Annotated in this window: 96 protein-coding genes, 1 tRNA gene, 2 other RNA genes and 4 pseudogenes (2 of these 103 cut by a window edge); 43 read left to right on the top strand and 60 right to left on the bottom strand. The window is 64.7% G+C overall.

Annotation, left to right across the window (positions count from 1 at the left end):
- Together XpruCFBP8353_RS14685 and eutC are read left to right on the top strand one after the other, a co-directional pair.
- Positions 1–856: the 3' portion of an ethanolamine ammonia-lyase subunit EutB gene (locus XpruCFBP8353_RS14685; protein WP_101363874.1), read on the top strand. Its footprint begins 557 nt before the window's first position; 856 of the gene's 1413 nt are visible here — the last part of the coding sequence; its start codon lies off the left edge, out of view; its stop codon occupies positions 854–856.
- Positions 853–1674: an ethanolamine ammonia-lyase subunit EutC gene (gene eutC / locus XpruCFBP8353_RS14680; RefSeq protein ID WP_101363873.1), complete on the top strand. Its 822-nt coding sequence runs from the start codon at positions 853–855 to the stop codon at positions 1672–1674. Before XpruCFBP8353_RS14685 ends, eutC begins: the two co-directional genes overlap by 4 nt.
- A gap of 129 nt (positions 1675–1803) precedes the next feature.
- Here eutC and XpruCFBP8353_RS14675 read toward each other — a convergent pair whose 3' ends face one another.
- The 3 genes from XpruCFBP8353_RS14675 to XpruCFBP8353_RS14665 form a co-directional block, all read right to left on the bottom strand.
- Positions 1804–2583 (bottom strand): nuclear transport factor 2 family protein, encoded by a 780-nt coding sequence (locus tag XpruCFBP8353_RS14675; protein WP_101363872.1) that lies wholly within the window; start codon positions 2581–2583, stop codon positions 1804–1806.
- A gap of 202 nt (positions 2584–2785) precedes the next feature.
- Positions 2786–3076, bottom strand: coding sequence for a hypothetical protein (locus XpruCFBP8353_RS14670; protein ID WP_101364014.1), 291 nt, complete (start codon positions 3074–3076; stop codon positions 2786–2788).
- Between the two features lie 278 nt (positions 3077–3354).
- Positions 3355–3858 (bottom strand): pyridoxamine 5'-phosphate oxidase family protein, encoded by a 504-nt coding sequence (locus XpruCFBP8353_RS14665; RefSeq protein WP_207759645.1) that lies wholly within the window; start codon positions 3856–3858, stop codon positions 3355–3357.
- A gap of 437 nt (positions 3859–4295) precedes the next feature.
- Here XpruCFBP8353_RS14665 and XpruCFBP8353_RS14655 point away from each other — a divergent pair, with 437 nt between their 5' ends.
- Positions 4296–5477, top strand: a complete 1182-nt coding sequence (locus tag XpruCFBP8353_RS14655; RefSeq protein ID WP_101363870.1) for a putative acyl-CoA thioester hydrolase — start codon at positions 4296–4298, stop codon at positions 5475–5477.
- 322 nt (positions 5478–5799) lie between these two features.
- A partial coding sequence (locus XpruCFBP8353_RS14650) for a glycoside hydrolase family 28 protein (protein ID WP_249027455.1) occupies positions 5800–7442 on the top strand: 1643 nt, incomplete at its 5' end.
- Between the two features lie 156 nt (positions 7443–7598).
- On the opposite strand, the gene XpruCFBP8353_RS14645 is transcribed toward XpruCFBP8353_RS14650, so the two are convergent.
- The 7 genes from XpruCFBP8353_RS14645 to efp form a co-directional block, all read right to left on the bottom strand.
- Positions 7599–8288 carry an isoprenoid biosynthesis enzyme family protein gene (locus tag XpruCFBP8353_RS14645; RefSeq protein WP_101363868.1) on the bottom strand — a complete coding sequence of 230 codons (690 nt, stop codon included), beginning with the start codon at positions 8286–8288 and terminating at the stop codon, positions 7599–7601.
- 28 nt (positions 8289–8316) lie between these two features.
- Positions 8317–9021, bottom strand: coding sequence for a phosphoglycolate phosphatase (locus XpruCFBP8353_RS14640; RefSeq protein WP_101363867.1), 705 nt, complete (start codon positions 9019–9021; stop codon positions 8317–8319).
- Between the two features lie 73 nt (positions 9022–9094).
- The gene (gene ubiG, locus XpruCFBP8353_RS14635; RefSeq protein WP_101363866.1) at positions 9095–9814 is read right to left on the bottom strand and encodes a bifunctional 2-polyprenyl-6-hydroxyphenol methylase/3-demethylubiquinol 3-O-methyltransferase UbiG; all 720 of its coding nucleotides are present in this window, start codon (positions 9812–9814) and stop codon (positions 9095–9097) included.
- Between the two features lie 30 nt (positions 9815–9844).
- On the bottom strand, positions 9845–11182 hold the full coding sequence (locus tag XpruCFBP8353_RS14630) for a TRZ/ATZ family hydrolase (protein ID WP_162301058.1): 1338 nt from the start codon (positions 11180–11182) through the stop codon (positions 9845–9847).
- Between the two features lie 20 nt (positions 11183–11202).
- Positions 11203–11955, bottom strand: a complete 753-nt coding sequence (locus tag XpruCFBP8353_RS14625; RefSeq protein WP_455685160.1) for a PA3715 family protein — start codon at positions 11953–11955, stop codon at positions 11203–11205.
- Positions 11956–11985: 30 nt separating this feature from the next.
- Positions 11986–12061: non-coding RNA, sX9 sRNA (locus tag XpruCFBP8353_RS14620), on the bottom strand.
- Between the two features lie 127 nt (positions 12062–12188).
- Positions 12189–12755: an elongation factor P gene (gene efp / locus XpruCFBP8353_RS14615; protein ID WP_007962665.1), complete on the bottom strand. Its 567-nt coding sequence runs from the start codon at positions 12753–12755 to the stop codon at positions 12189–12191.
- 101 nt (positions 12756–12856) lie between these two features.
- Here efp and epmB point away from each other — a divergent pair, with 101 nt between their 5' ends.
- Positions 12857–13885, top strand: coding sequence for an EF-P beta-lysylation protein EpmB (gene epmB / locus XpruCFBP8353_RS14610; protein WP_101363863.1), 1029 nt, complete (start codon positions 12857–12859; stop codon positions 13883–13885).
- A gap of 150 nt (positions 13886–14035) precedes the next feature.
- Here the strand turns inward: epmB and XpruCFBP8353_RS14605 are convergent, their stop codons facing one another.
- From XpruCFBP8353_RS14605 to XpruCFBP8353_RS14595, 3 genes are read right to left on the bottom strand one after another with little or no spacing between them, the layout of a single operon-like run.
- Positions 14036–16153, bottom strand: coding sequence for a putative bifunctional diguanylate cyclase/phosphodiesterase (locus XpruCFBP8353_RS14605; protein WP_101363862.1), 2118 nt, complete (start codon positions 16151–16153; stop codon positions 14036–14038).
- Positions 16150–17079 carry a phosphate/phosphite/phosphonate ABC transporter substrate-binding protein gene (locus XpruCFBP8353_RS14600; RefSeq protein ID WP_162301057.1) on the bottom strand — a complete coding sequence of 310 codons (930 nt, stop codon included), beginning with the start codon at positions 17077–17079 and terminating at the stop codon, positions 16150–16152. Before XpruCFBP8353_RS14600 ends, XpruCFBP8353_RS14605 begins: the two co-directional genes overlap by 4 nt.
- A 51-nt stretch (positions 17080–17130) precedes the next feature.
- Positions 17131–17895: an RNA methyltransferase gene (locus tag XpruCFBP8353_RS14595; RefSeq protein ID WP_101363861.1), complete on the bottom strand. Its 765-nt coding sequence runs from the start codon at positions 17893–17895 to the stop codon at positions 17131–17133.
- A gap of 117 nt (positions 17896–18012) precedes the next feature.
- On the opposite strand from XpruCFBP8353_RS14595, the gene XpruCFBP8353_RS14590 reads away from it, so the two are divergent.
- Positions 18013–18846, top strand: coding sequence for an inositol monophosphatase family protein (locus XpruCFBP8353_RS14590; protein WP_005913068.1), 834 nt, complete (start codon positions 18013–18015; stop codon positions 18844–18846).
- 260 nt (positions 18847–19106) lie between these two features.
- Here the strand turns inward: XpruCFBP8353_RS14590 and XpruCFBP8353_RS14585 are convergent, their stop codons facing one another.
- Complete coding sequence (locus XpruCFBP8353_RS14585; RefSeq protein WP_011259314.1) at positions 19107–19718, bottom strand: superoxide dismutase; 612 nt, start codon at positions 19716–19718, stop codon at positions 19107–19109.
- Positions 19719–19976: 258 nt separating this feature from the next.
- Here XpruCFBP8353_RS14585 and XpruCFBP8353_RS14580 point away from each other — a divergent pair, with 258 nt between their 5' ends.
- Both XpruCFBP8353_RS14580 and XpruCFBP8353_RS14575 read left to right on the top strand, forming a co-directional pair.
- Entirely contained in the window at positions 19977–20417 is a 441-nt protein-coding gene (locus tag XpruCFBP8353_RS14580) for a ribonuclease domain-containing protein (RefSeq protein ID WP_101363860.1), read from the top strand.
- Entirely contained in the window at positions 20414–20839 is a 426-nt protein-coding gene (locus XpruCFBP8353_RS14575) for a barstar family protein (RefSeq protein WP_101363859.1), read from the top strand. Before XpruCFBP8353_RS14580 ends, XpruCFBP8353_RS14575 begins: the two co-directional genes overlap by 4 nt.
- 95 nt (positions 20840–20934) lie before the next feature.
- On the opposite strand, the gene XpruCFBP8353_RS23450 is transcribed toward XpruCFBP8353_RS14575, so the two are convergent.
- Together XpruCFBP8353_RS23450 and XpruCFBP8353_RS14570 are read right to left on the bottom strand one after the other, a co-directional pair.
- Entirely contained in the window at positions 20935–21180 is a 246-nt protein-coding gene (locus XpruCFBP8353_RS23450) for a hypothetical protein (protein ID WP_133125653.1), read from the bottom strand.
- Between the two features lie 20 nt (positions 21181–21200).
- Positions 21201–23093, bottom strand: a complete 1893-nt coding sequence (locus XpruCFBP8353_RS14570) for an ATP-binding cassette domain-containing protein (protein WP_101363858.1) — start codon at positions 23091–23093, stop codon at positions 21201–21203.
- A 101-nt stretch (positions 23094–23194) separates the two neighbouring features.
- Here XpruCFBP8353_RS14570 and dbpA point away from each other — a divergent pair, with 101 nt between their 5' ends.
- Positions 23195–24571, top strand: coding sequence for an ATP-dependent RNA helicase DbpA (gene dbpA, locus XpruCFBP8353_RS14565; RefSeq protein ID WP_101363857.1), 1377 nt, complete (start codon positions 23195–23197; stop codon positions 24569–24571).
- Between the two features lie 149 nt (positions 24572–24720).
- Here dbpA and XpruCFBP8353_RS14560 read toward each other — a convergent pair whose 3' ends face one another.
- The gene (locus XpruCFBP8353_RS14560) at positions 24721–25281 is read right to left on the bottom strand and encodes an adenine phosphoribosyltransferase (RefSeq protein ID WP_101363856.1); all 561 of its coding nucleotides are present in this window, start codon (positions 25279–25281) and stop codon (positions 24721–24723) included.
- 94 nt (positions 25282–25375) lie between these two features.
- The gene (locus tag XpruCFBP8353_RS14555) at positions 25376–26932 is read right to left on the bottom strand and encodes a protein adenylyltransferase SelO (RefSeq protein WP_101363855.1); all 1557 of its coding nucleotides are present in this window, start codon (positions 26930–26932) and stop codon (positions 25376–25378) included.
- A 290-nt stretch (positions 26933–27222) separates the two neighbouring features.
- Between XpruCFBP8353_RS14555 and XpruCFBP8353_RS14550 the strand changes: the two genes are divergently transcribed.
- Positions 27223–28098, top strand: a complete 876-nt coding sequence (locus tag XpruCFBP8353_RS14550) for an alpha/beta hydrolase (protein WP_101363854.1) — start codon at positions 27223–27225, stop codon at positions 28096–28098.
- 160 nt (positions 28099–28258) lie between these two features.
- On the opposite strand, the gene XpruCFBP8353_RS14545 is transcribed toward XpruCFBP8353_RS14550, so the two are convergent.
- Both XpruCFBP8353_RS14545 and XpruCFBP8353_RS14540 read right to left on the bottom strand, forming a co-directional pair.
- Positions 28259–28957: a glutathione S-transferase family protein gene (locus XpruCFBP8353_RS14545; protein ID WP_101363853.1), complete on the bottom strand. Its 699-nt coding sequence runs from the start codon at positions 28955–28957 to the stop codon at positions 28259–28261.
- Between the two features lie 169 nt (positions 28958–29126).
- Positions 29127–29336 (bottom strand): cold-shock protein, encoded by a 210-nt coding sequence (locus XpruCFBP8353_RS14540; RefSeq protein WP_033483465.1) that lies wholly within the window; start codon positions 29334–29336, stop codon positions 29127–29129.
- 269 nt (positions 29337–29605) lie between these two features.
- Between XpruCFBP8353_RS14540 and XpruCFBP8353_RS14535 the strand changes: the two genes are divergently transcribed.
- The 4 genes from XpruCFBP8353_RS14535 to XpruCFBP8353_RS14520 all read left to right on the top strand — a co-directional run bounded on the left by XpruCFBP8353_RS14535 (position 29606) and on the right by XpruCFBP8353_RS14520 (position 34177).
- A complete protein-coding gene (locus XpruCFBP8353_RS14535) occupies positions 29606–30091 on the top strand; it encodes a YaiI/YqxD family protein (RefSeq protein ID WP_101363852.1) in 486 nt (161 codons plus the stop codon).
- A gap of 70 nt (positions 30092–30161) precedes the next feature.
- Positions 30162–30710, top strand: a complete 549-nt coding sequence (locus XpruCFBP8353_RS14530) for a YaeQ family protein (protein WP_014503075.1) — start codon at positions 30162–30164, stop codon at positions 30708–30710.
- Positions 30707–31888, top strand: a complete 1182-nt coding sequence (locus tag XpruCFBP8353_RS14525; protein ID WP_101363851.1) for a BaiN/RdsA family NAD(P)/FAD-dependent oxidoreductase — start codon at positions 30707–30709, stop codon at positions 31886–31888. The genes XpruCFBP8353_RS14530 and XpruCFBP8353_RS14525 overlap by 4 nt, the downstream gene beginning before the upstream one ends.
- Before the next feature lie 219 nt (positions 31889–32107).
- On the top strand, positions 32108–34177 hold the full coding sequence (locus tag XpruCFBP8353_RS14520; RefSeq protein WP_101363850.1) for a GGDEF/EAL domain-containing response regulator: 2070 nt from the start codon (positions 32108–32110) through the stop codon (positions 34175–34177).
- A gap of 101 nt (positions 34178–34278) precedes the next feature.
- On the opposite strand, the gene htpX is transcribed toward XpruCFBP8353_RS14520, so the two are convergent.
- Positions 34279–35157 (bottom strand): protease HtpX, encoded by an 879-nt coding sequence (gene htpX / locus XpruCFBP8353_RS14515; RefSeq protein ID WP_101363849.1) that lies wholly within the window; start codon positions 35155–35157, stop codon positions 34279–34281.
- 97 nt (positions 35158–35254) lie between these two features.
- On the opposite strand from htpX, the gene gluQRS reads away from it, so the two are divergent.
- The 3 genes from gluQRS (at position 35255) to phaR (ending at position 37717) form a co-directional block, all read left to right on the top strand.
- Positions 35255–36154 carry a tRNA glutamyl-Q(34) synthetase GluQRS gene (gene gluQRS / locus XpruCFBP8353_RS14510; RefSeq protein ID WP_101363848.1) on the top strand — a complete coding sequence of 300 codons (900 nt, stop codon included), beginning with the start codon at positions 35255–35257 and terminating at the stop codon, positions 36152–36154.
- A gap of 87 nt (positions 36155–36241) precedes the next feature.
- Complete coding sequence (gene phbB, locus XpruCFBP8353_RS14505; protein WP_101363847.1) at positions 36242–36982, top strand: beta-ketoacyl-ACP reductase; 741 nt, start codon at positions 36242–36244, stop codon at positions 36980–36982.
- A 159-nt stretch (positions 36983–37141) separates the two neighbouring features.
- Entirely contained in the window at positions 37142–37717 is a 576-nt protein-coding gene (gene phaR / locus XpruCFBP8353_RS14500; RefSeq protein ID WP_101363846.1) for a polyhydroxyalkanoate synthesis repressor PhaR, read from the top strand.
- 44 nt (positions 37718–37761) lie between these two features.
- Here phaR and XpruCFBP8353_RS14495 read toward each other — a convergent pair whose 3' ends face one another.
- The 6 genes from XpruCFBP8353_RS14495 to XpruCFBP8353_RS14470 form a co-directional block, all read right to left on the bottom strand.
- The gene (locus XpruCFBP8353_RS14495; RefSeq protein ID WP_101363845.1) at positions 37762–38736 is read right to left on the bottom strand and encodes a TraB/GumN family protein; all 975 of its coding nucleotides are present in this window, start codon (positions 38734–38736) and stop codon (positions 37762–37764) included.
- 33 nt (positions 38737–38769) lie between these two features.
- On the bottom strand, positions 38770–39705 hold the full coding sequence (locus XpruCFBP8353_RS14490; RefSeq protein WP_101363844.1) for a DUF1684 domain-containing protein: 936 nt from the start codon (positions 39703–39705) through the stop codon (positions 38770–38772).
- The gene (gene mutL, locus XpruCFBP8353_RS14485; protein ID WP_101363843.1) at positions 39705–41582 is read right to left on the bottom strand and encodes a DNA mismatch repair endonuclease MutL; all 1878 of its coding nucleotides are present in this window, start codon (positions 41580–41582) and stop codon (positions 39705–39707) included. Before mutL ends, XpruCFBP8353_RS14490 begins: the two co-directional genes overlap by 1 nt.
- A gap of 138 nt (positions 41583–41720) precedes the next feature.
- Positions 41721–43421, bottom strand: coding sequence for an N-acetylmuramoyl-L-alanine amidase (locus tag XpruCFBP8353_RS14480; protein WP_207759644.1), 1701 nt, complete (start codon positions 43419–43421; stop codon positions 41721–41723).
- 70 nt (positions 43422–43491) lie between these two features.
- Positions 43492–43992: a tRNA (adenosine(37)-N6)-threonylcarbamoyltransferase complex ATPase subunit type 1 TsaE gene (tsaE, locus tag XpruCFBP8353_RS14475; protein ID WP_101363841.1), complete on the bottom strand. Its 501-nt coding sequence runs from the start codon at positions 43990–43992 to the stop codon at positions 43492–43494.
- Entirely contained in the window at positions 43989–45476 is a 1488-nt protein-coding gene (locus XpruCFBP8353_RS14470) for an NAD(P)H-hydrate dehydratase (RefSeq protein ID WP_101363840.1), read from the bottom strand. The genes tsaE and XpruCFBP8353_RS14470 overlap by 4 nt, the downstream gene beginning before the upstream one ends.
- Before the next feature lie 24 nt (positions 45477–45500).
- Between XpruCFBP8353_RS14470 and queG the strand changes: the two genes are divergently transcribed.
- Entirely contained in the window at positions 45501–46568 is a 1068-nt protein-coding gene (queG, locus tag XpruCFBP8353_RS14465; protein ID WP_101363839.1) for a tRNA epoxyqueuosine(34) reductase QueG, read from the top strand.
- Positions 46569–46700: 132 nt separating this feature from the next.
- Complete coding sequence (gene xseA / locus XpruCFBP8353_RS14460; RefSeq protein ID WP_101363838.1) at positions 46701–48038, top strand: exodeoxyribonuclease VII large subunit; 1338 nt, start codon at positions 46701–46703, stop codon at positions 48036–48038.
- A 296-nt stretch (positions 48039–48334) separates the two neighbouring features.
- Here the strand turns inward: xseA and XpruCFBP8353_RS14455 are convergent, their stop codons facing one another.
- From XpruCFBP8353_RS14455 to XpruCFBP8353_RS14445, 3 genes are all read right to left on the bottom strand, one after another.
- Positions 48335–49597 carry an AcvB/VirJ family lysyl-phosphatidylglycerol hydrolase gene (locus tag XpruCFBP8353_RS14455; protein ID WP_101364012.1) on the bottom strand — a complete coding sequence of 421 codons (1263 nt, stop codon included), beginning with the start codon at positions 49595–49597 and terminating at the stop codon, positions 48335–48337.
- A 512-nt stretch (positions 49598–50109) separates the two neighbouring features.
- Positions 50110–51894, bottom strand: coding sequence for a formylglycine-generating enzyme family protein (locus XpruCFBP8353_RS14450; protein WP_101364011.1), 1785 nt, complete (start codon positions 51892–51894; stop codon positions 50110–50112).
- 39 nt (positions 51895–51933) lie between these two features.
- Positions 51934–52009: non-coding RNA, sX9 sRNA (locus tag XpruCFBP8353_RS14445), on the bottom strand.
- 207 nt (positions 52010–52216) lie between these two features.
- Between XpruCFBP8353_RS14445 and rnd the strand changes: the two genes are divergently transcribed.
- Positions 52217–53308, top strand: coding sequence for a ribonuclease D (gene rnd / locus XpruCFBP8353_RS14435; RefSeq protein WP_101363837.1), 1092 nt, complete (start codon positions 52217–52219; stop codon positions 53306–53308).
- Between the two features lie 76 nt (positions 53309–53384).
- On the opposite strand, the gene ligD is transcribed toward rnd, so the two are convergent.
- The gene (ligD, locus tag XpruCFBP8353_RS14430; RefSeq protein WP_101363836.1) at positions 53385–56012 is read right to left on the bottom strand and encodes a DNA ligase D; all 2628 of its coding nucleotides are present in this window, start codon (positions 56010–56012) and stop codon (positions 53385–53387) included.
- Positions 56013–56027: 15 nt separating this feature from the next.
- The gene (locus tag XpruCFBP8353_RS14425) at positions 56028–56204 is read right to left on the bottom strand and encodes a DUF3606 domain-containing protein (protein WP_101363835.1); all 177 of its coding nucleotides are present in this window, start codon (positions 56202–56204) and stop codon (positions 56028–56030) included.
- 223 nt (positions 56205–56427) lie between these two features.
- Here XpruCFBP8353_RS14425 and XpruCFBP8353_RS14420 point away from each other — a divergent pair, with 223 nt between their 5' ends.
- The 4 genes from XpruCFBP8353_RS14420 to XpruCFBP8353_RS14410 all read left to right on the top strand — a co-directional run bounded on the left by XpruCFBP8353_RS14420 (position 56428) and on the right by XpruCFBP8353_RS14410 (position 58724).
- A complete protein-coding gene (locus XpruCFBP8353_RS14420) occupies positions 56428–56829 on the top strand; it encodes an H-NS histone family protein (RefSeq protein WP_039516171.1) in 402 nt (133 codons plus the stop codon).
- A gap of 92 nt (positions 56830–56921) precedes the next feature.
- Positions 56922–56997: transfer RNA gene (locus XpruCFBP8353_RS14415), tRNA-Ala, on the top strand.
- A gap of 161 nt (positions 56998–57158) precedes the next feature.
- Positions 57159–57335: a hypothetical protein gene (locus XpruCFBP8353_RS23960; RefSeq protein WP_165786147.1), complete on the top strand. Its 177-nt coding sequence runs from the start codon at positions 57159–57161 to the stop codon at positions 57333–57335.
- 303 nt (positions 57336–57638) lie between these two features.
- Positions 57639–58724, top strand: a complete 1086-nt coding sequence (locus XpruCFBP8353_RS14410) for a sensor domain-containing diguanylate cyclase (RefSeq protein WP_101363834.1) — start codon at positions 57639–57641, stop codon at positions 58722–58724.
- 42 nt (positions 58725–58766) lie between these two features.
- On the opposite strand, the gene XpruCFBP8353_RS14405 is transcribed toward XpruCFBP8353_RS14410, so the two are convergent.
- The 4 genes and pseudogenes from XpruCFBP8353_RS14405 to XpruCFBP8353_RS14395 form a co-directional block, all read right to left on the bottom strand.
- Positions 58767–59276, bottom strand: a complete 510-nt coding sequence (locus XpruCFBP8353_RS14405) for a chemotaxis protein CheW (RefSeq protein ID WP_101363833.1) — start codon at positions 59274–59276, stop codon at positions 58767–58769.
- 10 nt (positions 59277–59286) lie between these two features.
- Positions 59287–60294, bottom strand: a pseudogene (locus tag XpruCFBP8353_RS24630) (methyl-accepting chemotaxis protein); the annotation flags it as partial.
- A gap of 195 nt (positions 60295–60489) precedes the next feature.
- Positions 60490–60831: pseudogene (locus tag XpruCFBP8353_RS24625) on the bottom strand (CHASE3 domain-containing protein); the annotation flags it as partial.
- A 585-nt stretch (positions 60832–61416) separates the two neighbouring features.
- Positions 61417–65832, bottom strand: coding sequence for a DEAD/DEAH box helicase (locus XpruCFBP8353_RS14395; protein WP_243391120.1), 4416 nt, complete (start codon positions 65830–65832; stop codon positions 61417–61419).
- A 207-nt stretch (positions 65833–66039) separates the two neighbouring features.
- On the opposite strand from XpruCFBP8353_RS14395, the gene XpruCFBP8353_RS14390 reads away from it, so the two are divergent.
- Together XpruCFBP8353_RS14390 and XpruCFBP8353_RS14385 are read left to right on the top strand one after the other, a co-directional pair.
- Positions 66040–66807: an SDR family oxidoreductase gene (locus XpruCFBP8353_RS14390; protein ID WP_101363831.1), complete on the top strand. Its 768-nt coding sequence runs from the start codon at positions 66040–66042 to the stop codon at positions 66805–66807.
- A gap of 94 nt (positions 66808–66901) precedes the next feature.
- Positions 66902–67246 carry a DUF3301 domain-containing protein gene (locus XpruCFBP8353_RS14385; RefSeq protein WP_101363830.1) on the top strand — a complete coding sequence of 115 codons (345 nt, stop codon included), beginning with the start codon at positions 66902–66904 and terminating at the stop codon, positions 67244–67246.
- A 206-nt stretch (positions 67247–67452) separates the two neighbouring features.
- Here XpruCFBP8353_RS14385 and XpruCFBP8353_RS14380 read toward each other — a convergent pair whose 3' ends face one another.
- The 8 genes and pseudogenes from XpruCFBP8353_RS14380 to XpruCFBP8353_RS14345 all read right to left on the bottom strand — a co-directional run.
- Positions 67453–67785 carry a hypothetical protein gene (locus tag XpruCFBP8353_RS14380; RefSeq protein ID WP_101364010.1) on the bottom strand — a complete coding sequence of 111 codons (333 nt, stop codon included), beginning with the start codon at positions 67783–67785 and terminating at the stop codon, positions 67453–67455.
- A gap of 32 nt (positions 67786–67817) precedes the next feature.
- The gene (locus XpruCFBP8353_RS14375) at positions 67818–68258 is read right to left on the bottom strand and encodes a ClpXP protease specificity-enhancing factor (RefSeq protein WP_101363829.1); all 441 of its coding nucleotides are present in this window, start codon (positions 68256–68258) and stop codon (positions 67818–67820) included.
- Between the two features lie 78 nt (positions 68259–68336).
- A complete protein-coding gene (locus XpruCFBP8353_RS14370; RefSeq protein WP_101363828.1) occupies positions 68337–68972 on the bottom strand; it encodes a glutathione S-transferase N-terminal domain-containing protein in 636 nt (211 codons plus the stop codon).
- 397 nt (positions 68973–69369) lie between these two features.
- Positions 69370–70131: a cytochrome c1 gene (locus tag XpruCFBP8353_RS14365; protein ID WP_162301056.1), complete on the bottom strand. Its 762-nt coding sequence runs from the start codon at positions 70129–70131 to the stop codon at positions 69370–69372.
- Positions 70124–71383: a cytochrome b gene (locus tag XpruCFBP8353_RS14360; RefSeq protein WP_101363827.1), complete on the bottom strand. Its 1260-nt coding sequence runs from the start codon at positions 71381–71383 to the stop codon at positions 70124–70126. The genes XpruCFBP8353_RS14365 and XpruCFBP8353_RS14360 overlap by 8 nt, the downstream gene beginning before the upstream one ends.
- A complete protein-coding gene (gene petA, locus XpruCFBP8353_RS14355; RefSeq protein ID WP_101363826.1) occupies positions 71383–72027 on the bottom strand; it encodes a ubiquinol-cytochrome c reductase iron-sulfur subunit in 645 nt (214 codons plus the stop codon). The genes XpruCFBP8353_RS14360 and petA overlap by 1 nt, the downstream gene beginning before the upstream one ends.
- A gap of 520 nt (positions 72028–72547) precedes the next feature.
- On the bottom strand, positions 72548–73531 hold the full coding sequence (locus XpruCFBP8353_RS14350) for a lytic transglycosylase domain-containing protein (protein WP_101363825.1): 984 nt from the start codon (positions 73529–73531) through the stop codon (positions 72548–72550).
- 199 nt (positions 73532–73730) lie between these two features.
- Positions 73731–73940 (bottom strand): annotated as a pseudogene (locus XpruCFBP8353_RS14345) (transcriptional regulator); the annotation flags it as partial.
- On the opposite strand from XpruCFBP8353_RS14345, the pseudogene XpruCFBP8353_RS14340 reads away from it, so the two are divergent.
- The 9 genes and pseudogenes from XpruCFBP8353_RS14340 to XpruCFBP8353_RS14300 form a co-directional block, all read left to right on the top strand.
- Positions 73939–74400 (top strand): annotated as a pseudogene (locus tag XpruCFBP8353_RS14340) (glutathione S-transferase family protein); the annotation flags it as partial. The pseudogenes XpruCFBP8353_RS14345 and XpruCFBP8353_RS14340 overlap by 2 nt on opposite strands.
- A gap of 38 nt (positions 74401–74438) precedes the next feature.
- Positions 74439–75893 (top strand): tRNA (N6-isopentenyl adenosine(37)-C2)-methylthiotransferase MiaB, encoded by a 1455-nt coding sequence (gene miaB, locus XpruCFBP8353_RS14335; RefSeq protein ID WP_101363824.1) that lies wholly within the window; start codon positions 74439–74441, stop codon positions 75891–75893.
- A gap of 423 nt (positions 75894–76316) precedes the next feature.
- Positions 76317–77303 (top strand): PhoH family protein, encoded by a 987-nt coding sequence (locus XpruCFBP8353_RS14330; protein WP_101363823.1) that lies wholly within the window; start codon positions 76317–76319, stop codon positions 77301–77303.
- A 17-nt stretch (positions 77304–77320) separates the two neighbouring features.
- Positions 77321–77857: a hypothetical protein gene (locus XpruCFBP8353_RS14325; RefSeq protein WP_243391119.1), complete on the top strand. Its 537-nt coding sequence runs from the start codon at positions 77321–77323 to the stop codon at positions 77855–77857.
- Positions 77858–77951: 94 nt separating this feature from the next.
- A complete protein-coding gene (gene ybeY, locus XpruCFBP8353_RS14320) occupies positions 77952–78437 on the top strand; it encodes an rRNA maturation RNase YbeY (protein WP_101363821.1) in 486 nt (161 codons plus the stop codon).
- Positions 78437–78955, top strand: a complete 519-nt coding sequence (locus XpruCFBP8353_RS14315) for a hypothetical protein (RefSeq protein WP_101363820.1) — start codon at positions 78437–78439, stop codon at positions 78953–78955. Before ybeY ends, XpruCFBP8353_RS14315 begins: the two co-directional genes overlap by 1 nt.
- A gap of 95 nt (positions 78956–79050) precedes the next feature.
- A complete protein-coding gene (locus tag XpruCFBP8353_RS14310) occupies positions 79051–79929 on the top strand; it encodes an HlyC/CorC family transporter (RefSeq protein ID WP_003488337.1) in 879 nt (292 codons plus the stop codon).
- Positions 79930–79943: 14 nt separating this feature from the next.
- Positions 79944–81197 (top strand): lipoprotein N-acyltransferase Lnb domain-containing protein, encoded by a 1254-nt coding sequence (locus XpruCFBP8353_RS14305; RefSeq protein ID WP_407071312.1) that lies wholly within the window; start codon positions 79944–79946, stop codon positions 81195–81197.
- A 15-nt stretch (positions 81198–81212) separates the two neighbouring features.
- The gene (locus tag XpruCFBP8353_RS14300) at positions 81213–82214 is read left to right on the top strand and encodes a magnesium and cobalt transport protein CorA (protein ID WP_101363818.1); all 1002 of its coding nucleotides are present in this window, start codon (positions 81213–81215) and stop codon (positions 82212–82214) included.
- A 585-nt stretch (positions 82215–82799) separates the two neighbouring features.
- On the opposite strand, the gene XpruCFBP8353_RS14295 is transcribed toward XpruCFBP8353_RS14300, so the two are convergent.
- On the bottom strand, positions 82800–84164 hold the full coding sequence (locus tag XpruCFBP8353_RS14295) for an NAD-dependent succinate-semialdehyde dehydrogenase (protein WP_101364008.1): 1365 nt from the start codon (positions 84162–84164) through the stop codon (positions 82800–82802).
- Between the two features lie 247 nt (positions 84165–84411).
- Here XpruCFBP8353_RS14295 and XpruCFBP8353_RS14290 point away from each other — a divergent pair, with 247 nt between their 5' ends.
- Positions 84412–84831 (top strand): hypothetical protein, encoded by a 420-nt coding sequence (locus tag XpruCFBP8353_RS14290; protein ID WP_243391118.1) that lies wholly within the window; start codon positions 84412–84414, stop codon positions 84829–84831.
- A 162-nt stretch (positions 84832–84993) separates the two neighbouring features.
- Here XpruCFBP8353_RS14290 and XpruCFBP8353_RS14285 read toward each other — a convergent pair whose 3' ends face one another.
- The 10 genes from XpruCFBP8353_RS14285 to XpruCFBP8353_RS14240 all read right to left on the bottom strand — a co-directional run bounded on the left by XpruCFBP8353_RS14285 (position 84994) and on the right by XpruCFBP8353_RS14240 (position 97645).
- Complete coding sequence (locus XpruCFBP8353_RS14285) at positions 84994–85842, bottom strand: ABC transporter permease subunit (RefSeq protein ID WP_101363817.1); 849 nt, start codon at positions 85840–85842, stop codon at positions 84994–84996.
- The gene (locus tag XpruCFBP8353_RS14280; RefSeq protein WP_101363816.1) at positions 85839–86750 is read right to left on the bottom strand and encodes an ABC transporter permease subunit; all 912 of its coding nucleotides are present in this window, start codon (positions 86748–86750) and stop codon (positions 85839–85841) included. The genes XpruCFBP8353_RS14285 and XpruCFBP8353_RS14280 overlap by 4 nt, the downstream gene beginning before the upstream one ends.
- Positions 86750–87883, bottom strand: a complete 1134-nt coding sequence (locus tag XpruCFBP8353_RS14275) for an ABC transporter ATP-binding protein (RefSeq protein WP_101363815.1) — start codon at positions 87881–87883, stop codon at positions 86750–86752. The genes XpruCFBP8353_RS14280 and XpruCFBP8353_RS14275 overlap by 1 nt, the downstream gene beginning before the upstream one ends.
- A gap of 145 nt (positions 87884–88028) precedes the next feature.
- Positions 88029–89522 carry an efflux transporter outer membrane subunit gene (locus XpruCFBP8353_RS14270; protein ID WP_162301055.1) on the bottom strand — a complete coding sequence of 498 codons (1494 nt, stop codon included), beginning with the start codon at positions 89520–89522 and terminating at the stop codon, positions 88029–88031.
- 4 nt (positions 89523–89526) lie between these two features.
- Positions 89527–91113 carry an MDR family MFS transporter gene (locus XpruCFBP8353_RS14265; protein WP_101363813.1) on the bottom strand — a complete coding sequence of 529 codons (1587 nt, stop codon included), beginning with the start codon at positions 91111–91113 and terminating at the stop codon, positions 89527–89529.
- Positions 91110–92312, bottom strand: a complete 1203-nt coding sequence (locus XpruCFBP8353_RS14260; protein ID WP_101363812.1) for an HlyD family secretion protein — start codon at positions 92310–92312, stop codon at positions 91110–91112. Before XpruCFBP8353_RS14260 ends, XpruCFBP8353_RS14265 begins: the two co-directional genes overlap by 4 nt.
- Before the next feature lie 267 nt (positions 92313–92579).
- A complete protein-coding gene (locus XpruCFBP8353_RS14255; protein ID WP_101363811.1) occupies positions 92580–93695 on the bottom strand; it encodes a polyamine ABC transporter substrate-binding protein in 1116 nt (371 codons plus the stop codon).
- Positions 93696–93915: 220 nt separating this feature from the next.
- Positions 93916–95283, bottom strand: coding sequence for an aspartate aminotransferase family protein (locus XpruCFBP8353_RS14250; protein WP_101363810.1), 1368 nt, complete (start codon positions 95281–95283; stop codon positions 93916–93918).
- A gap of 214 nt (positions 95284–95497) precedes the next feature.
- Positions 95498–96883 (bottom strand): glutamine synthetase family protein, encoded by a 1386-nt coding sequence (locus tag XpruCFBP8353_RS14245; protein ID WP_101363809.1) that lies wholly within the window; start codon positions 96881–96883, stop codon positions 95498–95500.
- Between the two features lie 6 nt (positions 96884–96889).
- Positions 96890–97645 carry a gamma-glutamyl-gamma-aminobutyrate hydrolase family protein gene (locus XpruCFBP8353_RS14240; RefSeq protein ID WP_101363808.1) on the bottom strand — a complete coding sequence of 252 codons (756 nt, stop codon included), beginning with the start codon at positions 97643–97645 and terminating at the stop codon, positions 96890–96892.
- Between the two features lie 142 nt (positions 97646–97787).
- Here XpruCFBP8353_RS14240 and XpruCFBP8353_RS14235 point away from each other — a divergent pair, with 142 nt between their 5' ends.
- The 3 genes from XpruCFBP8353_RS14235 (at position 97788) to XpruCFBP8353_RS14225 (ending at position 101866) form a co-directional block, all read left to right on the top strand.
- A complete protein-coding gene (locus tag XpruCFBP8353_RS14235) occupies positions 97788–99167 on the top strand; it encodes a glutamine synthetase family protein (protein ID WP_101364006.1) in 1380 nt (459 codons plus the stop codon).
- Positions 99164–100483 (top strand): NAD(P)/FAD-dependent oxidoreductase, encoded by a 1320-nt coding sequence (locus XpruCFBP8353_RS14230; protein WP_207759643.1) that lies wholly within the window; start codon positions 99164–99166, stop codon positions 100481–100483. The genes XpruCFBP8353_RS14235 and XpruCFBP8353_RS14230 overlap by 4 nt, the downstream gene beginning before the upstream one ends.
- An 84-nt stretch (positions 100484–100567) precedes the next feature.
- Positions 100568–101866, top strand: coding sequence for a diguanylate cyclase (locus XpruCFBP8353_RS14225; RefSeq protein ID WP_162301054.1), 1299 nt, complete (start codon positions 100568–100570; stop codon positions 101864–101866).
- A 309-nt stretch (positions 101867–102175) separates the two neighbouring features.
- Here XpruCFBP8353_RS14225 and XpruCFBP8353_RS14220 read toward each other — a convergent pair whose 3' ends face one another.
- From XpruCFBP8353_RS14220 to XpruCFBP8353_RS14200, 5 genes are all read right to left on the bottom strand, one after another.
- Positions 102176–103456, bottom strand: a complete 1281-nt coding sequence (locus XpruCFBP8353_RS14220; RefSeq protein ID WP_101363806.1) for an MFS transporter — start codon at positions 103454–103456, stop codon at positions 102176–102178.
- A 509-nt stretch (positions 103457–103965) separates the two neighbouring features.
- Positions 103966–104244 carry a hypothetical protein gene (locus XpruCFBP8353_RS14215; protein WP_162301053.1) on the bottom strand — a complete coding sequence of 93 codons (279 nt, stop codon included), beginning with the start codon at positions 104242–104244 and terminating at the stop codon, positions 103966–103968.
- Positions 104234–106582, bottom strand: a complete 2349-nt coding sequence (locus XpruCFBP8353_RS14210; RefSeq protein ID WP_101363804.1) for an FdhF/YdeP family oxidoreductase — start codon at positions 106580–106582, stop codon at positions 104234–104236. Before XpruCFBP8353_RS14210 ends, XpruCFBP8353_RS14215 begins: the two co-directional genes overlap by 11 nt.
- Complete coding sequence (fdhD, locus tag XpruCFBP8353_RS14205) at positions 106579–107424, bottom strand: formate dehydrogenase accessory sulfurtransferase FdhD (RefSeq protein WP_101363803.1); 846 nt, start codon at positions 107422–107424, stop codon at positions 106579–106581. The genes XpruCFBP8353_RS14210 and fdhD overlap by 4 nt, the downstream gene beginning before the upstream one ends.
- Before the next feature lie 6 nt (positions 107425–107430).
- Positions 107431–109110 carry an OFA family MFS transporter gene (locus XpruCFBP8353_RS14200; RefSeq protein ID WP_101363802.1) on the bottom strand — a complete coding sequence of 560 codons (1680 nt, stop codon included), beginning with the start codon at positions 109108–109110 and terminating at the stop codon, positions 107431–107433.
- A 527-nt stretch (positions 109111–109637) separates the two neighbouring features.
- Here XpruCFBP8353_RS14200 and XpruCFBP8353_RS14190 point away from each other — a divergent pair.
- The 4 genes from XpruCFBP8353_RS14190 to XpruCFBP8353_RS14175 form a co-directional block, all read left to right on the top strand.
- Positions 109638–110990 carry an aspartate aminotransferase family protein gene (locus XpruCFBP8353_RS14190; protein WP_101363801.1) on the top strand — a complete coding sequence of 451 codons (1353 nt, stop codon included), beginning with the start codon at positions 109638–109640 and terminating at the stop codon, positions 110988–110990.
- Between the two features lie 141 nt (positions 110991–111131).
- Positions 111132–111992, top strand: coding sequence for a plasmid replication/partition related protein (locus XpruCFBP8353_RS14185; RefSeq protein ID WP_101363800.1), 861 nt, complete (start codon positions 111132–111134; stop codon positions 111990–111992).
- A 176-nt stretch (positions 111993–112168) separates the two neighbouring features.
- Positions 112169–113473, top strand: a complete 1305-nt coding sequence (locus XpruCFBP8353_RS14180) for a DUF445 domain-containing protein (RefSeq protein ID WP_101363799.1) — start codon at positions 112169–112171, stop codon at positions 113471–113473.
- 141 nt (positions 113474–113614) lie between these two features.
- A protein-coding gene (locus XpruCFBP8353_RS14175) for a CHASE domain-containing hybrid sensor histidine kinase/response regulator (RefSeq protein ID WP_101363798.1) crosses the window boundary here: on the top strand, positions 113615–114858 show its start. Its footprint extends 2851 nt past the window's final position; the window shows 1244 of its 4095 coding nt (coding positions 1–1244); the start codon lies at positions 113615–113617; the stop codon falls past the right edge of the window.

The following is a 114858-nucleotide window of genomic DNA, read 5'->3' as shown; positions in this document are numbered from 1 at the left end:
TGGCGATGCGGTGATCGGCATCAACCCGGCAAGCGATAGCCTGGCGGCCACCACTGCGTTGTTGCGCATGCTCGATGCGGTGATCACCGGCTACCAGATCCCCACGCAGTCGTGCGTGCTGGCGCACATCACCACCACCATCGAGGCAATCAACCGCGGCGTACCGGTGGATCTGGTGTTCCAGTCCATCGCAGGCACGGAGGCGGCGAATGCCAGCTTCGGCATCAACCTGGCGCTGCTGCAGGAAGGCTATGAGGCAGGCGTGTCGCTGCGACGTGGCGGTGTCGGCGACAACGTGATGTATTTCGAAACCGGCCAGGGCAGCGCACTGTCGGCCAATGCGCATCACGGCGTTGATCAACAAACCTGCGAAGTGCGCGCCTATGCAGTAGCACGACAGTTCAAACCGTTGCTGGTGAACACCGTGGTCGGCTTCATCGGCCCGGAGTATCTCTACGACGGCAAGCAGATCATCCGTGCCGGGCTGGAGGATCACTTCTGCGGCAAATTACTTGGCGTGCCGATGGGGTGCGATATCTGCTACACCAACCATGCCGAAGCCGACCAGGACGATATGGATGTCTTGCTGACCCTGCTCGGCACCGCCGGCATCAATTTCATCATGGGTATTCCCGGCTCGGACGATGTGATGCTGAACTACCAGACGACCTCATTCCACGATGCGCTGTATGCGCGTCAGGCGCTTGGCCTGCGAGCGGCGCCCGAATTCGAGCAATGGCTGGAGCAGCAAGGCATCCTGCGACTGCACGAGGACGGACGGTTTGCACTGGGCAGCGAGGTGCCAGCGGCATTTCGCCACGCGCTGTCGCACTTCCCCAGCGGGACGCCGCAATGAGCGAGCCGACAGCCTCCCCGCACGATGCCTGGGCGCAACTGCGCCAGCTCACCCCTGCGCGCATCGCCCTCGGACGGGTCGGTACCAGCCTGCCCACCGCAGCCCATCTGGATTTTCAGCTGGCGCACGCGCAGGCGCGCGATGCGGTGCATCTGGCATTCGACCCGGCGCCGCTGCAGGCCGCGCTGGAACAACGCGGGCGCCGCAGCATTCTGTTGCACAGCGCTGCGGCGGACCGGCACACCTATCTGCAACGCCCGGATCTGGGCCGTCGCCTGGCCGACGACGCTGCCACGCATCTGCGCGGACTCACCGCCGTTCATGGCGGCGGGCATGATGTCGCGGTGGTGGTCGCTGACGGGCTCTCTGCGTTGGCGGTACATCGGCATGCGGCGAACATGCTCGAACAGATCGATGCCCTGGCAGTGCAGCAAGGCTGGTCGTTGGCACCGGTCGTGCTGGTTGCACAAGGACGCGTCGCCATTGGCGACGAGGTCGGCGAGCTGCTCGACGCGCGCGCCGTGATCGTCTTGATCGGCGAGCGGCCGGGGCTGAGTTCGCCCGATAGTCTCGGCCTGTATCTCACCTACACGCCGCGCGTCGGCTTGACCGATGCCGCCCGCAACTGCATCTCCAATATCCGCGCCGAAGGACTGAGTTACGCCGATGCCACGCATAAACTTGCGTTTGTGTTGCGCGAATCGTTCCGCCGCAAGTTGTCCGGTGTGCAACTCAAGGATGAAGCAGAACAACCGGCGCTGCCGTCGGCCGGGCCTGCCGATGCCGCTCCACGCACGTTCCTGTTGCCGGATGCGTGACGTTCTGGCCGACGGATATGGAATCGGTCTTGAGCAAGGCAGTTAGCCGAGTGCTTACCCCGCGTCACGCATAACAAGCCTTGCCGCGAGCCTGGGGATGTGGACAGGCCGATGACAACCTGCGTGCGATCACCTTTCGCGCAGTGCCCGCTCAGTGACGACTCCGTTCTCGTAAACGGCCAGCGATGTTGGATGCACACCATCGTTCATCTCGAAATCGAAGCGGATATCGCGCTCGATCGCAAAGAAACGCGTCGTCGATTCGGGATAGAGCGTGGCCACGAAACTGCCGGCAACCAGTTTCAGATGGTTTCCATCGACGGTCACCGCAATGTTGCCGGCGCGATCCGAATGGTAGCTGCCGGCATAGCGCGCCAGGGTCGCGGCCGGCAGCATGACCGTGACAGAGGCAGGCACATACGCCACCGGCGCATGCGCGTAGCTGAGCACGCGATGCATGCGCCAGCGCCCGCCGTCGCGTTTCCACACGGTGGTGAAATCGGCTTGCCCATCCAGGCGTTCTGGCTGATCGCGCCGGTGCACGTAGAAACGGTGGCGGCCCGACAAGATCGCATAGCCGTCCTTGAGCGGATGGAACGCCAGGCTTTCATCGATGAGCTCGCGTCGCAATCGCGATGCCGGATCGGCGCAAGGCCCCTTGCGCAAGGAATCGACCACGGCCGCACGTGAGGTCGTGAGTCCGGTCTTGTCGTGGTAGAACTCGATGTCCGCGGTGACCAGCGCGCCAATGCCATCCATGTCGCAGGCGTTGTAGGCGGCCCAGAATCGTGTATCGGCTTCTCGCACCTCGCGTTCCTCGCCCGATGCGGTGGTCGCTGGCGAATCAAATGCACCCACGTCGAATGCGGCAAGCAACGACACGGCGATGGCTAAACTGACGAATCTCATACCGGATCCCGCGATGGTGGAGTCCGACGGTAAACATTAGCCGAGCATCTGGCGCCGCCCGGAAGTCACCCTGCCGAATGGCCGCCGACCTGAGCGATCGGATCGCGATGCAACATGCATTGCGTCGACAGCCAACTGCGCATCCATTCCGCAGCTCGGTGATCAAGCGCACGGCAACCTGCATCATCGATGCACATGACTCTTACAGCAGCGCGCCATCGTGCGGATTGCTGGCGGCATACGTGCTGGTCTGCAGCTCGCTGTCATGCACATGACGCAGTACATTGCGCACGTTCTCGGGTAACCGATCGACATCCAGCACTACCTTGCCGGAATGCACATCGCGTACCGCCGATGCCGGCAGCACGAAATCGCCACCGTTCTCGATATTGATCACCAGCTCGGCACCGTCGTGGCGAATCTCACGCACCGCGCCAACGCCAACCTCGCCGTCGCGCAAAAATATCATCTGGCCGATTTCGATCTGCTGCATGTCAGTCTCCTGGTTGAGCACTGCGACACAGGCGCGCTGTGCCTTGGAAGACGATCATTGCGCCGTCCGCTGTTGTGAGCCGGTGAAGCGCAGATCAGCCCCGCGTGGGCGCGTGCAACAGGGCGCCGACTGGCACATCGCGCGGACCGCCCCACCAAGCGCTTCCATGCTGTAACGCCATGCGAGCGCTACACGCGCTGTCGGTGCACGCCGATGACCACCGTGCAAGGACATCATCGCGCACAGGCGGCCAGGTGGGCCGCATGTGCGCGTTGACATCAACGCAGCGGGACGTCCGCCACCTCGTCTTGATAATCCTTCTTCGGGTCCACGCCGAACAACACCTTGATGCCGGCGAGCAGGCTGGACCCGTTGAGCCAGATCTGTGCGTGGTCGGCGTCCAGACGCAACAGCGCCAACTTGGGATCGCCCTTGCCGCCTTCGTACCATGCCGCGACGTACGGGTTCCACAAACGCTCGACCACGGCCGGATCGGTGTCCTCTATCAGCGAGCCGCTGATACTGGCAAACAAATCATGGCCCTTGCTGCTGAAGGCGCCGATGACGCGACGGCCCTGCCCCAGCATCGAAATCAAGGCATTGTCCTTGGAGGTGAAGAACCAGATCGGGCCACCGCTATCGCCTTCGATCTGGGCAGTCATCGGGCGCGCGTGACCGTCTTCGACACCGTCCAGGCCCAGCATCACGGTGCGATCGGACTTGAGCGCCTTCCAGAATTTTTCCTGCAACTCTTTGCTGTCTGCCATCTCGATTCCTGACATGCGCGTCGTACGCGGAAAGGTCAGTCTGAGAGGCGACGCGCCCACGGCATGTGAGGACATGCATAGCTGCCGAACGCCGCTGCAATTGTGCACCCGCAATATCTTTTGCTCCTGCGCGCAGCCGGTTGCGACAGTATCGCGTTGCAAAGCGTGACCAACTCGCAGATCCAGCACATTGACGCATCCCTCACCAGCCGAAAAACGAACACCGCAGTAGGATCAGCCGGCCGCTCATGCGGCACGCACGATCACCGCGCATGGCAACGGCCCTCGTTGCAGTTGCGCTGCATTGCTTGGCAACCTGAAGCGGCCGAACGCTGTTGCGATTGCCTGTCAGGCGAGCGCGCTAAGGCGGATTGGTCGCTCCTGGATCGCCTGGCATCTGCCGCGTATTGCGTTGCGCACGCGTCCCCTTCTGAGAGAGAGAGCGCCACCACATGTCTGCATCGCACATCCGTACGACCTGTCTCGCTGCCGCAGTGTTGAGCCTTGTTAGCGCCACTGCAACGGCACTGACCGGCACTGCCACGCGACCGCAACTCACCAGCAGCGAAGCAAGCACTTACACGGTCGCCAAAGCCTTGGCCAAGGCCGGGCCGATCAACGCATTGGTGACCGACAACTGGAACCCCACCGCCGGTGTCGCACTGCTCAGTGCCGACTATGCGGTGGCAGCCGACGGCTCCACGCGCTACCGCACCGTGCAATCTGCCATCGATGCTGCCGTCGCTGCAGGCGGTAAGACGCGTCGCTACATCAGCATCAAGGCGGGCACCTACACCGAGTTGGTCTGCGTGCCGAGCAATGCGCCACCGCTGACGCTGTTCGGGCTGGGTACAAATACCGGCGACACCATCATCCGCTTCAACAACGCCAACCCCACTCCCAAGCCCGCCGGTACCGCAAGCCACCCGTGTGCGAGCAATGCGTCGGCCACCACGGTGGGCACCTCCAACAGCGCGACGGTCACGGTGCGCGCGGCGAATTTCGAGGCGCGCCACTTACGCGTGGACAACAACTATGTGGAAGGCACCTACACCGACAACAATCAATCCGCGGTGGCGCTGGCAGTGCGAGGCGACAAGGCCAACTTCCAAGATGTCTTGGTTACCGGCAACCAGGACACCTTGTTGATCAGCGCGACCAGTGCGTCCGATGTGATCCGTGCCTATTTCAAGAGCAGCACCATCGAGGGTGATGTCGATTTCATCTTCGGCTCCGGTGTCGGCGTTTTCGATGGTGCCACCATCCGTTCCACCGGCGCACGCCTGGGCAGCAGCCGCGGCGGCTATATTTTCGCACCCAGCACGCGGCCCGGCAGCAGTTACGGTTTTCTGGCGATCAACAGCAGCTTTACCGGTGTCTCCGGCTCTCCGGACAACAACACCTATCTTGGACGTGCCTGGGACGAAGGCGTCGGCAGCCTGAGCTCCTACGTCAACGGCACATCGCCCAACGGCCAGGTGACGGTGCGTGATTCAACCCTGGGCAGCCATATCCGCAAGACCGCACCATGGAATGCATCGACGGTCAGCCGACCGTATTGCAGCAGCAATTGCACCAATTCGGCGAACCGCTTTTACGAGTACGGCAATACCGGAGCCGGGGCCGCCGACTGACCAATCGCCACGACAGCTGCGTTTTTTTGCAGCGCCCTGGCAGCAACGTTTCGGTGTGGCGCCGCACTCATCGCCTGTTGGAAATCCGCGTGATGCGGTCTGCCAACAGGCGATGGTGTTTACCGCGCATCCGCTTGCCCGATGGCAACGCTTGAATGGAATGGTCACTGCATTGATGACTTCGGGGACGCGGCGTCGAGTTCGCCCCTCCGACGTCAGCCGACCACATGAGGCGCCAGGCTTGCCGCTCCCTTGCGCAATCGACGTCGCAACATCGATACCTGCACTGCAAGCCCGGCGCACCAGTCACGGTGACACGGCNTCGCACCACTGACGCTCGCCGTGTTCGGCATCACAAGTCTGCAGGCCGGCGCAGCGCGGCCGCACGGGCAGGATGTGCCCGACACCGCGCACAGCATCTCCACTCGTTGGGGCGTGGTCCAGCAGCCGAGCTTGCCGACGCAGATCTGCGCCACGCTAAAAGCCGCATTGATGCCAGTGGCCGGTTCGTTGGACACGCTGGATCAGGATCCGGCCCACTCCAAGCGCGATACCGCGCGCCTGCAGGCGGCCATCGACGATTGCCCTGCCGGCAGCGCAGTGCGTCTTGTCCCCGGCGATGCCGGCGAATCCGGCGTGCTCAGTGGGCCGCTGACCATCAAGAGCGGGGTCACGCTATGGATCGACCGCGGCGTCACCTTGTTCGGCTCGCGCAATCCGCAGGACTACGACAACGGCCTGGGCACCTGCGGCACCGCTACCAGCGACAAAGCCAAGTCGTGTAGTCCGCTGATCCATCTCTCCGACACGGCCAACAGCGCCATTGTCGGCGCCGGCAAGATCGACGGCCGTGGCGGCAGCACGCTCACTGCCGGGCCCAATGCCGGCAAGGCCAGCTGGTGGGATCTTGCCTATCTCAACGTCACCAAGGGCTTGAGCCAGCACGTGCCGCGCCTGCTGCAGATCGACGACAGCACCGGCGTCACCTTGTACGACATCACCCTGGAGAACTCGCCCAATTTCCATGTCATCAGCGACAACGTGGTGGGCCTGACCGCGTGGGGCATCAAGATTCTGGCGCCCAGCCTGGTCTATTCGCGTCCCGGCTACCGATGCCCGGCAGGCAGCACCCCGGACGTCAATCCGCACGCGACCTGCTTCACGCCTGAGACTGCCAAGAACACCGATGGCTTCGACCCGGGCCAGTCGAAGAATGTGCTGCTGGCGTACTCGTACATCGGCACCGGCGATGACGGTGTGGCGATCAAGGCGCACGCCAACAGCAAGCGCAGCATCGCCTCGGAAAACATGCTGTTCGCCTACAATCAGTTCTACTACACCCATGGCTTTTCGCTGGGCAGCGAAACCGATTCGGGCATGCGCCATATCGCCGTGCGCGGCTTGAGCATCGACGGCTTCAACGCCAACGATGCGCAGCGCGATCCCTACTCGGCCAATGGCCTGCGCATCAAGTCCGACGCCTCCCGCGGCGGCCAGGTCTACGACATCAGCTTCGAGAACATCTGCATGCGCGGGGTTGCGCGGCCACTGGTGTTCGATGCCAACTACGCCAATCCGGCCACCCGCGCCGCGCCCCCTCAGTTCAACGGCATTTCGCTCAGTCACGTGCATTCGCTGGGTTCGACCACCCTGGGTGGCGGCGAACTGAGTTTCTATGGGTATCGCGATGCCGGCACTACCCGGCCGATCACCATCTCGCTGGACAATGTCATGCTGGAAGGCGGCAAGGTGAGCTTCGCGCAGCCGCATTTCGGCGGGCCTGCGAGCAACCCGGGCGCGACGCACTTCACCTTCAAGGGCGGACCGGTGAGCTTTTACGATCAGCTGACCGAATCGGTGCCCAACGATGTGCAGCTACAGGGCAAACCCGGCCCGGGCACGCCACTGCAATGCAATGACGCCTTCATTGCCTATCACTCGGTGCTGCCGGATTCGCCGATTTGAATCCAGCGTGCTGAGCGCTAAGGCAATCACATGCCGATGCAACGCTTGCTGCGCTCTGCCGGTCGCAGCAAGCCATCGGTCCAAACCCAACAATGCAACGGGTCTGTCCAGCAGCCCGCAGGACACACTAGTGCGCTTGCACGTTGCGGCTTGCGCTCAGTCCGCGCCGCTAGCTGCGCGCCAGCTATGCCACAGCTGCTGCACCGGCGGCGGGTAGGCAGGCTTGCCGCCCAGTTCGCGCTGCAGACGCAACCGTGCCAGGCGCGACCACACCCGATGCGGCCGTGCCAATGCCGGCTTGCGCGGCCACGCACGTAGCAGCTGCGTGCGCCAGGCAACAGTGGTGACGCCGCCTGGCGCGGCGCTGTCACCGGCCACGCGCTGGCGTGCGTCCAGCCATTGCACCGCCACCGCAGTGGCATCGCCAGGCCGCGCCCGTGCGAAGAGCACTGCTTCCACCGCAACCACGGCCTCGGCGAATGTGCGCAGTGCCTCCAGCGCATGCTGCAGCGACTGTGGCTGCACACGTGCAGCCTGCATCGCCGGCAAGGCGTCGGCCAGCTGTGCCCACGGCGCAAGCACTGGCTCCAGCACGCGCCCCAGCGGATGCCGCGAGCGTTGATTCGACCAGTCGCGCAGTTCCTGTTGCCACCATGCCAGCTTGGCATCGGCGGGCAACGAGTCGCCGGCGATATTCATGATGTCTTCCCATTCCTGCAGCAATGCAAACCAAGCGGCTGCGAGGCGGCGTTGTTGTTCGGGAACGAACGGTTCGGCAACCGCCCATTCCGGCCAGCGGGTTGCCCATTTGTCGAGAAAACTGTCGAGGGCGCTGGATTGGCTCATGGCGGGTCCAGAAAAAAACGAAGAGAGATCAGATCTGCGGCCACGTTGCCGCATTCCAAAGCGCCTGCGGCTGGTCGACGAGTACGTCGGCCTGCCAGCGCGACGGGTCGTCCGCGTCCAGGCGATAACCCCACAACACGGCGACCGAAGGCATCGCCGCTGCGCGCGCAGCCAGAATGTCGCGCTCATCGTCGCCGACATACACGCATTGCGCAGGCGCAACGCCGATACGTTCGGCGGCCACCAGCAGCGGCAACGGATGCGGCTTGCGCTCTGACAACGTGTCGCCGCCGATCAACACCGCGCAGCGCTGCTCCCAGCCCAACTGCGGCAGGATCAGGCGCGCCAGATATTCGGGCTTGTTGGTGACGATGCCCCAGACGCAGCCGGCTTTCTCCAGCCGCGCCAGCATCTCTTGGACACCGTCAAACAGCTGCGACTGCGTGCCGATCACGCCTTCGTAGCGCTGCAAGAATTCCGGTACCAGTGCAACGCACGCTTCGGCATCGAGCTCGGCAAAGGCCACGCCGAGCATCGCACGCGCACCTTTCGAGACCACTGGACGCAACGAGGCCAACGCAATCGGCGCACGGCCACGCGCATCCAGCATCGCGTTGACCGTCGCCAGCATATCCGGCGCACTGTCGAGCAAGGTGCCGTCCAGATCGAACAACACCGCCTGCGGAAAACTCCCAACAGCAACATCTGTCGTCAATTGCGTACCGTCCGGCATGCCACCGAGACCATAGAGCCCCCTACCAAGTGCCGTTGCGAATCCCATACCCCAAATCTTGCATCCTCGCCCATCACGGTTTCACCGCATAAGCCAAATAATTCACCTCGGTGCGCGAGGACAGACGTGCGCGATTGCGCCATGGCTCGTAGAGCATGCCGCTGACGTCTTCAAGCTGCAGTTGGGCATTGCGTAACCACGCGGCAAGCTCGGCCGGCTTTATGAAATCCTTGTAGTGATGCGTGCCCTTGGGCAGCAGGCGCGCGATGTATTCGGCGCCGACCACAGCCAACGCGAATGCGGCCGGGGTGCGATTGAGCGTGGACAGGAACAGCGTGCCGCCAGGCTTGAGCAGGCTGGCGCAGGCGCGGATGATCGCGGTCGGGTCCGGCACGTGCTCCAGCATTTCCATGCAGGTCACCGCATCGAAACTGCCCGGCTGTTCGGCAGCGAGGTCTTCCACCGATTGCAGGCGATAGTCGACCTGCACGCCGGATTCCAGGCTGTGCAGACGCGCCACCTTGACCAGCTCCGGTGCCAGGTCAATTGCGGTGACCTGCGCGCCCAGACGCGCCATCGACTCGCTGAGCAGGCCGCCACCGCAGCCGACATCGAGCACACGCGCACCGGCAAGCCCAAGCCGCGCCGATACATAGTCCAGCCGTACCGGATTGAGCGCGTGCAGCGGCTTCTGCGGGCCGTCGGCATCCCACCAGCGGTTGGCCAACGCGGCGAATTTATCCAGCTCGCTCTGATGAAAATTGCCGGACGTGGGTTGCGAATTCGAATTCATGCGGAGGCTCCGTGATGCGGTGACGCGCGCTCAGGCGCGGACGGTGCGGATGCGTTCGCGCCACTGCCGCGCGTTGGCGACCAGGGCGGCGGGATCCATGTCGATGAGCTCGCGCTGCACCAGTTTGGGCTTGCCGGCGATCCACACATCGGTGACCTGATGGCGGCCGGCCGAGTAGATCAGTTGCGACAACACATGATGCAGCGGCTGGGTTTCCAGTGCGGCCAGATCCACGCAGATCAGGTCGGCCTGCTTGCCGATTTCGATCGAACCGATGGTGTCGCCGAAGCCCAAGGCACGCGCGCCGCCCAGGGTGGCCGCGCGCAAGGTGGTGGCCGCATCCAGCGCGGTCGCATCGTTGGCCACGGCCTTGGCCAGGATCGCGGCCGTGCGGTTCTCGCTGAACATGTCCAGGTCGTTGTTGCTGGCGCAGCCGTCGGTGCCGATGGCCAGATTCACGCCGGCACGCTGCAGCGCGCACGCAGGGCAGAAACCAGAGGCAAGCTTGAGATTGGACTCTGGGCAATGCACCACGCTGACGCCGCGCTCGGCGCACAGATGGATTTCCGCATCGGTGAGCTGGGTCATGTGCACCGCGATCAGACGGTCGTTGACCAAGCCCAGACGATCCAGTCGCGCCAGCGGGCGCTGACCGTATTGCTTGATCGAATCGGCGACTTCCTGCGCGGTTTCGTGCGTATGCAGATGCACCGGGATGTCGAGCTGATCGGCCAGCATGCGCACGCGTTCGAAGTTGGCATCGTTCACGGTGTAAGGCGCATGCGGCGCGAACGCGGTGCTGATCAACGGATCGTCGCGCCACTGGTCATGCAACTCGCCGGCGCGCGCGAAGTATTCGTCGTCAGACGATGCCCACGCGGTGGGGAAATCGATGATGACCGCACCCACCAGCGCACGGAAGCCATGCTGCTTGTACACCGCCGCCTGCACATCGGCGAAGAAGTAGTTTTCGTTAACGCAGGTGGTGCCGCCACGCAGCATTTCTGCGATCGCCAGCGTGGTGCCGTCGGCCACGAACTCTGGCCCGATCACCGCCGCTTCCACCGGCCAGATGTGCTGCTGCAACCACACCATCAGCGGCAAGTCGTCGGCAATGCCGCGCAGCAGCGTCATTGGGTTATGCGTGTGCGCATTGACCAGGCCCGGCATCAACGCAGCCTCCGGGCGGGATACGGTCTGCTTGGGCGCAAAACGCGCGCGTGCTTCGGCGGTCGGAAGGATCGCGACGATCGCCCCGTTGCTGACCGCAACGGCGTGGTCTTCCAGCACCACCGCATGCGGCTCGATCGGCACGACATAGCCGGCCTCGATCAGCAGGTCGCAGGGTTCGGGCGGGGCATTGGTCATGAGCGGATCCATTGAAAAAGTTAGTTACCAAACGGCCAGGAGTCGTCGGAGCGTGACACAGGCACATACCGCGTGCCGTCGTAGCGCAGCACCTGACGTTGGCGGCGCGTGCGTTCGCTGTCGTCCGCATCCTTGACGGTGGTAGAGGTCGCCAAGTTGGCAGTCAGCGCGATGTCGGCGTAGCCAGCATGGATTGGCGTATCCATCGACAGGGTGAGCGTGCCGCGCTCGGTCACCACGCCTGTCGCGCCCCAGTTGCAGGGCTCGCCCCTTACCCGCTGCCAGACAGTCAAATCCCGCTGCAGCACAGGGCGCAACCGGCGCCCTTCGCGCACCAGCAAGGTCAGTGCGTCGTTGCTGTCGAAATCCGGGCAACTGGCGCCGCGCGCAACGCTGTGCACCACAACGCCAACCGCGCGTACGCCCTTCGCCAGGTCATAACGCGCGGTGTCCAGGCGCAGGCTGTCGTCCGCAAGTTCGAAACCGGCGTCCTCGCCCATGTCCTGCGCGTACAACGCCACCACCTGACGAGTGCCCGCATCGAGCATCGCGACGCGCAATTCAAGGTCGCGCTCGCCTGCGGCGGTGGTGGCATCGTCAGCAAATGCAACCGCGGCCAGCCGTATCGAGGGGTCGTACGGCCACAGCGTGCAGGTCTGTGCCACGACACGCTCGACCGGCAACGCCTTGGCGCCGCCGGCAGTCGCACCCGCTGCAACCGCCGCCACGCTGTGCGCGTCACAGGCGTGACTGTCAGCGGTGTGCGCAAACACCGGGCACGCCATAAGCGTGCCACTGAGAGCGGCCAACACCCCGTAGCGAGCAGTCGTCAGGTGGGAGCGGACAGCGCACCGGAACCGCAGTGCCCGCGTGGTATATGCCGATTCCGAGCACCGGCCGCGCCCGCCTGGCAGCTGCGCGGTCGTGTTGTTAGCTGCTCCGAGCGCCATCAGGACACCTGCATTGCGTACTGCTCGGCCGGACCGGCGTCCCAGGCGCATCTGGATTACTTGACGCGCGCCGAGTATTCGCCCGAACGGGTGTCGACCTTAATGATTTCGTCCTGATTGACGAACAACGGCACGCGCACCACCGCGCCGGTTTCCAGCGTGGCCGGCTTGCCGCCACCACCGGAGGTATCGCCACGCACGCCCGGGTCGGTCTCGGTGATCTTCAGCTCGACGAAGTTCGGCGGCTGCACCCAGATCGGCGTGCCGTTCCACAGCGTCACGATGCAGTCTTCCTCGCCCTTGAGCCACTTGTCGGCGCCGCCCATGCCGGCCTTGTCGGTCTGCACCTGCTCGAAGGTTTCCGGGTCCATGAAGTGCCAGTACTCGCCATCGCTGTAGAGGTAGCGCATGTCGGTATCGACCACGTCGGCCACTTCCACGTCGTCGGTCGCCTTCATGGTCATTTCGACCACGCGCCCGGACTTGATGAAGCGGTACTTCATGCGGGTGAAGGCCTGGCCCTTGCCCGGCTTGACGTATTCGGTCTCGGTGATGACCGCCGGTTCGTTGTTGACCAGGATCTTCATGCCGTTCTTGACGTCGTTCATGCCAACAGTGGCCATGGTGCAGCTCCTCGATAAGACCACGACCCGCCACACGGTGGCAGGTCGGATTAGAATGGGGCGCCCGCCGCAACCGGCGGGCATTGGTTTTGTGACCGCACATGATAACCGCAGCCCCCCTCGCCTTACAGCCATCTCCGCCCCCTGCCCTGCAGCACTCGCGCTGGCAACAGCAGTGGCGCGACGCCGTGCGCGACCCGCGCGTGCTCCTGGAGCTGTTGGGCCTGGATGCGCAGGCGGCGGCGATCAGCGATGCCGCCGCTGCGCAGTTCCCGCTGCGGGTGCCGCGCGCGTTCGCGGCGCGGATGCGCCATGGCGATCTCCACGACCCGTTGCTGCGCCAGGTGCTGCCACTGGACGCGGAAATGCAGCCGGTGCCGGGCTTCGGCCTGGACGCGGTGGGCGATGCCGCCGCCAAGACCGCCGCCGGGGTGATCCAGAAGTACCGCGGCCGGGCCTTGCTGATCGCCACCGGCAGCTGCGCAGTGCATTGCCGCTACTGCTTCCGCCGCCACTTCCCGTATGCCGAAGAGACCGCTGCGCGCGATGGCTGGCGTGAGGCGGTAGCCGCGATCGCCGCCGACCCCGACATCGACGAAGTGCTGCTCTCCGGCGGCGACCCGCTCTCGCTGGCAACGCCCAAGCTGGCCGAACTCACCGACGCCCTGGCGGCCATCCCGCACCTCAAACGGCTGCGCATCCACAGCCGCCTGCCGATCGTGCTGCCCGAGCGCGTGGATGCGCCGCTGCTGGCCTGGCTGCGCAGCCTGCCGTGGCCAGTGGCGTTCGTGCTGCATGCCAACCACGCCAATGAATTCGACTCCGCAGTGGACGCGGCCATGCACGCGTTGCGCGACACTGGCGCGCAATTGCTCAACCAGGCCGTGTTGTTGCGCGGGGTCAACGACAGCGTGGACGCGCTGGCGGCATTGAGCGAGCGCAGCTTCGCAGCCGGCGTACTGCCCTATTACCTGCATCAGCTCGACCGGGTGGCCGGCGTTGCGCATTTCGAAGTGGATGATGCCCGCGCACGTGCCCTGCATACCGAGCTGGCCACGCGCCTTTCGGGTTACTTGGTGCCGCGATTGGTGCGCGAAGTTCCGGGCGATACCGGCAAGCGGCCACTGTAACCGCAACCGCGATTGACTCTCGCCCGCATGCGATCGAATAACGTCAAACCGTAGGAGCGCACTTTCGCGCGCCAAGGCGTTACCGGAAATGCGTCATCGCGCAGCGGTGCATTCCTCTGCAGCCAGCACGTGACCGCCCGCGCACAGCACTTACCCCGCGGCGATCAGCTTGACCATATCGGCCGGGCTCAACGGCCGGCTGAACCAATAGCCCTGACCCAGATCGCAACCGCGCTCGCGCAGCAGGTTGAATTGCGCTTCCTGCTCGATGCCTTCGGCCACCACGGTGATCCCCAGCGAATGGGCCATGTTGATGATCGCGGTGGTCAGCGCCAGATCGTCCGGATCGCGCTGCAGGTCGGCGATGAAACTTTTGTCGATCTTGACCCCGTCCACCGGCACCTGGCGCAGATGGCTCAGGCCGGAGAAGCCGGTACCGAAGTCGTCCAGCCACACCTTCACCCCGGTGCGGTGCAGTTGATCGAGCAGGCTGGCGGCCATCATTTCATCACCGATCACCGCGGTCTCGGTGAGTTCCAGATGGAGGCGCGCGGCTGGCAGCCCGGACTCGGCCAGGCATTCGGCCACGGTGTCGATCAAATCGCCGCTACGCAGCTGTCGCGGCGAGACGTTGACCGACACAAACAGGCCCTCGCCCACCAACGGCCACTGCGCCGCCTCCAGGCAGGCCGCGCGCAGCACCTTGGGGCCGATCACTTCGATCAGGCCGCTCTGCTCGGCAATATCGATAAAGGTGGACGGCGCAATCGTCCCGAGTGCCGGGTGCTGCCAGCGCAACAGCACTTCCACGCCCACCAGCACGCGGTCGCTGGTGCGATAGATCGGCTGATAGACCAGGCGCAGCTCGTCGCGTTCCCAGGCCCCGCGCAGCTCGTGCTCCATATGCACGCGGCGTTCGACGGCATGGTCGGCGGCGCGGCTGTAGAAACGATGGCAATTCTTGCCGGCCACCTTGGCTTGATACATCGCGATGTCGCCGTTCTTCAGCAGTGCGGTGGCATCGCGGGCATCATCGGGGAACAGCGTGATGCCAATCGAGGTGCCCAGGAACACTTCGCGGCCCTGCACGTTCAACGGCCGGCTCAGCTCATGCACCAAGCGTTCGGCCAACTGCGCGGCCAGCAGGCTGACATCGCCGCTCTGCAACAGGATCACGAACTCATCGCCGCCGAAACGCGCCAGAATCGCATCGTCGCCGCCCAGCGAGGCAACCGCGCGGCTGATGCGGCCGGAGAACTGCAGCAGGGCTTCGTCGCCGGCTTCGTGGCCAAGGGTGTCGTTGACGCGTTTGAAGTCATCGATATCGGCGAACAGCAGGGCCAACTTGTTGCCGGTGCTGCGCGCGGTGTTGAGCAGGTGATCCAAGCCTTCGCGGAAGCCCAGCCGGTTGGTCAACCCGGTCAGCGCATCGGTGTAGGCCATGTGCCGCACTTCGCGGTCGTGACGGGCAATGCTTTCGCTCATGCGTCCGAACGCGGAAATCAGCTCGCCGATCTCGTCGTTGCGCGGGTGCGGCGGCAGCTGCACTGCATAATCGCCACGTTCGATCTGCTTGGCCGCTGCCGCCAGCAGCCGCACCGGCGCCACCAACGTGCGCTGCACATAAATGGCCAGCAATATTCCCAGTCCGACCAGCGCCGCCAGCAACACCAGCAGCCAACCCAGATCGCGTTTGCCGATGGCGTTGAGGTTTTGCACCAACGTCAGATTGGCGCCGGACTCGATCTTGCGTACCCGCTCGCGCGACATGCCCACCCGCACGCCACCGATGCGCTGGTCGCCGATCTTGATCGGCACCGTGACATCCAGCACCTCCGGCGAGTACTGCAACACCATCTCCCGCGCCGCCAGCGCCTTGGCCGCGAGCGGATCGGTCATGGATTGGCCGTAACGCTGCAAGGTCGGCGTGCCGTCGTGCACCAGCCGGCCATGGCGGTCGAACACCAGCACATAGCTCACCACCTGCTGGCGCGAGGCATTGCGCACCAGCGCGCCCACCGCGCCCAGGTCCGAGTAATACAAAGGGTTGGCCAGCCCGGAGGCCAGCTCGGTTGCCAGTGTTTCGCCGCGCGTGCGCAGGCTACGGTCGAATAGCTCATGCAGGATCTGCGCACTCAACCCGCGCACCTCGCGCTGCATGGCGCTTTGTCGCTGCAACAGCGAGGCCAGAATCGCGCCGACCAGTAACAGCGTCAGCGCCATGACCAATAGAAAGCGTGCCTGCAAGCCGAAGCGCACCTGAGTCATTCCGCCTGTTCCCTGACGCGTTGCACGCCGGCGCTCAACTCCTGCAAACGTCGGCGGCTGGTGGGATCCAGCGGACGGAACCCGGTGGTGTCGAAGAAACGTTTCAATGCAGGCGCCGCCTTGGGATCGGAGGCGGCCTGCAGCAACACCACACGCAGACGCTGCTCCACCGCCGGGTCCATCCCCGCGCGCACCATTTCCACCGCGCGCGGCACCGGCGCTGTGCGATGCACGATGCGGAAATCGCGCTTGAACACCGGTGGCATGTGGCGTTCGTCGTCCCAATCCACGTTGCTGAGCGCGCCCACGTCGATCAGGCGCTTGTGCACGAACGCGGAAACGTTCAATTTGGACCCGACCATCAAATAGCCGGCCGATCCGCGCGCCGGGGTGTCGTCCGCCGACAGCAGCACATCGCACGCAATGCCGTTGCGCAGCAGTTCGAGCATCGGCAACAGATAGCCGCTGGTGGACGAGGCGTTCTGCAAGGCCAGGGTGTGGCCGCGCAACTGCGCGAGCGACTGGATCGGACTGTCGCGGCGCACGAAGAACAGTGTGTGGAGGTCGCGCAGACCGCCACGCTCGGTCATCAACAAGGGATGCGCGCTGCCACGCTGCTCCAGTAGCATCGCCGCACCGGTGGTTTCGCTGACCCAATCGACCCGGCCGCGCCGCAGATAGCTGGACATCTGGCGCGCGTCAGGCGCCATCAGAATCTCGCCCCGACGGATTCCCACCTCACGCATGCGCGGCACCACGTAATCCAGCAGGGGCTTGAGCTGCTCGTAATGGGTGGCGGGATCATCGCTGATCCGTCCAAGCACCAGGACCGAGGAAGGCGCTGCCGAAACCTTCGCGGCCAAGCCTGCCCCGGCGATCAGCCAGCAGGCAATCAGACACCATCGTAGACCGCGCAAAAAGGACACTCCCCTAGAGCCGCGGACAGCCTAGCCGAATCTTTGAAGATGTGACAGACGTCAGTTTCGGGCCTGCTTGGCAAGCATGGCCATGCGCTGCGCATCGGACAGGATGCCGCGGATCAGCCGCACCTCCTGCTCGGTCATTTCGGCGCGCAGCAACAGGCGGCGCAACTTGCGCATCGCCGACTCAGGCGCACGCCCCTTGTGGAAGTCGATCTCATCCAGCGTGTCGCCCAATTGACCGAACATGCCTTCCAACTGCGCGTGGCTGGCCGGGCCATCGCGCAAGCCGGTGGCCGCTGCTGGAGCCGGCTCGGCCTCGCCTGCCGCCAGCTGTGCCAGCCGTACCTCATACGCCAGCACCTGGACGGCCGCGGCAAGATTGAGCGAACTGAACTGCGGGTCCGACGGTATATGCACTGCGGCATGGCAAAGCTGCAGCTCGTCATTCGTCAGACCGGTGCGCTCGCGGCCAAACACGAAGGCCACCTCGGCCGGCTCGCTCGCCTTGGCCAGGGCGCGCTGCGCCCCCTCGTCGGGCAGCAGTTCTTCCAGCGCTACCCGACGCGCGCGGGCGGTGCAGCCGATCACCAGCGTGCAGTCGGCCACCGCTTCGCCCAGCGTCGCGAAGATTGGTGCTTCGCCGAGTACGTCCTCAGCACCAGCCGAACGCCGGTAGGCGTCTTCATCAAGTGCGCGCTCCGGCGCTACCAGCACCAGGCGCGAGACAGCCATGGTCTTCATCGCACGCGCGGCGGCGCCGATGTTGCCTGGATGCTGGGTACCGACAAGAACAAAACGGATGCGCTGGCTGACGGACATGAACGGAGATTGGAGAGCTGCTCGGCCGTAGATGGTAAACTGCGCGGCCGGCTTTCGCGCCGGACCGCTCTTTTAACTTCGCCATTATCCGATTCTGCCTTCACGGGAGCTTTAACCATGCAGAAACCCGCCGTCACCGTCATGGTCAAAGCCGCCCGCCTCGCCGGCAATGTGCTGTTGCGCGGTATCAACAAGCTCGATGCGCTCAACGTGGTGCAGAAGGGCCGCATGGACTATGCCAGCGAAGTCGATGCCGATGCCGAGAAGGTCATCATCAAGGAACTCAAGCGCGGCTATCCCGAGTACGCCGTGTTCGGCGAAGAAGGCGGTGTCCAGGGCGGCAAGAGTGGCCGCTACACCTGGGTGATCGATCCGCTCGACGGCACCAGCAACTATCTGCGCGGCTTTCCGCACTACTGCGTCTCCATCGCGCTGGTGGAAAACGGCGAACCCACCGATGCGGTGATTTTCGACCCGCTGCGCAATGAGCTGTTCACCGCCAGCCGCGGCGCCGGCGCGGTGCTCAACGACCGCCGCATCCGCATTGCCGAGCGCAAGGATCTGGAAGGCGCGATGGTCCACACCGGCTTCCCGCCGCGCGAACGTGCGCGCGCCAGTGCACAGCTCAAGTGCGTGGACGCGTTGTTGGTGCAGGCCGAAGACGTGCGTCGCACTGGCTCGGCGGCGCTGGACTTGGCGTATGTGGCCTGCGGCCGCGCCGATGCCTACTTCGAAGCCGGCGTCAAAGCCTGGGACATCGCCGCTGGCGTGCTGCTGGTGCGCGAAGCCGGTGGCCGCGTCTGCGACTACAAAGGCGCTACCCCGCCGCGCATGGACAACATGGGACCGGAGACGCAGCAGATTGTGGCGGGCAACATCAAGATCAGCGACGCGCTGCAGAAGGTCATCGTCAACACCGGCTATGCGCGCGAGTTCGACGCCAAGTTCTGAGCGTCGCGCCTGAGCGCGGAATGCGCGACGCATGTCGCTGCAGCAGGACCACACAGACAACAGGCCGGGATCAAACCCGGCCTGTTGCGTTGCTGAAACATCAGGGGTAGGCCCTCTTCGTAGCGCGTATGCACGCCATCGGGCGCGGCCGGCACGTCACATCATGCGCACTCGCATCGCCGTGCACAGACTCAGATCGCCTCACAGCAGCAGGCCGGGATCGCTCCCGGCCTGCTGGCGTTACCGCACTCGCTCAGAACTCAGGCGATCGCAGCGTGGTAGCGGCGCTCGACTTCTTCCCAGTTGACGGCGTTGTAAAACGCGCCGATGTATTCCGGGCGACGGTTCTGGTACTTCAGGTAGTACGCGTGTTCCCACACGTCCAGGCCAAGGATCGGGGTATTGCCTTCGAACAACGGGCTGTCCTGATTGGCGGTGCTTTCCACCACCAGCTTCTTGTCCGGGGTCACGCTCAGCCATGCCCAGCCCGAGCCGAAGCGGCTGACGGCGGCCTTGGTGAAGGCTTCCTTGAACTTCTCGAACCCACCGATGTCCTTGTCGATCGCCTTGGCGACCTCGCCCTTGGGCTCGCCGCCACCGTTGGGTGACAGCACGGTCCAGAACAGCGAATGGTTGGCGTGGCCACCACCGTTATTGCGCACCGGGCCCTGCAGGTTTTCCGGCAGGCTCTTCAACTTGGAGACCAGCTCTTCGATCGGCAGGTCGGCATACTCAGTCCCTTCCAGCGCCGCGTTGACGTTGTTGATATAGGTCTGATGATGCTTGGTGTGATGGATTTCCATCGTCTGCGCATCGATATTCGGTTCCAGCGCGTCGTAGGCGTAGGGCAGCTGCGGAAGGGTGTAAGCCATGCGTGTCTCCTGGACTTGCCGCCCGGCGAAGACCGGGCGTTGCGGGGTAGATGGTAAGGACGGCGACGGCGCTTACCAAGGGTGCTGGCAGGGAAACTTCATCCCATCGCAAGCCGCGCGCTGTTCGCTGCACACCTTGCACCAGCCCCCGGTTACTTGGATGTGAATCGCGCAGCCGCCCGGCCGCGTTCAAAGTGGACACAGTCGGGCAACGGCATACTTGCTCTGCCGCACACTCTTCGCTCCCGGAACGTCTTCATGCGCAAGCCCGCTTTGCTGATCGTCGCCATCGTGCTGCTCGTTGCCGGCTTGTGGGGCATGCGCGCGATGCAGACGCCCAAGCCGCAGTTCGCGCCGCAACTCAACGCGCCAATTGCCGTGACTGCACCGACGCGCGAGGTGCCGCGTCTGCCCGCCTTTCTGCCTACCGAGGCGATGGCCACAATCGTGCTGATCCAGCGCGGCGGGCCGTTTCCGCATCCGCAAGATGGCAGCGTGTTCGGCAACCGCGAGCATCGCCTGCCCGAGCGCCCGCGCGGCTATTACCGCGAATACACCGTGGATACGCCCGGCAGCCCGGATCGCGGCGCACGCCGCATCGTCACCGGCGGCACCCCGCCGCAGGCGTGGTACTACAGCGACGATCATTACCAGAGCTTCAAGGCCTTCGATGGCCCGACCCCGGACCAGGCACCATGAGCGCGGGCGACTTCGCACTGGACCTGTCTGATCCGCAGCAATCAGGCGTGTATCAGGCCGACACCGACGATCTGGACACCATGGCGGCGCTGGCGCGCGATGCAGGCTTGCGCATCCTGCGCGTGGATCTGGTCACCTGCAGCGACAAACGCATGTTGTTGATGCGCCTGGCCACGCAACTGGATTTCCCGGCCAGCTTCGGCCGCAATTGGGACGCCCTCAGCGATGCCTTGCGCGACCTGGCGTGGCTGCCTTCGCCGCAGGGCTATGCACTGCTCATCGACGGCGCCCAGGCGCTAGCCAGCACGGCACCCAACGACCGCGACACCTTGCTGGATATCCTCGACGAAGTCGCTAACACCTGGGCAGCACGCGGGCTGACTTTTGCAGCGTTTGTTGCTCCAGCCAGCGCCTGCGACTAAGAGCAGCTAATAAGAGGACTGCGCAGCCGCGAGGTAGTTGCTCGCGACGTTTATTCGCCGCTCCAAGGCTGGCTGACCGCACAACTGCGCAACAGTCAGTCGGTTGGATGGATACGGCGCCGGCGCAGCATGACCGTGCCGGCGCGACGGTTCAGGCACGCCTTCTGCACCGTCTCAACCAGCGCTCGCGCTACTTCATCGGCACTGTGCATCGGCGTTTCAGACCGGCGATGATTCTGAAGAACAACGGATCGCTGCGCACGCGCAGCCGCCTGCGTCCACATGCCATGGCCTGTAAGCGTCTTCCTGCGCACCGCGAACAACACCAGACCAGCACGCATCACGCGTGCCCGGCCAACCCTCAACTATCCAACTCGCTCCAGCGCGCGTACGCCGCATCCAGTTGCTTCTGCGCATCGCCCAGCGCTGCTGTGTGGGCAGCCATCGCCGCACTGTCGCGCTGATAGAAAGCCGGCTCATTCATCGCCGCAGTGAGCGCGGCGACCTGCTGCTCCAGCGTCTCGATCAAGGCCGGCAACTGCTCCAGCTCGCGTGCATCCTTGTAGCTGAGCTTACGCTTGGGCGCAGCGTCCACCGGCGCTGCAGCCGCCACGGGTGCGGTCGCCACTGCGGTCGCCGAGGCCTTGGCCACCGCCATCGCATTGCCCACCGGCGTGCGGCGCTGGCGCAACGAATCGCTATAACCGCCGATGTAATCGCCAATCAAACCCTCGCCTTCCATTACCAGCGTGGAGGTCACCACGTTGTCGAGGAAGTCGCGGTCATGGCTGACCAGCAGCAAGGTGCCGGAGTACTCGCCCAGCAGCTCCTCCAGCAACTCCAGCGTCTCCACGTCCAGATCGTTGGTCGGTTCGTCCATCACCAGCAGGTTGGACGGCTGCGCGAACAGCCGCGCCAGCAACAGGCGATTGCGCTCGCCACCGGACAGCCGGGTGATCGGCGCGCGGGCGCGCTCGGGCGTGAACAGGAAGTCCTGCAGATACGCATGCACATGCTTGCGCTTGCCGTTGATCTCCAGGAAATCGCGGCCTTCGGCCACGTTTTCGATGGCGCTCCAGTCCTCGCGCAGGGTCGAGCGGTACTGATCGAAATACGCAATCTGCAGATTGGTGCCGATGCGGATTTCGCCTTCCTGCGCCTGCAGATCGCCCAGCAGCAACTTGAGCAAGGTGGTCTTGCCGCTGCCGTTGGGCCCGATCAGACCGATGCGGTCGCCACGCTGGATGATGGTCGAGAAGTCCTTGACCATCGTGCGCGCACCGAAGGCGAAGCCGACTTCCTTTGCTTCGATCACCTTCTTGCCGGACGATTCGCCCTGCGAGACTTCCATGCGTACGTTGCCGGTGAGATCGCGGCGCTGCACGCGCTCGTTGCGCATCGATTCCAGACGCCGCACCCGGCCTTCGTCGCGGGTCCGCCGCGCCTTGATGCCCTGCCGGATCCAGATTTCTTCCTGTGCCAGCAACTTGTCGAAGCGCGCATTTTCCTGCGCCTGCGCATTGAGCCGTTCTTCGCGACGCCGCTCGTAATTGGCCCAATCGCCAGGCCAGCTGGTGACCTGGCCACGATCGATTTCGACGATGCGGGTGGCCAACGCGCGCAGGAAGCGCCGGTCGTGGGTCACGAACAGCACGCTGCCGCTCCAGCCCTTCAGGAAGGTTTCCAGCCAATCGATGGCTTCGATATCCAGATGGTTGGTCGGTTCGTCCAGCAGCAGCACATCGGGCGAGGACACCAGCGAACGCGCCAACAGCACGCGGCGCTTCATACCGCCGGACAGTCGCGCGAACTCCGCATCGCCATCCAGTTCCAGCTTGGTCAGCGTCTCGGTCACGCGCTGATCCAGCGCCCAACCGTCGGCCGCATCGATCTTGGCCTGCACCTTGCCGAACGCATCGCCGTCGAACACCTCGGCATGACTAAGCTGGTGGAATTCGGCCAGCCAGTGGCCCAGTTCGCCCAGGCCATCGGCCACCACGTCGAACACGCTGCCGCCGGTGCCCTGCGGCACCTCCTGCTCCAGCCGCGCAATGCGCACGCCCTGTTGCACGCGCACTTCGCCATCGTCGGGTTTGAGCTCGCCGGCGATCAGTTTCATCAAGGTCGATTTGCCGGCGCCATTGCGACCGATCAGGGCGATACGCTCGCCCGGCTCGATCGTGAGGTCGGTTTTTTCCAGCAACAAGGGGCCGCCGACGCTGTAGTCGACGCTTTGCAGAGTGATTAAAGGCATGCGCCAATTGTACGGGAATCGGGAATGGTGAATCGGGAATGGAAAGCGCCTCGCTATTGCGATTTCCGATTCCCCACTCCCGATTCCCGCTAAAATGCGCCATGAACGAATTCTCCGCGCTGCCGCTGTCGCCGGCCCTGGCCCCCGGCATCGACGCCCTTGGCTACACCGTCCTTACTCCCATCCAGGCGCAGAGCCTGCCGCCGATCCTGCAGGGGCTGGACGTCATCGCCCAGGCGCCGACCGGGAGCGGCAAGACCGCCGCGTTCGGGTTGGGCCTGCTGCAGAAGCTCGATCCCGCGCTGACCCGCGCGCAGGCACTGGTGCTATGCCCCACGCGCGAACTGGCCGACCAGGTCGGCAAGCAACTGCGCAAGCTGGCCACCGGCATCCCCAACATGAAGCTGGTGGTGCTCACCGGCGGCATGCCGCTCGGCCCGCAACTGGCCTCGCTGGAAGCGCATGACCCGCAGGTGGTGGTCGGCACGCCCGGCCGCATCCAGGAACTGGCCCGCAAGCGCGCCCTGCATCTGGGCGGCGTGCGCACGCTGGTACTGGACGAGGCCGACCGCATGCTCGACATGGGTTTCGAAGAACCCATCCGCGAGATCGCCAGCCGCTGCGACAAGCACCGCCAGAGCCTGCTGTTCTCGGCCACCTTCCCGGACATCATCCGCACGCTGGCGCGCGAGATCCTGAAGGACCCGATCGAAATCACCGTCGAAGGCGCCGACAGCGCGCCGGAAATCGACCAGCAGTTCTTCGAGGTCGATCCGACCTATCGGCAGAAGGCCGTGGCCGGCCTGCTGCTACGCTTCAACCCCGAATCCAGCGTGGTGTTCTGCAATACCCGCAAGGAAGTGGACGAGGTGGCCGGCTCGCTGCAGGAATTCGGTTTCTCCGCGCTGGCATTGCATGGCGACATGGAACAACGCGACCGCGATGAAGTGCTGGTGCGTTTCGTCAACCGCAGCTGCAACGTGCTGGTGGCCAGCGACGTGGCCGCACGCGGGCTGGACGTGGAAGACCTGTCGGCCGTGGTCAATTACGAGCTGCCCACCGATACCGAAACCTACCGCCATCGCATCGGCCGCACCGCGCGCGCCGGCAAGCACGGCCTGGCGCTGAGCCTGGTGGCACCGCGCGAAGCGGCGCGTGCGCAGGCACTGGAGGCCGAACAGGGCCAACCGCTGAAGTGGTCGCGTGCGCCGCTGGCCACCGCCCGCCCGGCGCAGCTGCCGCAGGCGGCCATGACCACACTGCGCATCGACGGCGGCAAGACCGACAAGCTGCGCGCCGGCGACATCCTCGGCGCACTGACCGGCGAAGCCGGACTCTCGGGCGCGGCGATCGGCAAGATCGCGATCTACCCCACCCGCTCCTATGTCGCCATCGCCCGCGCGCAGGTCGCCAAGGCACTGGCGCATCTGCACGCAGGCAAGATCAAGGGACGCAGGTTTCGGGTCAGCAAGCTGTAATCAACGCGTGGCAGCGAGCCTGCCAACCGATCGAGCGGCGGCTATAGCGCCTGCCGCACGATCCATCCAGATGCGCACACTTGCGCATTCCTTTTGCCAGCAAGCCTGATCGGCGAGCTGCTCGATCGGTAACACGCCTGGATCAACGATCAATAGCTCAACGTGGCCAGCAACGGCACGTCATTGGCCCATCTCTGGCGGCCCTGCAGCGCCAGCAGCTCGACCAGCACCGCCGCGCCGACCACTTCCAGTTCCAGCTGTGCCGCCAGACCCAGTGCCGCGCGTAGCGTACCGCCGGTGGCGAGCACATCGTCGACGATCAACACGCGGGCGCCGCGTGGCAACGCATCCTCGTGCATTTCGATGCGGTCGGTACCGTATTCCAGCGCGTATTCCTGGACCAGCGTACGCCCGGGCAGTTTGCCGGGCTTGCGCACCGGCACGAACCCGGTGCGCAGTTCGCGCGCCAGCGCCGCACCCAGAATGAAACCGCGCGCTTCAATACCGAGCACGGCGTCCAGCGGGGTGGTCCGCCACGGTTGCACCAGTTCGTCCAGCGCCGAGGCGAAGTCCGGTCCATCGGATAACAGCGGCGTAATGTCCTTGAAGACGATGCCCGGCTTGGGAAAATCGACGATGTCGCGGATACGCTCCGACCAATGGTTGGGTCCGGAAGCGTTGGTGCCGGCGCAGCGGCTGCAGTCAGTCATGGTGGTAGTGGCGTCGTGGCCAGTGGAGACGGCCCTATTCTAGGCTGCGCACGCCCTTGACGCCGCCGTTACGGCATACCTGCATCTGAGCGCGTCAGGAACTGCACGACAGCATCGAGCAGCCGGCGCGGTCGCGTGCCCACTCCGGCCGCCGCGCAGCCAATGCCTCGCGCCCAGGCTGGTCGTCGTATGGGCGGCGCATGACCTCCAGCAACTCCTGCACCCCGGACGGGTCGCCCTGCTCGGCCTGATCGATCACCTGCTGTGCCAGATAATTGCGCAGCACGTAGCGCGGATTGGCCAGACGCATGCGCGCGCGGCGCTCGTCCGGCGACAGCGCATCCTGCTGCAGGCGCGCGGCGTAGCGCTGCAACCATTCCTGCAACTGCGGCGCACCCGCCAGGCGCTTGTCTTCGTCGTAGAAGGTATCGCGCAGCTGTGCGAGATCCGGATGCGCGGGCGACAGGTCGATCAGACCGCGGAAGGTCAGCGTCATATCCATTTCAAAGTCGCGCATCAGTGCGCGCAGCGCATCAATCAGCGCTAGATCCTCATCGCGGCATTCGGCCAGCCCCAGCTTGGCCGCAGTGTCGCGCCGATCACAGGAAAGATAGGTATCTCGGAAGCGGTCCAGCCCCTGTTGCAGTGGCGTTTGGTCAGCGAACAACGGCGCGATCGCTTGGGCAAGCCGGCCCAGGTTCCAGTACGCCACTTGCGGCTGGGTTCCGAAGCGATAACGTCGGCCCTGCGCGTCGGTGGTGTTGGGCGTCCAATCCGGGTCGTAGTCGTCGACCCAGCCGTACGGGCCGTAATCAATGGTCAACCCCAGGATCGACATGTTGTCGGTGTTCATTACCCCATGCACGAACCCGACCCGCATCCAGTGCGCCACCATCACCGCGGTCCGCTCGCACACCTGAGCGAACCAGTCGGCGTAGCGCGCCTCGCCGGTACCGACCAGCTCCGGGAAATCGCGCGCGATGGTGAAGTCCACCCATTGCCGCAACAGCGCGACGTCGCCACGCACGCTCGGCAATTCGAAGTTACCGAAGCGAATGAACGACGGCGCCACCCGGCACACGATCGCCCCCGGCTCGCGTTGCGGGTGACCGTCGTAGAACATATCGCGCACCACCGCGTCGCCGGTGCCGACCAGACTCAGTGCGCGCGTGGTCGGCACGCCCAGATGGTGCATGGCCTCACTGCACAGAAATTCGCGGATCGACGAGCGCAACACGGCGCGCCCATCGGCGCCGCGCGAATACGGCGTCGGGCCGGCACCCTTGAGCTGCAATTCGTAACGCCCGCCGTCGGCTCCGATCGCCTCGCCCAGCGAAATCGCCCGCCCGTCGCCAAGTTGCCCGGCCCAATGCCCGAACTGGTGACCACCGTAATTGACCGCCCACGGCTGCATGCCTGGGTACAGCGCGTTGCCGCCGAACACGTGGGCGAACTGTGCACTGGCTATCTCGGACGCATCCAGGCCCAGTGCCTGCGCCATCTCCGCAGAATGCGCCACCAGGTACGGGGCGGCGACTGGTGTCGGCATGACCGCCGACCAGGCCGCACGCACCTCGCGCCGGCGCGCCCCCTCTTCCGGATCGCCAGGCAGCTGCTGGCGCAGTCGATTATCGAAGTGCAGTTGTGTCATGCCGGCAAGCCTAGGCCACGGGCAGTGAACCTGGCATGGGTCAGGTCGCATCCGGTGCTGCCTGCGCGCCGTATCTTCACCCGGCTGACTTGCACCGAGCGGACTCGTCCTGCACATGCTTGCGACGTGCGATAGCAGCTAATAGCCGCCGGCTGCGGATCCGATGCAGGCCAGAGACAGCGATACGGCGACCATGTTGCCGGGGCGCTACCGTGTCGGCCTGTGCTGGACTGGCTCTTGCGTTCGCGCCCGGTACTAACCACCCTTTCGACCTCCTGCCGATATTGCCCATGCCCTCGCGCGCCTCCCGCTGGTTCCGTCCCGCCCTTCTGCTGCTCGGTTCGTTGACCATGACGGCCTGCAGCAGCGTCTTCTTTGGCGGCATCAATGCCGCCTCCAGCCGGACGGGCATCGTCGAGCACCGCGACCAAGTGTTCGATCCCGCACACGGCCTGGCGCTGGATGTCTACCAGCCGCGCGGCGCCGTCGACGCACCGGTGGTGGTGTTCTTCTATGGCGGCACCTGGAAACGCGGTTCGCGCGCCAACTATCGCTGGGTCGGCCGCGCGCTTGCGCGCCAGGGCGTGGTGACGATGGTGGCCGACTATCGCAAGTATCCGCAGGTCGGACTGCACGGCTTCATGTCCGACGCCGCGGGCGCCATCGCATGGAGCTACCGGCACGCACACGAGTACGGCGGCGCCCCCAAGCGGCTGGCAGTGATGGGCCATTCGGCAGGCGCGCACATGGCCGCGTTACTCGGCACCGATGCACGCTGGCTGCAGGCGCAAGGCCTCAAACCCCACCAGCTGTGCGGCGTGGTGGGCCTGGCCGGACCTTACGATTTCATGCCGATGACCGACCCGGAGCTCGTCGAGATCTTTGGCGACGCGCCAGCCGCGCAACGGCAATCGCAGCCAGTGCGCTACGTCGGCGGCGACGAACCGCCCATGCTGCTGCTGCATGGCGATGCCGACCGCGTGGTCGAACTACAAAACAGCATTTCGCTGCAGCAGGCGCTGAAACGCGAAGGCGGCAGCGCCGAGTTGAAGGTCTACCCGGGCATGGGCCATCTCGGCATCCTCCTGGCGCTGCGCAAATCTCCCGAGCACTCGCAGGTGCTCAGCGACGCGCTGCAGTTTGTACGCCAGTGTCGGGCGCCTTGAAGCGCACTCTGCCCTGATCTGGATGGAGCGATTGCGTGCAGCGAGCGACCGATGGGCAGCTCTGTGTCATTGAGCTGCCGATTGCAGGATCCATCGCCAGCAGGCGGCAGGCGGAAATACATCCCGCCCATCTCGACTCACACTCAACCCACTGAGCCGATCACGTTGCCGGCTTGCTTCCCATCAACTCGAAAGGGCCGCCCTTCTTCAGCGCAGCCTGATAGGCAGGGCGCGCTTGGATGCGCTCCAGAAACCCGTGCAGACGCGGGTATTTCTCAAGGCCGCCGCCGCGTGCAGCGGCCGCCTGGACCGGGAAGCTCATCTGGATATCGGCGGCGGTAAAACGTTCGCCAGCGAACCAGTTGCTGGACTGCAACGATTGCTCCATCCAGTCCAGATGCAGCGAAAGCTGTGGGCCTACGAAGCCGGACATCGCCTTGTCCACGATGGCACGCGCGATGGGCTTGGCGAAGAACGGCATCGGCGCACTGCGAATCCGACCGAAGATCAACGTCATCAGCAACGGCGGCATGGCCGAACCTTCGGCGTAATGCATCCAGTAGCGGAATTGCAGGCGCTCGGGTGAATCCAGCGGCCGGAGCGACGGCGACAGCGCACACTCGGTGTCGTAGCGCTCGGTCAGGTACTCCAGGATCGCACCGGATTCGGCCACGACCAGATCGCCATCGACCAGCACCGGCGACTTGCCGAGCGGATGGATCGCACGCAGCGCCGGCGGTGCCAGCATGGTCTTGGGGTCGCGCTCGTGGCGCACGATCTGATACGGCAGCGCCAATTCCTCCAGCAGCCACAGCACGCGCTGGGAACGGGAATTATTGAGATGGTGAACAGTGATCATGAGAAGGCTGCACGTGGAAAAGGTACATCCTACCGATCCGCACGTCGTCGCTGTGCGCAAGTGGCGCCGGGTGGACGCCCGACCGCTGCTGCCGCCCTTCTTGCAGGCAATAAAAAACGCCGGTCGCTTGCGCGACCGGCGTTTTGGCAACCCTACGGTTGCAGACGGATTAGACCGCCTGCACCTGGTCAGCCTGCATGCCCTTCTGGCCCTGCACGGCGACGAAGGTGACCTTTTGGCCTTCCTGCAGCGACTTGAAGCCGGTGCCCTGGATGGCACGGAAGTGCACGAACAGGTCCGGGCCGCTTTCCGGGGTGATGAAGCCGAAGCCCTTGGCATCATTGAACCACTTCACAGTACCGCCTTGACGTTCTGACATTTTACTAACTCCTGAAACTATTGATTGATAAATCGCAGCGTCCGAAAAGCCGGAGCTGAGACTGAGTTGCAGGCGTTGGTAAAGCGGAACGATGAAGCGAGATCTGTAACGATCCGGCTGCACCAGGCCACGATTCACGGTGACCCTTGCAAACACAGTGCGTGCACAGTACTCGTGTTTTCGACAAAAAGCGACACCCTGCGTCAAATCTTTTGCAGTCAGGCCAAATCCGACGGTCTGTCGGGCCCGTCCCCATCCACAATCACCCGATGAATACGCCTCCAACACCGACACCTTCGCAGATCTGGGTCGACGCCGATGCCTGCCCCGCGGTGATCCGCGACATCCTGTTCCGCGCCGCGGCGCGTACCGGCACCGCCGTGACCCTGGTGGCCAACCACTATCTCAGCACGCCCGCCCTGCCCCATGTGCGCGCCATCCAGGTGCCGGGCGGCCCCGACGCAGCCGACGACGCGATCGCCGAACGGGTGGCTGCGGGCGACCTGGTCGTCACCCAGGACATCCCGCTCGCGGCGCGTGTGCTGGAAGCCGGGGGCACTGCGGTTGGCCCGCGTGGCGAACCCTTTACCAGCAGCACCATCAAGGAGCGCCTGTCGGTCCGCAGCTTTATGGAGGAGTTGCGCGGCGCAGGCATCGCCACCGGCGGACCGTCGGCCCTGCATGCGCGCGATCGCCAAGCCTTTGCCGCACAGCTGGATCGCTGGCTCGCCGCGCAACCACGCCCACGGCTGTGACACGGGCGGCATGACGCACGAGGGATGAATCGGGCGCGTATCATGAGCGCCCTTTGCAATCGGCATCCTGATGGCCCTCACCGCCACCGTCCGCAGGGCGGAACTCCAGATCAGCGACATGGACCGCGGCTATTACGCCAACCACTCGCTGACCCTGGCCCAACACCCGTCCGAAACCGACGAGCGCCTGATGGTGCGGCTGTTGGCGTTCGCGCTGTTCGCCGACGACCGGCTGGAGTTCGGCCGCGGTCTCAGCAACGACGACGAGCCCGACCTGTGGCGGCGCGATTACACCGGCGACCCGGACCTGTGGATCGACCTCGGCCAGCCCGATGAAAGTCGCGTGCGCAAGGCCTGCAACCGCTCGCGCGAGGCGGTGGTGATCGGCTATGGCGGCCAGGCCACCGAAACCTGGTGGAAGAAACACGCCAACGCCATGGGCCGGCACCGCAACCTGCGCGTGATCGAACTCGACTCGCAGGCCACCGAAGCGCTGGGCGCGCTGATCCAGCGCGGCATGCGCTTTGACGTGATCATTCAGGACGGCGAAGTGCAGATGCTGGCCGATCACGGCAGCGTCACCCTGACCCCGATGGTGCGGCAAGCGCCGGCCGAATGAACATGCGGTACGACGTGCTGGTCATCGGTGCAGGCGCTGCCGGGCTGATGAGCGCTTTCACCGCCGGCCGACGCGGCCGTCAGGTGCTGGTGATCGACCACGCCAACAAGGTCGGCAAGAAGATCCTGATGTCCGGCGGCGGGCGCTGCAATTTCACCAACACCGGCACCGCGCCCGGCAACTTCATTTCGGCCAATCGGCATTTCTGCAAATCCGCGCTGGCGCGCTATAGCCCGTCAGATTTCGTGGAGATGGTCGAACGACATGCCATCGCCTATCACGAGAAGGAACTGGGCCAGTTGTTTTGCGACATCTCGTCCAAGCAGATCGTGCGCATGCTGCTGGACGAATGCGATGCGGCCGGCGTGCAGATCCGTACCCAGTGCGACGTGCTGTCGGTGCAGCGCGGAAGCGATGGATTTGACGTACAGACCAGCCAGGGCCGCGTGCAGGCGCACTCGTTGATCGTGGCGACTGGCGGGCTGTCGATCCCCAGCATGGGCGCCAGCGGCTTTGGCTACGGCTTGGCCAAGCAATTTGGCCATGCGCTACTGCCCACCCGCGCCGGGCTGGTGCCACTCACGCTGAGCGGCAAGCATCAGGAACGTCTGCAGGAGCTCTCCGGGCTGGCGTTACCGGTTCAAGCGCAGTGCAACGGGGTCAGCTTCCGCAACTCCATGCTACTCACCCACCGCGGCGTCAGCGGCCCGGCGATCCTGCAGATCTCCTCGTATTGGCAGCCGGGCGACGATCTGCGGCTGGATTTGCTGCCTGGTCACGATGCAGCGGCATGGCTGCGCGAACAAAAGCAGCAACGCGGCGCTACCGAGCTGCGCAACGTGCTGGCCGACGTGTTGCCGAAGCGATTTGCACAACGCCTGTGCGAGGTCTGGCTGCCGGACAAGCCGGTGCGTCAGCTGGATCCGCCGCAGTTGCAGGCCGCTGCCGAGTTGCTGGGTCGCTTTCCGCTGGTCGCCAGCGGCACCGAAGGCTACCGGACGGCTGAAGTCACCCTGGGCGGGGTCGATACCAATCAGGTCTCCAGTGCGACCATGGAATCACGCTTGATGGCAGGCCTGTATTTTGTCGGTGAGGTGCTGGACGTCACCGGCTGGCTGGGGGGTTACAACTTCCAGTGGGCGTGGGCGTCCGGCCATGCGGCGGGGAGCGTGGCGTAAGGGCGAGGGGGGGCTGATCGCTCATTGATGACTGGGGCGGCGATATGCAGACGCTGTCGCGGTCTGAACAGCACGCATTCGAGCGCGGTCGACATTCCCCGAAAGGCGTCTTCCACCCATAAATCTTGCTCTACGTCTCACACCCGATGCGGCATGATCCACACACGTGGACGCGCCAGACCCCTTCGTGTATTAAAGCCCGTCTCTAGGGAGCCGCGCATGCAAAAAGGCAAAGATCTCACCCTCCGCCTCATGATCGTCGACGACAGCGTGGAGAGTGCCGAGACCATCGTCACCGCGCTGCGTAACGGCGGCATTGCGGTGCGCCCTTCGCGGCCGCAAAACCAGGAGGAACTGGCCAGTATGCTGTCTGGCCAGATCGATCTGGCCATCCTGGGTCAGGCGCAGCAAATCCCCATGAGCGCCCTGCAGACGCAGATTGCCGGCAGCGGCAAGGACATACCGGTCATCTTGCTGGCCGAGCGGATCGAAGAGAATGCCTTGGTCGAGGCCGCTTCGCATGGCGTGCGTGCCATCGCCTTGCGCAACCGCCCCGCACACCTGCTGACGCTGGTGCGCTCGGAGTGGGACGACCTGCAGGCCCGTCGCGGGCTGCGTCGCATCGAAGCGCAGATGCGTGAGACCGAGCGCCGCTGCGACGCACTCATCGCGTCCTCGCGTGACCCGATCGCCTACGTGCATGAAGGCATGCACATCCGCGCCAATGACGCCTATCTGGAAATGTTCGGCTTCGAGTCGTTCGACGATGTCGAAGGCATCTCGTTGCTGGACATGATCGCCGCGCAATACGTCGACGATTTCAAGCAGTTGCTCAAGGCGATGTCCAAAGGCGAGCCGCCGCCGGCGCAATACAAGGTCGACGCGCGCCGCGTGGAAGGCGACACCTTCCCGGCGACCATGGAATTTGCCACCGCCACTTACGAAGGCGAGCCGTGCATCCAGGTGGTGTTCCGGCGCCGCGAGGAATTCGACCCGGAGTTGGCACGTGAGGTCGAAGACTTACGTCAGCGCGACCAGGTCACCGGCCTGCTCAATCGCCCTACCTTCATGGTGGCGCTGGAACAGGCCGTCGCGCAGGCCGGCCGCAGCGAAGGCCAGTCTGGCTTCCTGTTGATCGAGCCGGACCACTACGCCCGCATCCTGCCGGAATTTGGCCTGGACTCGGCCGATGCGCTGATCGCTGCGCTCGCCGCGCACGTGGCCAGCGTGCTGGACGACAGCGTGGTAGCCGCGCGCTTCGGCGAACACAGTTTCGCCCTGCTGATGGACGGCAATTACGCGCGCACGCACGCACTGGCGGAAATCGTGCGCGATGCGTTCGCGCAGCACGTCTTCAGCGTGGGCACGCGCTCGGCCACAGTGACCGTCAGCATCGGCGGCGTGCAGATCGGCGAAAAGATCGCCAGCATCGGTCAGGTGCTCAAGCGTGGCACCGAAGCGGTGCACACCACCGCCGAGCTCGGTGGCAATGCGATCAGCATCTACGACCCGGCCGCAGCCGATCGGGCGGAAGAAGAACGGATCGAACGCTGGGTCGAGCAGTTGCGCGAGGCCCTGGTCGGCGACGGCTTCGTGCTGCATTACCAGCCTGTGCTCAATCTGCAAGGCGAGCCGCTGGAGTTGTATCAGGCCTTCCTGCGCCTGGAACGCAATGGCGAAATGATGTCGCCGAATGCGTTCATGGCGATTGCCGAAGAGCACGATCTGATCACCGAGATCGACCGCTGGGTGGTGGCACGCGCGATCCGGCAACTGGGCGAGCGGCAACGTGCCGGACACATCACGCACCTGCTGGTACGCATCGGGCCGAACTCGTTCTCCGACCCACAGATGATCGACACCATCCGTGAGCAATTGGCCGTCTACGGCGTGCCCGGTGAACGGCTATGGCTGCAGACGCCAGAGTCGAAGGTGTTTACACATTTGCGCAATGCGCAACAGTTCCTGGGCGCGGTGTCGGCGATGGGCTGCAAGGTCGGGCTGGAACAGTTCGGCTCGGGCCTGGATTCATTTCAGTTGCTGGCGCATTTCCAGCCCGCCTTCCTCAAACTGGATCGCGGCATCACCGGCGACATCGCCTCGGCCCGGGAAAGCCAGGAAAAGATCCGCGAGATCACCTCGCGCGCGCAGCCTGCCGGCATTTTGACGGTGGCCGAATTCGTCGCAGATGCGCAGTCGATGAGCAGCTTCTTCAGTGCCGGCGTGGACTACGTACAGGGCGATTTCGTGGCACCGACCGGGCCGTTGATGAACTACGAGTTCGGCTGAAAGCCGGCACCGCTCCGCTCACTCCACACCATCGCACGGCAACAAAAAACCCGCATCCTGCGGGTTTTTTGTTGCCTACGAGCGACGACCAACACGACAACTTACATCGCAGTGCCGTTGGCGGCACGCAGCGCAGCGATGCGCTCGGTGAGCGGCGGATGGCTCAGGAACAGACGGCGCAGGCCGTCACCCACCCCGCCGGAAATGCCGAATGCCTGCACCTGGGAGGGCAAGGTGTTCTGGCCATGGTTGAGCGACAGCCGCTCCAGCGCAGCGATCATCTTGCTGCGGCCGGCCAGTTGCGCACCACCGGCATCGGCGCGGAATTCGCGGCGACGCGAAAACCACATCGCAATCATAGTCGCGAACATGCCAAGCACCATCTCCAGCGCGAACACGATGATGTAGTACGCAAAGCCGCGGCCGCTGTCGCGGTTGCCCGACAGGGCGCTGTCGATGACGCCGCCGACCACGCGTGCGAGCACGATCACGAAGGTATTGAGCACGCCCTGCAACAGCGCCATGGTCACCATGTCGCCATTGGCGACGTGGGCGATTTCGTGGCCGAGCACTGCCTCGGCTTCATCCTGGTCCATGTTCTGCAGCAGGCCGGTCGACACCGCCACCAAGGCATTGTTGCGATTGGCGCCGGTTGCGAAGGCATTGATTTCCGGTCCCTCATAGATCGCCACTTCCGGCATGCCGATGCCGGCAGCCTGGGCCTGGCGGCGCACGGTCTCCAGTAACCAGCGCTCGGTCGGGGTGCGCGGCTCGGTGATGACCTGCGCGCCGGTGCTGCGCTTGGCCATGAACTTGGACAGCAGCAGGGAAATAAAGGAGCCGCCGAAACCGAAGATGGCGGCCATCACCAACAGACCACTCATTTGCGCGGGATTGACGCCCAGCACCGACATGACGATGCCGGCGAGCATCAGCACCGCGAAGTTGGTCAGCAGGAACAGGAAAATGCGGTTGAACATGGCGCAGAGGCTCCACTGATGCGGGGTGAACTGTTGCGGATCTGCGGGTGTCGCGGCTTGAAATCAAGCAAGCACCTGACCGACGATTCAGTTGCCCATGCCATCGCCCTCCTATCTCGGCCGCTTCGCGCCCTCGCCCACCGGCCCCCTGCACTTCGGCTCCCTGCTGGCTGCATTCGGCAGCTGGCTACTGGCCCGGCATGCCGGCGGACGGTGGTGCGTGCGCATCGAAGACATCGACCCGCCGCGCGCCGAACCCGGTGCCTGCGAACGGCAACTACGCACCCTGACTGCCTTCGGTCTGCACTCGGATCTTCCCGTGATCCGGCAGTCCGAGCGTGACGCCGTCTACACCGCCGCCATCGACCAGTTGCTGGAGACCGGCCAGGCATTCGAGTGCAGCTGTAGCCGCGCCGACCTGGCCGGCATGGGCGGCATCCACCACGCCTGCGTCGCGCCGCTGGGCGAGCGCCGTGCGGTGCGCCTGCGGGTGCCGCGGCAATCGCCGGTCGTCTTCCACGACGCGCTACAAGGCCCGGTAGTGCAGGACGTCTACGCCGAGGTGGGCGATGTGGTGCTGCGCCGCGCCGATGGCTATTGGGCTTATCAACTGGCGGTGGTGGTAGACGATGCAGCGCAGGGCGTCACCGATGTCGTGCGCGGCGCCGACCTGCTCGACTCCACCCCGCGCCAGCTGGTGCTGCAGCGCGCACTGGGCCTGCCGCAGCCGCGCTATCTGCACCTACCGCTGATGCTGGATCGTGATGGCCGCAAGCTGTCCAAGTCGCACGACGCACCCGCACTGGACGATACCGACCCACTACCGCCCCTGCACGCCGCCTGGGCCGCGCTGGGCCAGCGGCCGGACGCGCTGCCGCGGCATGCAGCGGTCGAGACCCTGCTGCAGCAGGCAGTGCAGCATTTTTCGCCACAGTCGCTCCCGCGGCAACGCCAGCTGGACCGTGATATCTGCGCATCCGAGCGCCAGCGTGACTAGAATTGCGCCCCAGCACCGGCGTCCAGGCGCGGCCGCGTCGGCACGCTCCCGGATCGCCCTCAGCCTTACTTGTTGATTGGAGTCGTCATGACATCTCGCGTCGCATTGGTCACCGGCGGCACCGGCGGTATCGGTACTGCGATCTGCAAACGCCTGGCCGACCAGGGTCACCGGGTCGCCAGCAACTTCCGCGATGAAGAAAAGGCACGCGCCTGGCAACAGCGCATGCAGGCGCAAGGCTATGGTTTCTCCTTGTTTCGCGGCGATGTGGCCTCGTCCGAGCATGCGCGCGCCTTGGTGGAAGAGGTCGAAGCCGCGCTGGGGCCGATCGAGGTGCTGGTCAACAACGCCGGCATCACCCGCGATACCACCTTTCACCGCATGACGGCCGAGCAGTGGCACGAGGTCATCAACACCAACCTCAATTCGGTCTTCAACGTGACCCGCCCGGTCATCGAGGGCATGCGCAAGCGTGGCTGGGGCCGGGTGATTCAGATCAGCTCCATTAACGGGCTCAAGGGCCAGTACGGTCAGGCCAACTACGCGGCGGCCAAGGCAGGCATGCATGGTTTCACCATCTCGCTGGCGCGCGAAAATGCGGCATTCGGGGTCACTGTCAACACGGTCTCGCCCGGTTACGTGGCCACCGACATGGTGATGGCGGTGCCGGAAGAGGTTCGCGCCAAGATCGTGGCCGACATCCCGACCGGCCGGCTGGGACGCCCGGAAGAGATCGCCTATGCGGTCGCGTTTCTGGTTGCGGAAGAGGCTGCTTGGATCACCGGCTCCAATCTGGACATCAATGGCGGCCATCACATGGGCTGGTAGCGTTTGCTGCAACTTTGCGGTGCAGCATGGATTTACAACAAAAACCATGCTGCGCAACATTTCTAATGTGTCCGCTTAAGCAAATAAGGCGTTTTGGCTGTTGCAAGCGCTGCTGCGGTGCGCCATCCTGCGCGCACTATCAGTGTGGGTGAACGTTCCATGGCCGGACTTCGCATCATCAAGAAGTATCCCAATCGCCGTCTCTACGACACGGAAATCTCCAGCTACATCACCATCGAAGATGTGCGCCAATTGATCATCGATGGCGAAGAATTCGAAGTACGCGACGCCAAGAGCGGCGAAGACCTGAGCCGTGCGGTGCTGCTGCAAATCATTGCCGACCGCGAACAGGACGGCGAGCCGATGCTCTCCACCCAGCTGCTGAGCCAGATCATCCGCTTCTACGGCGACTCGCTGCAGGGCTTCATGGGCAACTACCTGGAGCGCAGCATGCAGGTGTTCCTGGACCAGCAGCAGCAGTTCCGTCAGCAGATGGGCAACCTGCTTGGGCAGACCCCCTGGGCGATGATGAACCAGCTGACCGAGCGCAACCTGGAGTTGTGGCAGGAGTTCCAGCGCAATTTCGGCGCCGGCTTCGGTCGCCCGGGTGGCCCTGGCACGCCACCGACCCCGCCCGGCGCAAGCGGCCTGGGCAGCGGTCCGATGGGAACCGGCACGCACGGCACGCCGGGCAACAATCACGGCACCACCGGCAAGGCACGCAATCGCGGCTGAGTCAAAGCTGCGCCAGGAGCCTCCACGCTCCCAGGCGCAGTCAATCAGCGGCCTGCCTGCTTTGCGCAGGCCGAGCAGATCCGCTCCACGTGGTAGCCGCGTGCACGCAGGCGCTCCACTACCCCGTCGGTCCCCAGCAAATGCAGCGCACCGACCACCACCAGCGTGGTACCGCTGCCTTTGCCAAGCCGCTGTTCCAGACGCGGCACCCAGCGCGCATTGCGCTCGACATTGATGTCCTGATAGAGCGCCGGGTACTGGCGGCGCATGTCTTCTGCCATTTGCGTGGACAGCGTATGCACGTCGCCATTGCGCCAGGCCGCATGCAGCTGGCGCAATTGGACGGTGGCATCTGCCTCGTCCAGCGGCTCTTCCAGCAACTGATGCTGCTCGGTAGGCGACATGCCATCGAGCAACGCGATCTGTTCGGCGGCGCGCTCCAGGCCATCGGCCGGTTTGCCGCGCGCCTGCGCCTGTTCCATCAGGTAATGGTCCAGCCCAGCGTTCGGGTCCATACCTTGCCGGGTCATCTCGGCCAGGCTGATCGTCAGTGCCACGAACCAGGGCTTGAGCGGCTGCAAGCTCTCCAGCGACATGCCGTACCTGCGCGCGTAGGCACTCAGTGACTGCCAGGTTTTTGCGTCCAGCGTGTCCTGCAGCGTGCGCCCGTCGGTGCGCCGCGCGGCCTGCAGCATGCGACTGGCCAGTTCCGGCGACTGCGCATCGTCAGGCGGCAACTCGAATAGCAGACGGTCGGCCTTGGCGAAGGCCTGCATCACATCCGGCGCTAGCGGGTAGTCGCTGGGCTTGAGCACATGGAACGAACCCAACAGATACAAGGTGCCGCCCTTGCCATCGACCTTCCACAGCAGCGGCACCGGCGGGCCGGCCGGCGCATCGCTGACGCCGCGTGCCCACAGCGGCGCAAGCGCCCCGCTCCACAAGGTCAGGCCGAGCAGCGCGACGCCGCACCAGGCGGCAACACGTTGGCGCATCGCCGTTGTCCGTTGCCCCGTCATCGTGCTTTCCCGCATCTATCAACGTCACCCATGTCAGTGCGACACCTTGTAGGCCTTCTCGCCCGCCGATACCGCCAGATCTATGCGATTCTCCGGCGGCGGCAGCGGGCAGGTGGCGAATGGGGTAAATGCGCATGGCGGGTTGTAGGCACGATTGAAGTCGACCACAACCTTCCCGGAGGCATCGGGCACGTCCAGATCCAGAAAACGCCCGGCCGGATAGCTGCCGTGGCCGCTGGTGCGATCGGCGAATACCACAAACATCGGCCGCCCTGGCTCGCCGATGGTTTCCAATCGATAGGTTTTGCCGTCGCGCTCGAACGCGATCGCACCCGCATTCGGCTGCTCGCTGCTGATACCGACGATATCCACGATCGGGATGGTCTTGCCGACAGGATTGGGCACGTAGCGCGCGCTGATACGCCAGGACGGATCCAACGGCCAGTAGTCCAGTCCAGCGAAGTGCGTGCGCGACGTCGCGTCGGCATGCTTGACGCGCAGCGCATAGCGGTCACCGCGATGGATCAGGCTCAACACCCCTTTGCCATCGTCGAAATGGATCAGGGTGGGCTGCGGATCGCGGTCGGACTGGAAGCGGATCCGGCTGGTCAGCGGCTTGCCATCGAGGGTCAGCGCGGCGCCGCGCTCGGGCACGAACCAGACCGCATTGTTCTCAGTGGCCACCATGCCCATCTTGGGCGGGCCCACTGCGAGTTTGATACCGCTGTCGGCGCTGCTGCCGATGTAATGCGCCTTCAGCGACAGCCAGTGCAGACCCACTAGGCTGGTCCAGCCATCGGGCGCGCGCAGTTCTTTCAGACGCGCTTGGCGCCAGGCGGCCGTGTCGGCCAGGAATGTCTTGTCGAGTGCGACCGGCGCCGCCGGAGGGGCCGCATCGCGCCCGCAACCGACCAATACCGCTGCGACCAGCATGCCGAGCAGCCAGCCCTTCCCCCTGTGCACTGCCATCAACGCCCCCTGAGAAACCAACGATCGATATCGCTCAGCGTAAACCGCGCCCAGGTCGGTCGGCCATGGTTGCATTGGCCCGAGCGCTCGGTCGCTTCCATATCGCGCAGCAGCGCGTTCATTTCCGGCACGGTGAGGCGGCGGTTGGCGCGTACTGCGCCGTGGCACGCCATGGTGGAGAGCAGTTCGTCGCGTGCGCTGGCAATGCGACGGCTTTGACCATGCTCGCGTAGATCGCCCAGCACATCGCGCAGCAGCGCCTCCGGTTCGGCATTGGCCAGCAACGCGGGAATGCTGCGCACGTGCAGCGACTGCGGACCGGCGCGGGTGATCTCGAACCCGAGCGTGGCAAGCGTGTCGGCTTCGCGCTCGGCGGTGTCGGCTTCGCGCTCGCCCACTGCCAACGTCATCGGCACCAGCAACGGCTGCGCGTGCAGGCCGATGCTGTCGTGCGCAGTTTTAAGCCGCTCGTAGCCGATGCGCTCGTGCGCAGCGTGCATGTCCACCACGATCAAGCCCTCGGCGTTTTCGGCCAGGATGTAGATGCCGTGCAACTGCGCGATGGCATATCCGAGCGGCGGCACCCCACTGTCTTCTGCAGTCGCCGGCAATCCGGTGCCGGCCAGGGCCGGCATCCCCGCCGATTGCTGGGCGCTGCTCGGCGGCGGCGCATACAGCGCGCTGTAGGCGGCGCGCGCCTCGTCCACGCGCAGGCCCAGCGGCGTCTGCGCAGGCGTCCAGCTGGCGTAGCTGTAGCCGCCACCGCCGGTACCGGGTGAGCTGCCATGGCTCGGAACGCCTCCGCTGCCAATGCCGCCAATTCCTGCAGACGTGGCGCCCGCGTAGCCGACGCCATCGCTGCCGATGCTGTTGGGCGTGGCGCCGGCGCGCGTCTGTGCCAGGGCATCCTGCAAGGTGCGATAGACGAAGTCGTGAATCAGCCGCGCTTCGCGGAAACGCACCTCGTGCTTGGCCGGGTGCACGTTGACGTCCACGCGCGCCGGGTCCAGCTCGAGAAACAGCACGTACGCGGGCTGGCGGCCATGGAACAACACATCGCCGTAGGCCATCTTGACCGCATGCGCCACGCTGCGATCGCGCACCGAGCGGCCGTTGACGTAGAGATATTGCTGATCCGTGCTGGCCCGCGAGTAATGCGGTTGCGCGACCCAGCCATGCAGCCGCAGGCCGGCGCCGCTGTGATCCACGCGCAAGGCCTGACGCGCGAAGTCCTCGCCCAGGGTTTCGCCCAGCCGCGCATCCGAATACAGATCGCCCGGCTTGTAGCGGCGCGACGGCTTGCCGTTGTGCGCCACACGCAATTCCACATCCGGGCGCGCCAACGCCAACGAACGCAGCCACTCTTCGATATGTCCCAGTTCGGTACGCTCGGCGCGCAGAAACTTGCGCCGCGCCGGCACGTTGAAGAACAACTCGCGCACTTCCACCGTTGTACCGGGCGCATGCGCGTGCGGCGTCACCTCGCCAAGCCGCCCGCCTTCGATCTGCAGCGCCGAGCCGTGTTCGGCATCGTGACGGCGCGAGATCAGCGTAAAGCGGCTGACCGAGGCGATCGACGGCAGGGCTTCGCCGCGGAAGCCGAGCGTAGCGACGGTTTCCAGATCGTCCAGCGAGGCGATCTTGCTGGTGGCATGCCGCGACACCGCCAACGGCAGCTCATCGGGCGTAATGCCACCGCCGTTGTCGCGGATGCGGATCAGCCGCACGCCGCCCTCTTCCAGATCGATGTCCACGCGGGTGGCCCCGGCATCGAGGGCGTTTTCGACCAACTCCTTGACCACCGAGGCGGGACGCTCGACGACTTCGCCGGCAGCGATCTGGTTGATCAGGATCTCGGGTAACTGACGGATCGCCATCAGCGCACGCTTGAGCGCTGGCAGCGCAAAACAGGATGGATGTCGGGGGTGGCAGGCAAGACGAACGTCGGCACGGCAATCCGGCGGCGCGCAGGCGCCGTCACTCAGGGAATCAGTGCGGAATGATAGCCCAGCGGGTCAGCGACTGCCGCCGGCCACGGTGCCGACGGCATCGGCCTCGGCCTGCGCGCGCGCGGCAAACAACGTGCCCGGCGGCGGCTGACGGGTGAAGAAGGTATCGATGCCATCCAGCACGGCGGCAGCGATCTTGCGCTGGTAGGCCGGGTCGATCAGGCGGCGTTCTTCGTCCGGGTTGGAGATGAAGGCGGTTTCGACCAGCATCGCCGGCATGTCGGAGGTGCGCAGCACCGCGAAATTGGCGCGCTCCAGCTGCGGTTTGTGATTGTTGCCGATACGCTTGAGGCCACCAAGCACATGGCCGGCGGCATCCTCGGAGGCCTTCATGTGGCCGCTCTGCGCCAGGTCCAGCAGCACATTGGCCAGCGTGCTTTCGGTTTGTTGCAGCCGCACGCCACCCACCAGATCGGCCGCGTTTTCCTTATCGGCCAACCAGCGCGCGCGTTGCGACGAGGCGCCCTTGGTCGACAGGACGTACACCGACGAGCCGGTCGCACTGCGATTTTCTGCAGCGTCGGCATGGATGGAAATGAAGATGTCGGCCTTCGCAGCCCGCGCCTTTTGCGCGCGCATGGGCAACGGAATGAACACGTCGGTGTCGCGGGTCAGGTACGCCTTCATCCCGGGCGTGGCGTTGATCTGGCGTGCCAGTTCGCGGCCGACCGCCAGGGTCACGTCTTTTTCGCGCTTGCCGGTCGGACCCATCGCACCCGGATCCTGGCCACCATGGCCGGGATCGATGGCGACGATCAACGGCCGCATGCCTGGCGCCATCTTGACGCGCGATGCCTCGCTGGGCAGCACCGGACGCGGCGGAAGGTCGTCGTCGTTTGCGGCGGCCACCACACTCGACCCGCCGTTGGGGGCGACTGCTGGGCTACTCCCTGACATCGCTCCCGTCGGTGCGCTGCCGCCGTTCAAGATGGCAGCTGCGGATGCGCTACTGCCGGCGGCCACTGCCCCAGCCGATGCGTTGCCGCTGGGCACGCTGGCACGGTTAGGCGTGCTGCCTGCTACGCCAGTCGGCGCTGCGTTATGAGTGGTGGTGCCGGGCCGCAGCGTCGGTACGCCAGTGGCGACGGTTGTCGGAACCGACGCCTGAGTGACAGTCGGCATCGCCGATGCCGGCACGTACGGTGCAGGCGGCGGAGTTTGTGGTTGGGGCGGCGGCACCGAGGAGGCGCGCTGCGCAGAAGCGGCCAGCGCAGCGGTTGCGCGCGCGGCCTCGCGCTGCGCGTCAAGCGGACGCGGCGCGGGGGCAACCGTTGGCGCCGCCGCAACGGCGGAGGTCACTGGCGGGGTCGGATCGCCCGGCCACTCGATCACCAACGTCGACCCGCTCCCCATGGTCTGCATCTGCGGCTTGAGCGGCGTCACCGGCGTTGCCAGCTCGAACACCACCCGGAACGTCCCCGGCACCGGCTGACCGGTGCGCACCGACGTCACCAACCCGGCAGCGGACGGTAGTTTGAGGCCGCGCACGCCGGAGGAATCTGGAAAATCGACGACCAAGCGATTCGGGTTCGCCAGCGACAAGGTTTTGAACCCACCGCTGCCGACGAGTTGAATTTCTGCGCGAGTTCCGGTTGCGCCGGTACTCACGCCAACACCCTTGATTTCGCCGGCCCACGCAGCAAAAACCGCCAGGCTGAGGCTGGCGGTCAGGGCGGAAACACAGAACTGGCGGATCCCCGGTGTCATGGCGCTGGATTCAATCATCCAAGCGTGTGAATTGCAAGGTGATTTCCCTTAATAATCCACAACCTGGCGTTCATTCTTCTCGTGAGGCGGCAAAAAGGGGCTGCAACTGGGGCTGCCGCGACAGACGCTCCAGCCAACCGTGCCCGACCGCGCTACGGCCCTGCAACCGAACGCTACGCCCTTCGCCGGCAACGACCAGTTCTACGTCTAGATCGACCGGCGGCAGGACACCGGCGCCGCGCTCCGGCCATTCAACCAGCCACAGGCTCGCACTGCCCTCGTCGAGCCCGAGAAAATCCAGCTCTCCGGCGTGGCCGATGCGATACAGGTCCAGATGCCAGGCTTCATCGCCGGTACTCAGCCGATAGCGTTCGACCAGGGTGTAGGTCGGGCTGCGGATCGGCCCGGTGACGCCGAGTGCGCGCAGCAGCGCGCGTGCGAGGGTGGATTTGCCGGCGCCCAGGTCGCCATGCAACTGCACCACCGCGGTGACGGGCCGCGCTGCGGCCAGGGCCTGGCCCAGGGTTTCGGTGGCCTGCGCGTCGTGCAGGTGTCCGTTGAGGTCGATCATGCAATGGCTCCAGCGTTGGCGAGGCGGCGCAGTTCTGGAAGCAGATCGGTTGGCAGTAAGCCGCGCTCGCCTGCCTGCGCAGCCGCATCGCCGGCGCAGGCATGCAGCAATGCGCCAAGGCTGGCGGCGTCGAATGGCGACCAGCCCTGCCCCAACAATGACGCAATGACACCGGTCAAGAGATCCCCCATGCCGCCGACCGCCATGCCCGGATTCCCTGCGTCGATAATGCGCGGCACCGCGTCTGGCGCGGCGACCACGGTGCCGGCGCCTTTCAGCACCACCACCGCGTGATAGCGCTTTGCCAATTCAGCCGCAGCGGCCGGACGATCGCGCTGAATCTGCGCGGTCGAACGTCCCAGCAAACGACCAGCTTCGCCCGGGTGCGGGGTCAGAATCCGCGGGCCACGTGCCGGCACCGCGTTGCCAGCCAGCAGATTCAAGCCATCGGCGTCGATCACCACTGCCGTGTCGGCGCCCAGCGCCGAACGCCACAACGCGTGAGCCCAGGCGTCCTGCCCTAGCCCGGGTCCGAGCGCGACTGCGTCCGCCGCCTCGGCCAGGGTGGCGATATCGTCATCGGCCTGCACGGCGCGCACCATCGCTTCGGGGCAGCGGGCCAGCAGTGGGGTCACATGCTCGGCACGCGTCGCGACCTGCACCAAGCCGACGCCGCTGCGCAACGCCGCTTCGGCAGTCAGCATGATGGCGCCACCGCTGCCGAGATTGCCGCCCACGCACAGCACCCGCCCGGATTCGCCCTTGTGCGTGTTGCGACGACGTGGGCGCAACTGCGCCGCCAGTGCATCGCCATTCCAACTGTGCGCGGCAGGCGTCAGTCCATCGAATGCAGACGCAGGCACCTCCAGCGGCGCGACTGCGCGCTCGCCGGCGTTTTCCAGCGCGTCACCGGTGTAGAGCCCCAGATGCGGCACGATGAACTGCAAGGTCAGCGCAGCGTTTACCGCGGCGCCGAAAGCCACCCCGTGATCTGCATCGATGCCACTTGGCACATCCAGCGCGAACACCGGCACGCCGGCCGCGTTGATGGCGTCGATCAACGCAGCGGTCGCGTCGTCCGGTGCGCGATTCAGGCCGATGCCGAACAGCGCATCGACGATCACATCCGCCTGCGCCAGCGGGTACGGAAACAATTCGATCGCGCCACCGACCGCCAGGTAGTCGGTGCAGGCCCGCTGCGCCAGGTCCGATTCGGGGCCGTGCTCGGGCAGATGCACCACGCGCACCTGGCGCCCCGCCCGGTGCGCCAGACGCGCCAGCACATAGCCATCGCCGCCATTGTTGCCGGTACCACATACCACCACGAGGCGTCGCGCCTGCGGCCAGCGTTCCAGCAACCACTGCCAGGCGGCCTGCCCGGCGCGTTGCATCAGGATGTAGCCGTCGCCGCCAAGCAGCGTGGTGGCCTGCGCATCGAGCGTGCGCGCGGCGGTGGTGTCGTAAAGATCGAGCGGTGCGTACATGCCGGGAATTCTATACTTGTCGCCATGTCTGCCGTCCTTGCCCGTCCCACCCCTGCCGATGCCGCCGCGCGCATTCGCGTGCTTGCGCGCGAAGCCGGCTTTCAACGCTGCGGCATTACCGGCATCGAGCTGGGCGCAGACGAGGTGCATCTGCGCAGCTGGCTGGAAGAAGGCCTGTACGGCACCATGCACTGGATGGCCCAGCACGGCGACAAGCGCTCGCGCCCGCAGGAGCTGGTACCTGGCACCTTGCGCGTGTTGTCGGTGGGCATGGATTACGGCCGCAAGGACGACACCGAGGCCTGGAACACCTTGCACGACGGCACACGCGCCTACGTGGCGCGCTATGCACTAGGGCGTGATTACCACAAGCTGATGCGCAACCGGCTGCAGAAGCTGGCCGAGCGTATCCAGGGCGAAATCGGCGCATTCGGTTTCCGCGTGTTCGTCGATTCCGCGCCGGTGCTCGAACGCGCGTTGGCGCGCAATGCCGGCCTGGGCTGGATCGGCAAACATACCTGCCTGATCGATCGCAACGGCGGCTCGTGGTTTTTCCTGGGCGAGATCTACCTCGACCTGCCGCTGCCGATCGACACGCCCGCAACAGCGCATTGCGGCACCTGCACGCGCTGTATCGATATCTGCCCCACCCAAGCCATCATCGCGCCGTACCGGCTGGATGCGCGCCGCTGCATCGCGTACCTCACCATCGAACACGACGGCGCAATTCCAGAAGACATGCGCAAGCCGATCGGCAACCGCATCTTCGGCTGCGACGATTGCCAGCTGATCTGCCCCTGGAACAAGTTCGCCAAGCGCACCGACGAAGCCGATTTCCGCGCCCGCAATGCGCTGGACGTGGCCACGCTGCCACAGCTGTTCGCCTGGGACGAAGACGAATTCCTGCGTCGCACCGAGGGCAGTCCGATCCGCCGTAGCGGACACGAACGCTGGCTGCGCAATATCGCCGTCGGCCTGGGCAATGCGCCCGGCACGCCAGAGGTGTTCACGGCACTGGAAGCGCGTCGTCACGACGATGCGGCGCTGGTGCGCGAACACGTTGGTTGGGCGCTGGCGCAACACGGTCTGTGAGCCGACAGGCATTGACTAACGCGCGTTGCGCCTACGCCATCTGCGACACGACAATCACCGAGGGAGTCACCGGCCGCATAGGCGTTCGCCAGCGATCACCCACGATCTTCGTCGCTACGGGATAATACGGCGATGGCCGACCGCAACGAACAGATCCTCACCCCCAGCCAGCTCAATTCGCTGGCGCGCGACCTGCTGGAAGGCAGCTTTCCGCTGGTCTGGGTGGAAGCCGAACTGAGCAGCGTCACCCGGCCCTCGTCGGGGCATCTCTATTTCACGCTGAAGGACGCGCGTGCGCAGATCCGCTGTGCGATGTTCAAGCCCAAAAGCACCTGGCTGAAATTCCAGCCGCGCGAAGGCCTGCGCGTGCTCGCGCGCGGGCGCCTGACCCTGTACGAAGCACGCGGCGATTACCAGCTGGTGCTCGACCATATGGAAGAAGCAGGCGAAGGCGCCTTACGTCGCGCCTTCGACGAATTGCGCGCACGTCTGGCTGCCGAAGGCCTGTTCGATGCCGAGCGTAAGCAGGCACTGCCTGCGCATGTGCAGCGACTTGCGGTGATTACCTCGCCCAGCGGCGCAGCGGTGCGCGATGTGCTCAGCGTGCTGGCCAGGCGCTTTCCACTACTGGAAGTGGACCTACTGCCCTCGCTGGTGCAAGGCGACAGCGCCGCCGCACAGATTACCTCACTGCTGCGACGCGCCGATGCGTCCGGGCGCTACGACGTCATCCTGATCACCCGCGGTGGCGGCTCGCTGGAAGATCTGTGGGCCTTCAACGACGAGCGCCTGGCGCGCGCGATTGCCGCTGCGCAGACACCCGTGGTGTCTGCGGTCGGCCACGAGACCGACTTCAGCCTCAGCGATTTCGTGGCCGACGTGCGTGCGCCCACGCCCTCGGTCGCGGCCGAATTGCTGGTGCCCGATCAACGCGAGCTGGTCGCGCGCGTGCGGCGCGCGCAGGCACGCATGACTCAGCTGCAGCAATCCGCCTTGGGCAATGCCATGCAACGCGCAGACCGACTTGCGCTTCGCCTGCGTGCACATAGCCCGCAGGCACGACTGCAACTGCTCCATCGCCGCCAGGAAGAGGCCGGTCGCCAACTGAGTGCGCGCATGACGCAAATGCTCGAGCGCTTGCAGGCACGTGTGCAGCGTGGGCAAGCGCAGGTGCAATCACACAACCCGCAACGTCATCTGGCCGGCTTGCAGCAACGCCTGCGGGCGTTGCACCCCCAGGCGGCGATGCAACGGCGCCTGCAGCACGATCAGCTGCAGCTGCGCAGCATTGCGCGCTCGCTGGAAGCCGTCAGCCCGCTGGCCACGGTTGCGCGCGGCTACGCCATCGTGACCCGCCCTGCCGATGGCAGCGTCGTACGCAGCGCCGCCGAGGTGGTAGCAGGCGAACACCTCCGCGCACAGCTGGCCGATGGCAGTATCGAAGTGCGGGTAGAGTCTGGCGAGAGTTGACAGCAAGCCACGCGCGACAGCGTGGCTCCTGTAGCAATGCCGGCACTCAGCGCCGGCATGAACGCTTCGAAGGTTCCCACTTCACGTCGTTCCGCGAAGGTCGGCCCGGTACCAGAGAGCACCGTCGAACACGCGACGGGTGGCGGGTGAATCCGGGATCTCGTTGAAGTAAGGCCGCTAGCCGTGCTTGGACTCGAGCACCTTCGCATGGTGGAAGGTGCACGGTGACGATCGTTACTTGTCGATCAACGCTCTAGAAAACGTTATGCAGGGCGCTTCGCTAGCTCACAGCCGCGTTAGGAGCGGCTGGGCGCTTGCGCGATCGGTGTTTGCGCTGCGTGCTGCCAGCCTTGCATCAGCAGCCCGGCCAGCACCACCGGATCGTGGTCGAAGTGGTGCCCACCCGGGCGTGCCAGCACCTGCACGCCGCGTGCGCGCAGTTCCGGGCACAGCGTGTCTTTTTCTTCGTCGCCGTAGATGCATTGCAGGCGGTGCGCATCCAGGGACCGGATAGCCGGCTCCACATCGCGCTCGGCATCGTTATGCCAGCCCAGCCAGCCACCGACGCGCACCTTGAAGTCTGCCTCATGGCCAAGGCCCAGCAGGCTGACGAACTGCACCGAGGCACGTTGCTGCGGCGAGAGTTCCGGATAGGCGAACGGCAATACATCGGCGCCGAACGAATAGCCAACCAGGGCGACATGCTGGATATGCCAACGCTCGCGATAGCTGGCGATCACCCGATCCAGGTCCGCGCCAACTTGCTGCGGCGTGCGACTGCCCCAGAAGTAGCGCAGGCTGTTCCAGCCCACCACCGACACGCCCTGCTGCTGCAGCTGCGCGGCGATGCCTTTATCCAGTTCGCGCCAGCCGCCATCGCCGGAGAGCATCACCACCAGCCGGTCGCTGCCTGACGCGTGCAGTTCTACGAGCGGCAAATCACCCAGGCCTTGCGACTGCGCAGCCAGGAAGTGGCCGCGTGTGGCTGCGGCGATCTGCATTGGGCTGGACTCATCGGCCAGATCGTCCAGGAAACCCTGACTGGCATTGGGCATATCGCGCGAGCATGCCAGCCCTGGATCCCTGCTACCGGCATCGGCGACCACCGCCCCGCCCAGCACGTCGGGCGCGGCCGAGGCCACTGCTTGGCGCGCCAGCACGGCACCGTCGCCCTGCCCCACCAGCACCGGCGGCAAGAACGCATCGACATGTTCGGCGCGCAACAATTTCTTACCCAGCCGCTCGGCATCGTCGGCCAGCGAGCTGCAGGCGACTTGGTGCGCGCGCGCGCGTTCGCGGTATCTTGCGGTGTCGACCACCGCCACCAGGGCGCCATCGTTGCTCAGCGTGTCGGCCAGCCGCTGGCTGTCCTGAGGATGGCCGCTATCGGGCAGCAATATCACCATCGCCTTGGGCGTGCCTTCCGGGCGAATCACTTCGACCGAGCCGTAATGCCCGGCTGTATTACTGTTCTGCAGATGCCGCGCCACGGCGTAGCCGCTGCCGCCAATCAGCAAAATCGCTATGACCCAACGAAACATCTTGATCCCCATGCCCATCACGGCGTCCCCATCATGCGATTGCAATTTGACCACAGCAGACACGGCCGGTTTCATCGTTGACGTGCGCGCCGTTCGTCACCGTTAAGCCAGCTGAACAAAGTATATTGCGCGTGACGGCCTGGCTCGCAACCCGCAGTCTGCCGCTGTGCTTTACAACGCTCATAGAACGGCCGGAACGACCGCACCAAAAACTCAACGATCTTGGTCAATCGTTCGGCACCGCTGTCGAGTGGAGGTAGCGAGAAGCGAACCGCCGTCCGCAAGCACCCCAAAAACTGCTTGTGCCAGCGCAGCGTGCCTGCGGCAGTGTTCGCTCGTCGTGCGGTAAAGAGACCTAGCTCGTTTCGCCTGCGCCCAGGCCTGCCTCTGTCGGCACGAACACGCTCTCGTACAGCCATAGCCAGAGCGCACCGTCGGTCCGAGAATGTCTCCCAGCGGCTACAACACGAAGCCGAGTGCGGCGGTCACACAGGGCACGATCGCCGCGCCGCACGCCATGTCAGCAGCAGTTAAATTCCACGCGCCACGCGGAAGCCAATACGCGCACTGGTGGTGTCCGAATCCTGCGACTGCCGCCAGGCCGCACGCGTCTGTTGCGGCGAATTGGCCCAGCTGCCGCCGCGGATCATGCGCTGGCGGCAGCCCGGGTTGTACCAGGCAGCGCCATCGGCGGGAGCACGGCGGTAGCTGGCGTGCCAGCAGTCGGCCACCCATTCGCTCAGGTTGCCGCCCATGTCGTGCAGCCCCCAGGCGTTGGCGCGAAAGCTGCCGACCGGCGCCGGGCCCCAGAAGCCGTCCCCGTAGCCGACGAACCCGTTGTTCCAGTGCCTGCCGCTGCGCGAGACGTCGTTGCCGCCTGTAAAGTTACCGGCATCGGGCGGAGGCGAGCCCGCATTGCCCCACGGGTAGCGCCCGGTGGTGCCGGCACGCACGGCATATTCGAACTCGGCCTCGCTGGGCACGTGGTAATGGCGGCCGGTCTGTTCCGAAAGCCAGGATGCGTACGCTTCGGCGTCGCGAACGCTCACGTGCATGACCGGGCTGTTGGGCGCGGCCTGGGCGCCGTTGTAATCGGACTGCCAATCCACGCCGCTGCGGCGGATGAAATTGCCGCTGCGCTCGTCGTACACCACCGAATGCCCGCGCCGGGTGGCACGCGGGCGCGCACCGGTGGCTTCGACAAACTGACGGAACTCGGCGACCGTGACCTCGGTGATCGACAACGCAAAGCCGCGCGCGAAGCGCACGTAATGTGCCGGGCGCTCGTTGTCGGATGCACCCGGTTCGGCATCGCCGGCCCCCATCTGGAACGCGCCATGCGGCACCACGATCATCTGTGGGCCGCGCCCACCGACGTTGAGTCCGTCCGTGAACACCTGTCCGGGACGGAAGCTGCCGTAGTGCGTGGCCAGCTCCAGGCGGCGACGCAGATCGCCAGCCACCGGGTCGCCGGGGTCGGCGATGCGCAGCACTTCGGCAAGTTTTTCGCCGGCCGCCTTGAGCCCACGCGGCGAGGTCAGATCGTGCAAACCGGCATCGTGCAACGCGGCGATTTGCGCGCGGCGCATGCGCTCCACCCGCGCGCGCGCATCGGCGATGGTGGGCGCGCGCTCGCGCACCTGACCTGCCATCTGCAGCCAGTAACGGGCACCGATGAAGTCGCTTGCCTGTGCCGCCTGTTCGGCGCGCTCCAGCAGGCCGCTTTCCACGGCTGCCAGGCCCTGTCGGGTGCGCGGGTTGTCGGGGTCCAGTTGCGCGGCATCGCGAAAATTCACCAGCGCGCCATTGCCGTCTTCGCCCAGCCGTCCACCGCGCAGGTCTTCCTCGCCAGCGCGATTGAACGCCAGCACGCGCTGCGCGGTCTCCACCTCGCGTTGCAGGGCGCGCACCTTGGGGTCTTGTGGCGCGAGGGCGAGCGCGACGAAGGCCACCTCGCGTGCCTGCTCCAACGTATCGTCCTGACGCTCGGTCTGTTCGATCAATGCCGCGCCGCGTTCAAGCAGCCGGCGGCGCGCCTGCTCCAGGCCGCGACGGCTGGCTGCATCCTTGCCACCGGCACGCTGCTGAATCGCCAGATACAGCGGGATCGCATCGCTGGCATCGCGATACAGGCGGTCTTCCTGCAATGCCTGGTCGGCGCGCTTGCGCACCTGCGTCAACGGCTCATCGCCTAACGCCACCGCGGGCGGCTGCCAGTGCGCCACGGTCTCGGCGGATTCTTCGCCGCCGATGGAGACATTCGGCTTGCTCGGCGCGGCGGCGGCAGGCGCCGGTTGGGGCGCAACCGCGGGCACCGGTGTCGGTGTGCGCGAACAGGCGCACACGCCAAGCGCGGCCAACAAAACGCAGCAAGCAGCCGTCAGGCGGGGGGCGCCGGCGCGCAGGAACCGGAGTGTCCGAATGGTCCATGCCGATTCCGGGCACCGGCCGCGCCCGCCTGGTGCCTGCGCAGTCGTTTTGCTGGTCGCTCTCAGCGCGACCATTGCCCACGCTGCCATCCGGTCACCGCACTCACCCACCACCTGCTCCTTCCAGTGCTCTGCCGCACGACAGGCGATCGCGACGTTAGGCTATTCTGCGCGTTCTGCGCAAACCCTTGCTGTCGACGGAAATCACGTGCCCCATTGGATCACCCACCCCTCCGAGCTGACCGACCGCCTGCAGGCAGCGCGCCCGTCGCGGATCGGCCTGGATACCGAATTCATTCGCGAACGCACCTACTGGCCGCAACTGGCACTGGTGCAGATGGCCATCGGCGAGGAGATCCTGTTGATCGACCCGCTGATCCCTGGTATGAACGAGGCGCTCAAGGAGTGGTTGACCGCCACCGACATCGTCAAGGTGATGCATAGCGCCAGCGAAGACCTGGTCACGTTCAAATGCGCGTGTGGTGCGTTGCCGCGGCCGTTGTTCGATACCCAGATCGCTGCAGCGCTGGCCGGTGTTGGCGGTGGCATGGGCTACCAGAAACTGGTGCAGGAAGTGACTGGCACCTTGCTGACCAAGGGCGAGACGCGATCGGACTGGATGCGTCGCCCGCTGTCGCCGTCGCAGCTGGAATACGCCGCCGACGACGTGCGCTATCTGTTTGCGATCCACGACGAACTCACCCGCCGCCTCACCGAGCAGGACCGCCTGGACTGGCTGGCCGAAGATGCCGAACGCCTGCTCGCCACGGTGGAGCACGACGATGGCGAACGCTGGCCGCATGTGAGCCTGCGCACCGCGCAATTCCTGGAGCCGGCGGCGCAACGGCGGCTACTGCGCCTGCTGCGTTGGCGCGACCTGCAGGCGCGTCAAAGCGATCGCCCGCGTAGCTGGATTCTGGACAACGAACTGGCCAGCCAACTGGCGCGGTTCCCGCCCGCCGATCTGGACGCGTTGCTGCGCCAGTTCGATAAATTTCCCAAGGCGCCGCGCAAGCTCGCCAATGCGGTGTGGGACGCGCTCAATACTCCCCTGCCCGACGAAGAACATGCGCCACTGGCCCAAGCCGCCACCGACGGCAACAAGGCCGTGCTCAAGCGCCTGCAGGACACCGTGGCGCAGCGCAGCCGTGAACTCGGTCTGCCGGATGGTCTGCTGGCCTCACGTAGGCACCTGGAAACCTTGATCGAACAGCGCAGCTGGCCCGCGGCGCTAGGCCAGTGGCGGCGTGCGGTGCTGGAAGCGCAGGTGATGCCGCTGCTGGAACAATCCGCAGCGTAACTTGCTAGCGGTTTGACACGTAAGCCCGCAGCGATGCGGGCTTTTTTCTTGGATTGCGTAGCAGCGGCGTCACGCCTCAGTCCGCGTCCTGCTCCGCCCAGCGGGTCAGGTTCTGCCGGATGCGGTCCATGTCTGCCCATGGATCCTTGCGACGGCGGCGCAGCTTCTCAGGTACATCGCGCAAAGTGAAGGCATCGGCGCGCTGCAGCTTGGACAACTCCGACCACGCCAGCGGCAACGCAACCGGCGCACCTGGTCGGCCACGCAGTGAATAGGAGGCCACTGCGGTGGCGCCGCGGCCGTTACGCAGGTAGTCGACGAAGATGCGCTTGTTACGCAGGCGCTTGGTGGCAGCGGCGATGAACCGCTGCGGCTCGGCCTGCGCCAAGGCATCGGCAAAGCCCTTGGCAAAGCGCTTGGTGACTTCCCAATCGCAGCCCGGGTTCAAGGGCACCACCACGTGCAGACCCTTGCCTCCGGAAACGCGCAAGAACGATTCCAGTTCCAGTTGCGCCAGCAACTTACGGATATCGTTGGCCGCACGTTTGACCTCGGCAAACGGCACATCCGGGCCCGGATCGAGATCGAATACGACGCGGTCGGCGACATCCGGGTGGTCGGCATGCGAGCCCCAGGGATGGAATTCCAGCGCATTGAATTGCACCAGTTCCAGCAAGCCGGACGCATCCTCCACGACCAGATAATACGCATTGCTGCCGGTCTCTTCGGTCAGCTTGACAGAACTCACGCGCTCAAGGCCAGCAGTGTGGTGTTTCTGGAAAAAACACGGTTTTTCCGCACCACTTGGGCAGCGGATGACCGACAGCGGCCGGCCCACGATCTGCGGCAACAGGTGGTCCATCACCGCTTGGTAGTAGTCCCAGACGTCGCGTTTGGTCGCGCGGATATCCGGGTAGATCAGCTTGGTCGGGCTGGACAGCGTCGGTAGCGCGTCCGATGCAGCTGAGGCAAGTGCCGATTTGCGCGTTGTCGCTGCCGCACGCGTTGCCCCGCGTTTCGGTGCCTGTGTCGCCACAGTGTCGGCATGTTTCGCAACACGCTTTGGCAAACGCTTGGCAGAAGACATTGAAACTGGGCCATCTACCGCATCGCTGTCGGTAAGATCGGCAATGCGCTTATCCGGGCGCAGCGCCTTGAACGAGGCCTGGCGCAACAAGTGCTGCCCACCGATGCCGCGATAGAACACCTCCACCACGAAACGTGGCGCAAACCAGGTGGCCCCGCGCAAGTCGGTATCGCTAGTGGGAACATGCGCAGTGGGCTTGCGGCCACCACCGCCCTCCAGTTGCTGGGTGATCTCGCGCATCAACGCATCGGAGAATCCGGACCCAACGCGGCCTACGTACAACCAGCCATGCACCGGGTCCGGCGTGGCCAACAACAGCGAGCCAAAGCCGCTGCGGCTGCCCTTGGGCGCGGTGTAGCCGACCACCGCATATTCCTGGCTGGCAAGCTGCTTGGTCTTGCGCCAATCGTCGCTGCGTCCTTGGCGATAAGGGCGATCTGCGCGTTTGGAAATGATGCCCTCAAAGCGCTGCTCGCCGGCCACCCGGAACGCCTCGGTGCCATCGCCTTCCACATGCGAGCTGTAGGCCAGACGCGCGTTGGGCGTCGCCTCAAGCACCTGCTGCAACAAGTGCTTGCGCTCGCGCAGCGGCGCTTCGCGAATATCTACTCCGTCCACGTGCAGCAGATCGAACACTGCCAGCGCCAGCGGCATCTGGCGTTCGCCAGACAGGGTGGCCTGCAAGAGATTGAAGTCTTCTTTGGTGCCGCGTCCGGCTATCAATTCGCCATCGATCTGCGCGCTGCGCAGGCCCAGCAACTGAATCGCATCGGCGATCTCTGGCGTCTTGTCGGTCCACTCCAGCGCATTGCGCGACCACAGCCGCACCTTGCCAGCGGTGACCGTCGCCAGGATGCGGTAGCCGTCCCATTTGATTTCATGCAGCCACTGCGCGCCTTCTGGTGGCGCCTGTCCCAGCGTGGCCAGCTGCGGCGCAAATGCGGCGTCTTCCCTCTCGGCGCACCGTGCATTGGTCAGCGTCAGCGCCTGCCTTGCCCAGGTACCGCGCTTTTTCGGGGCCGGCGGCGGCACGGTTGTCAGCGCCTTGCGCTTGGTCTTGCCGGTGCCTGCACGGCGCACATCGTCGGCAGGCGCGGCGGCGACATCGGCTAATAGATCGTCCGCCTCCACCGTGCCGGCGTAGGCATCGTTCTCTTTGAACAGCAACCATTGCGGCTGCCGCGCCGGTTTGCTGGAACGCACCAGATGCCAGCCGCCCTTGAGCTTGTTGCCGAACAACTCGAAGCGCAAATGCCCCTTGGCCAGCTGCGCCTCCGGGTCGCCCATGGTAGTCCACACGCCATGGTCGAACTGCGCCACATGCCCGCCGCCATACTCGCCCTTGGGAATCTCGCCCTCGAAGCTGGCGTAGTCGACCGGGTGATCTTCGACCTCCACCGCCATGCGCTTGACCTTGGGGTCGTAGCTTGGCCCCTTCGGCACAGCCCAGCTCTTGAGCGCATCGCCCACCTGCAGGCGGAAGTCGTAGTGGCGACGGCTGGCGTGGTGCAACTGCACTACGAAGATCGCGCGCTGTCCTTGCGGCAAGGCCTTGCCCGGTTCTGGCTCGCGGGTCTTGGCGAAGCTGCGCTTGCGGCGGTACTCGCTCAGGCTCATGGCAGACCTTTCCGCTTATTTGCCTGGGTGCCGGCGCACGCTGGCAGCGACCGGGCCGACCTTCTGCACGACCGCGCGCAGCTCCTCGATGCTGATACCCAGGGGCTTGGTCCAGTACTGCAGCTCGCAGGCTTCATTGGCGTTAATGCAGTCGCGGTCCGGCAAGCCGACCTTGCGTGTGTCGTCACTCATTGCATGCTCCTGTATCGTCATGGTCGGGTCTGCCAAGTCCGAGCCCTTCGGCTAGACAACGCCCGTAGCGACAATGCAAAAGCGTTCGAACAGGCGTCGTGAAAGGCCTGTTCACGCTGTGTGCAAGCCCCTGTTCCATAACGGCCGACCCCGGGCCACATGCCATAATGCCGCGCGCCCTTTCGGGCAGCGTGTCCACCCTTTATTCCGAGGCCATACCTCTGTGAGCAATACCACTTCGAAACTGGATTCCATCGCGCAAGCCAAAGCCAAGCTGCTGGACGAACTGCAGAAGCTGGAAGAGCAGGAGAAAACTGAGCGCGCGAGCGAGGCATCCTCTGCGCATGCCACCATCGTCTCGCTGCTCGAACAGTTCGCCGGTCACTTCAACACCAAACAGCGCAACGACATTGCCGCGTACCTGGGCACCACTGCCGCGCGCAAGGAAGTGGTCAAGAGCGGCCGCAGCGAAGTGAAGCCCAAGTACGAACTGCCGCACACCGGCGAAACCTGGTCCGGCCGTGGCCGCACCCCGAAGGCTTTCGCTGCCTGGGAAGGTTCGGTGTCGTACAAGGAATGGAAGGCCAAGAACCCGGACCTCAAGTTCCCGCTGGTTCGCGAGTAAGGCCAAGGCGCACACGACCGTGCCGCGGTGCACGGCCGGCTGCGTCCTTCGCTTGGCGAACCGCGCAGCTTGTGGGTAGAATCGAAACACGTGGGGCGGTAGCTCAGCTGGGAGAGCGTCGCGTTCGCATCGCGAAGGTCGAGGGTTCGATCCCCTTCCGCTCCACCATCGAATCAAACGAACGCGCCCTGGAAACGTCATGTTTCCGGGGCTTGTGCGTCTTGAAGGGCATTGCTCAGCGACGCGTTGTGCAAGGCAGCCGGTCGCCGTGGCGTGGGGATCACATCGCGCGCGCTAACGTCCGGCTTCCCCCTTAGCGGACCCAGATCATGAGCACGAAAGACCAGCAACCCGACCCTGTCGCCGACGATGCGCACGGCATGACTGAGAGCCAACAGGACCGCAAGCATGACGATGCCGCCAAGCAGCGCCAGGGCCAGGAAGATCTGAAGGTGCACGACGAGCACAGCCGCCGCCCCAAGGGCACGGTTGGTCAGGGAGAGTGAGTTAGCCCAAGCCACAGCCTGGCATCGCGCCGTGCCCGGGTCGCGCTGAGACGGTCGACCTCTACGCACCATCGCCCGCAAGACCGTACGACGTCTCGCGCACCTGACAACGCGAGGTCTGCGGGACCGGGATCGGGCGCCGTTACGCGCCCCTGCTCCTGTGGCAAGATCCGGATAGGCGCTCGCCGGTATACCGATGCCCTGGGAAGCAGTGCCATGGCGGCACGGCGATCACATCGGCCAGCGTCTTGCCGCCTTATTCCTTCATCGCCTTGATGGCGCCTTGTTCCGGTGGTGCTTTGCATGCAAATACCCGACGCACCTACGTTGCATCTGATCCACGCAACGCTGCTCCCAGGCGGCGTCAACGCGAACTTCGGTGCCCGCTTGCCAGCCAACGAAGATGAGCGTGTGGAGGCGCTGCATGCGTACCGCTTGCTGGACACCGCACCTGAGCCGAGCTACGACGCGTTCACCTCGATTGCAGCAACGCTCTGCCGCACGCCGATGGCGCTGATTTCGCTGGTCGATACCCATCGGCAGTGGTTCAAATCCAGGATCGGCATGCAGGCGACCGAGACGCCGCGCGAGCTGTCCTTTTGCGCGCACGCCATTCTTGAACCCGATCAGGTGATGGAGGTTGGCGACACCCATCTGGACGCGCGTTTCGTCAGTAATGCGCTGGTCACGGGCGAGCCGCAGATCCGTTTTTATGCGGGCGCGCCGTTGCTGACCTCCGACGGTATCGCGCTGGGCACTCTGTGCGTGCTGGATCACTCCCCGCGTCGCTTGTCGGTGGCCGAGCGCGACGCGCTGCAGGCACTGGCCAAGCAAGTCGTCAACACCATCGAACTGCAACAGGCCGCCCGACTGGTGGAACTGGATGCCTTGCGCGATGTGCTTACCGGGCTATGGAATCGCGCCGGGCTGGATCACGCCTTGCATGCGCTTGCAGACGCGCCCAACGCAGCGCCAGACGCCACGCTGGGCTTCATGTTGATCGAACTGGACGGCTTCAAACGACAAAAATTGCAGGCCGGTGCAGCAGCGGCAGATGCCACCTTGCTGCAGGTCGCTGCCGTGCTCGAAGCACAGCTGCCGCCCGCCGCAATCGTGGCGCACCTGGCCTGCGACCAATTCTGCGTGGCGCTGCCGACTCTCTCTACATCTGCAGCACTCGCTGCTGCCGAAGGCGTGCGCAGGACCATGGAAGACGCAGCCTGGCCCACCGGCCCGTTGACCATTAGCGCCGGGCTGGTGGATGTTGCCGCGCACGCTGCGCTCGACAGCAATACCTTGCTGGCACGCGCCCGGCACGCGCTGCAGCAGGCGCGTCGCGATGGCCGCAACCGCGTACACCGCTTCGCCGGTTGGCACCTACAGGATTGATCGGCGCACTGAGGGCTGGCCGTTCCGCTACGCCGCTGCAGCTCAGGCCGCCAGTGCGTCGGCGTTTCCGGCGATCTCGTCCACCTGCAGCACCTGCTCCATCTCCAGCAAGACCACGAAGCGCTCGCCCACCTTGCCCATGCCGCGCAGCAAATCGCGGCGGATATGGGTGCCGAATGAGGGTGCCGCTTCGATGTCCTGATCGGCCAGTTCGATCACTGCGTTGACCGCATCCACCAGCACGCCGATCACCTGCGTGCCTTGTGCCTGCTCGGTGGCCAGAATCACGATGCAGCTGCGTTTGCCGATCGCGCTGTCTGCGCGCCCAAGCCGAGACTGCAAGTCGACCACCGGCACCACTGCGCCACGCAGATTGATCACCCCGCGCACGCAATCGGGCATCGACGGCACTGGCGTAGGAGTGCGGTATTGAATGATTTCGCGAATTCCGAGAATGCTGGTGGCGAAGGTTTCGCCATCCAGTTGGAAGGTCAGGTACTGGGCCGCCGCGTCGGCGTCGCCAGGCATCACGTCGGGGGTCTGTGCGTCCATTGATGCTCTCTCAGAAGCGTGCGAATTGACTTTCGTCCGGGCCTTCGGCCATGGCATAGGCCGGCGCCGCGTTGCCGCGCCAGCTGCGCGCACTGCGTTCGCGCGGCTGCCCGCTGCTGGAACGGCTGGGCCGGGTGGGAACCGCCCTGCCGCGCCGGGGAGCGGTGGCGACCGGCTCCTGCCCGCCGAGCCGGAAGAACGCCATGCTCTGCTGCAACTGCTCGGCCTGCGAGCTCATTTCCTCGGCCGTGGCAGCCAATTCCTCCGAGGCGCTGGCATTTTGCTGGGTGGTCTGGCTCAACTGCACCACAGCCGCATTGATCTGGCTGACGCCGGACGACTGCTCTTCCGATGCGGCGGAAATTTCCTGCACCAGGTCCGATGTACGCTTGATGCTTGGCACGATGGTGTCCAGCAGCCGGCCGGCACGGTCGGCCAGCTCGACGCTGGAGCTGGCGACCTCGCCGATCTCCTGCGCAGCGATCTGGCTGCGTTCGGCCAGCTTGCGCACTTCGGCGGCGACCACCGCAAAGCCCTTGCCATGCTCGCCTGCACGCGCCGCCTCGATGGCCGCATTGAGCGCGAGCAGGTTGGTCTGGTAAGCGATGTCGTCGATGATGCCGATCTTCTGCGCGATCTGCTTCATCGCCTTGGTGGTGGCGACCACGGCTTCGCCGCCTTCGATGGTTTCCTTGGCCGCCTGCGTGGCCAGACTGTCGGTGACTTTGGCGTTTTCGGTGTTCTGTCCGATCGAGGCGGTCATCTGTTCCAGCGAGGCGCTGGTCTCTTCGACGCCAGCTGCCTGTTCGGCTGCGGCCTGGCTCAGCGATTGCGCCGTGGCGCTGACTTCCTCCGACGAACCGGACAGCAGTTCGGCGCTGGAATTGACCTCGCCCACCACCGCCACCAGCTTGCTGACCATCAGCTTCATTGCCGCCATTGCGCTGGTAGTGTCGTTCTGCCTGGTCTGCACCTGCATGGTCAGATCGCCCTGCGAAATCCGCGTGGCGACATCGACCACCATGCTCGGCTCGCCGCCGAGTTCGCGCATCAACGAACGCGCGATCAGGTAGCCGATCAACGCCGCACACGCCGCGGCCAGCAAGCTGCCCAGGATCAGCATGGAGTTGGTACGCGACTGCAGCTGATCGGCTTCGGCCGAGCGCGCGGCCAACAGCTCGCTTTCGGTGCGGCGCACTTCCGACATTTCCTCACGCATGCGATCCATGAACGCCTTGCCCTTGGAATCGCGCACCGTGGCAACCATCGTCTCCATCGATGCGGTTCCGGCATTGATCTTGCGGCGTAGCGCGATCTGCGGCTCGACCGCTTCGGACAGCCACCGCGCCTGCGCTTCCTTGACCGCGTTCAGACGAACCTGCTGCTTGGGATTGTCCGAGGTCAGCTTCTGCGCCTTGGCCAGATGCTTGTCGAATTCCGCCGTTCCGGTGTGGTACGGGGCCAGGAACGCATCCTCGCCGGTCAGCGAGAAGCCGCGTGCGCCGGTCTCGATATTGATCAGACTGCTGAGCGCCGCATCCGCCTCGGCCAGCACGTCATAGGTATGGTTGTTCCAGTAATTGGCTTGGGAAAGCTTGGTGACGTTGAAATAGGACACCCCTGCCAACACCAGAAGAATAGCGAGAACAGCGCTAAAGCCAGTGTAGAGCTTGGTAGCGACTTTGAGATTGTTGAACACGGGGATACCTTCAAGTGTGCTTGTTTCGGAAAAGTCCGATGAGGCTGGGCCGATGCAGGTTTGCCGTAAGGCAGGAGTGGGCGGGTGACACCGCTACACTTCAACCGTGCGCATAGGTCTATCGGCGATGCACAAATGCGCTTTAGACGCAAACCGGCGTATAGCGGCTATTCAGGTTTTTGCATATCCGTTTTTGTGACACCTGACATGGTGGGTAGGAAAACCCTGACAGGTTTGTGCGCAAACCATGGCGCCGCGTAGCGAACGCAAAGATGAAAAATGTGACACCCATCGTCCCGATTAACTCAGGTTTTACGCGGCGTGCGCCGCAACAACACGGATTGATCGAATGCGACCGGCTGGCAGGAGTGGGCAGCCCGCCTTGCGTGTAGGGGTTCTCTCGCCATTGGCTGCGCTAAATGCCGCGATACGGACGCGCCTCTAGCGGTCGTCCCCGCTACCCTGAGACGCGATGCCGCCGAAGGTATTGGCCATCGCGCAGTCGCCGCTGGCCGGTGCTTGCGCCAGCCAGCGTTCCAACGCAGTGCCCGGCGCGGCGCCGGGTCCGCGTTGCAGCATCTGCAAGGCCCGTGCATCCTGCTCGGCGCTCAGTTCCTGCAGCGGCTGAAATCGCTCGCCGCTCCAGGCCGCGATGGCGAGCCCATCCTGGAACAGCACCCGATTGCCCGGCACCCGTGCGATGCGCTCGCCCGGCAGCACGCTGCCCAGCAGATTGCTCGGATCGCTGGCGCTGACGCAGATCCAACACCCGTCCAGCGGCTGACCACGCACCCGGCGCAGCGCGACGATCGCAGCGGGCAACGCGAACTGCTCGCCGGACAGCCCAGCGATAAAACGCCCGCCGCGAATTTCGCCACGCGCTTCCAGCCGTTGATACATCCGCAGCAATTCGCGCCACGGCGGCAACCACCCGGCCTCGCGTTCGAGCAGCCGCCAGCACACCACGCCATAGCGCCGCAGCAACGTGCGCGCGACGTGTTCGAGTGTGTCTTGATGGCGCTCGCCGGCTTCGGCAAGCGGCAAGTCGGGCAACGCACGCACCGGTGCCCAGCGGCCCGCATCGCGAATACCCAGCGCACTTGCGCGGCGACGGTGCCGCGACAGCGCCGACGGGCGCTTGGACGCCGGCACCAGCAGCGCGCGCAGGCCGGCATAGCTGTCGCAATGCGCACGGCCGCGCATCACCAGCTCGCTCAATGCATCTTCCAACTCGGTATTCATCAGGTGCGCGGCGTCGGCAATTTCGTCGAAGAACAACGCACCTTGCTGCTGCAGGACCTGCATGACACGTTCGGCACGCGAACCCAACGGTGCGTCGTCCGCATCGCGCGCCAGTGCGCTCCAGCGCTGCGCTTCGCGCCGTGGCAGCAGCACGATCGGCGTGCTGCGTAGTGCAGCACCGCTCCGCCCACCACCCGGCCGCAAGCGTGCCCAGAGCGTGCGACCAGCGGTGCATAACTCGTCCAGCCAGGCCGGCTGATAGTCGCGCATACGCGCCGGCAACAACTCGCTCTCCCACAGCACCGCAGGCGCCTCAAAACCTTCGAGCTGCCCGACCACACTGGCCAGTGCGCCCGGCCCGGCCACGCGGCTGCTGCTGTCCACGTGCTGCCACTCGAACAGGAAGCGCGCGTAATCGCGCTGCGACACCGGCTCGATCTCGCGGCGCAATCGCCCCAGCGTATAGCGATGGATGCGGGCCAGCAGGTGACGCTCGCACCATTCTTCCGCCTGTGCGTGCGCACCGAACTGTCCGGTCATGACGTAACCCTCGCGCTGCAAGGCCGCCAGCGCCAGCGCGATCTCTGCTTCCGGCACCTGCAACGCGTGAGACAACGCCGACACGTGTGCCGGGCCCACGGCGGACAAGTGCCCGCGCAGCAGTTCGCGCACCGCCCAGTCGCGCTCCCAATCGACAACGCGGCAATCGTCCGGCGCCTGCAACGGCGGCTGCGCAGCCGCTTCTGGATACAGCGGTAGAAACCAATCGATGCGCTCGGCGCTGATCCACAGCGTCGGACTGCCGCGCAAGGCAATGCAGGTGGCACGACCAGCCGCAGCCAGCGCGGACAACCAGGCCTGCCACTGCGCGTCGGTGGTTTCTTCGACTGGCAGCACACCGAGCTCTACCAACGCCTCGTGCATTTCTTCGGCATCGCGCGGCTGCGGCCAGGCTTCCTCGCGCACTGCCGCGATGGCCTGCGGATCGAGCTGGCCCAGGTCGTCGCTGGTCTGCGGCGTATAACGTCGACTTTGCACGGCCTGGGTCCGGCGTTCTTCCAATGGTGCATCGTCGAGAAATGCGTAGGGACGCGCATTCAGGGCTTCGGCTGCCAGAGGAGACGGTGCGGCCAGATCGCGCGCAATCAGCGCGACCGCACCCGATTCCAGCCCGCGCAACACCTGCAACCAGCCTTCGCTGTCCATGGCGTGATGCAGACAGTCTTCCAGCGTCTGCGCCACCAACGGGTGGTCGGGCACTTCGCGTTCGCCGACCAGATTCTCTGCGCAGGCGACCTGATCCGGAAACACCGTGGCCAGCAGATCCTCCGACTTCATCCGCTGCAACTGCGGCGCCACCTTGTTGCCGCCACTGAAGCGCGGCAGCGCCATCGCATTGGTCGCGTTCCAGCGCCAACGCACGCCGAACAAGGGCGCATCCAGCAATGCCTGGATCAACACATGCCCGGCCGATGACGAATGCAGGTAACGGCCAACTTCCTCCAGCGCAAAACTATGACTGGTGGACAGCGACAGCACGATCGCATCTTCGGTGGCTGCAGCCTGCAATTCGAAATTGAAGGTGCGGCAAAAGCGCTTGCGCAATGCCAGCCCCCATGCGCGATTGATACGGCTGCCGTACGGCGAATGGATCACCAACTGGGTACCGCCGCTGGCATCGAAAAAACGCTCCATCACCAGACACTGTTGGGTAGGCATCGCGCCCAGTGCGGCGCATGCGTTGGCCAGATAGTCCACCAGTTGCCGCGCCGCTTCGGCGGACATCTCCAGCTCCTCCTGCAGCCAATTGCAGGCCGCCTGATGTGGCGCGGTGTCCAGCCGCGCGGCAAGTTCGCCACGCAGGCGCGACACCGCCGCCGACAGTTCGTCGCTACGGCCCGGTGCTTCGCCCAGCCAGAAGGGAATATTCGGCGGTGCGCCCTTGGCATCTTCCACACGCACGCGCCCGGCCTCAACGCGCAGGATGCGGTAGCTCGCGTTGCCGAGTTGGAACACATCGCCGGTAAGACTTTCGACGGCAAAATCCTCGTTCACCGTGCCGATCTTTTCGGCCTGCGGTTCCAGCACCACGCTGTAGTCGCCGGTTTCGGGAATGGTGCCGCCGGAGGTCAGTGCGGTCATGCGCGCACCGCGGCGTGCATGCAGGCGCCGATGCACCGCATCGCGATGCAGATACCCGGCGCGCGGACCTAGCCGCGTGCTGAAGCCATCGCACAGCATGCGCACCACACTATCGAAGGTGGCGCGGCTCAACCCGGCAAACGGCCACGCACGCCGCATCAGTGCAAACAGCGCATCTTCGTCCCAGTCTTCGCACGCGGCTTCGGCCACGATTTGCTGCGCCAACACGTCCACCGGTGCCAACGGGATGCGCAAGGCATCCAGCTCGCCGCGGCGGATGCTATCCAGCAGCGCAGCGCATTCGACCAGTTCGTCGCGGGTCTGCGGAAACAGACGCGCCTTTGGCGTGCCGCCAACCTTGTGCCCGGAACGCCCGGCGCGTTGCAGGAAGGTGGCGATCGAACGCGGCGAACCGAGCTGGCACACCAGGTCCACATCGCCGATATCCAGGCCGAGTTCCAGCGATGCGGTGGCCACCAGCACGGTGAGGTCGCCAGCCTTGAGACGTTGCTCGGCCAGCAGACGCGTTTCGCGCGACAGGCTGCCGTGATGCGCCGCCACGCGCTGCTTGCCGAGCAGATCTCCCAGGTGTCGCGCCGCACGCTCGGCCATGCGCCGCGTATTGACGAACACCAGCGTGGTGCGATGCTGCTGCGCGAGTGCGGCCACGTCGGCATAGACCTGCAGCCATTGGTCGTTGGACATCACCACGCTCAGCGGCGTGGGCGGTAACGCCAACGCCAGATCGCGTTCACGCGTGTAGCCGATATCGACGATCTCGCAGGGCGGCGGTACGCCGTCTTCGTCAACGCCAACCAGAAAGTGCGCGACGGTTTCGATGGGTTTCTGGGTCGCCGACAAACCGACCCGCGTGATCGGCTGGTCGGCAAGCCGCTGCAGCCGCTCCAACGTCAGGCTCAGATGGCTGCCACGCTTGTCCGCCGCCACCGCATGGATTTCATCGACGATGACCGTGCGCACATGCCGCAACGCACTGCGCCCGGATGCCGAGCCCAGCAGCACGTACAACGACTCCGGCGTGGTCACCAGGATGTGCGGCGGCACCCGCCGCGCCTGAGCCCGCTCGCGTTGCGGCGTGTCGCCGGTGCGTACCGCCGTGCGCACTGCCACATCCGGCAGGCCTTCGGCGGCCAGGGCCGCCCGGATGCCCTGCAGCGGAGCCTCCAGATTGAGATGGATGTCATTGGACAGCGCCTTCAGCGGTGACACATACACCACGCGCGTCTGGTCGGGCAGCGCCCCGCCGTTGTCCAGCCCGTCACGGATCAGCGCATCGATCGCCGCAAGGAACGCGGTGAGCGTCTTGCCCGACCCGGTGGGTGCCGCCACCAGCGTATGCCGGCCGGCCTGGATCGCCGGCCACGCAGCCACCTGCGCCGGCGTGGGCGCAGCGAAGGTCTGCGCGAACCACGCAGCGACCACGGGATGGAAATGCTGCAGAACAGGATGCATGGGCGATGTCAGCCGCGAATGGCCAGCCTGGACGACCAGCCGGATGGGGTCAACGAAGCAACGATATCTGTGAGGTGGCGCCGCTGTGGCACCGATGCAAGCCGCCATCTGCAAGGCTGGTGAATGGATTCACCGGCGTTCACGGCACTCGCAGGTGGACTCCCTACCCTGCATCACTCCCCAGGCAACCCGAAAGGTGGAAGCATCATGAAGGCGAGCGGCAATACCATTCTGGTCACGGGCGGCGGCTCCGGGATCGGGCGGGCGCTGGCACAGCGCTGGCACGCTGCGGGCAACCGCGTGATCGTTGCGGGGCGGCGCCGTGCCGCGCTGGAAGCCACCGCAACCGATCATGCCGGCATGCACGTGCGCGAGCTGGACATCGCCGATCCCCATGCTGTTGCGGCCTTCGTGCGCGATCTGCTCGACGCGTTCCCCGACCTCAATGTGCTGGTCAACAACGCAGGCGCCTATGCAGGCGAGGATCCGCGCCGCAAGCGCGACCTGGCAGATGCCGAACGCATGATCGTCACCAACGTCCTGGGCCCCATCCGGTTGACCGACGCGTTGATCGAGCATCTGCGCACGCAACCGGATGCGGCCATCCTCAACGTGTCCTCCGGGACGGCCTTCGTGCCCTATCCGGCCGCACCTACCTACAGCGCCAGCAAGGCGGCCCTGCATTCCTACACCGCCGCGCTGCGGCCGCTGCTGCAGGGACAGGTCGAAGTGATCGAGATCGTGCCGCCCCAGGTCCAGACAGAGCTGACGCCCGGTCAGTCGCAGGACCCGAACTCCATGCCGCTGGACGCATTCGCCGATGAAGTGCTGGCGCTGCTGCATCCCGACCCTGAAAGCGCGCGCTCGCCTGCCGAAGTCTGCGTCAGCCGGGTTCGCCCCTTCCGCGATGCCGAGCGTCACGGCCAGTTCGAAGCGACGCTGGCGATGATGGTGGCGCACCTGTCAGCAGACTGAAAACCTCACACTGAAGCATGCACACAGCACGCGCATCGAGGCCACAAACAGCCATGCGATTGTCGGGCAGACGCCACCGTGGCACATTGGCGGCATGCCCAGCCTCATCCTCTTCATGATTGCCGGCGCCGCGCTGTTCGCGTTCTGGAACTCCTCGCGTGCCGCAGCCGAACGCGCCGAGATCCTCGGCCGCAATGCCTGCCGTGCGGCCGATGTGCAGTGGCTGGACCAGAGCGTGCACTCCACCAATCTGCGCGTCTGCAGACTGCCCACTGGATGGCTTGGCTTCGAGCGCACGTTCCGCTTCGAGTATTCCTACGATGGCGCCGATCGCCACAGCGGCAAGCTGGTGCTGCGTGGCGATCAGTTGATTGCGTTCACCGGGCCGCAGGTGGCCACCGTGCGGGCGCTGCATCCGGAGCAGCAGCGACTGGAATGACGGGGAGTGCCGGGCAACGCGTGTCGCGCTCACGTCCTGAGGCCTGCGCCCGACAGCGATCACGTGACAGCTGGAACCGAACGCGCACCGGTCGCCGATCGGCCGGGCCCCGCCACGCAGCCTCACTCAGCGCGAAGCGTGACCGCATGCGGTCGGAGGCGGTGACGGACGCGATGCGCTTGGCAGGCACTCCACATCGAACCAGCTCACCGCTCCAGCGCGGAATCCAAGGGCACCGGCTCATAGCCATTGCCCCTGCCACTTAGCCAGCGTATTTCCAGCTTGCCCTCCCGACGCAGATACGCCTGTGCGCGTTTGCATAGCGGACGAGCAAGATCGGCAGGTTGCAACGGTCGCGGCTTGCCGGCCACTTCGATAGTGAGAAAATGCACTTCAGCAGGTGTGTCGGTGTAGCTGCGCGCAACAAGGGACGTCGCAGCATCGATGAAGCGATAGATGTCGTATTCGTAATAGTCATCGTACATGCCGGACGCATCCGGCTCGCCGCAATCGACATGACGAACGCGCTCCACCTGCATCGGAACGCCTTCGTCGTGCATGTCGGCAACGCCTACTTGACCACGCGCAGGTGCGGGCGCTTGCCCCCGCTGGGCGGCTCGTCCGGCGTCGGCACGCTCGGCGGCGGTGCGCCTGGATCCGGCGGCTCGCTGCTGGTACCGGGAATGTCGTCCGGCAACGCCATGCCCTGCCCGGTCTCGCGCGCGTACACAGCCAGCACGGCCGCCATCGGCACCATCACCGGGTGGCTCACACCACCAAAGCGCGCGCTAAAGCTCACGCTCTCGTTGTCGACCTGCAGGCCAACCACCGCGCGCTCGGCGATATTCAACACGACGCGACCGTCCTTGACGGCACTGGCGGGGACCTGCACACCGGGCAGGCTTGCATCCACCAAAACGTGCGGCGTCATGCCGTTGTCGTTGATCCATTCAACCAAGGCCCGCAACAGGTACGGGCGATGGCTGGTCATGCGGGGGAAATCTTCGCTCATAGCGTCATTTTACCCGCACACGACCCGCAACGGCGGCTGCGCGATGGGGCGTCGGTCTGTTGGCATACAGCCGTCGCATCAGCCCGGCAGATCGCGCAGCTTCTTCTCCTGATCGGTCAGGCTGCGGATGAAACCGGGATTGCGGAAAATGCGGTTGCCGTAATCCTCGATCACCTTGCCATCCTTGGGCAGGCTGATCTCCAGGGCGTCCAGTCGCCAGATGATCGGCGCCATTGCGCAATCGGCCAGACTCATTTCCGGATTGAGGAAGAACTTGCTGGCTTTGAACAACGGCACCGATGCGGTGAGCAGTTCCTTCAGGCGCTTGCGGCCGGCCTCGGCCTGCGTCTTGTTGCCGAGCTGGATCGCCTGTACCTGCGGCACCCAGTCATGCTCGATGCGCAACATCGCCAGGCGCAACCGCGCGCGAGAGAGCGGGTCGACCGGCATCAGCGGCGGATGCGGATAGCGCTCGTCCAGGTATTCGCTGACCACCGACGCGGCGTACAGCACCAGGTCGCGTTCGACCAGCGTCGGCACCGAATGATAGGGATTGAGATCGATCAGATCTTCGGGAGGATTTTGCGGGTCGACCGGCACCAGGTCGTAGGTCACCCCTTTCGCCGCCAGGACCAGACGGACCCGGTGGCACAACACGTCGTCGTTGGACGAAAACAAAGTCAAGGTATTCCGCATACGCACACTCGTCGCCATTCAAGGCTCTCCGACGACCGGAATCCGCCGGCCGCATCGGCGCGGCCGGCCCAACGCCGACAGTCACCACGGTCTATCGAGTGTGCAATCACGTCACGCAAAAGCCAAGAGTGATAGGCCTTATTAACGTTCCGATAAGGCGGTTATTGCGCTGTTACACGGAAAATAGGTGCCGTGTGGGTGCTACAACAATGTCACGGGACTCGAAACTGGTGGCCTCAACCGAGGCACTCCTGGCTTGCCGCCACTCACCACACCCCCTCTCCCGACGAGAGGGGGTACGCGCTCTCCCGCTCGGAAGAGGCTCAGCATACGGTGACGTTGCAAGACACACTGCAGATACCTGCCCTGGACTGCATTTGTTCGCTATTGCAACCAATGACGGCTCAAGCAGCGCTCAATGCACATCCTTCCAATATTCCTTCTTCAGCAGGTACGCCAGGAAGGTGAGCAGCGCCAGGAACAGCACCACCCACACGCCCATGCTCTGGCGTTTCAGTGCGGCCGGCTCGCCGGCGTACTCGAGGAAGTTGGCGATGTCGCGCACGGTCTGATCGAACTCCACCGGCGTTTGGCGCCCCGGCTGCCCAAGCTTCAACGCCTCTACTGGCTTGTCGCCAGTGGCCTTGTCGGGCTGGCCGAATTGCGCCTGCTGCAAGCCTTGCAACTCCCACAGCGGGTTGGGCATGGATGCGTTCGGGAACAACTTGTTGTTCCAGCCCAGCGGGCGGGTCTGATCCAGATAGAACGACTTGAGGTAGGTATAGACCCAGTCGGTGCCGCGCACGCGCGCGATCAACGTCAGATCCGGCGGCGCCTTGCCAAACCACTTGGTCGCCGCATCGTGCGGCATGGTGCCTTCGATGTGTTCGCCGACTTTGGCACCGGTGAAGTTGAGGTTGGTCATGACCTCTTCTTCGCTCAAGCCCAAATCGCTGGCCATGCGCGAATAACGCAGGTATTTCAGCGAATGGCAGCCGGAGCAGTAATTCATGAACAACTGCGCGCCGCGTTGCAGCGAAGCGCGGTCGCTCAGGTCATTGCCTGCGTGCTGCACTGCCCCGCCCTCGGCCGCCATTGCGCCACCGGCTGCAATCAACAGGCCGCAGAGCAAGGCGACCACGCGCGATTTCCATGACGTCACGGTGGAGTTAGTCATGGACGGTCACCCGTTCCGGAACCGGCTTGGTTTTGTCCAGCCGCGTCCACACCGGCATGGTGATGAAGAAGGCGAAGTAGAGGAAGGTCAGTACGCGCCCGACATAGGTTTCGTGCGCGTCGGTACCGGGACCGGAACCAATCACGCCCAACCACACGAAGCACACCACCAGCACACCCAAGGCCACCTTGGAAATCCAGCCGCGGTAGCGCACCGACCGCACTTTGGCGCGATCCAGCCAGGGCACCATGAACAGGATCGCGATGGCCGAGAACATCACCAGCACGCCACCGAGCTTGTTAGGCACCACCCGCAACATCGCGTAATACGGCGTGTAGTACCACACCGGCTTGATGTGCTCCGGCGTCACCAGGCGGTTGGCCTCGGTGAAGTTGTCGTGCTCCAGGAACAGGCCACCGAACGCCGGCGCGAAGAAGATGATGAAGGCCGCGATCAGCAGCAGGAATCCGACACCGACCAGATCCTTGACCGTGTAATACGGATGGAACGGAATGCCATCGGCTGGCTTGTGCGCATCCCAACGATTGCCCTTGGGACCCTTCTTGATCTCCACACCGTCCGGATTATTCGAACCCACTTCGTGCAACGCGCCGATATGCAGCACGATCAACAGCAGCAGCACCAGTGGCAGTGCGATCACGTGCAGCGCGAAGAAGCGGTTGAGCGTTGCATCGCCGGGCAGGTAGTCGCCCATGATCCATTCGGTCAGCCCATTGCCGATCACCGGAATGGCGCCGAACAGCGAGATGATCACCTTCGCGCCCCAGAACGACATCTGCCCCCACGGCAGCACGTAGCCCATGAAGGCTTCGGCCATCAGCACCAGGTAGATCAGCATGCCGAGAATCCACACCAACTCGCGCGGCTTCTGGTAACTGCCGTACATCAACCCGCGGAACATGTGCAGGTACACCACAATGAAGAACAGCGACGCGCCGGTACTGTGCATGTAGCGGATCAGCCAGCCCCACTCCACGTCGCGCATGATGTATTCGATCGAAGCGAATGCATCGGCGGCGCTGGTCTTGTAGTGCATCGTCAGGAAGATGCCGGTGACGATCTGATTCACCAGCACCACGATGGCCAGCGAGCCAAAGTAGTACCAGAGGTTGAAGTTCTTCGGCGCGTAGTACTCGCTGATGTGCTTGCGGTACATGGGCATCAGCCCGGGCGCACGCTCGTTGACCCAATCGAAGACGCCGTTGGCGGTACGGACCAGAACATTGCTCATCAGGCAGCCCCCGTGCTTTTGGCCGACGTACCGGCATTGTCAGGATCGACGCCGATCACCAAGGTGTTGTCGTCTACATAGTGGTGTGGGGGCACCAGTAGATTGATCGGTGCCGGCACGCCGTCGAAGACGCGCCCGGACATGTCGAACCGCGACTTGTGACAAGGGCAGAAATAACCGCCCTTCCACTGCGGGTCATAGGGCTCGGGGCGGATCTCGGCGACCATCTCCGGCGAGCAACCCAGATGCGTACATAGCCCGACCAGCACCGAGATGTCGGACTTGATCGAGCGGTATTCCGGATTTTTCAGCACGTACTCCGGCTGCTGATCCTTGTTCTCGGACTTGGGGTCCTTGAGCCGGTCGTCCAGCGACGGGAGTGCGTCAAGCATGGCTTTGGAGCGCTTCACGATCCAGATTGGCTGACCGCGCCATTCAAGGACCATGCGCTGGCCTTCCTGCAAGGCGCTGATGTCGGCGGTTACCGGTGCGCCGGCCAACTTGGCACGTGCACTGGGATTCCACGACTTCACGAACGGAACTGCGACGAATCCTGCTCCGACCGCACCGACCACGGCCGTTGTCGCGGTTAAAAACCGACGACGCCCGATATCAGCAGGTGCGTTAACCCCATCGTTGGCCATCCGGCTCTCCGATCTTGATTAGGTAGCGTGAGGCTGCCAACGGCTGGCGGGGGGTCCAGCCGCGATGAATCGACCGCAGTGTAGCGGAACGCTTAATGCACAGACAACGCAATGTACGCAGTCGGACCCATGCGATGCAACGGTCGATGCAGAGGAGCGCCGATCATGTGGAGCGCAGAGCGCGCGGAAGGTGGGTTCGGCGGTGACGCAGTGCCGGTGCATCGCCTGCAACGGCAATGCACGCGTGCGATTGATCCGTGGGCATGATGCAAGCGCAGCAAACGATCGCTCACGATTCGCCGTGGGCACTTGCAACGCCTATGGCCAAGACAGAAAGCAATCCGCCCTACCGCAGTCTGCGCAGCGCTCTGCCGAGCATCACCAAGAGTGGCTAAGGAATGTAGCCAGCAATCGTCGACTCGCCCTGCAGCGCGTAGGAGCGGCGGTGCGCGCGACATGGCGCCCGAGCACCCGTTGCGCTCGCCTGGCGCACGGCCGCACAGTCGTTTTGTTCGCCGCCTTAATTGGCTGCAGTCACCTGGCCACGATAGCGGCCGGCCAATACACCCACACGTTGCACATACCGCTGGGTCTCGCTATACGGCGGCACACCGCCATAACGGTCGACTGCGCCCTCGCCTGCGTTGTAGCCGGCAGCAGCCAGGGTGAGGTCGCCATTGAAGCGCTTCAGCAGCCAGGACAGATACTGCACACCGCCGCGAATATTTTGCGTTGCATCATAGGCGTCGCTGACGCCGAAGCGGCGTGCCGTCCCCGGCATCAACTGCATCAGGCCTTGCGCACCGGCGCGACTGAGCGCAAGCGGGTTGTAGGCCGATTCGGCGTGGATGATCGCACGCACGATCGATTCCTCCACCCCGAACTCGCGCGCCGCCGCAGCGATTTCCTGCTGATACGCGCTGGTATTGAGGCGGATCGCACCGAAATTGACGCCGGGCCTGGCACCGCAGGCGTAGCAGGTTTCGATAAAGCTGTAATGGATGGTGCGCAGGCCTTCGATGCTGGCGACCTGGCGCGGACGGGCACTGGTGTAGTGGCGCACACCGTCCTTCATATACGAATACACCTGCCCACTGATCACCCGGCGCGGGTTGACCGCTGCCGCTGGCGGGGGCACGACCGAGGTGGCCGATACCGGCAACGCACGCGGCGCCAGCGCCGAAGCGACCTCGGCAGCATGGCGTGGCGGCTGGGTGACCGGTTGGCTGATGAGAGTGGCCGGCGCGCCGCTGTCGATATTTGCCATGCTGGGCGCGGGGCTGGTGGGCGGGCGCGCCGCCGAAGCGGTGGACGCAGGGCTGCGACGGGCCGACCGATCCGGCGTGTAGCTGCTGATAACGCTGCAGGTCGCGCCGCTCTGGCGCTTGCTCAGATAGCTGGTGATACCGTCGCCGCTGACGCACTTGTACAGCGTGCCGGCGCTGACCGGCGCAGCCGACAACGTGACAAGCATCAGCCCCAGCACTCTTGACATCCCCTTCATGTGGCGCAGTGTCCCAGCTTGCCCAGGGCTTGCCAAGTGTCGGCCAGCGTGAGAGCAGCCAACAGCACGACTGCGCAGCCGCCAGGCGGACGCGGCCGGCCGGTGCTCGGGATCGGCATCTAGCACGCAGACACTCCGGTCCCTGCCCGCCGCCCATGCCCACCTGCGACCGTTCGCTACGCGTTGTTCGCCGTTCCTACTACGGCAGCCGGTCTAGTTGCCCGCGCAACGCGTTCAGCGCCTGGGTCAGCGCGGTACGCGCTTGGGCCGGCGCAATCGCGTCGAACGGCAGGTCCGGCAGCAACAAGTTGGCCGCCAATGCGGGCATGCTCGGCGCACCAAGGCCCAGCCAGCAGTGCGCGTGGCCGTCCGCCTCCAAAGCGCCCAGCCAAGGCGGGATGCGCGCTGTGCATGGCACCAGCGTGGTCACCGAACAGGGCGCCATCTATCAGTATCTGGCAGAGCTCTACCCAGAAGCCGGTTTGTCGCCCGCGCCAGGCGACGCCGACCGCGGCGCCTACCTGCGCTGGTTGGCATTCTATGGCTCGGCCTTCGAGCCGGCGATCATGGACCTTGCCCTCAAACGTGAGGCGCCACCGTGCTCGCTCTCGCCCTACGCAAGCGCCGACACCGTGTTGCAGGTGGTCTATGCGCAGCTGACAAAGGGTGATTACTTGCTCGGCGGGCGCTGCAGCGCGGCCGATGTGCTGTGGGGCGGCGCCTTGGCGTGGATGGTGGAATTTGGCCTGATCGACCCGCCCGCCCCCACTCGTGCCTCTATCGCCCGGATGGCTGCACGCCCGGCAGTGGCGCGTGCCCAGGCGGTCGATGCCCCCACCGGGGCGGACGCTGCCGGCGCAAGCGGGTAAACTGCGCGGCTCTCTTCTACCCGCCTGGAATAAGCGCCATGCCCGGGACATCCGTTTCCGACCTGTCCACGGCCACCGCCGTGGATGCACCCGCCCTGTTGCCGTTGCCCGTCGCCCGCCCGGCGGCGCCTGCCGTGGTGCGCGGCAAGCTGTATATCAAGACCCACGGGTGCCAGATGAACGAGTACGACTCGGCCAAGATGGCCGACGTGCTTGCCGCCTCCGAAGGTCTGGAGCTGACCGACAACCCGGAAGAAGCAGACGTGGTGCTGGTCAACACCTGCTCCATCCGCGAAAAGGCGCAGGAAAAGGTGTTCAGCCAGTTGGGGCGCTGGAAGGCACTGAAGGCCGGCGGCAAGCCGGTGATTATCGGCGTGGGCGGCTGCGTGGCTTCGCAGGAAGGCGAGGCCATCGTCAAGCGCGCGCCGTATGTGGATCTGGTGTTCGGCCCGCAGACGCTGCACCGGTTGCCAGAGCTGATCCGTGCAAGGCGCGAATCGGGCAAGTCGCAGGTCGACATCAGCTTCCCGGAGATCGAGAAATTCGACCGCCTGCCCGAGCCGCGTGCCGATGGCCCGTCAGCGTTCGTGTCGATCATGGAAGGCTGCTCCAAATACTGCTCGTTCTGCGTGGTGCCCTACACCCGCGGCGAAGAAGTCAGCCGGCCGTTCGAAGACGTGCTGGTGGAAGTGGCGCAATTGGCAGCGCAAGGCGTGCGCGAAATCAACCTGCTTGGCCAGAACGTCAACGCGTATCGCGGTGCGTACGGCGCCGATGCCGGCGACGCCGCGCAGTACGCCGATCTGGGCCTGCTGATCCGCACCATTGCGCAGATCGAAGGCATCGGCCGGATCCGTTTCACCACCTCGCATCCGTTGGAGTTTTCCGATTCCCTGGTGGATGCGTACCGCGATGTGCCGCAACTGGCCAACTATCTGCACCTGCCGGTGCAGGCCGGCAGCGACCGCATTCTGTCGGCGATGAAGCGTGGCTATACCGCACTGGAATTCAAATCCAAGATCCGCAAGCTGCGTGCGGTGCGGCCGGATATTTCGATCAGTTCGGATTTCATCGTCGGCTTCCCCGGCGAAACCGAAGCCGACTTCGAAAAGACCATGAAACTGATCGAAGACGTCGGCTTCGACCAGAGCTTCTCGTTCGTCTATTCGCGTCGCCCGGGCACCCCGGCGTCGGACCTGCAGGACGATACGCCGGAAGCGGTGAAGCAGGCGCGTCTTGCGCGTCTACAGGCGCACATCAGCGCGCATGCGGCGAGCATCTCGCAGTCGATGGTGGGCAGCGTGCAACGCGTGCTGGTGGAAGGCCCCTCGCGGCGCGACCCGAACGAATTGACCGGCAAGAGCGAAAACATGCGCCCGGTAAATTTCCCGGGCAACCCGCGTTTGATTGGGCAGTTTGTGGATGTATTGATCACCGAGGCGATGAGCAATTCGCTGCGTGGTCGCATTCAACTGGACGACAGCGCGCACTGATCGCGCGTGGGCGCCGCGCACTGCGGCGCACCTTCAAGCAGCGCGCCGACGCTCCGACGCGTGTCGCGCGCAATGGTCAAAATTTCACCACGCATCCGTAGCACCTTGCAGGGCAAGGCCTCGTCGCACTTACCCACAGGCTTTGCCGAATTCGATCCACATCCTGTGTGGACAACCCTGCCGGCACTGATGGTTTTTTCACCACCACCCTAGCGGGCCTTGCGCCAGTAGGCGCGACAACCTTTATCCACAGGTTAGTGATGAGTGACTCCACAGCGCTTGTGGAAAACCTGCACGCACCTGCGAACAGCCGCATTGCCGAGGTGCCGCGCCGTTTGGCGTGTTGGTGGGATCACGTGCCGCGCGCTACCCTTTCGATCCCGCCCTACCGACGCGCACCTGCGTGCGCTGTCCGATCCAATCATGAACGCAACAGCACATCGCGACTTCACCCTGGAACCCGAGGACACCGAACGTCTGGCCAATCTGGCCGGCCCGTTCGATGCACATCTGCGCCAGATCGAACTCAAGCTTGGCGTCGAGATCGCCAACCGCGGCAACATCTTCCGGGTCACCGGACCGGAGCCCGCCATCACCGCCACGCAGTCGCTGTTGACCGCGTTGTACGAAGAGGCCGCTGCCACCACCTTCGACTCCCACGCGATCCATCTGCGGCTCAACGATGCCAACCTCGAGCATGTCGCCGAGCGCGCATACCAGGCCCAGGATGTCGCCATCAAGGTCAAGCGCGGCACCGTGCGTGGCCGTGGCGCCAACCAGGCCAAATACCTGCATGCGATCGCCACGCACGACATCAATTTCGGCATCGGTCCGGCCGGTACCGGCAAGACCTTCCTGGCGGTGGCGTGCGCGGTGGAAGCGCTCAACGAGTCGCGCGTGCAGCGCTTGATCCTGGTGCGCCCGGCAGTGGAAGCCGGCGAGAAGCTGGGGTTTTTGCCGGGCGATCTCAGCCAGAAAGTCGATCCGTACCTACGCCCGCTCTACGATGCGCTCTATGAAATGCTGGGCGTGGAAAAAGTAGTCAAGCTGTTGGAGCGCAACGTCATCGAGATCGCGCCGCTGGCCTATATGCGCGGCCGCACGCTCAACGATGCATACGTGATCCTGGATGAGGCGCAGAACACCACGATCGAACAGATGAAGATGTTCCTGACCCGCTTGGGCTTCGGCTCCACCGCGGTGGTGACGGGCGACCTCACCCAGATCGATCTGCCCAAGCACGTCAAGTCCGGCCTGCGCGATGCGATCGAGGTGCTGCACGAGGTCGACGGGGTCAGCTTCACGTTCTTCGAAGCACGCGACGTGGTACGGCATCCGCTGGTGGCGCGTATCGTCAATGCCTACGAAAAGCGTGACGGTATCGACAAAGAGACCGGTCCGGCGGCATGAGCCGGCGTCTAGTCCGTGTGACGCTGGCCGCCCTGCTCGGCATTGCATTTAGCCCCGCCGGTTTCGCCCAATCACCGGCGGACAGGGCGAACACGCCGCAGCGCGTCGCCCTCAGTCAGACCGTCACCCTGCCATGCGTGTCGATCTCCGTCGATGAAGGCACCATCGTTCTCCCCGAATCGGAACTGCAGCGGGCCGCTGCGTTCCGGCGCAGCTTCGCCAGCGCTCCCGTAGGCAATGAACGACAGCGGCTAGCCTGGATCGCAGGCGACCGGGCGCAGGCGCTATTGGCGGCAGCCGGCGACACCCACGACCGATTCGGCTGCGCCGCAGTGGACGCTGCGCAGGCGTCTGGCGACGGCATGTATCTGGTCGGGGCCCTGCTCGAACGCGGGCAGGCCGCCGTGTTGACGCGCGCGCCGAGCGGCTTCGCGCCTGCGATCACGGTCCAGCATACCGACCCACAATGCCAGGATGGTCCGCACGGCAGCATCGTGTATCGCATCGCCGATGGCGGACCATTACTGCTGACGCTGACCGAATGTGTCCGATGATTCCCACCTCGGCCTCATTGCCACTTGTCGCGGCGAAGCGTCACACGCGCGATACTGTCGACTCCTTCCAGCTGCCCACATCAGACGTGTTCCCATGACCAAAGGCCCCGTTCGCCTCGACGTCGCCGTCAGTTACGCGCTACCGCGCGCCGGCCTGCCGTCCGCCGTGAGTTTTCGCAAGTGGGTGGCCGCTGCGCTGAAGGGACGCATCCGCGAGGCCGATCTGGCAATCCGCGTGGTGGACGAGAAGGAAGGGTGTTCGCTCAATCATCATTACCGCGGCAAGGATTACGCCACCAACGTGCTGAGCTTCCCCGCCGAACTGCCGGAAGGTCTGCCCAAGGGCATCAAGATGCCGCTGCTGGGCGATCTGGTGATCTGCGCACCGGTGGTGGCGCGCGAAGCGGCCGAGCAAGGCAAATCGCTGACCGCGCACTACGCACACCTGACCGTGCATGGCACCTTGCACTTGCTCGGCTGGGATCACGAGGACGACAAGGAGGCCGATGCGATGGAGCAACTCGAACGCGAGATCCTGGCCGACCTCGGCATCGACGACCCGTACGCGGGAGACCAGTGATGCGTCGCTGCATTGCCGGTGCCCTGCTGTTGCTGAGCGCAACCGGCGCATGGGCACAAACTGCGCCAGTGCGCCCTGACCTGCCGGCATTGATCGAGTGCCGCCAGCGTATCGGCGATTTCAGCGCGCTGGCACCGGTGCTGGCCGACCCGCTCAAGGCAGTCGCGCTGGGCTGGACGCCGCTGGATCAGTCCAACCTGTTCATGACCGAGTACACGCTCAACACGCCGATCAGCGTGTTCGGCCACAGCACCAACCACATCGCGTTTTCCGGCGCCAGCGTCATGGCGATCCTGGACCTGCCCGACCCACGCCCGCTGGCCAAGCAACTGGACCTGGAACTGGGCGTGGATAATGCCGAGAAGGTGATGTACGGGCGCGAGCTGGTCAGCGAAGACACCACCAACCCCAAGACTGGCGAGGCGATGATCGAATCGGTGGTGCTGAGCGTGACCAACGTCAAATCGCACCCCGGCAAAACCGTGGTCGGCTGCGGCTACAGCCTGGATCTGCCCTGAGCCAGGCCAGGCAACGGCGCATCCACAGCGCCTTGCCGGCTTCCTGCTAGACTGACGGCTAACGCCTGGTTTGCCGGGTGCCCTTCCCCGTCACGATGTCCGAAGACGACAGTAGCCAATCCCTAGAAACACCGGAAAAACGCCGTAGCTGGCTCGAGCGCCTCAGCGCTGCCTTCTCTGGCGAACCCCATACCCGCGACGAACTCGTCGCCTTGCTGCGGACCGCCGAACAGGATGGTCTCATCGCCGCAGACACCTTGCGCATGATGGAAGGCGCGATTTCCGTGTCCGAGCTCACCGTGGGCGACGTGATGATCTCGCGCTCGCAGATGGTCTCGCTGCCAGTGGAAGCGCGTTTCATCGACCTGATGAAGCAGGTGGTCGAATCCGGCCATTCGCGCTTCCCGGTGCACGGCGAGAACAAGGACGAAGTGCTCGGCATCCTGCTGGCCAAGGACCTGCTGCGCGGCGTGGTCGCCGACAACGGCCCTGGCAATGTGCGCGAGCTGTTGCGCCCGGCGGTGCTGATCCCTGAGTCCAAGAAGCTCAACGTCCTGCTCAAGGAATTTCGCCTCTCGCGCAACCACATGGCGATCGTGGTGGACGAGTACGGCGGTGTCGCCGGCCTGGTCACCATCGAGGACGTGCTGGAGCAGATCGTCGGCGAGATCGACGACGAGCACGACGATGCCGAAGAAGAGAATTCGCTCATCGCGATCCAGGCCGATGGACGCTATGTGGTCGATGCATTGACGCCGATCGAAGACTTCAACGAACGCTTCGGGGCCGAGTTCCCCGACGACGAGTACGACACTGTCGGCGGGCTGGTCACCGATGCGATCGGGCACCTGCCCGAAACCGGCGAAGAGCTGACGCTGGGGCGGTTTGCGTTCCGCGTAGCCAAGGCCGACGCGCGGCGCGTGCACGCCTTCCACGTCACCATTCTGCCGCCCGACCCCCAGGACGACGCTTGAACCTGTCGCATGGCATGACTGCTGCAGCGCACGTTCGCTGCAGCGCCCGGCGTTGGGCTGCAGGCTGGCTGCTCGCGTTGCTGGCACTGTTGGTGACGCCGGCCGCCTTCGCGCAAGCATCCGCCCCGGAAGCCGCCACTGCGTCCACGCCCGCGCCACGGATCGGCGTGTTGACCATGCAGCCGGGCGAGGTATTTTTCGAACGCTTCGGCCACGATGCCATCGTGGTGGTCGACCCGCGCACGCAACAGGCCACCTCGTACAACTTCGGCTTCTTCGACCCGAGCGAGGCCGATTTCGTCCCGCGGTTTGCGCGCGGCGAAATGATGTACTACTTGGTCGCGCTACCGCTGGAAGAAGACCTGTCGCAATATCGCGATGCTGGCCGAGGTGTCAGCATTCAGTGGCTGGATCTGCCACCAGACCAGGCGCGTGCGCTGGCCGACGGCCTGGTAGTGCGTAGCCAACCGGAAAACGCGCGTTACCACTACGATTACTTCATGGCCAACTGCGCCACCATGGTCCGCGACACGCTGGACCGTGCGATGGGCGGCGCGCTCAAATCGCAACTGTCCGGACGTTCGCGTGGCAACACCTTCCGCAGCGAAGCGATTCGCCTGGCCTCCCCCGCCCCATGGATGTGGCTGGGCTTCGACCTGGGCCTGGGGCCGTACGCCGACCGCCCGTTGTCGCGCTGGGAAGAAGCCTTCGTACCGATGCGGCTGGCTGACAGCCTGACCCAGGTGCACAACAGCGTCGGTCGCCCGTTGGTGCAATCCACGCAGGTAGTGCTGCCGCATCGCATTGCGCCGGAACCGGCCGACCAACAGCGCCACTGGTGGCCGTGGCTGTTGACCGGGCTCATCGTGGCAGGCGGCGTGCTGGCCTTGGGCCGCAGGCAGCGTCTGCTGGCCGGACTGGCGCTGCCGTTCTGGCTATTTTGCGCCATCGGCGGCGGTCTGCTGGTGTATCTGTGGGGATTCACTGCGCATCAATCGGCATGGGCCAACCGCAATCTGTTGCTGGTCAACCCGCTGTGTGTCCTGCTGTGGTTCGGCGGCATCCGGCGGCAGTTGGGCCATCGGCCGGGCCGCTGGTTCAACGTGCTGTCCTGGGTGGTTGCGGCATGTGCGCTGGTGGCGCTATTGATTCACTGGCTGTCGTTCCAAGCGCAGGACAACATGCAATGGGTAATGCTGCTGTTGCCGATCCACACCGCGCTCGCCATTGCCCTGCGGCCGCGTGACTTGCCCGTCCGCACGTACTGACCTGAGGATGCGCCCATGAACAGCCACGGCCATCACCCCGATAATCCGTCCTGCGTCATCACCTGCGCCTACTACGACGGCGACGGCAAGCGCCACGACATCAGCCTGGAGCAGATCAGCGATGTGCTGCAGCGCCCGGATGGTTTTGTCTGGGTCGGCCTTTACGAACCGCAGGAATCGGTGCTGCACAAACTGCAGGACGAGTTCGGTCTACACGACCTGGCGATCGAGGATGCGCTCAAGGCGCACCAGCGCCCCAAGGCCGAGAGCTACGGTAATTCGCTGTTCGTGGTGGTCAACACGGCGCAGCTGGTCAACGAGCGCATCCGCTATGGCGAGACGCATGCATTTTTGGGTGCACGCTTCCTGCTGACCGTGCGCCACGGCGCGTCGCTGTCGTATGCGCCCGTGCGGCATCGGGTCGAACGCGAGCCGGCGATGCTGCGCATGGGCGCCTCGTTCTGCCTGTACGGCGTGCTCGATTTCGTGGTCGACAACTACCTGCCGATCATGGACGAATTCCGCGACACGCTGGAAGGCCTGGAAAAGGACATCTTCGCCGACAACTACAAGCGCGAGACGGTGGTACGCCTGTATGAGCTCAAGCGCGAACTCAACAAGATGCGGCTGGTGGTGGCGCCCCTGCAGGACGTGCTGTCGCACCTCAAGCGCAATCCCGGCTCGCTGATCCACGACGAGGTCGGCATCTATCTACGCGACGTGCTCGATCACGCCGTGCGCACCAACGACGCCATCGACACCTTGCGCGAGATGCTGGGCACCGCACTGAGCGTGAACCTGTCGATGGTGACGCTGGCCCAAGGCGAAACGGTCAAACGCCTCGGCGCCTGGGCCGCCCTGCTCGCCGCACCTACGCTCATCACCAGCTGGTACGGGATGAACTTCACCCACATGCCCGAGCTCGACGAGCGCTATGCGTATCCGCTACTCGTGGCCGGCGTGGTCGGCTCATGCGTGGTGCTGTATCGCCTGTTCAAGCGTGCACGATGGCTGTAGAGCCGCGTTGCGGCCGGGATTGGGGAGTTGGGATGCGGAAGTGGTTAGCGCCGCATCGTTGACCGCTGGTTTGTAGCTTGTGTTTCATGCCTTGCGCCATCGCGTCTAGCGTCTAGCGTCTAGCGTCTAGCGTCTAGCGTCTAAGTATTGCCTTGCCGCTTTCAGCGGTTGGCTGTTGGCGTCCTCGCGCCCTGAAGCGAGCCGAGCACCGGAGCCGCGCGTGGCCGGAGAAGCGCCCTGTCTGAGCGTAGAGAGTCTGGGCGCTGTGCCGCGTGTGGCGATGAGCGCAGGGGACCGGTGCGGCGTTATCGCACCGGATCGCGTCGGGCGATAGGGTTATGGTTACTTTTGCCAAAACAAAAGTGACTGGCGCCGAAAGGCGCACAAGCTCTTGCGCTTGCTTTGAAGCCGCCGTTCCAGACACTGCGCTCACAGGCGTTCGTTTCAGCAACCACCAACTCGCATGTATCGCCCATCCCCTCATCCGCCCTTCGGGCACGTTCTCCCGACGGGACAAGGAAGCGCGCTGGCCGTTGCGAATCCCGGTTTTGCGAATCCCGAATCCCGAATCACCAATACCCGTCCTCAAGTCACATAGATCGTCTTGATATTCATAAATTCGTGAATGCCGTGTTCTGCCAATTCGCGGCCGAACCCTGAACGCTTGATGCCGCCAAACGGCAGCCGCACATCGCTCTTGACCACAGAATTGACGAACGCCGCGCCGCACTGCAACTGCTGGGCGACGCGTTCGCCGCGCTTGGCGTCGGCGGTCCACACGCTGCCGCCCAGGCCGAAGGTGGTGTCGTTGGCGACACGCACCGCTTCTACTTCATCGGCAACCCGAATAATCGAGGCGACCGGGCCGAAGAATTCTTCGTCGTATGCCGGCATGCCAGGGGCGACATTGTCGAGAATCGTTGCCGGATAGCCGGCATGCGAGCCGGCGACGGGCTCGCCGCCCAGCAAGAGCTTGGCACCCTTTTTCACGCTGGCCTGCACCTGCTTATGCAGTTCGTCGCGCAGGTCGGCACGTGCCATCGGCGCCAGCGTGGTGCTCTCTTGTTGCGGGTCACCGAGAACACGCTTGGCTGCCGCGGCGACGAAGCGCTCAATGAACTGGTCGGCGATCGCGTCCACCACAATGAAACGCTTGGCGGCGATGCAGGTCTGCCCGCTATTGTCGAAGCGCGACTGCACGGCCGCTTGCACGGTGTGGTCCAGATCGGCGTCTTCCAGCACCACGAAGGCATCGCTGCCACCCAGTTCCATCACGCACTTCTTCAGTTGGTCGCCCGCATTTGCGGCCAGCGAGCGGCCGGCACGTTCGCTGCCGGTCAGCGTCACCGCGGCGATGCGGTCGTCGCGCAGCACGTCGGCAGCTTGGTCGTTATCGATATGCAGCACATCGAACACGCCCGGTGGAATCCCGGCGGCGTCCAGCACCTCCTTCATGGCATCGGCGCAGCGCGGCACATTGCTGGCGTGCTTGAGCAGCGACACGTTGCCGGCCATCAGGCCTGGTGCCAGAAACCGGAAGGCCTGCCACAACGGAAAATTCCACGGCATCACCGCGAAGACGCAGCCCAGCGGCTCATAACGCACATAGCTGGATTGCGCTTCGGTAGGGATATCGCGCGGCGCCAGGTACTCGGCGGCATGGTCGGCGTAATACGCGCAGGCCTGCGCGCACTTGTCGACCTCAGCCAGCGCCTCGCGGCGCAGCTTACCCATTTCGGCAGTCATGATGCGTTGCAGGTCCTCACGTCGCTTGGTCAGCTCTTCGCCGACCCGGCGCAGCAATGCGCCACGCTCGCCCAGCGGCAACGCGGCCCAGGCCGGAAATGCCTTGGCGGATGCAGCCAGACGCGCTTCGATGGCAGCGGCGTCCAGCGTCTGCTGGGTGTGCTCGACCTGGCCGGTAGCGGGGTTGACGGTGTCGTAGGACATGAGGTTCTCCAATAACAAGGCCGCCATGCTAGTCGCCGGAAAGTTGCAGCCGCGTCACAACCGCCTGAAATCGCTGCAACGCTGTGTTTGCCGGCGCCGTGACGCAATGCCGCACCTTCATTGCGCAACGCGAATTTCATGCCATCTAAATGCCGCTCCAGAACAACGCAACCAGGACTGCCCTGCCCCATGTTTCAACCGCGCAAAGTGCCCTAGCATCGCGTGATTGGAAATGCATTCATGGAAGATGACCGCGATGCGCCGGCATCTCATTGTTCTGGTTGTACTTGGCACCAGCGCATGCCTGGCTGGATGTGCCACCTTTCAGGAGTTCTTGCGTGGCCCGCGGCCCGGTCCAGCCGGGTTTGTCACCGTGAACTGCACCAGCCTGATGCCCGATCCCGCGCAACCCTGCGAGGAAGGGGCATTGCGCGCCTGCGCAGACACCGCGATCCGCCAACTCATCACCGCGCGTTCGTCGCCGAACACGGTCACGATCTTTCCAGAGAAGCGCAAGTCCAGGGACGACGGCAAGCACAACGGCAGGAACCGCGCAGACGAACAATCCAGAGTCGAGCAGCATCGCTACAACATCAGTGCCGACTCTCAGTGCTACCTGACCAAGCCGCAGCCCTGGAACATCGGTTACACGCCACAACCCAGGTGAGCGCGGGCGATTGAACTATTGCGCGCATCGGCCGGCAGGTGCAGGACGCGTTCGGAATCGACCTGCCGCATTCGCGCACGTCGGCACGTAGGCGCTTAGGCACCGCGTCTTTCTGGCCGCCGATTGCTGTGGTGCTTTGGCCACGTCAACGTTGGCGCGCGCTCACGCAATGGCTTGTTGCGCCAGTTGCGCATCGCGCAAGCGGCGTTTTTCGCTGCGCGCCAGCAACCACCAGCCGATCGCCGCGGCCATCGACACCGCCAGCACCATCACCGTGGCGAGGGCGTTGATCTTCGGGCTGATGCCCAGGCGCACCGAGGAAAACACCTTGATCGGCAAGGTGGTGGAACTTGGCCCGGCCAGGAAACTGGCGATCACGACATCGTCCAGCGACAACGTAAATGCCAGCAGCCAGCCCGATGCCAAGGCCGGCGCGATGATCGGCAAGGTGATCAGGAAAAATACCTTCACCGGTGTGGCACCGAGATCCATCGCGGCTTCTTCCAGCGAGCGGTCCAGCTCCTGCAGCCGCGACGAGATCACCACGGTCACAAACGATACGGTGAAGGTGACATGCGCCACCCAGATCGCCACGGCGCCGCGCGGCGCGATGCCGAGTACGCCGCCCATCGACACCAGCAACAGCAGGATCGACAAACCGATGATGACTTCGGGCATGACCAATGGCGCGGTAATCAATGCGCCGAACAGGGTTTTGCCGGGGAAACGCCGCATGCGCACCATCGCCATGGCGGCCATCATGCCCAGCACTGTCGCTGCGCAGGCCGTCCAGAACGCCACTTCCAGGCTGACCCAGGCTGCGTCGAGCAATTGCCGGTCGCTCAGCAATTCGCCGTACCACCTGGTCGAAAATCCGCCCCACACCGTTGCCAGACGTGAGGCGTTGAACGAATACACCATCAGCAACAGGATCGGCAGGTACAGGAACCCGAAGCCCAGCGCGAGTACGCTGCCGCCGAGCAGGCGCCCACCGCGAGAGGCGCGCATCATGTCAGCCGCCCTTCCAGCTCACGCTGCTGGTAGCGGTGGAAGATCAGGATCGGCAGCAACAGCAGCAGCAACATCACCGTCGCCACGGCCGCTGCCACCGGCCAGTCGCGGTTGTTGAAGAACTCGCCCCACAGCACGCGCCCGATCATCAAGGTGTTCGGCCCGCCCAGCATTTCCGGAATGACGAACTCGCCCACCGCCGGGATCATCACCAGCATGCAGCCGGCCACGATGCCGTTGCGCGACAGCGGCAAGGTGATACGCACAAACGCCTGCCACGGCCGCGCGCCCAGGTCGTAGGCCGCTTCGAGCAGGCGGTTGTCATGCTTGACCAGGTTGGCGTACAGCGGCAACACCATGAACGGCAAATAGCAGTACACGATGCCGATGTAGGCGGCGATTGGCGTGTACAGCAACTGCAACGGCTGCTTGATCACGCCCAGCGCCAGCAGTGCCTGATTGAACACGCCATTGCCATCGAGTATGCCGATCCACGCGTACACGCGGATCAGGAACGAGGTCCACGATGGCAGCACCACCAGCATCATTGCCACGTTGCGGGTTGCCAATGGCAGCCGCGCGATCACGTAAGCCATTGGGTAGCCGATCAACAGCGCAATCGCGGTAGAAATAGCCGCGATCTCGAGCGAACTCAGGTAAGCGGCCACGTACTGGCTGTCACGCAGCAGTGCCAGGTAATTGCCCAGATGCAGCTTGACGCTGACTGCGCCATCGGCCGCATACGCGAACAGCGGCGTATACGGCGGCATGGCGGTGGCGCGCTCGGCGAAAGAAATTTTCAGCACGATCAAAAACGGAATCGCAAAGAACACCAGCAGCCACAGATACGGTGCGGCAATGACGCACCAGCGCGCGCCCGGCATTGCCGCGCGGAGCAGGCGCCGCATCATGCGGTGAGCACCACGCCGTCGTCTTCGCCCCAGCCCACCCACACGGTGTCGCCCCAGGTCAGCGCTTCGCTGGCCCAGCGTTGGCGATTTGCGAAGTTGGCCATCAGCTTGACCCCACTCGGCAAGCGCACGTGATACACCGAATGGCTGCCGAAATAAGCGATGTCTTCGATCACGCCCTGCGCCTTGTTGCATGCCTGCGTTGGCTCGTCCTTGCCGATGGCGAGCTTTTCCGGGCGCAGCGCGAACGCTACCGCCTGCCCTTCGAAGCCGGTGATGCCGTGACCGATGCGGATGCAGGCGTGGAATGCAGACGTCTTCAAGGTGACGTAATCGGGCGCGTCGTCGGCGATGACCGCCTCGATCAGATTGACCGAACCGATAAACTCGGCCGCGAAGCGATTGGCCGGTTGCTCGTAGATTTCATCGGGCGTGCCGACCTGCTGAATCCAGCCCTGGTCCATCAGCGCGATGCGGGTGGCCATCGTCATCGCCTCTTCCTGATCGTGGGTGACCATGACGCAGGTGACCCCCGAGGTTTCGATGATGTTGACCAGCTCCAGCTGCATTTGCGAGCGCAGTTTTTTATCCAGCGCGCCCATCGGTTCGTCCAGCAACAACAGCTTGGGGCGCTTGGCCAGCGAGCGCGCCAGGGCCACGCGTTGCTGCTGCCCGCCGGAAAGCTGATGCGGCTTGCGTTTGGCCAGCGCGCCAAGCTGCACCAACTCGAGCATCTCGCCGACACGGGTGGCGATCGCAGTCTTCGGCAAGGCTTCCTGCTTCAACCCGAAGGCGATGTTCTGCTCCACGCTCATATGCGGAAACAGCGCATACGACTGGAACATCATGTTGATCGGGCGTTCGTACGGCGGCAGCGCCTCGATGGGCTGACCATCCAAGACGATGCGCCCTTTAGTCGGGCGCTCGAACCCCGCAAGGCAGCGCAGCAGTGTGGATTTGCCACTGCCCGAGCCGCCCAGCAGCGCGAAAATTTCGCCCTTGCGGATCTGCAGGCTGACATCGTCGACCGCAACGAATCCGTCGAACTCCTTGCGGAGCTCATTGATGCTCAGATAACCGCTGTCGTCAGGGGCAACGTGCGGCTGTGGCGCGGTCTCGGGGGATACCATCGAACCTCTCACTCTTCCCAATGCAGGCCGCCATAACGGCGACCGACCACCATCATGGCAAAGCTCGACCGCGGCGGCGCGCTTGAACCCGCCGCGCCCCGGCCACGCGCGCCTGGCAGCTGCGCAGGCGCTTTGCCAGCGGCACTCAGCGCGCCTGCTGCGCCTGTCCACTCCAACCCAGACCCAGACTCTTCTGCAGGGCGACGTAGTTGACCAGCAATTGCACCTGCGCCTGCGCGGCGGCGTCCTGCGCCGACAACTGCTGGCGCTGTACATCCAGCAGATCGATGGATGAGGTGGCGCCGGCATCGCGACGTTGCTGCATCAACCCGGCCGACCGCGTCGCCGAGGCTTCGGCCTGGCGCGCGACCACCAATTGCTTGCGTGCCGAACCGAAGCGCGCCAACGCCGAATTGGCATCCTGCAGCGCAGCCAAGACCGTACCTTCATACGCCGCTTCCCGACCGGCATTGCCGGCGCGTGCCTGTTCCACCTGCGCGCGGGTCTTGCCGAAATCGAAGATCGACCAGCGCAGCATCGGCACAGCCAATGTCGTCAGCGCATCGGAATTGAAATCGCTCGGCGAACCGGCGACCCAACTCAGCCCGCCCAGCAGACTCACCTGCGGGAAATAGCCGTTCAAGGCCTCGCCGATCTGCGCACTGGACGCGGCCAGCTCGCGCTCGGCCTTGCGCACGTCCGGGCGTCGGCGGATCAACGCGCCGGCATCGTCCACGCGCACCTCGCTGGGCAACATCGGCAGCGGCTGCGGCGTGGACAGCTGCGCATCCAGTGCGCCGGGCTCGCGCCCGACCATCAACGCCAGCTGGTCCAGCGCTTCCTGCGATTGCATTTCAAGCGGAAGACGTTGCGCCTGCTGCTGCTGCACCTGGGTGGCGATCTGCTCGACCTGCAGGTCCGACGCGGCGCCCTGTCCACGCCGTTGCTGCACCAACTGCAACGTCTGGCGAATCTTGCCCAGGTTGGCATCGGCAATCGCCAGGCGCGCCTGCAAACCGCGGTAGTTGAGGTAGACCTGCCCTACTTCGGCAGCCAGCTGCACTTGCGCATCGGCCAGCTCGGCTTCGGAGGCCTGCGCCTGTGCGAGCGCACCTTCGGCGGCGCGGCGGCGGCGGCCGAAGAAATCCAGCTCCCAACTCGCATCGAAACCGGCGCTGTAGATCTGGGCCTTGTCCAGATCCAGCGCTTGGTTGCCGGTCGCCGGCGGCTGACCGGCCTGGCCTTGCTGCTGCAGCCCACCCAACGTATCGACAATGGCCTGCGGGGGCTCGGCGTAGGCATACAGCGCGCTGGCATTGAGCTTGGGCAGGCGCTCCGCGCGGCGTTGCTGTGCCAGCGCGCGGTTGGCGCGCAACCGCGCCTGCGCGGCGCGCAGGTTGGGGCTATCGGCTAATGCCTGGGTGACCAACTGGGTGAGGGTCGGGTCGTGCAGCTCCTCCCACCAGTGGTTCAACGGTGCAGCTGCCACGACGTCCGCACCACTGGCACGCAGCAGGGCCGGCGCCTGTATCGCCGCATCGGCCACGGCCGGCGGCTTGGTGTAGTTGGGGCCGAGCATACAGCCGCCGAGCATCAGCGTGCTCAACGCCACAGCCAGTGGCATGCGGATCAGGCGCATGGACTCAGTGCATTGCAAGGTGCGCCCCCTTGGGTAACGGCTTGAGCAAAAAAGCCAGCGGAATCGTGCAGACCACGATCACGCCGAAGATCCAGAACAGATCGCTATAGGTCATCACCAGAGCCTGCTGTTGCACCAGCCGGGCCAGCTGTGCGACCGAGCGAATAGCCGCCTCGCCGCCAGCGCTGGCCTGCATCTGTGCAGTGATCCCAGCCAGAAAATCCTGCGCACGCGACGAATTGGCAGTGACGGCGCTGCCGATGGTTTCGGTATGGAACGTCATGCGGCGCTCCTGAAAGGTAGAGATCAGCGCCAGACCGACCGAGCCGCCCAGGTTGCGGCCGGCGTTGAACAGGCCCGAGGCATCGCCCGCCAGTTCCGGCGGCACCGACGAAATCGCCGCCTGATTGAGCGACATCATCGCCAGCGCCAGGCCACAGCCCTGCAGCAACTGCCCGGCGACAAAATGCGTGCCCACGGTGTCGGCGGTCAAGGTCAGATTGACGAAGCAGGCAGCGGCAAAACAGATCAGCCCCGCAATCACCAGGATGCGCACGTCCACCGTTTCCAACAGCTTGGGCATCATCGGCATCAGCAGCACGGTCGGCAGCCCGGACAACAGCAGCACATATCCGGCCTGCTCGGTGTTGTAGCCAGAGATCACCGCCAGGAACTGCGGAATCATGTACATGACGCCGAACAGGATCATGCCCACCGCCATCACCATGATGAAGACCGCACCGAAGCTGCGATGCACCAGCAGCGACAGGCGGATCACCGGAGGCCGGCGCCGGAACTGGCTGATCACCAAGGCGACGAAACCGCTCAACGCAATCAGGCTCAGTGTATTGATCTCGCTGGACTCGAACCAACGCTCGCGCTGGCCTTCTTCCAGCACCACGGTCAGCCCGCCCAAACCAGCGGTCAGCCCGTAAATTCCCAGCCAGTCGGCATTGAGCAGGCCTGCCCAATCGCCTTTCTCATGCTTGAGGCCGAGCAGCAGCAGCGCCACCAGGCCGACACAGATCGGCACGTTGATGAAGAACGCGTAGTGCCAGCTGACGTTTTCGGTGAGCCAGCCACCGAGCAGCGGGCCGATCACCGGGCCCATGATCACGGTCATGCCGAACAGGGCGGTGCCCATGGTTTGCTGACTCGGCGGCAGCCGGGTCGCAACGATGGTCAGCGCGGTGGGGATCAGCGCACCACCGGCCAGGCCCTGCCCGACCCGGCCGATGATCATCATGCTCAACGAGGTCGACAGCCCGCACACCACCGAAAACGCGGTGAACATCACCGCGCAGATCAGCAGGAAGTTGCGCAGGCCCAGCGTGCGCACGAACCAGCCGGTCAGCGGGATCATGATGATCTCGGCCACCAGGTAGGCAGTGGAAATCCAGGTGCCTTCGGTGCCGCTGGCGCCGACTTCGCCCTGAATGGTGGGCAGCGCGGCGTTGACGATGGAGATATCCAGCGTCGCCATGAACGAGCCGATGGTGCCGGCCAGCACGGCCAGCCAGGCGCCCGGCTCGGCCTTCTCGCGTTGTGCGCTGCCGCCGGCACGCGGGCCGGTGGCTGCCGTTGCATTCATCGCGCGCGCTCCTGCTCCTGCACGCGATCGGATTCTGCTTCGGCACGCTGCTTGGCGTCCTTGGCCGAGCGCGTGTCGACGGTGACTTCCACCGACATGCCCGGCACGAGCACCTTGCGCGCCTCGTCACCGGCCAGCACGCGGATGCGCACCGGCACGCGCTGCACCACCTTGGTGAAGTTGCCGGTGGCGTTTTCCGGTGGCAGCAAGGCGAACTGCGAGCCGGTACCCGGCGACAGGCTTTCCACCTTGCCGTGCAGCTTCACCCCGGACAACGCATCGACCTCGATCTCGGCCGGCTGGCCGGGACGCATCAGTCCAACCTGGGTTTCCTTGAAATTGGCGACCAGATACAGCGATTCCTGCGGCACGATGGTCATGGTGCGGGTGCCAGCGCCAAGGAACTGGCCCACCTGCACAGTCTTGTCGCCGACCCGGCCGTGGATGCGACTGGTCAACCGGGTGTCTTCCACAGCCACACGCGCCTGATCGGCATCGGCGGTTGCCTGCTTCACGCCGGCCTGCGCTTGTTCCAGCTGCGCGCGGCTGGCCTGAATCTGGCTTTCGCCGGCCTTGGCCTGCGCCTGCGCGGCGTCGTACTGGGCGCGTGCGCGGGCCAGATCGTGCTGCAGGCTTTCCTGATGTTCATGGGTGTCGGCGCCGGAGGCGGCCAATGGCGCAAAGCGCTTCACTTCCGCCTGGGCGAACCTGAGGCTGGCAGCAGCTGCGGTGACCTGGGTACGCGCCTGCAACAGTGCCGATTCCTGCGCGGAGACATTGGCGGTGGCAGCGACGATATCGGCCTGGCGTGCAGCAATGGCGGCTTCGGCCTGCTGCAGGGTGGCCTGATAGGTACGGTCGTCGATCTGCAGCAACGGCTGGCCGGCCTCCACGATCTGGTTGTCGCTCACCAGCACCTTGGTCACGTAACCGCTGACACGCGGCGCCACGGCCACCGAATCGGCCTGCAGATAGGCGTTATTGGTGTCCTGCATGTAGCGGCCCTTGATCAGGTAATAGGCCAGCCACACCACCAGCAAGATCAGCACCAGCAGCCCGACCAGAATCAGCGTCCACTTCACCCTGGGGTTCTTCAACGGCGAGGGCTTGGGCGACTCCTGTTCGTCGCGCGCGCCTGCGCCCTGCGCATCCGTGGCCGAAGACTGGCCGTCGTTGGACTGATGGTCGTGATTGCTCAAAGGATGCGTCCTGTGTGATGGGCGAGACACGCCATGCAGCGGCCTCATCGGCGGCTTCAGCAACGGCGGCGCAACCATACAATATTTGTACCGCCCAGTACAGATTACGTGATGAGCCGGTCAGGTGGCGCCTGGACTGATGGGCACCTGATGAAAGCGGCCGCAGGGATGAACTTCACGGCGACGTATGCCTGCTCTGTTAGAGGGGAATGCCGGACGAGCGCCTCGCTACGCAGCGCTCTATCTCGCGCTTCCGCACACGGCAACTCAACGACCGGTCTTGATCTCGGTCCACAACCGCGTATACAGCCGGTCCACCTCAGGCGGATTGATGGCGTAGGTGAACATCCTGGCGGTCACGTCCGGCGGCGGATAGATGGTGGGGTCGTTGCGGATTGCCGCATCCACCAGCGGCGTGGCAGTGCGCACGGGGTTGGCGTAATGGATGAAGTTGGTATTGGCCGCCGCCACGTCCGGCTTCAACAGATAATTGATGAAGGCGTAAGCGTTGTCCGGATGCTTGGCGTCCTTGGGAATGGCCAGCATGTCGAACCACTGCGGCGCACCCTCCTTCGGAATGGCATACGCCACCTTGATGTTGTTGCCGGCTTCCACTGCGCGGTCGCGCGCCTGGATGATGTCGCCCGACCAGCCCACCGCCAGGCAGGTATTGCCGTTGGCGAGCGAGGTCACGTACTGGCTGGAGTGGAAGTTCTGCACATACGGGCGAATGGTCTTGATCAGCGCGGCAGCCTTTTCGATCTCGGCCGGCACGGTGCTGTGCGGATCCAGCCCCAGATAATTCAACGCGATCGGAATCATGTCCGAGGGCGTGTCCAGAATGGTCACGCCGCAATCCTTGAGCTTGGACAGATTCTCCGGCTTGAACACCAGATCCCAGCTGTTGGCGACATCGGTGCTGCCGAAGATCGCCTTGAGCTTGTCGACGTTGTAGCCGATGCCGGTGGTGCCGATCATGTACGGCACCCCATACGCATTGTTGGGGTCCTGCGCGGCGATGCGGCGCATGACATCCGGGTCCAGATTGGCCAGATTCGGGATCTTGCTCTTGTCCAATGGCAGGAACACACCGGCCTGAATCTGCCGGCCGAAGAAGTTCAGCGTGGGCACCACCACGTCGTAATCGCTGCCGCCGGCCAGCAACTTGGTTTCCACCATCTCGTCGCTGTCAAACACGTCATAGGTCACCTTGATGCCGGTGCTCTTTTCGAACGTGGGAATGGTGTCTTCGGCAATGTAATCGGAGTAGTTGTAAACGTTGAGCACCTTGGCCTGCGCATCGGTCTTGCCGGGCGCGCCACTGCCACCACAGCCGGACAACAGGGTGATGGACAGCGTCAGGGCGAGCAGTCGCAGCGTCATGTGGGTCTCCGGGGCAGCGCGATGTGGGCGGCCGGTGGCGAAGCCGGCCTTGCCCCAGCCTACGCACCGCGGCCTGGTTTGCCCAGCGCAGCCGGGGCTGGCACAGCAGGACATCGCCGCTTGGCGAGCGCGGCAGGTGATGAGCGGCGCCGATGCTCGCGTACGGGCGTCACCGCTCTCTTGCATTCCCCAGCAGTGCTGGTGGTGCGTGCGCGTCGCGCTATCTGCCCAGCGCCTGCGCCGTGTCGTCCAGCGCAGACCAGGCCTTCTCGAAGAGCTCATCGACCTGCGTGCGGGTGATGATCAACGGCGGCGACAGCAGCATGGCATCGTAGGTCGCGCGCAGGATCAGACCCCGCCGCAGTGCGAAATCGCGGCACATCGCCCCGATCCGCCCGCGCCCCGGGAAATACACGCCGCGGCGCTGCTTGTCCGGCACCAGTTCCAGTGCGCCGACCAGCCCGGCAATGCGCGCCTCGCCGACCAGCCGGTGCTCGCCCAGCGCAGCCCAGCGCTGCGCTAGGTACGGCGCAACCTGCGTGCGCGCGGTCTCGACAATGCCTTCGTCCTGTAACAGGCGCAGGTTCTCCAACGCCACCGCTGCGCACACTGGATGCCCGGCGTACGTGCCACCGTGGGCCAGTTCGCCACCTTGGGTCTTGAGCACACCGGCTACGCGGTCATTGAACATCGCTGCCGCCAGCGGGATGTAGCCGGAGGTGATGCCTTTGGCCAGCGTCATCACGTCGGGCTGGAAACCGAAATAGTCCGCACCGAACCACTCCCCGGTACGCCCGAACCCGCAGATCACTTCATCGGCGACCAGCAGCACGTCGTAGTGCCGGCAGATCCGCTCGATTTCCGGCCAGTAACTGCGCGGCGGGAGATACACGCCGATCGCGCCCATGATCGGCTCACCGATAAACGCGGCCACATTCCCCGGCCCGAGTTCGACAATCTTGTCCTCCAGACGACGCGCCGCAAGCAGCCCGTAGTGCTCCGGATCCATCTCGCCGCCATCGCCGAAGTGATACGGCGGTGCGATGTGGTGGATATCGGCAATCGGCAACCCGCCCTGCTGATGCATCCCCTTCATGCCACCCAGGCTGGCCCCGGCCATGGTGGTGCCGTGATAGCCATCATGGCGGCCAATGAAGATGCGTTTTTGCGGCTGCCCCTGCACCGCCCAGAAATGCCGCACCAAGCGCACGATGGTGTCGTTGGCCTCCGACCCGGAATTGGCGAAGAACGCGTGATTCAGATCGCCGGGGGCCAACTCCGCCAGCTTGGCGGCCAACTGTATGGTGGGTTCGGTGGTGCATTGAAAGAAGCTGTTGTAGTAGGCCAGCTGCTCCATCTGCCGCGCCGCGGCCTGCGCCAGTTCCTTGCGCCCATAGCCCACATTGACGCACCACAGGCCAGCGAACGCATCGAGCAACTGGTTGCCATCGGCATCCCACACGTACACACCCTCACCACGGGTCAGAATGCGTGTACCCTTCTGCGCCAATGCCGCGTTGTCGTTGAACGGATGCAGGTGATGGGCGGCGTCGAGCTGCTGCAACGCGCTGAGCACAGATGGATCCACGACCTACTCCGCGCGTGAGGAGTTACAAGCATACCCGGGCCGTGTTGCTGCCTCGTGGATGGCATGACGCGTGACATCCGCGGTCTGCTGCGTGCACGAAACGTGGGCTTGGTGGGGAAGCCAGCCTTGCCAACGCCGTACCCACATCCGCCCTTCTGGCACCTTCTCCCTGCGGAAGAAGGCAACTGCACTCACGGCGCGGCGCAAGAACGCCTCACACATTCAACAACAAGAACTCCCGCTCCCACGAACTGATCACCCGAAAGAAGGTCTCGTACTCCTTCCGCTTCACCGAGATATAGGCCCGCACAAAGCGCTGCCCCAACATCTCCTGCAAGGCCTCGCAGCCTTCCAGCTCATCCAACGCTTCGCCCAGCGAGCGCGGCAAATCGTAGCCTTGCTGCTTGCCATTGCTGCTGATCGGCGCGGTCGGTTCGAGCTTTTCGCGAATTCCCAACAATCCGCAGGCCAGCGTTGCCGCCATCGCCAGATACGGGTTCGCATCGGAGCCGGCGAAGCGACTTTCCACCCGCATGTTCTGCGGCGCATCGATCGGCACCCGCAGCCCGCACGTACGGTTGTCGAAACCCCACAGCACATTGCTCGGCGACACCTCACCGAACATCAGTCGACGATATGAATTGACGTTCGGGGCCAGCAGCCCCATCGCCATCGGAATGTATTTCTGCAACCCGCCCAGATAATGCGCGAAGGTATCGCTGAAGCCGCCCTCGCGTTTGCCGCTGAACACGTTCTTGCCGGTGACGGCATGCAGCAGGCTCTGGTGAATATGCATCGCACTGCCGGGCTCGGTTTCCATCGGCTTGGCCAGGAATGTGGCGTACACGCCATGTCGCAGCGCAGCCTCGCGCATGGTGCGTTTGAACAGGAAGACCTGGTCCGCACGCGACAGCGGATCGGCATGGGTGAAGTTGACTTCCAGCTGCGCGGCACCGGATTCGTGGATCAGGGTATCCACGTCCAGTTCCATCGCATCGCAGTAGTCGTACATCAGGTCCAGGATCGGGTCGAACTCGTTGACCGCATCGATCGAATACGACTGCCGCGCAGTTTCCGGGCGACCCGAGCGTCCTGCCGGCGGCAATAACGGAAAGTCGGGGTCGGTGTTCTTCTGCACCAGAAAGAATTCCAGTTCCGGCGCCACCACCGGTTGCAACTTGACCTGTGCATAGGCATCCAGCACGCGGCGCAGCACATTGCGCGGGGCAAGTTCGTGCGGCTCGCCATCCTTGGTATAGCAGTCGTGGATGACCTGCGCCGTGGGGTCTGCCGCCCACGGCACCATGCGCACGGTGCTGGCATCCGGACGCAGATGCATGTCCGAATCCGAAGGTGAGGTCAGTTCGTAATAGTCATCCGGAAAATCGCCGGTAACGGTGGTGGCGAAGATGCCTTCGGGCAGGCGCGTACCGTAGTCATGCGAGAACTTGTCGGCAGGAATGATCTTGCCGCGTGCGTTGCCGGTGATATCCGGCACCAGGCATTCCACCTCGGTAATGCTGCGCTCCTTGAGCCAGCGGCGCAGCGCACTCTCCGGCTGCTTGGGCGTCGTTTTGCGCGAACGTGTACGGATGGACATGCAACCTCACTTGCCGCGTTGCGCGGCGTATTGGCGACAGGCCTCGCCGAAGGCCTGAAAGATGGCACGGTAGAACGGATGCTGTGTGACACGCCATTCCGGATGCCACTGCACTGCCAGCAGAAAGCCCGGGCCAGGGCCACGGAAGGCTTCGATCAAACCATCCGGCGCGGTGGCTTCGATCAACAGCCCCTCGGCCAGCAGGGCAATGCCTTGCCCATGCAGCGAATTCACCCACACCTCTGCGCTGCCGTTCATGCCGGCCAACCAGCCACCGGCATGCAGGTGCACCGCGTGCGCCGGGCCGTATTGCGTGTCCAAGGGTGCCCTGGGATCCTCGCGGTGGTCGGCCAGACCGGGGACGTCATGCACGCGCTGATGCAGTCGCCCGCCCAGCGCCACGTTAACCTCCTGCAAGCCGCGGCAGATCGCCAGCACCGGCAATCCGCGTGCCAGCGCCTGCGGGATCAGCCCAAGGGTGGTGGCATCGCGCGCCGGATCGTGCGGGTTGCCTTCCCAACTGGGCTCATCGCAGTAGTGATGCGGCTCCACATTGCTGACCGCACCGGTCAGCAGCAGCCCGTCCAAGCGCTCCAGCCACGTGCTTGCCTCCAATGCCGGCTGCAGGCTGGGCAACAGCACCGGCATCGCACCGGCGGCCTCGGCCACCGCGCGGATGTACTTCTCGCCGGCGGCCAGGAACGGGTGCGCCCCTTGCAGGATGCGATCAGTCGGCAGGCCGACCAGCGGAACGACAGCCATACGCGAAAATCCAATGCGTTGGGTGGAACGTCGACACGGTCGAACTTACCGCGCCATCGCCGGCATTGCCAAGCGCGCCGCTGCGCTTGCGATTGCTCACGTGCGCTTTGCTACTCTGCGCGGCGACTACGCAGGTGTGCCCATGGCTTCCGAGAACTCCATCGCGTCCCTGCCCGCTGCCGATGCCGGCACCTTGGCGCGCATCGCCGGTTGCGAAGCAGTCGATCTGTTATTGCCCGACACTAACGGCGTGCTGCGCGGCAAGCGCGTGACCGCCGATGCACTGAGCAAGGTCTATCGCGATGGCGTGTGCCTGCCGATGTCGCTCATTGCAACCGACATCACCGGCAACACCGTGGAAGAAACCGGGCTTGGCTATGCCATTGGCGATGCCGACCGCATCTGCCGGCCGATCGAAGGTTCGCTGCGCCCGGTGCCGTGGGCGCCACGGCCGATGGCGCAGCTGCTGATGGCGATGCATACCCCCGAAGGTGGGCTGTTCGAGGTCGCCCCGCGTGCGGTGTTGCAGCGCGTGTTGCAGGGATTTGGCGCGCTCGGCCTGACCCCGGTGATCGCAATGGAGCTGGAGTTCTATCTGTTCGATGCGGTGGCCGATGCGCAGGGGCGGCCGCAAACCCCGCGCGACCCGCTCACCGGCGAACGCAACGACAGTACCCAGGTGTATTCGCTACAGGATCTGGACGACCAGCGCGGCTTCACCGACGCAGTCACCGCGGCCTGCAGGCAGCAAGGCATTCCGGCCGACACCGCCGTCGCCGAGTACGCGCCCGGCCAGTTCGAAATCAATCTGCAACATCGCCCCGACGCGGTCGCCGCCTGCGATGAGGCGATCCTGCTCAAGCGCACCATCAAGGCGATCGCGCAGCAGCAGGGCACGCTTGCCAGTTTCATGGCCAAGCCATTCCCCGGCCAGGCCGGCAGCGGGTTGCATCTGCATGTGAGCCTGCTCGATGACGCCGGGCACAACGTGCTGGCCAGCGCTGCCAATACGCCTGCAGACCCGCTGCGCCACGCCATTGCCGGGCTGCAGCGGCATGCGGATGCCTCACTGCTGTTGTTTGCCCCGCATGCCAACAGCTATCGGCGCTTCGTCAGCAATGCCTTCGTGCCGCTGGATGCAAGCTGGGGCTTCAACAACCGCACGGTGGCACTGCGCATCCCGCATAGCGATGCACACAACACCCGTATCGAGCACCGCATTGCCGGCGCCGATGCCAATCCGTATCTGGCGGCTGCAGCCGTGCTTGCCGCGATGCTGGACGGCCTGCGCAAGCCGGCCGAACCCACTGCGCCCATCAGCGGCAATGCGTACGCGCAGTCGGTATTCACCCCGCGCACCTGGCAAGCCGCGGTGGATGCGTTTCTTGGCAGCGACTTCATCGGCGAGCAGCTCGGCACGCAATTCCAGCATGTGTTCGGCCAGCAAAAACAACGCGAGTTGCTCGACTACCAGGCGCAGGTGCCCGACCTGGATTACGCGCGGTACCTGCGCACCGTGTGATGGCTCGCCCGCACGCGCCCCTGCCGCACAGTGAGCCACCGGGCACCGGCTATCCGGACAGCTGGTACGCGCGCAGCACGCCGGCCCTGCCCCCGCAGCCACGCCTGCAAGGCGCCGTACATGCCGATGTCTGCATTCTCGGCGGCGGCTATACCGGCCTGACCGCCGCGCTGGCGCTGGCCGAGGCCGGTTACACCGTCATCGTGCTGGAAGCCCGGCGCGTGGGCTGGGGCGCGTCCGGGCGCAATGGCGGCCAGGCCATCGTTGGCTACGGTTGCGAGCAGGAGACGCTGGAAGCGCTGGTCGGCAACGACGATGCACGCCTGCTGTTCGATTTCTCCCGGGACGGCATGCGTCTGCTGCGTGCGCGCATCGCCCGCCATGCCATCGCCTGCGACTGGCGCGACGGCCATGCGCATGTTCCGCTGAAACCACGTCAGGCGCAGGCGCTGCAGCACGGCATCGTGCGCATGGCCGAACGCTACGCCTACCCGCTGGAATGGTGGGACCGCGCCCGTACCCGCCAGGTGCTGGACAGCCCGCTGTATCTGGGCGCGATGTTCGACCCTGCCAGCGGCCATCTGCATCCGCTGGCCTATGCGCTGGGCCTGGTACGGGCCGCGCTGGCCGCCGGCGTGCGCATCTATGAAGACTCAGCGGTCACCAGGCAGCAGCCAGGCGCACGCGTGGTCATGCACACCGCCCACGGCAGCGTCACCGCCGACTTCGGGGTGATCGCCGGCAATGCCCTGCTGCACGGCATCGCCCCGACGCTGGAGCACCGCATCATGCCGGTCGGTACCTATGTCGGTGCGACACCGCCGCTGGGCCAAGCGCGCGCGCGCGCACTGATCGCCAACGACATGGCGGTGGCCGATACCAACTGGGCACTGGATTACTACCGGCTCAGTGCCGACCACCGCCTGCTGTTCGGCGGGCGTGCCAGCTACTCCTCGCGCCCGCCCGCGGGCCTGCAGCGCCTGATGACCCAGCGCATGCACACGGTATTTCCGCAGCTGCACGATGTACCGCTGGAAACGCTGTGGGGCGGCTACGTAGACATCTCGCGCAACCGTGCACCGCATTGGGGCCGGCTGGCGCCAAACCTGTACTTCGCGCAGGGCTTCTCAGGGCATGGCGTGGCTGCCACCGGCCTGGCCGGCCATGTCATCGCCGAGGCCATCGCCGGCCAGAGCCAGCGCCTGGACGTGTTCGAACGCATCCCGCACCGTCCGTTCCCGGGCGGGCAGCGGCTGCGCACTCCGCTGCTGGTGGCCGCGATGAGCTGGTATCGGCTGCGCGATGCGCTGTGGTGATCGGCGCGCTTTGGAACGCGGTGCTCAAGTTTTGACGAGCAGAGCCGTTAGCTGATCTGACGGTTCGATCCACACGGCCAGCCGATGTCCCCAGGTACCCTACATCGCAACAGTGAAAGCGCAGTCCTGCCGCAGCGTGTGCTGTTGGTGGAGAACTCGCGCACGTTCACCAGCATGCTGCGCGAAGCCATCGAGCAACGCGTGGAACTGCAGGTCACGGTCGTCTCGACCCTGGCCGAAGCTGCGCGCGTACTCGACGAAGAGGACGGCTGGTTCCTGGTCCTGACCGGCCTGGTGCTGGTCGACGGCGACCGCGACAAGGTTGTGGAATTCTTTCTTTCGCGCAAACTGCCCACCGTGGTGGTCAGCGGCGTGTACGATGAAGATCTGCGCCAGCGCGTGCTGCAGCAGCAGATCATCGATTACGTGCTGAAAAACGCACCGGGCAGCATCGAATACCTGGCCTGGCTGGTGCAGCGCCTGGAGCGCAATCGCCGCATCGCCGCGCTGGTGGTGGACGATTCGCTGTCGGCCCGCACCTATGCCGGCGCCTTGCTGTCGATGTACGGCTACCGCGTGGTGCTGGCGGCCGACGGCGCTGCGGGGTTGGAAGCGATCGAACGCGACCCCGACATTCGTCTGACCATCGTCGACCAGGAAATGCCTGGGATGGATGGCGTCGAATTCACCCGCCGGCTGCGTGCGATCCGCTCGCGCGACAAGGTGGCGGTGATTGGCATTTCCGGTAACAGCGATTCGTCGCTGATTCCGCGCTTCTTGAAGAACGGCGCCAACGATTTCCTGCGCAAGCCATTTTCGCGCGAAGAATTCTTCTGCCGCGTTTCGCAGAACGTGGACCAGCTGGAACTGATCGGCACGCTGCAGGATCTGGCCACCCGCGACTTCCTCACCGGCTTGCCCAACCGACGTTACTTCCTGGAACAAAGCCAGCGCGTCATTCCGACACTGTTGTCGCAGGACCAGACGGTGACCGCGGCAATGGTGGATATCGACCACTTCAAGCACATCAACGACACCTGGGGACACGAAGCTGGCGACCAGGCGCTGCGTGCGGTGGCCGCTTCGGTCTCCGGGCATGCACGGCCGCAGGATCTGGTGGCGCGCTTCGGCGGCGAAGAATTCTGCCTACTGGTGCCCGGCCTGGATGCGGCCAATGCAACCAGCTATTTCGAGACGCTGCGTGAACGCATCAGCGCGCTGCGCGTGCGCGTGGGCGAGGAAACGCTGAGCATGACGGTCAGCATCGGCGTGTGCATCGCCAGCGAAAGCGACCAGTCGTTGCATCACCTGTTGAACGAAGCAGACAAGCACCTGTATCTGGCCAAGGCCGGCGGCCGTAATCAAGTGCGTCTGGCTGGCTGATCCTTCCGTCATCTGCAGGCCCAAGCAGGCCGCCGCAGACGACGCGCTTCATCACACGCCTTGGCGCAGATCGACGCACTGGCGACACACGTGCGGTTCACAGTGTGCCCGTCGCATTAGGCAAGCTGTTCCGATGGCACTGCCGGTTTGGCAGGACGATCTCAGACGTCATAGATCGTCAACACCGAGGCTGCGTGAACATGATCACGGCACTGCCATAGGACCATGATGCGCGGTCGCCCCCGCTCGATCCCGCGCCAACGCGTTGCTACGCGATCCACACGATAGAGTGCCCACAGTTACCTGCGGTCAACGCCGCCATCGTCGCGCCACCACTAGCGCGATCAGGCTCAGCACCGCAGCACCGCCCAGGTAATACCCCACCGATTGCACACCGTAGCTGGCCGCCAGCTGCGTCGCTACATAGGGGGCCGGCGCCGCGCCAAGAATGCTGGCCAGATTGAACGACAGCGATGCGCCGGTGTAGCGCACCTCGGTGGGATACAACTCGGCCAGCAGCGTGCCGCAGGGGCCATAGGTCAGCCCCATGAAGAAAAATCCCAGCGACAGGAATGCCAGCACCTGTAACGGGTGGCTGGCCTGAAACAGCGGCGCAAATGCCAAGCCGAAGGCCACGATCGCGATGCTGGCCAGCATCATCGCCAACGGCGCACCGTGGCGGTCGCCAAACTTGGCCGACAGCGGAATGCCCAGCGCAAAAAACACGATGCTGGCCATCTGCAACAGCAGGAATTGTTCCTTGTCGTAGCCCAGCGTCTTGGTGCCGTAGCCGAGTGCGAACACCGTCATCAGATAGAACAGCACGAAGGTGGCGAACGCGCCCAGCGTACCGACGATCAGTGCCTGCCAATGCTGCGAGACCACGGTGCCCAACGGCAACTTGACGCGCGTCTTGCGGTCCAGCGTCTTCTGGAAATCCGGCGTCTCGGTGATGCTCAAGCGCACCCACAACCCTGTCAGTACCAGCAACGCGCTGGCCAGGAACGGCACGCGCCAGCCCCACTGCATGAACTGCGCATCGTCCAGCACTGCGCCCAGGCCCAGAAAGGTGCCGGTCGACAACAGAAAGCCCAGCGGTGCACCCAGTTGCGGAAACATGCCGTACCAGACGCGCTTGCCAGGCGGCGCGTTCTCGGTGGCCAACAGCACCGCCCCACCCCATTCGCCGCCCAGGCCCAGCCCCTGGCCAAAGCGGCAGAACGCCAGCAATGCGGGTGCAAACACACCGATCTGCGCGTAGCTGGGCAGCAGTCCGATCGCCACTGTCGACAGGCCCATTGTCAGCAGCGCTGCCACCAACGTGGCTTTGCGCCCGACCCGGTCGCCGAAGTGTCCGAACACCGCTGAGCCCACCGGCCGCGCGACAAACGCCACCGCGAAGGTAGCCAACGACTGCAGCATCGCTGAACTGCCATCGCCGGCAGGAAAGAACAGCGTCGGAAACACCAGCACGGCCGCGGTGGCATAGATATAGAAATCGAAGAACTCGATGGTGGTGCCGATCAAGCTGGCGAACAGCACACGCGCAGGTGAGTTGGTGGGCGTGGCGAGCGGCGCGGCGGCAGTCATCGTTGATCGGCATCCGGGAACAAGACGGCCGATTCTGGCAGATCGCAGCGCCGCTTTGCGCAGGCTAGCCAGCCTCCAAAAAGTTACATGCGTGACCGACAGTGCTACGGGACGATGTCTTTTCGCTCTGATACCACTATGTTCGTATAGGTGCCTAAAAAGCCGAGCCAGCGATCGTCAACTGTGACGCCTGCAGTTCGGGCCTCTGCGCGGCTTGGCTGCAGGGCCCCAAGTGCGAAGCCGCACGGCCGTCGCATCACGAGCCGCTTTTATAGAGCGCCGGTCACCTCGTGGTGCGGTGCCCTCACCGTTTGCGGGCTCGTTGGCGTCATGGATGCCGCCAACGAGCCCCAGGGACGGATTTACGGCGTATCCCGCGAGCAGTGAGGACACCGCGCGCTAGAGCGACGCAACTTCTGGCTCAGCCTTTTGACCTTCGTCCGCACTGGAGGTGGTGCACCCCAGCGGCAACTACCGCAAGATCTTCATCAAAGCAGCAAGAATTTCGCTCAATCGCTCTGCGACGCTTGCGCCGTCAAACGCTGCGCCTGCTCCGCCAAACCAGCAGAGGTGAGGAGCGCGAATTGCCGCTCGCCGCGGTCTTCCACGCGGACCCAATCCGGGCCGGGTTGACCGTCGAGGTTTGCGGTTCCCAACCAGGCGAGCGTGCGCAGCAACACGCTCATGCGCACGCCAAGGTGCTTGCATAGCCGTGCCAGCGACACGCCATCGGGCGCGTCGGCAAGCACATGCAACAGCTGCGCGGTGAGCTGCGGATCAGCGGACAAGCACCGCTCCGATGTCGCGCGGTGCAGCATCGGCGGCCTCTGCACGGTGCGGTAGCACGATCACCGGAATCGACTTGGAGGTCGGCGTACGCGCTTCGTCAGCGAAGCTGGACAACGGCACCAGCGCGTTGGTTTCCGGGTAATAGGCAGCCAGGCAGCCACGCGGAATGTTGTAGTCAACCAGCAGGAAACGCCGCGCCTCGCGATGCACGCCGTCTTCGCACAGGCTTTCCAGATCCACCCAATCGCCTGCCTTCATGTTCAACGCCGCGATATCCGCGCCATTGATAAACAGCACACGGCGCTCGCCGAACACGCCGCGATAGCGGTCGTCCAAGCCGTAGATGGTGGTGTTGTATTGATCGTGCGAACGCGTGGTGGCAAGCGTAAACACAATCTGCTCGGTGTGGCTGCGACGCGCGCGATGGATCGGATTATCGGTGGGCACCGCATGCGGCTTGAATACCGCACGTTGTTCCGGCGTCACCCACTGGCGATCACGCGCGGTGTTCGACAAACGGAATCCACCTGGCGTACGCACGCGCTCATTGAAGCCGGCAAAATCCGGGAAGACCTGCGCAATCAGATCGCGCACGCGGTCGTAATCGCCCACCAACCAACGCCAGCGGATCGCACTGCGCGCGCCCAGCGTGGCTTCCGCCATGCGCGCCACGATCGCCGGTTCGGACAGCAGCTCCGGCGAAGCCGGCGGATTGATACCGGCCGACAGGTGCACCATGCTCATCGAATCTTCCACCGTCACGCCTTGCGAGCCGGCATCCTGGATATCGATCTCGGTGCGCCCCAGGCAGGGCAGGATCAACGCATCACGCCCATGCACCAGATGGCTGCGATTGAGCTTGGTGGTGACATGCACGGTGAGCTCGCAGTTACGCAGCGCGGGATGCGTGGCATCGGTATCCGGCGTGGCAGCGGCAAAATTGCCGCCCATCGCGAAGAACACCTTGCCGCGCCCATCCAGCATCGCCTCGATCGCACCGACGGTATCGAAACCGTCTGCGCGTGGCGGCGCGAAACCGAACACCGACTGCAGCTTGTCCAGGAATGCGGCCGGCGGCTTTTCATAGATCATCATCGTGCGGTCGCCCTGCACGTTGCTGTGCCCGCGCACCGGGCACACGCCCGCGCCGGGCCGGCCCAGGTTGCCGCGCAGCAGCAGCAGATTGGTGATCATGTGGATGGTCGCCACCGAATGCTTGTGCTGGGTGATGCCCATGCCCCAGCAGGCAATCACACGCTCGGCATTGAGATAAATCTCGCCGGCCTTGCGCAGCGCCGCTTCGTCCAGACCGGACTCTTCGACAATCGTGTCCCAGCCTTCCGCATGCACATCGGCAGCGAAGGCTTCGAAATTGGCGGTGTGCTCGGCGATGAAATCCAGATCCAGCAGACGCGGCGTGCCGTCGCGCTGGGCCTGCGCATCGCGCTCCAGCACATGCTTGATGATGCCCTTCACTGCGGCCAGGTCGCCGCCGATCTTGAGCTGAAAATAATCCGAGGCAATGCGCGTGGAGCCGTTGTGCAGCATCTCCAGCTTGTCTTGCGGGTCGGCAAACTTTTCCAGCCCGCGCTCGCGCAGCGGGTTGAATGCCGCAATCGCCGCACCGCGCTTGGAGGCCTGACGCAGCTCACCGAGCATGCGCGGGTGATTGGTGCCCGGGTTCTGCCCGAAGATGAAGATGGCGTCGGCGAGCTCGAAATCGTGCAGCGACACCGTGCCCTTGCCCACGCCGATCTGCGAACGCAGCGCGGTGCCGGAGGGCTCGTGGCACATGTTGGAGCAATCCGGGAAGTTGTTGGTACCGAACTCGCGCACGAACAACTGATAGAGAAATGCGGCCTCGTTGCTGGTGCGTCCGGAGGTGTAGAAAATCGCCTCATCCGGCGTTGCCAGACCATTGAGATGCCCAGCGATCTGCGTGAATGCATCGTCCCAGCTCACCGGCACATAGTGATCGGTGGCGGCGTCGTAGCGCATCGGATGGGTCAGGCGGCCCTGCCCTTCCAGCCAGTAATCGCTGTACTGCGACAACACGCTCACGCTGTGCGAGGCGAACAGTTCCGGCCCGGCGCGGCGCGCGGTGGACTCGGCCGCCACGGCCTTGGCGCCGTTTTCGCAGAATTCGAACGTGGACGTGTGGTCGCGATCGGGCCATGCACACCCGGGGCAGTCGAAGCCGTCCGGCTGGTTGGCGTGCAGCAGCGTCTTGGCGCCCTGCACTGCGATGTCCTGTTCCATCAGGTGCTTGGCCACCGAGCGCAATGCGCCCCAGCCGCCCGCGGGATTGTCGTACTGCTTGATGGTTTTCTTGCTCATGCGGGTTCTCCCACGGCAACACCCAGATCCAGGCGTTGCGGATGGCTGTAAACAACACAATCGTGATTGCGGGCAAACCCGATCAGGGTCAGTCCCGCACTATCGGCCAGGCTGATCGCCAGCGCGGTAGGTGCTGAAATCGCTGCGAGCAGCGGAATTCGGGCCTGCGCGGCTTTCATGGCCATTTCGTAACTGGCGCGGCTGGTGACCACCGCAAACCCGCGCGATGCATCGATGCGCGCACGCGCCAATGCACCGATCAATTTATCCAGCGCGTTATGCCGGCCCACGTCTTCACGGACCAGTTGCACATCGCCCTGCGCGTCGGCCCAACCGGCCGCATGCACGGCACCGGTTTGCGCAGCGATGGGCTGCCGTGCGTGCAGCGCGTCCAAGGCATGCGCCAAGGCATCCACGTCGATCTGCAAGGACGAGTTCAGCACCGGCGGCACACGCAGCACCGCTTCGATGGATTCGTTGCCGCACACCCCGCAGCCGCTGCGGCCGTCCAGATTGCGTCGCCGCTGATCCAACGCCGCGGCTCGTTCGGGGGGGATTTCGATCTGTAGCGAAGCGCCTTCCAGAAACGTCTCCACCGCGATCACGCGCAGGTCCTGCGCGTGATCGACGATGCCTTCGCTCAACGAGAACCCCAGTGCGAAATCTTCCAGGTCCTCCGGCGTGGCCATCATCACCGCGAACGGCACGCCGTTGTAGATGAAGGCGACCGGCATTTCGGCCGCCACCATGTCCTGCACCGTGGCGCTGCGGCCGCCGCGATGGCGACGGACCGTGCGCACCACACTTCCGGGACGCACGGAACGGGAAGACGGGATGGTCATCTCATCTCAATGGAACAGCACGAAGGCTTTTTGCAGCGTGACCCAAATACCGAACAGCATCGGGATGCCCACCGCCAACCAGGCAAACGCGACCAGTGCCGGGTTTCCGCCATGACCGATACGCGCCAACTGCTCCGGCGGGATCACGCCGTGCCCGGTGCGGTCTACCTTCTCGTGCGCCAGTTGCTTTTCGCGCGCCAGTTCGTCGGGCGTCATGAAGTGACGCGCGGCCACCGGGCGTACCAACAGATTGCAGATCAGGCCGAGCACAAGCATGCCAGCGAGGATGTACATGGTGGTGTTGTAGACCTGTGACGGCGGGCTGCCGTGGGCCAACTGATATTCACGCATGTAACCCACCACCACCGGACCGAGGATGCCGGCGGTGGCCCAGGCAGTCAGCAGACGGCCGTGGATGGCGCCGACCATCTGGGTGCCGAACAAGTCGGCCAGATACGCCGGAATGGTGGCGAAGCCGCCGCCGTACATCGACAGGATGATGCAGAAGATGCCTGCGAACAGCGCAATGCCGCCAATGCCGCCAGCCGACGGGGCCGCTGCATACAGGCAGATACCCAGCACGAAGAACAGCGTGTAGGTGTTCTTGCGGCCGAGCTTGTCGGACATGCTGGCCCAGAAGAACCGGCCACCGATGTTGAACAGGCTGAGCAGACCGGTGAAGCCGGCCGCGATGGCCGCGATGCTGGCCAGCTGAGTCGGGTCCAGGCTACCGAAGCCCACATCCACGCCGATCAGACGGCCGCCGAACACTTCCTGCAGCATCGGCGAGGACATGCCGATCACGCCGATACCGGCCGAGACGTTCAGGCACAGCACGCCCCACAGCAACCAGAACTGGGGAATGCCCCAGACTTTTTTCACGTGCACGTGGTTGGCGGTGATCATGGCATTGCTGCTGGCCACCGGTGCGGTCCAGCCGGCCGGGGTCCAGCCGCTGGGCGGCACGCGGTAACCAAACGCACCGGCCATCATGAAGACGAAGTACAGCGCCGCCATCACCAGGAAGGTTTCCATCACGCCCACCGAGGTGGGGGTGGCGAAATGGCGCATCAGCGCATCGGCCAACGGGCTGCCGATCATCGCACCGCCGCCGAAACCCATGATCGCCATGCCGGTCGCCATGCCGCGACGGTCCGGGAACCATTTGATCAGGGTCGACACCGGCGAGATGTAGCCCAGACCCAGACCGATACCGCCGATCACGCCCGAGCCCAGCCACAGCATCCAGATCTGATGGAAATGGATACCGGCTGCAGAAATCACCAGGCCGCCGCACCAGCACAGCGCCGAGACCACACCGGCCTTGCGCGGGCCGGCACGTTCCAACCAACCGCCCCAGATCGCTGCCGAGCAGCCCAGCAACACGAAGAACAGCGTGTACATCCACTGCAATTCGCTGATCTTCCAGTCGCAGGTGGTGGCCACCATGCGCGCGAACAGGCCCATATCGGCCGGGCACGCAATCGACTCAGTGATGCCCAGTGCCTTGGACAACGGCAGCCAGAACACGCTGAAGCCGTAGGCCATGCCGATGCACAGGTGGATCGCCAATGCTGCCGGCGGTACCAACCAACGATTGAACCCCGGACGCGCAACGATGCGCTCCTTGGACAGCAGACCGGCGTGTACGCCACTGGCTGTCGCCACGGTGGACCCTTGCGTCATTCTCATTTCCCCCAAAAACCAACGATGAACTGCGATAAGCACGGCTGACAAGACTCACACCAACGCCTGGTGGGCGATGGCGACGTCCTGTCGACCGTTCCGAATACGATTGATAGCTGCAATCAAACAGCGCGTTGCGATATGAGCAGCGACACCGGCCAGGCCCAACTGGCGGTCGTCTGGCGCATCATCGGCGATCTCTGCCTGTTTGCAATGCTTGCCAGCGCCCTGCAGTGTTGCAACGCGCCGGCGCCACCCATATCGCATAGGCGTTCCTGCGTGTTAACGGCCGAAGCTGCGACTAATTGACTAGTCTGTTTGCGCTTCGCCAAATGTGTCGCGAAACCGCGCCCGCACCGGCTGCAAGCACAGCGCTACCGCAGGCACCGGCAGCGCCTGGTAGCGGCGTTGTGTCGATCGGTGCACGCATGACGCGCCCCGCCAATGCTGTGCGCCTGCCGGTATCAGGGTGACGGCCGACGCGCCAGCTGCGTACAGTCGGGCGATCCCGAGCGACGGAGCCTTCCATGCCCGACCACCTTCCCCGCGATGCGGCCGATGCGCTGCAGGCACCAGCGCAGCTGGATGCCTTCTGGATGCCGTTCACCGCCAATCGCCAGTTCAAGGCGCGCCCTCGCCTGCTAGCCTCGGCGCAGGGCATGTATTACCGCGATGTCGACGGCCGTCAGATCCTGGACGGCACCGCCGGCCTATGGTGCTGCAATGCCGGCCACAGCCGCGAGCGTATCGTGGCAGCGATCCGCGACCAGGCCGGCACGCTGGATTTCGCCCCCACCTTCCAGATGGGCTCGCCGTTGCCGTTCGTGCTGGCGCAGCGGCTGGCTGCGCTCGCCCCACCCGGCCTGGGCCACGTCTTCTTCACCAACTCCGGCTCGGAGGCGGTGGATAGCGCGATGAAGATCGTGCTGGCCTATCACCGGCTGCGCGGCGAAGGCCAGCGCACCCGCTTCATCGGCCGCGAGAAGGCGTATCACGGGGTCGGTTTCGGCGGCATGTCGATCGGTGGGCTGCCCAACAACCGCAAGTGGTTCGGCCCGTTGCTGGCCGGTACCGACCATCTGCGCCACACGCTGGATCTGCAGCGCAACGCGTATGCACGCGGGCTGCCCGCACATGGCGCGGAACTGGCCGACGACCTGGAACGGCTGATCACCCTGCATGACGCCTCCACCATCGCCGCGGTCTTCGTCGAACCGGTGTCCGGCTCGGCCGGCGTCATCCTGCCGCCGGAAGGGTATCTGCAGCGGTTGCGCGCCATTTGCGACCGCCACGGCATCGTGCTGGTGTTCGATGAGGTGATCACCGGTTTCGGCCGCGTCGGCGATGCATTCGCCGCACAGCGCTTCGGCGTCACCCCGGACATCATCACCGCTGCCAAGGGCCTGACCAGTGGCACCGTGCCGATGGGCGCGGTGCTGGTGACCGATGCGATCTTTGATGCCTTCATGCACGGACCGCAGAACGCGATCGAGCTCTTTCACGGCTACACCTATTCCGGCCACCCGCTGGCCTGCGCAGCGGCGATTGCCACGCTGGACACCTATGCCGAGGAAGACCTGTTCGCGCGCGCGATCACGCTTGGCCCACAGTGGGAGGATGCATTGCACGGCCTGCGCGGGCTGCCGCATGTCATCGATATCCGCAACATCGGCCTGATCGGCGCAATCGAACTGGCACCGCGCGACGGTGCTCCGGGCGCGCGCGGTTACGAGGTCTTCGAGCGCTGTTTCCATGAAGGCAGCCTGCTGGTGCGCGTCACCGGCGATGTCATCGCGCTGTCACCGCCGCTGATCGTCACGCCCGAGCAGATCGGACAGATGGTGGAGACGCTGGGCATGATTCTGCGTCAGGTCAACTAAGGACAGCTGGCGAAACGCAAATACTGCACCCTTCGCTGACCGACAGGCGCCCGCGTGTCACGTGCGCAGGCGCCACGTCAAGCCGCGCAAAGCGGGGACAGGCTCACTACAATGCCCGCCCCGTACCCCAGCAGTTGCCGTATGAACATCGTTGTCAAAGAAGAACTCAAGGCCTACATCGACCCGCTGACGCCCGACGAGCACGAGGCGCTGGAACGCAGCCTGCTGGCCGAAGGCTGCCGCGATGCCTTGGTGCTGTGGGGCGATGTGCTGGTGGATGGCCACAACCGTTACGGCATCTGCCAGAAGCATGGTTTGCCGTTCCAGACCGTGCAGAACCCGCGCTTCCAGTCCATGCAGGACGTGCACCTGTGGATGATCGAGCAGCACCTGGGCCGGCGCAGCGTGTCCGATTTCCAGCGTGGCGTACTGGCGTTGCGCAAGCGCGAGATCCTGGCCGCACGCCAACGCACCCAGCGCGACGCCGACGCCGTTGCCGCTGCCGAAGCGCCGGTGGTGGTCGGCGACCAACCCGACACTGGCCTGGACGACAGCAGCGCACACACCGCCGATGACAGCGACAGCCCGCCGTGGGAGGAAACCTCCACCCCGGTCAGCCGCGCCGAACTGGCACGCGAAGCGCGCCTGAGCAGCAACCAGGTGGTGATGATCGAACGGATCCATAAGCAGGCCGCGCCGGAAGTGGTGCAAGCGGTCAAGGCCGGCGAGATTTCGATCAGCGCCGCCGCTGCCGTGGCCACACTGTCCGAAGACGAACAACGCGCTGCCGCGCAGGCCGGCAAGGCCGAACTCAAACAAGCCGCCAAGCGCGTGCGCGATGCCAAGCGCAAACCCAAAGCCGACGAGGCCGAAGGCGGCGAAGCCGAACGCCGCGACATCAAGGCCCTGCAGCGCCGCGTCACCGAACTGGAAAACGAAAACGCTGCGCTGCAGTTCAAGGTGACCGCATTGCAGGCGCAGCTGGAACGCCTGCGCGGCTGAGTGCAGCACTGACCGCACTGCCATCCGCATCGCGCGTCACCTGCAGGAGCCGCCGTGGCCGCGCTTGGCGTGTCTTGGTCATGCCATCACGCGCAATCGCGCTCCGACGACAACGTTAGCAACCTCGTCGTCCGTGGACACATGCCATCCGCATCCGACTAGGTACACTCGGGGGCATGGAACCAAGCGTTAGCCTTCCCCGCCCCACCGATCCCCGGCGTGCCCAGCTGCAGCGCATGAAGCTATTGGCGGTGGCCTTGCTGCTGGCGATGTTCGCTGGCTTCATCATCAGCCACCTGATGGGCGAACACGGCCTCTGGGCGTGGGTGTCGGCCTTCTGCGAAGCGGCCACGGTGGGCGCCTTGGCCGACTGGTTTGCGGTGGTCGCGCTGTTCCGGCGCCCGATGGGCCTGCCGATTCCGCATACCGCCATCCTGCCGCGCGGCAAGGACCGGCTGGCCGACGGCCTGGCAGTGTTCGTGCGCGACCAGTTCCTCGCCCCCGATGCCTTGATGGAAAAACTGCGCGTGTTCGATCCCGCCAGCCGCCTGGGCGATTGGTTGGCAAAGCCCGAACAGGCACGCATGCTGGCGCAGATGGCACGCAGCTGGATGCTGCAGGCGCTGGAACTCCTCGACGAAGCGGCGGTGCGCCGCGCGATTCAAGGCTTCGTGGTCGACCGCCTGCGCAAATGGAATGCCGCCGCCACCATCGGCGATGTCATGGCCCTGCTCACCACCGACGGGCGCCATCAAAAACTGCTAGATGAAGTATTACTGCGGCTGGGCGAATGGCTGGATCAGGAACAGGTCAAGACGCGCGCCTCGGCATTGATCGTGCGCTACGCTCGGCGCGAATGGCCCAAGCTGGTTGGCACCGTGAACTGGGTCAAGCCGATCGAAGAGATCGGCGACAGCCTGGCCGACCGCATGGCGCGCGCGGCGATTGAAGAACTGCAAGACATCCTCAAGACGCCCGAGCACCCAATCAGGCTCGACTATGAGGCATGGTTGCAGGGCTATATCACGCGGCTGCGCGACGAGCCGGAAATGGCCGTCCGCGTGGAAGAACTAAAGCAGCGCGCGATCGAACATCCGGCATTGCAGGAATACGTGCAAGGTCTTTGGAGCGAAATTCGCGATGCATTGCGCAATGACCTGGCGCGTGAGCAGTCGTCGATGGCCGCGCACATGGAGCGTTCCATGCAATCGCTCGGCCAGGCGTTGTCGCAAGATCCCTCGCTGCGCGAAGCGCTCAATCAACATATGTTGCAGGCGGCCGATAAGCTCACCACGCGCCTGCGCACATCGGTGACCGACCATATCGCCTCGACGATGAAAAGTTGGGACGAACGTCACCTCGTCGAACAATTGGAATTGGGTGTGGGGCGCGATCTGCAATACATTCGCTTCAATGGAACGTTAGTCGGAGGATTGATCGGGCTCATCCTTCACGCGTTATCGATCTGGCTCTCGTTCTGATATCGGAAACACCACTCGCCCACCCGGATGAGGTGCAGGCTTAGGGGACTGCACCGCCATAGCATCGTCAGGCGGTACCACGAGGTCGATGTATGTCGGCCAGCATTCTGGGCACGTAACAGGTAAGGCGAAGGAACGAACATGCCGAAGGGCCGCTGGGATTTGCGCAGGATCTATGGGCGTCGCGCATTCTTTGGTGCACTGCTGATCCTGATCGCCGGCCTGATTGCCGCCATCGCCACCGGCGTGTGGCTGCAACGGCATAACGAGCTCGAACGCGAGCAACGGTTCCAGTACGTGGTGCGCACGCTGGCACGCAACATCAGCGAACGCATGTCCACCTTCGAGCATGGCTTGCGCGGCGCACGCGGTGCGGTGATCGGCGCAGGCAGCGACATCATCAGTCGAGAACGCTTCACCTTGTACAGCCGCTCGCGGGATTATCCGCGCGAGTTTCCCGGCGTGCTGGGCTATGGCTATATCCATCGCGTCGCCCCGGCCGACGAAGAAGCGTTTTTGCAGGCCGCGCGTGCCGACGGTGCGCCGGACATCCATCGCCGGCCCTTGGCGCCGTGGGATGGCGAGCGCTACATGGTGTTGTATTTCGAGCCGGAATCCTCAGGCAACCGGCCGCTCGGCATCGATATCGCCTCCGAGCCGCGTCGGCGTGCCGCCGCCCTGCAGGCCGCGCGCAGCGGGGAGCCGATCATGACCTCGCCGATCTCGCTGTCCGGTTACCGCATTCCTAGCGAAAGCGGTTTTTTGGTGTTGTTGGCGATCTATCGCGAAGGCATGCCGCTGCAGACGCCGCAGCAGCGCATGGTCGCCACCAGTGGCTGGGTGTATGCGCCCTTCAGCGTCGAGCAAATGGTGCAAAGCGCATTGGGCGAACGCGACGACGTTGCGCTGGATCTGTCCGACCGCAACGAGCCCACCCACAATTTCTATCGCAGCGGCACGCCGGCCAGCGACAGTGCGCTGCGTCCGCCGGTCGTGCGGTTGTTGCCGATCTATGGCCGCACCTGGGTCATCACCGCCCATCCCACTTCCAGCTTCATCGCCTCGCTCAACCAGAATTCGCCCTGGTTGATCGGCGGGCTGGTGATGGCCGGTTCGGTGCTGTTTGCCGCCCTGCTGGTGTTGTATTTCAGCAATGGGCTACGCCGCGAAGAAGTGCTGCGCAAGCAAATGGAGTTGGCTGCGCTGGTCAGCCATTCCAGCGAAGCCATCGTTGCCGAAACTCCGGATGGGCGCATCACGCACTGGAATCCTGCCGCCGAGGCGATGTTCGGTTACACGGCCCAAGAGGCGATCGACCAAGACCTGACCATGCTGCTGGCGCCGCAGCCCTATGCGATGCCTGAGATCGACCATGCCGACGCTGC

The organism is Xanthomonas prunicola (assembly GCF_002846205.1).
Lineage (GTDB): Bacteria > Pseudomonadota > Gammaproteobacteria > Xanthomonadales > Xanthomonadaceae > Xanthomonas > Xanthomonas prunicola.
The sequence above is the reverse complement of the archived record's forward strand: the minus strand, read 5'-3'. Positions and strand labels throughout refer to the sequence as shown.

Bases quoted from the DNA above. Each gene is read 5' to 3' on its own strand.
- XpruCFBP8353_RS14405 (WP_101363833.1), bottom strand. From the start codon at position 59,276: ATGGACGCACAGACCCCCGACGTGATGCCTGGCGACGCCGACGCGGCG.
- gluQRS (WP_101363848.1), top strand. From the start codon at position 35,255: ATGCCATCGCCCTCCTATCTCGGCCGCTTCGCGCCCTCGCCCACCGGC.
- XpruCFBP8353_RS14305 (WP_407071312.1), top strand. From the start codon at position 79,944: ATGACTGCTGCAGCGCACGTTCGCTGCAGCGCCCGGCGTTGGGCTGCA.
- ubiG (WP_101363866.1), bottom strand. From the start codon at position 9,814: ATGAATTCGAATTCGCAACCCACGTCCGGCAATTTTCATCAGAGCGAG.
- XpruCFBP8353_RS14575 (WP_101363859.1), top strand. From the start codon at position 20,414: ATGAGCGCGGGCGACTTCGCACTGGACCTGTCTGATCCGCAGCAATCA.
- XpruCFBP8353_RS14580 (WP_101363860.1), top strand. From the start codon at position 19,977: ATGCGCAAGCCCGCTTTGCTGATCGTCGCCATCGTGCTGCTCGTTGCC.
- XpruCFBP8353_RS14225 (WP_162301054.1), top strand. From the start codon at position 100,568: ATGTCCCCAGGTACCCTACATCGCAACAGTGAAAGCGCAGTCCTGCCG.
- XpruCFBP8353_RS14185 (WP_101363800.1), top strand. From the start codon at position 111,132: ATGAACATCGTTGTCAAAGAAGAACTCAAGGCCTACATCGACCCGCTG.
- XpruCFBP8353_RS14350 (WP_101363825.1), bottom strand. From the start codon at position 73,531: ATGAAGGGGATGTCAAGAGTGCTGGGGCTGATGCTTGTCACGTTGTCG.
- fdhD (WP_101363803.1), bottom strand. From the start codon at position 107,424: ATGACCATCCCGTCTTCCCGTTCCGTGCGTCCCGGAAGTGTGGTGCGC.
- XpruCFBP8353_RS14520 (WP_101363850.1), top strand. From the start codon at position 32,108: ATGCAAAAAGGCAAAGATCTCACCCTCCGCCTCATGATCGTCGACGAC.
- XpruCFBP8353_RS14280 (WP_101363816.1), bottom strand. From the start codon at position 86,750: ATGCGGCGCCTGCTCCGCGCGGCAATGCCGGGCGCGCGCTGGTGCGTC.
- XpruCFBP8353_RS14425 (WP_101363835.1), bottom strand. From the start codon at position 56,204: ATGAGTGACGACACACGCAAGGTCGGCTTGCCGGACCGCGACTGCATT.
- phaR (WP_101363846.1), top strand. From the start codon at position 37,142: ATGGCCGGACTTCGCATCATCAAGAAGTATCCCAATCGCCGTCTCTAC.
- XpruCFBP8353_RS14330 (WP_101363823.1), top strand. From the start codon at position 76,317: ATGAACGCAACAGCACATCGCGACTTCACCCTGGAACCCGAGGACACC.
- XpruCFBP8353_RS14180 (WP_101363799.1), top strand. From the start codon at position 112,169: ATGGAACCAAGCGTTAGCCTTCCCCGCCCCACCGATCCCCGGCGTGCC.
- XpruCFBP8353_RS14490 (WP_101363844.1), bottom strand. From the start codon at position 39,705: ATGGCAGTGCACAGGGGGAAGGGCTGGCTGCTCGGCATGCTGGTCGCA.
- XpruCFBP8353_RS14395 (WP_243391120.1), bottom strand. From the start codon at position 65,832: ATGCATCCTGTTCTGCAGCATTTCCATCCCGTGGTCGCTGCGTGGTTC.
- XpruCFBP8353_RS14550 (WP_101363854.1), top strand. From the start codon at position 27,223: ATGCCCTCGCGCGCCTCCCGCTGGTTCCGTCCCGCCCTTCTGCTGCTC.
- XpruCFBP8353_RS14560 (WP_101363856.1), bottom strand. From the start codon at position 25,281: ATGACTGACTGCAGCCGCTGCGCCGGCACCAACGCTTCCGGACCCAAC.
- XpruCFBP8353_RS14285 (WP_101363817.1), bottom strand. From the start codon at position 85,842: ATGATGCGCGCCTCTCGCGGTGGGCGCCTGCTCGGCGGCAGCGTACTC.
- miaB (WP_101363824.1), top strand. From the start codon at position 74,439: ATGCCCGGGACATCCGTTTCCGACCTGTCCACGGCCACCGCCGTGGAT.
- XpruCFBP8353_RS14370 (WP_101363828.1), bottom strand. From the start codon at position 68,972: ATGGCGACGAGTGTGCGTATGCGGAATACCTTGACTTTGTTTTCGTCC.
- XpruCFBP8353_RS14525 (WP_101363851.1), top strand. From the start codon at position 30,707: ATGAACATGCGGTACGACGTGCTGGTCATCGGTGCAGGCGCTGCCGGG.
- XpruCFBP8353_RS14295 (WP_101364008.1), bottom strand. From the start codon at position 84,164: ATGTCCTACGACACCGTCAACCCCGCTACCGGCCAGGTCGAGCACACC.
- XpruCFBP8353_RS14220 (WP_101363806.1), bottom strand. From the start codon at position 103,456: ATGACTGCCGCCGCGCCGCTCGCCACGCCCACCAACTCACCTGCGCGT.
- XpruCFBP8353_RS14590 (WP_005913068.1), top strand. From the start codon at position 18,013: ATGCAGAAACCCGCCGTCACCGTCATGGTCAAAGCCGCCCGCCTCGCC.
- mutL (WP_101363843.1), bottom strand. From the start codon at position 41,582: ATGGCGATCCGTCAGTTACCCGAGATCCTGATCAACCAGATCGCTGCC.
- XpruCFBP8353_RS14670 (WP_101364014.1), bottom strand. From the start codon at position 3,076: ATGCAGCAGATCGAAATCGGCCAGATGATATTTTTGCGCGACGGCGAG.
- XpruCFBP8353_RS14455 (WP_101364012.1), bottom strand. From the start codon at position 49,597: ATGGGCATGGGGATCAAGATGTTTCGTTGGGTCATAGCGATTTTGCTG.
- XpruCFBP8353_RS14315 (WP_101363820.1), top strand. From the start codon at position 78,437: ATGCGTCGCTGCATTGCCGGTGCCCTGCTGTTGCTGAGCGCAACCGGC.
- XpruCFBP8353_RS14535 (WP_101363852.1), top strand. From the start codon at position 29,606: ATGAATACGCCTCCAACACCGACACCTTCGCAGATCTGGGTCGACGCC.
- XpruCFBP8353_RS14380 (WP_101364010.1), bottom strand. From the start codon at position 67,785: ATGCAGGTGGAGCGCGTTCGTCATGTCGATTGCGGCGAGCCGGATGCG.
- XpruCFBP8353_RS14540 (WP_033483465.1), bottom strand. From the start codon at position 29,336: ATGTCAGAACGTCAAGGCGGTACTGTGAAGTGGTTCAATGATGCCAAG.
- epmB (WP_101363863.1), top strand. From the start codon at position 12,857: ATGATAACCGCAGCCCCCCTCGCCTTACAGCCATCTCCGCCCCCTGCC.
- queG (WP_101363839.1), top strand. From the start codon at position 45,501: ATGTCTGCCGTCCTTGCCCGTCCCACCCCTGCCGATGCCGCCGCGCGC.
- XpruCFBP8353_RS14640 (WP_101363867.1), bottom strand. From the start codon at position 9,021: ATGCCGGACGGTACGCAATTGACGACAGATGTTGCTGTTGGGAGTTTT.
- XpruCFBP8353_RS14470 (WP_101363840.1), bottom strand. From the start codon at position 45,476: ATGTACGCACCGCTCGATCTTTACGACACCACCGCCGCGCGCACGCTC.
- XpruCFBP8353_RS14300 (WP_101363818.1), top strand. From the start codon at position 81,213: ATGAACAGCCACGGCCATCACCCCGATAATCCGTCCTGCGTCATCACC.
- tsaE (WP_101363841.1), bottom strand. From the start codon at position 43,992: ATGATCGACCTCAACGGACACCTGCACGACGCGCAGGCCACCGAAACC.
- XpruCFBP8353_RS14235 (WP_101364006.1), top strand. From the start codon at position 97,788: ATGGCTTCCGAGAACTCCATCGCGTCCCTGCCCGCTGCCGATGCCGGC.
- XpruCFBP8353_RS14310 (WP_003488337.1), top strand. From the start codon at position 79,051: ATGTCCGAAGACGACAGTAGCCAATCCCTAGAAACACCGGAAAAACGC.
- XpruCFBP8353_RS14630 (WP_162301058.1), bottom strand. From the start codon at position 11,182: ATGACCAATGCCCCGCCCGAACCCTGCGACCTGCTGATCGAGGCCGGC.
- XpruCFBP8353_RS14595 (WP_101363861.1), bottom strand. From the start codon at position 17,895: ATGTCCGTCAGCCAGCGCATCCGTTTTGTTCTTGTCGGTACCCAGCAT.
- XpruCFBP8353_RS14200 (WP_101363802.1), bottom strand. From the start codon at position 109,110: ATGACGCAAGGGTCCACCGTGGCGACAGCCAGTGGCGTACACGCCGGT.
- XpruCFBP8353_RS14190 (WP_101363801.1), top strand. From the start codon at position 109,638: ATGCCCGACCACCTTCCCCGCGATGCGGCCGATGCGCTGCAGGCACCA.
- XpruCFBP8353_RS14675 (WP_101363872.1), bottom strand. From the start codon at position 2,583: ATGAGATTCGTCAGTTTAGCCATCGCCGTGTCGTTGCTTGCCGCATTC.
- XpruCFBP8353_RS14585 (WP_011259314.1), bottom strand. From the start codon at position 19,718: ATGGCTTACACCCTTCCGCAGCTGCCCTACGCCTACGACGCGCTGGAA.
- XpruCFBP8353_RS14480 (WP_207759644.1), bottom strand. From the start codon at position 43,421: ATGACACCGGGGATCCGCCAGTTCTGTGTTTCCGCCCTGACCGCCAGC.
- XpruCFBP8353_RS14410 (WP_101363834.1), top strand. From the start codon at position 57,639: ATGCAAATACCCGACGCACCTACGTTGCATCTGATCCACGCAACGCTG.
- ybeY (WP_101363821.1), top strand. From the start codon at position 77,952: ATGACCAAAGGCCCCGTTCGCCTCGACGTCGCCGTCAGTTACGCGCTA.
- XpruCFBP8353_RS14655 (WP_101363870.1), top strand. From the start codon at position 4,296: ATGTCTGCATCGCACATCCGTACGACCTGTCTCGCTGCCGCAGTGTTG.
- XpruCFBP8353_RS14365 (WP_162301056.1), bottom strand. From the start codon at position 70,131: ATGACTAACTCCACCGTGACGTCATGGAAATCGCGCGTGGTCGCCTTG.
- XpruCFBP8353_RS14255 (WP_101363811.1), bottom strand. From the start codon at position 93,695: ATGACGCTGCGACTGCTCGCCCTGACGCTGTCCATCACCCTGTTGTCC.
- ligD (WP_101363836.1), bottom strand. From the start codon at position 56,012: ATGAGCCTGAGCGAGTACCGCCGCAAGCGCAGCTTCGCCAAGACCCGC.
- XpruCFBP8353_RS14360 (WP_101363827.1), bottom strand. From the start codon at position 71,383: ATGAGCAATGTTCTGGTCCGTACCGCCAACGGCGTCTTCGATTGGGTC.
- XpruCFBP8353_RS14390 (WP_101363831.1), top strand. From the start codon at position 66,040: ATGAAGGCGAGCGGCAATACCATTCTGGTCACGGGCGGCGGCTCCGGG.
- htpX (WP_101363849.1), bottom strand. From the start codon at position 35,157: ATGTTCAACCGCATTTTCCTGTTCCTGCTGACCAACTTCGCGGTGCTG.
- XpruCFBP8353_RS23450 (WP_133125653.1), bottom strand. From the start codon at position 21,180: ATGCGTGCTGGTCTGGTGTTGTTCGCGGTGCGCAGGAAGACGCTTACA.
- XpruCFBP8353_RS14240 (WP_101363808.1), bottom strand. From the start codon at position 97,645: ATGGCTGTCGTTCCGCTGGTCGGCCTGCCGACTGATCGCATCCTGCAA.
- eutC (WP_101363873.1), top strand. From the start codon at position 853: ATGAGCGAGCCGACAGCCTCCCCGCACGATGCCTGGGCGCAACTGCGC.
- XpruCFBP8353_RS14605 (WP_101363862.1), bottom strand. From the start codon at position 16,153: ATGACTCAGGTGCGCTTCGGCTTGCAGGCACGCTTTCTATTGGTCATG.
- XpruCFBP8353_RS14495 (WP_101363845.1), bottom strand. From the start codon at position 38,736: ATGACGGGGCAACGGACAACGGCGATGCGCCAACGTGTTGCCGCCTGG.
- XpruCFBP8353_RS23960 (WP_165786147.1), top strand. From the start codon at position 57,159: ATGAGCACGAAAGACCAGCAACCCGACCCTGTCGCCGACGATGCGCAC.
- XpruCFBP8353_RS14290 (WP_243391118.1), top strand. From the start codon at position 84,412: ATGACCGCGATGCGCCGGCATCTCATTGTTCTGGTTGTACTTGGCACC.
- XpruCFBP8353_RS14275 (WP_101363815.1), bottom strand. From the start codon at position 87,883: ATGGTATCCCCCGAGACCGCGCCACAGCCGCACGTTGCCCCTGACGAC.
- XpruCFBP8353_RS14545 (WP_101363853.1), bottom strand. From the start codon at position 28,957: ATGATCACTGTTCACCATCTCAATAATTCCCGTTCCCAGCGCGTGCTG.
- efp (WP_007962665.1), bottom strand. From the start codon at position 12,755: ATGGCCACTGTTGGCATGAACGACGTCAAGAACGGCATGAAGATCCTG.
- XpruCFBP8353_RS14245 (WP_101363809.1), bottom strand. From the start codon at position 96,883: ATGTCCATCCGTACACGTTCGCGCAAAACGACGCCCAAGCAGCCGGAG.
- XpruCFBP8353_RS14375 (WP_101363829.1), bottom strand. From the start codon at position 68,258: ATGAGCGAAGATTTCCCCCGCATGACCAGCCATCGCCCGTACCTGTTG.
- XpruCFBP8353_RS14665 (WP_207759645.1), bottom strand. From the start codon at position 3,858: ATGTCAGGAATCGAGATGGCAGACAGCAAAGAGTTGCAGGAAAAATTC.
- XpruCFBP8353_RS14645 (WP_101363868.1), bottom strand. From the start codon at position 8,288: ATGAGCCAATCCAGCGCCCTCGACAGTTTTCTCGACAAATGGGCAACC.
- phbB (WP_101363847.1), top strand. From the start codon at position 36,242: ATGACATCTCGCGTCGCATTGGTCACCGGCGGCACCGGCGGTATCGGT.
- XpruCFBP8353_RS14385 (WP_101363830.1), top strand. From the start codon at position 66,902: ATGCCCAGCCTCATCCTCTTCATGATTGCCGGCGCCGCGCTGTTCGCG.
- XpruCFBP8353_RS14270 (WP_162301055.1), bottom strand. From the start codon at position 89,522: ATGCGCCTGATCCGCATGCCACTGGCTGTGGCGTTGAGCACGCTGATG.
- XpruCFBP8353_RS14530 (WP_014503075.1), top strand. From the start codon at position 30,162: ATGGCCCTCACCGCCACCGTCCGCAGGGCGGAACTCCAGATCAGCGAC.
- XpruCFBP8353_RS14265 (WP_101363813.1), bottom strand. From the start codon at position 91,113: ATGAATGCAACGGCAGCCACCGGCCCGCGTGCCGGCGGCAGCGCACAA.
- petA (WP_101363826.1), bottom strand. From the start codon at position 72,027: ATGGCCAACGATGGGGTTAACGCACCTGCTGATATCGGGCGTCGTCGG.
- dbpA (WP_101363857.1), top strand. From the start codon at position 23,195: ATGAACGAATTCTCCGCGCTGCCGCTGTCGCCGGCCCTGGCCCCCGGC.
- XpruCFBP8353_RS14570 (WP_101363858.1), bottom strand. From the start codon at position 23,093: ATGCCTTTAATCACTCTGCAAAGCGTCGACTACAGCGTCGGCGGCCCC.
- xseA (WP_101363838.1), top strand. From the start codon at position 46,701: ATGGCCGACCGCAACGAACAGATCCTCACCCCCAGCCAGCTCAATTCG.
- XpruCFBP8353_RS14210 (WP_101363804.1), bottom strand. From the start codon at position 106,582: ATGAGCAAGAAAACCATCAAGCAGTACGACAATCCCGCGGGCGGCTGG.
- XpruCFBP8353_RS14555 (WP_101363855.1), bottom strand. From the start codon at position 26,932: ATGACACAACTGCACTTCGATAATCGACTGCGCCAGCAGCTGCCTGGC.